General features: G+C 40.4%; 114 protein-coding genes, 1 tRNA gene and 2 riboswitches (2 of these 117 running past the window's edge). Of the genes, 37 read left to right on the forward strand and 78 right to left on the reverse strand.

Translation table 11 applies throughout. From position 1 onward, the window contains the following. Positions 1-724, reverse strand: partial view of an ABC transporter ATP-binding protein gene (locus NYE23_RS12875; RefSeq protein ID WP_341078343.1) — the start only. The gene continues 1,031 nt to the left of window position 1, outside the view; only the first 724 of its 1,755 coding nucleotides appear in the window; its start codon is at positions 722-724; its stop codon lies off the left edge, out of view. A 236-nt stretch (positions 725-960) separates the two neighbouring features. Here NYE23_RS12875 and NYE23_RS12880 point away from each other — a divergent pair, with 236 nt between their 5' ends. Then, entirely contained in the window at positions 961-1,821 is an 861-nt protein-coding gene (locus tag NYE23_RS12880) for a mechanosensitive ion channel family protein (protein WP_341078344.1), read from the forward strand. Between the two features lie 229 nt (positions 1,822-2,050). Here NYE23_RS12880 and NYE23_RS12885 read toward each other — a convergent pair whose 3' ends face one another. The 8 genes from NYE23_RS12885 to NYE23_RS12920 form a co-directional block, all read right to left on the reverse strand. After that, a complete protein-coding gene (locus tag NYE23_RS12885; protein WP_341078347.1) occupies positions 2,051-3,175 on the reverse strand; it encodes an N-acetyldiaminopimelate deacetylase in 1,125 nt (374 codons plus the stop codon). A gap of 110 nt (positions 3,176-3,285) precedes the next feature. Then, positions 3,286-3,996, reverse strand: a complete 711-nt coding sequence (dapD, locus tag NYE23_RS12890) for a 2,3,4,5-tetrahydropyridine-2,6-dicarboxylate N-acetyltransferase (protein WP_341078350.1) — start codon at positions 3,994-3,996, stop codon at positions 3,286-3,288. A gap of 102 nt (positions 3,997-4,098) precedes the next feature. Further along, positions 4,099-4,983, reverse strand: a complete 885-nt coding sequence (locus tag NYE23_RS12895; RefSeq protein WP_341078351.1) for a LysR family transcriptional regulator — start codon at positions 4,981-4,983, stop codon at positions 4,099-4,101. Between the two features lie 144 nt (positions 4,984-5,127). Then, on the reverse strand, positions 5,128-6,627 hold the full coding sequence (locus tag NYE23_RS12900) for an MDR family MFS transporter (RefSeq protein ID WP_341080719.1): 1,500 nt from the start codon (positions 6,625-6,627) through the stop codon (positions 5,128-5,130). A gap of 139 nt (positions 6,628-6,766) precedes the next feature. Further along, on the reverse strand, positions 6,767-7,213 hold the full coding sequence (gene cbpB / locus NYE23_RS12905; RefSeq protein WP_341078355.1) for a cyclic-di-AMP-binding protein CbpB: 447 nt from the start codon (positions 7,211-7,213) through the stop codon (positions 6,767-6,769). Between the two features lie 71 nt (positions 7,214-7,284). Then, the gene (locus NYE23_RS12910) at positions 7,285-7,428 is read right to left on the reverse strand and encodes a hypothetical protein (RefSeq protein ID WP_341080836.1); all 144 of its coding nucleotides are present in this window, start codon (positions 7,426-7,428) and stop codon (positions 7,285-7,287) included. A 51-nt stretch (positions 7,429-7,479) separates the two neighbouring features. After that, positions 7,480-7,629, reverse strand: coding sequence for a hypothetical protein (locus tag NYE23_RS12915; RefSeq protein ID WP_341078357.1), 150 nt, complete (start codon positions 7,627-7,629; stop codon positions 7,480-7,482). An 80-nt stretch (positions 7,630-7,709) separates the two neighbouring features. Then, entirely contained in the window at positions 7,710-7,946 is a 237-nt protein-coding gene (locus tag NYE23_RS12920; protein ID WP_035328567.1) for a YkuJ family protein, read from the reverse strand. Positions 7,947-8,129: 183 nt separating this feature from the next. Between NYE23_RS12920 and NYE23_RS12925 the strand changes: the two genes are divergently transcribed. Both NYE23_RS12925 and NYE23_RS12930 read left to right on the forward strand, forming a co-directional pair. Then, positions 8,130-9,080 carry an MBL fold metallo-hydrolase gene (locus tag NYE23_RS12925; protein ID WP_341078359.1) on the forward strand — a complete coding sequence of 317 codons (951 nt, stop codon included), beginning with the start codon at positions 8,130-8,132 and terminating at the stop codon, positions 9,078-9,080. A gap of 59 nt (positions 9,081-9,139) precedes the next feature. Further along, positions 9,140-9,376, forward strand: a complete 237-nt coding sequence (locus NYE23_RS12930) for a glutaredoxin family protein (protein WP_341078361.1) — start codon at positions 9,140-9,142, stop codon at positions 9,374-9,376. 38 nt (positions 9,377-9,414) lie between these two features. On the opposite strand, the gene NYE23_RS12935 is transcribed toward NYE23_RS12930, so the two are convergent. The 3 genes from NYE23_RS12935 to NYE23_RS12945 form a co-directional block, all read right to left on the reverse strand. Further along, entirely contained in the window at positions 9,415-10,116 is a 702-nt protein-coding gene (locus NYE23_RS12935) for a DUF3993 domain-containing protein (RefSeq protein WP_341078364.1), read from the reverse strand. Between the two features lie 258 nt (positions 10,117-10,374). Then, a complete protein-coding gene (locus NYE23_RS12940) occupies positions 10,375-10,614 on the reverse strand; it encodes a hypothetical protein (protein WP_048010654.1) in 240 nt (79 codons plus the stop codon). A 75-nt stretch (positions 10,615-10,689) separates the two neighbouring features. Then, positions 10,690-11,904 (reverse strand): EAL domain-containing protein, encoded by a 1,215-nt coding sequence (locus NYE23_RS12945; protein WP_341078366.1) that lies wholly within the window; start codon positions 11,902-11,904, stop codon positions 10,690-10,692. A gap of 197 nt (positions 11,905-12,101) precedes the next feature. Between NYE23_RS12945 and NYE23_RS12950 the strand changes: the two genes are divergently transcribed. After that, a complete protein-coding gene (locus NYE23_RS12950; RefSeq protein WP_341078368.1) occupies positions 12,102-12,884 on the forward strand; it encodes a C39 family peptidase in 783 nt (260 codons plus the stop codon). Between the two features lie 45 nt (positions 12,885-12,929). On the opposite strand, the gene fadH is transcribed toward NYE23_RS12950, so the two are convergent. Continuing rightward, positions 12,930-13,694 (reverse strand): 2,4-dienoyl-CoA reductase, encoded by a 765-nt coding sequence (gene fadH, locus NYE23_RS12955; RefSeq protein WP_341078370.1) that lies wholly within the window; start codon positions 13,692-13,694, stop codon positions 12,930-12,932. A 378-nt stretch (positions 13,695-14,072) separates the two neighbouring features. Here fadH and NYE23_RS12960 point away from each other — a divergent pair, with 378 nt between their 5' ends. The 5 genes from NYE23_RS12960 (at position 14,073) to NYE23_RS12980 (ending at position 18,152) form a co-directional block, all read left to right on the forward strand. Then, positions 14,073-14,948, forward strand: coding sequence for a metallophosphoesterase (locus tag NYE23_RS12960; protein ID WP_341078373.1), 876 nt, complete (start codon positions 14,073-14,075; stop codon positions 14,946-14,948). Between the two features lie 127 nt (positions 14,949-15,075). Further along, positions 15,076-15,573: a L,D-transpeptidase family protein gene (locus tag NYE23_RS12965; RefSeq protein ID WP_341080722.1), complete on the forward strand. Its 498-nt coding sequence runs from the start codon at positions 15,076-15,078 to the stop codon at positions 15,571-15,573. Positions 15,574-15,702: 129 nt separating this feature from the next. Continuing rightward, positions 15,703-16,311: a PadR family transcriptional regulator gene (locus NYE23_RS12970; RefSeq protein ID WP_341078376.1), complete on the forward strand. Its 609-nt coding sequence runs from the start codon at positions 15,703-15,705 to the stop codon at positions 16,309-16,311. A 2-nt stretch (positions 16,312-16,313) separates the two neighbouring features. Beyond that, entirely contained in the window at positions 16,314-17,588 is a 1,275-nt protein-coding gene (locus NYE23_RS12975; protein WP_341080725.1) for an MFS transporter, read from the forward strand. Between the two features lie 78 nt (positions 17,589-17,666). Continuing rightward, complete coding sequence (locus tag NYE23_RS12980; RefSeq protein WP_341078379.1) at positions 17,667-18,152, forward strand: YkyB family protein; 486 nt, start codon at positions 17,667-17,669, stop codon at positions 18,150-18,152. Positions 18,153-18,198: 46 nt separating this feature from the next. Here NYE23_RS12980 and NYE23_RS12985 read toward each other — a convergent pair whose 3' ends face one another. From NYE23_RS12985 to NYE23_RS13000, 4 genes are all read right to left on the reverse strand, one after another. Beyond that, a complete protein-coding gene (locus NYE23_RS12985; RefSeq protein ID WP_341078381.1) occupies positions 18,199-19,104 on the reverse strand; it encodes a chemotaxis protein in 906 nt (301 codons plus the stop codon). A 243-nt stretch (positions 19,105-19,347) separates the two neighbouring features. Beyond that, positions 19,348-20,667 (reverse strand): MFS transporter, encoded by a 1,320-nt coding sequence (locus tag NYE23_RS12990; RefSeq protein WP_341078383.1) that lies wholly within the window; start codon positions 20,665-20,667, stop codon positions 19,348-19,350. Between the two features lie 53 nt (positions 20,668-20,720). Beyond that, complete coding sequence (locus NYE23_RS12995) at positions 20,721-21,185, reverse strand: DinB family protein (protein ID WP_341078384.1); 465 nt, start codon at positions 21,183-21,185, stop codon at positions 20,721-20,723. Positions 21,186-21,293: 108 nt separating this feature from the next. Further along, entirely contained in the window at positions 21,294-21,824 is a 531-nt protein-coding gene (locus tag NYE23_RS13000; RefSeq protein ID WP_341078385.1) for an RDD family protein, read from the reverse strand. Between the two features lie 279 nt (positions 21,825-22,103). Between NYE23_RS13000 and NYE23_RS13005 the strand changes: the two genes are divergently transcribed. Both NYE23_RS13005 and NYE23_RS13010 read left to right on the forward strand, forming a co-directional pair. Continuing rightward, positions 22,104-22,307 carry a hypothetical protein gene (locus NYE23_RS13005; RefSeq protein ID WP_341078386.1) on the forward strand — a complete coding sequence of 68 codons (204 nt, stop codon included), beginning with the start codon at positions 22,104-22,106 and terminating at the stop codon, positions 22,305-22,307. Positions 22,308-22,416: 109 nt separating this feature from the next. Further along, on the forward strand, positions 22,417-23,571 hold the full coding sequence (locus tag NYE23_RS13010) for an aminotransferase A (RefSeq protein WP_341078389.1): 1,155 nt from the start codon (positions 22,417-22,419) through the stop codon (positions 23,569-23,571). 97 nt (positions 23,572-23,668) lie between these two features. Here NYE23_RS13010 and NYE23_RS13015 read toward each other — a convergent pair whose 3' ends face one another. From NYE23_RS13015 to NYE23_RS13065, 11 genes are all read right to left on the reverse strand, one after another. Continuing rightward, positions 23,669-23,848 carry a hypothetical protein gene (locus tag NYE23_RS13015; protein ID WP_341078391.1) on the reverse strand — a complete coding sequence of 60 codons (180 nt, stop codon included), beginning with the start codon at positions 23,846-23,848 and terminating at the stop codon, positions 23,669-23,671. Between the two features lie 53 nt (positions 23,849-23,901). Continuing rightward, positions 23,902-24,801 carry an NAD(P)-dependent oxidoreductase gene (locus NYE23_RS13020; protein ID WP_341078394.1) on the reverse strand — a complete coding sequence of 300 codons (900 nt, stop codon included), beginning with the start codon at positions 24,799-24,801 and terminating at the stop codon, positions 23,902-23,904. Positions 24,802-24,996: 195 nt separating this feature from the next. Further along, the gene (locus NYE23_RS13025) at positions 24,997-25,143 is read right to left on the reverse strand and encodes a hypothetical protein (protein WP_341078396.1); all 147 of its coding nucleotides are present in this window, start codon (positions 25,141-25,143) and stop codon (positions 24,997-24,999) included. Positions 25,144-25,957: 814 nt separating this feature from the next. Further along, positions 25,958-27,673, reverse strand: coding sequence for a phosphoenolpyruvate--protein phosphotransferase (ptsP, locus tag NYE23_RS13030; protein WP_341078398.1), 1,716 nt, complete (start codon positions 27,671-27,673; stop codon positions 25,958-25,960). After that, entirely contained in the window at positions 27,673-27,939 is a 267-nt protein-coding gene (locus tag NYE23_RS13035) for a phosphocarrier protein HPr (RefSeq protein ID WP_341078399.1), read from the reverse strand. The genes ptsP and NYE23_RS13035 overlap by 1 nt, the downstream gene beginning before the upstream one ends. A 443-nt stretch (positions 27,940-28,382) precedes the next feature. Next, positions 28,383-28,673: a hypothetical protein gene (locus tag NYE23_RS13040; protein WP_341078402.1), complete on the reverse strand. Its 291-nt coding sequence runs from the start codon at positions 28,671-28,673 to the stop codon at positions 28,383-28,385. 83 nt (positions 28,674-28,756) lie between these two features. Beyond that, positions 28,757-29,554, reverse strand: a complete 798-nt coding sequence (locus tag NYE23_RS13045; RefSeq protein ID WP_341078403.1) for an ABC transporter permease — start codon at positions 29,552-29,554, stop codon at positions 28,757-28,759. Next, positions 29,544-30,221, reverse strand: coding sequence for an ABC transporter ATP-binding protein (locus tag NYE23_RS13050; RefSeq protein ID WP_341078406.1), 678 nt, complete (start codon positions 30,219-30,221; stop codon positions 29,544-29,546). Before NYE23_RS13050 ends, NYE23_RS13045 begins: the two co-directional genes overlap by 11 nt. A 134-nt stretch (positions 30,222-30,355) precedes the next feature. Next, entirely contained in the window at positions 30,356-30,727 is a 372-nt protein-coding gene (locus tag NYE23_RS13055) for a cbb3-type cytochrome c oxidase subunit I (protein ID WP_341078408.1), read from the reverse strand. 264 nt (positions 30,728-30,991) lie between these two features. Further along, positions 30,992-31,735, reverse strand: coding sequence for an SDR family NAD(P)-dependent oxidoreductase (locus NYE23_RS13060; protein ID WP_341078409.1), 744 nt, complete (start codon positions 31,733-31,735; stop codon positions 30,992-30,994). A gap of 148 nt (positions 31,736-31,883) precedes the next feature. Further along, positions 31,884-32,078: a hypothetical protein gene (locus tag NYE23_RS13065; protein WP_341078410.1), complete on the reverse strand. Its 195-nt coding sequence runs from the start codon at positions 32,076-32,078 to the stop codon at positions 31,884-31,886. A 273-nt stretch (positions 32,079-32,351) separates the two neighbouring features. On the opposite strand from NYE23_RS13065, the gene NYE23_RS13070 reads away from it, so the two are divergent. Continuing rightward, a complete protein-coding gene (locus tag NYE23_RS13070; protein WP_009331029.1) occupies positions 32,352-32,540 on the forward strand; it encodes a YkvS family protein in 189 nt (62 codons plus the stop codon). 152 nt (positions 32,541-32,692) lie between these two features. Here NYE23_RS13070 and NYE23_RS13075 read toward each other — a convergent pair whose 3' ends face one another. Further along, on the reverse strand, positions 32,693-32,803 hold the full coding sequence (locus NYE23_RS13075) for a DUF6254 family protein (protein ID WP_019381647.1): 111 nt from the start codon (positions 32,801-32,803) through the stop codon (positions 32,693-32,695). 151 nt (positions 32,804-32,954) lie between these two features. Between NYE23_RS13075 and NYE23_RS13080 the strand changes: the two genes are divergently transcribed. Next, positions 32,955-33,566, forward strand: coding sequence for a CPBP family intramembrane glutamic endopeptidase (locus tag NYE23_RS13080; RefSeq protein ID WP_341078412.1), 612 nt, complete (start codon positions 32,955-32,957; stop codon positions 33,564-33,566). 190 nt (positions 33,567-33,756) lie between these two features. Beyond that, a complete protein-coding gene (locus NYE23_RS13085) occupies positions 33,757-34,443 on the forward strand; it encodes a hypothetical protein (protein WP_341078414.1) in 687 nt (228 codons plus the stop codon). A 50-nt stretch (positions 34,444-34,493) separates the two neighbouring features. On the opposite strand, the gene NYE23_RS13090 is transcribed toward NYE23_RS13085, so the two are convergent. Continuing rightward, on the reverse strand, positions 34,494-35,552 hold the full coding sequence (locus tag NYE23_RS13090) for a YkvI family membrane protein (protein WP_341078416.1): 1,059 nt from the start codon (positions 35,550-35,552) through the stop codon (positions 34,494-34,496). 196 nt (positions 35,553-35,748) lie between these two features. Here NYE23_RS13090 and NYE23_RS13095 point away from each other — a divergent pair, with 196 nt between their 5' ends. Beyond that, positions 35,749-37,902: an ATP-dependent Clp protease ATP-binding subunit gene (locus tag NYE23_RS13095; RefSeq protein WP_341078419.1), complete on the forward strand. Its 2,154-nt coding sequence runs from the start codon at positions 35,749-35,751 to the stop codon at positions 37,900-37,902. A gap of 45 nt (positions 37,903-37,947) precedes the next feature. Here the strand turns inward: NYE23_RS13095 and NYE23_RS13100 are convergent, their stop codons facing one another. The 3 genes from NYE23_RS13100 to NYE23_RS13110 all read right to left on the reverse strand — a co-directional run bounded on the left by NYE23_RS13100 (position 37,948) and on the right by NYE23_RS13110 (position 41,974). Continuing rightward, positions 37,948-39,642: a M3 family oligoendopeptidase gene (locus NYE23_RS13100; protein ID WP_341078420.1), complete on the reverse strand. Its 1,695-nt coding sequence runs from the start codon at positions 39,640-39,642 to the stop codon at positions 37,948-37,950. Between the two features lie 191 nt (positions 39,643-39,833). Then, positions 39,834-40,289, reverse strand: a complete 456-nt coding sequence (locus NYE23_RS13105) for a MarR family winged helix-turn-helix transcriptional regulator (protein WP_341078422.1) — start codon at positions 40,287-40,289, stop codon at positions 39,834-39,836. Positions 40,290-40,390: 101 nt separating this feature from the next. Further along, on the reverse strand, positions 40,391-41,974 hold the full coding sequence (locus tag NYE23_RS13110) for a bifunctional metallophosphatase/5'-nucleotidase (protein ID WP_341078424.1): 1,584 nt from the start codon (positions 41,972-41,974) through the stop codon (positions 40,391-40,393). Between the two features lie 130 nt (positions 41,975-42,104). Here NYE23_RS13110 and NYE23_RS13115 point away from each other — a divergent pair, with 130 nt between their 5' ends. Further along, entirely contained in the window at positions 42,105-43,604 is a 1,500-nt protein-coding gene (locus tag NYE23_RS13115) for an ATP-binding protein (RefSeq protein ID WP_341078425.1), read from the forward strand. Positions 43,605-43,639: 35 nt separating this feature from the next. Here the strand turns inward: NYE23_RS13115 and NYE23_RS13120 are convergent, their stop codons facing one another. After that, positions 43,640-44,632, reverse strand: a complete 993-nt coding sequence (locus tag NYE23_RS13120) for a phosphotransferase enzyme family protein (RefSeq protein WP_341078429.1) — start codon at positions 44,630-44,632, stop codon at positions 43,640-43,642. A gap of 146 nt (positions 44,633-44,778) precedes the next feature. Here NYE23_RS13120 and NYE23_RS13125 point away from each other — a divergent pair, with 146 nt between their 5' ends. After that, complete coding sequence (locus NYE23_RS13125; RefSeq protein WP_341078432.1) at positions 44,779-46,014, forward strand: MFS transporter; 1,236 nt, start codon at positions 44,779-44,781, stop codon at positions 46,012-46,014. Between the two features lie 212 nt (positions 46,015-46,226). Here the strand turns inward: NYE23_RS13125 and NYE23_RS13130 are convergent, their stop codons facing one another. Then, a complete protein-coding gene (locus NYE23_RS13130; protein ID WP_341078434.1) occupies positions 46,227-46,748 on the reverse strand; it encodes a hemerythrin domain-containing protein in 522 nt (173 codons plus the stop codon). 205 nt (positions 46,749-46,953) lie between these two features. On the opposite strand from NYE23_RS13130, the gene NYE23_RS13135 reads away from it, so the two are divergent. After that, on the forward strand, positions 46,954-47,274 hold the full coding sequence (locus NYE23_RS13135; protein WP_341078436.1) for a hypothetical protein: 321 nt from the start codon (positions 46,954-46,956) through the stop codon (positions 47,272-47,274). Positions 47,275-47,701: 427 nt separating this feature from the next. Here the strand turns inward: NYE23_RS13135 and NYE23_RS13140 are convergent, their stop codons facing one another. The 10 genes from NYE23_RS13140 to NYE23_RS13185 all read right to left on the reverse strand — a co-directional run bounded on the left by NYE23_RS13140 (position 47,702) and on the right by NYE23_RS13185 (position 56,449). Beyond that, positions 47,702-47,986: a ferredoxin family protein gene (locus tag NYE23_RS13140; RefSeq protein ID WP_019381639.1), complete on the reverse strand. Its 285-nt coding sequence runs from the start codon at positions 47,984-47,986 to the stop codon at positions 47,702-47,704. After that, positions 47,986-49,281 carry an FAD-dependent oxidoreductase gene (locus tag NYE23_RS13145; protein WP_341078439.1) on the reverse strand — a complete coding sequence of 432 codons (1,296 nt, stop codon included), beginning with the start codon at positions 49,279-49,281 and terminating at the stop codon, positions 47,986-47,988. The genes NYE23_RS13140 and NYE23_RS13145 overlap by 1 nt, the downstream gene beginning before the upstream one ends. After that, positions 49,274-50,299 carry an electron transfer flavoprotein subunit alpha/FixB family protein gene (locus NYE23_RS13150; RefSeq protein ID WP_341078442.1) on the reverse strand — a complete coding sequence of 342 codons (1,026 nt, stop codon included), beginning with the start codon at positions 50,297-50,299 and terminating at the stop codon, positions 49,274-49,276. Before NYE23_RS13150 ends, NYE23_RS13145 begins: the two co-directional genes overlap by 8 nt. 25 nt (positions 50,300-50,324) lie before the next feature. After that, positions 50,325-51,143, reverse strand: a complete 819-nt coding sequence (locus NYE23_RS13155) for an electron transfer flavoprotein subunit beta/FixA family protein (protein WP_341078444.1) — start codon at positions 51,141-51,143, stop codon at positions 50,325-50,327. A gap of 219 nt (positions 51,144-51,362) precedes the next feature. Continuing rightward, positions 51,363-51,596, reverse strand: a complete 234-nt coding sequence (locus tag NYE23_RS13160; RefSeq protein WP_341078446.1) for an aspartyl-phosphate phosphatase Spo0E family protein — start codon at positions 51,594-51,596, stop codon at positions 51,363-51,365. A gap of 301 nt (positions 51,597-51,897) precedes the next feature. Beyond that, positions 51,898-52,431, reverse strand: a complete 534-nt coding sequence (locus NYE23_RS13165) for a 1,2-dihydroxy-3-keto-5-methylthiopentene dioxygenase (protein ID WP_341078448.1) — start codon at positions 52,429-52,431, stop codon at positions 51,898-51,900. A 59-nt stretch (positions 52,432-52,490) separates the two neighbouring features. Continuing rightward, positions 52,491-53,126, reverse strand: a complete 636-nt coding sequence (locus NYE23_RS13170) for a methylthioribulose 1-phosphate dehydratase (RefSeq protein WP_341078450.1) — start codon at positions 53,124-53,126, stop codon at positions 52,491-52,493. Next, entirely contained in the window at positions 53,123-53,785 is a 663-nt protein-coding gene (locus NYE23_RS13175; protein ID WP_341078452.1) for a 2-hydroxy-3-keto-5-methylthiopentenyl-1-phosphate phosphatase, read from the reverse strand. The genes NYE23_RS13170 and NYE23_RS13175 overlap by 4 nt, the downstream gene beginning before the upstream one ends. Then, positions 53,778-55,010 (reverse strand): 2,3-diketo-5-methylthiopentyl-1-phosphate enolase, encoded by a 1,233-nt coding sequence (locus tag NYE23_RS13180; RefSeq protein WP_341078453.1) that lies wholly within the window; start codon positions 55,008-55,010, stop codon positions 53,778-53,780. The genes NYE23_RS13175 and NYE23_RS13180 overlap by 8 nt, the downstream gene beginning before the upstream one ends. Before the next feature lie 85 nt (positions 55,011-55,095). After that, positions 55,096-55,199, reverse strand: a riboswitch (SAM riboswitch). A gap of 71 nt (positions 55,200-55,270) precedes the next feature. Then, positions 55,271-56,449, reverse strand: coding sequence for a pyridoxal phosphate-dependent aminotransferase (locus NYE23_RS13185; RefSeq protein ID WP_341078454.1), 1,179 nt, complete (start codon positions 56,447-56,449; stop codon positions 55,271-55,273). Between the two features lie 143 nt (positions 56,450-56,592). On the opposite strand from NYE23_RS13185, the gene NYE23_RS13190 reads away from it, so the two are divergent. Next, on the forward strand, positions 56,593-57,381 hold the full coding sequence (locus NYE23_RS13190; protein WP_341078455.1) for a carbon-nitrogen family hydrolase: 789 nt from the start codon (positions 56,593-56,595) through the stop codon (positions 57,379-57,381). A 29-nt stretch (positions 57,382-57,410) separates the two neighbouring features. Here NYE23_RS13190 and NYE23_RS13195 read toward each other — a convergent pair whose 3' ends face one another. The 4 genes from NYE23_RS13195 to NYE23_RS13210 form a co-directional block, all read right to left on the reverse strand. Continuing rightward, entirely contained in the window at positions 57,411-57,992 is a 582-nt protein-coding gene (locus NYE23_RS13195) for a DUF2087 domain-containing protein (protein ID WP_341078456.1), read from the reverse strand. A 117-nt stretch (positions 57,993-58,109) separates the two neighbouring features. Next, positions 58,110-58,610, reverse strand: coding sequence for a methylated-DNA--[protein]-cysteine S-methyltransferase (locus NYE23_RS13200; RefSeq protein WP_341078457.1), 501 nt, complete (start codon positions 58,608-58,610; stop codon positions 58,110-58,112). Positions 58,611-58,622: 12 nt separating this feature from the next. Then, complete coding sequence (locus NYE23_RS13205; RefSeq protein ID WP_341080726.1) at positions 58,623-60,440, reverse strand: PAS domain S-box protein; 1,818 nt, start codon at positions 60,438-60,440, stop codon at positions 58,623-58,625. Between the two features lie 166 nt (positions 60,441-60,606). Further along, positions 60,607-62,409, reverse strand: a complete 1,803-nt coding sequence (locus NYE23_RS13210) for a methyl-accepting chemotaxis protein (protein WP_341078459.1) — start codon at positions 62,407-62,409, stop codon at positions 60,607-60,609. A 487-nt stretch (positions 62,410-62,896) separates the two neighbouring features. On the opposite strand from NYE23_RS13210, the gene NYE23_RS13215 reads away from it, so the two are divergent. Both NYE23_RS13215 and NYE23_RS13220 read left to right on the forward strand, forming a co-directional pair. After that, positions 62,897-63,937, forward strand: a complete 1,041-nt coding sequence (locus NYE23_RS13215; protein ID WP_341078461.1) for an acyltransferase family protein — start codon at positions 62,897-62,899, stop codon at positions 63,935-63,937. A gap of 252 nt (positions 63,938-64,189) precedes the next feature. Next, positions 64,190-64,263 (forward strand) — tRNA-Arg (locus NYE23_RS13220). Between the two features lie 67 nt (positions 64,264-64,330). Here the strand turns inward: NYE23_RS13220 and NYE23_RS13225 are convergent. The 3 genes from NYE23_RS13225 to NYE23_RS13235 all read right to left on the reverse strand — a co-directional run bounded on the left by NYE23_RS13225 (position 64,331) and on the right by NYE23_RS13235 (position 67,331). Beyond that, entirely contained in the window at positions 64,331-65,050 is a 720-nt protein-coding gene (locus NYE23_RS13225) for a LutC/YkgG family protein (RefSeq protein WP_341078464.1), read from the reverse strand. After that, on the reverse strand, positions 65,047-66,477 hold the full coding sequence (locus NYE23_RS13230; RefSeq protein ID WP_341078467.1) for a LutB/LldF family L-lactate oxidation iron-sulfur protein: 1,431 nt from the start codon (positions 66,475-66,477) through the stop codon (positions 65,047-65,049). Before NYE23_RS13230 ends, NYE23_RS13225 begins: the two co-directional genes overlap by 4 nt. 137 nt (positions 66,478-66,614) lie before the next feature. After that, entirely contained in the window at positions 66,615-67,331 is a 717-nt protein-coding gene (locus NYE23_RS13235) for a (Fe-S)-binding protein (protein ID WP_341078470.1), read from the reverse strand. Positions 67,332-67,535: 204 nt separating this feature from the next. Here NYE23_RS13235 and NYE23_RS13240 point away from each other — a divergent pair, with 204 nt between their 5' ends. Then, a complete protein-coding gene (locus NYE23_RS13240; RefSeq protein WP_341078472.1) occupies positions 67,536-69,281 on the forward strand; it encodes a B12-binding domain-containing radical SAM protein in 1,746 nt (581 codons plus the stop codon). Between the two features lie 186 nt (positions 69,282-69,467). Here the strand turns inward: NYE23_RS13240 and NYE23_RS13245 are convergent, their stop codons facing one another. Beyond that, a complete protein-coding gene (locus NYE23_RS13245; RefSeq protein ID WP_166672519.1) occupies positions 69,468-69,629 on the reverse strand; it encodes a hypothetical protein in 162 nt (53 codons plus the stop codon). Positions 69,630-69,796: 167 nt separating this feature from the next. Here NYE23_RS13245 and NYE23_RS13250 point away from each other — a divergent pair, with 167 nt between their 5' ends. Next, entirely contained in the window at positions 69,797-70,144 is a 348-nt protein-coding gene (locus NYE23_RS13250) for a DUF3905 domain-containing protein (RefSeq protein WP_341078475.1), read from the forward strand. A 115-nt stretch (positions 70,145-70,259) separates the two neighbouring features. On the opposite strand, the gene NYE23_RS13255 is transcribed toward NYE23_RS13250, so the two are convergent. After that, positions 70,260-71,624: a TrkH family potassium uptake protein gene (locus NYE23_RS13255; protein ID WP_341078477.1), complete on the reverse strand. Its 1,365-nt coding sequence runs from the start codon at positions 71,622-71,624 to the stop codon at positions 70,260-70,262. Positions 71,625-71,761: 137 nt separating this feature from the next. Between NYE23_RS13255 and NYE23_RS13260 the strand changes: the two genes are divergently transcribed. The 4 genes from NYE23_RS13260 (at position 71,762) to NYE23_RS13275 (ending at position 76,032) form a co-directional block, all read left to right on the forward strand. Further along, positions 71,762-72,880 (forward strand): CdaR family transcriptional regulator, encoded by a 1,119-nt coding sequence (locus NYE23_RS13260; RefSeq protein ID WP_341078479.1) that lies wholly within the window; start codon positions 71,762-71,764, stop codon positions 72,878-72,880. 105 nt (positions 72,881-72,985) lie between these two features. Then, positions 72,986-74,398: a glycolate oxidase subunit GlcD gene (glcD, locus tag NYE23_RS13265; RefSeq protein ID WP_341078480.1), complete on the forward strand. Its 1,413-nt coding sequence runs from the start codon at positions 72,986-72,988 to the stop codon at positions 74,396-74,398. After that, positions 74,395-75,720, forward strand: a complete 1,326-nt coding sequence (locus NYE23_RS13270; protein WP_341078483.1) for a (Fe-S)-binding protein — start codon at positions 74,395-74,397, stop codon at positions 75,718-75,720. Before glcD ends, NYE23_RS13270 begins: the two co-directional genes overlap by 4 nt. A 111-nt stretch (positions 75,721-75,831) precedes the next feature. After that, positions 75,832-76,032: an alpha/beta-type small acid-soluble spore protein gene (locus NYE23_RS13275; protein ID WP_341078484.1), complete on the forward strand. Its 201-nt coding sequence runs from the start codon at positions 75,832-75,834 to the stop codon at positions 76,030-76,032. Positions 76,033-76,081: 49 nt separating this feature from the next. On the opposite strand, the gene NYE23_RS13280 is transcribed toward NYE23_RS13275, so the two are convergent. The 7 genes from NYE23_RS13280 to NYE23_RS13310 all read right to left on the reverse strand — a co-directional run bounded on the left by NYE23_RS13280 (position 76,082) and on the right by NYE23_RS13310 (position 86,986). Then, positions 76,082-77,227 (reverse strand): anti-sigma factor domain-containing protein, encoded by a 1,146-nt coding sequence (locus tag NYE23_RS13280; protein ID WP_341078485.1) that lies wholly within the window; start codon positions 77,225-77,227, stop codon positions 76,082-76,084. Next, on the reverse strand, positions 77,224-77,970 hold the full coding sequence (gene sigI, locus NYE23_RS13285) for an RNA polymerase sigma factor SigI (protein ID WP_341078488.1): 747 nt from the start codon (positions 77,968-77,970) through the stop codon (positions 77,224-77,226). The genes NYE23_RS13280 and sigI overlap by 4 nt, the downstream gene beginning before the upstream one ends. A 114-nt stretch (positions 77,971-78,084) precedes the next feature. After that, positions 78,085-79,335: a DUF5667 domain-containing protein gene (locus NYE23_RS13290; RefSeq protein ID WP_341078489.1), complete on the reverse strand. Its 1,251-nt coding sequence runs from the start codon at positions 79,333-79,335 to the stop codon at positions 78,085-78,087. 199 nt (positions 79,336-79,534) lie between these two features. Beyond that, complete coding sequence (locus tag NYE23_RS13295) at positions 79,535-80,011, reverse strand: hypothetical protein (protein WP_341078491.1); 477 nt, start codon at positions 80,009-80,011, stop codon at positions 79,535-79,537. Between the two features lie 186 nt (positions 80,012-80,197). After that, positions 80,198-83,452, reverse strand: coding sequence for an efflux RND transporter permease subunit (locus NYE23_RS13300; RefSeq protein WP_341078492.1), 3,255 nt, complete (start codon positions 83,450-83,452; stop codon positions 80,198-80,200). 182 nt (positions 83,453-83,634) lie between these two features. After that, positions 83,635-85,014 (reverse strand): Na+/H+ antiporter NhaC, encoded by a 1,380-nt coding sequence (gene nhaC / locus NYE23_RS13305; protein WP_341078493.1) that lies wholly within the window; start codon positions 85,012-85,014, stop codon positions 83,635-83,637. Positions 85,015-85,408: 394 nt separating this feature from the next. Next, positions 85,409-86,986, reverse strand: a complete 1,578-nt coding sequence (locus tag NYE23_RS13310; RefSeq protein WP_095243995.1) for a peptide chain release factor 3 — start codon at positions 86,984-86,986, stop codon at positions 85,409-85,411. Between the two features lie 189 nt (positions 86,987-87,175). Between NYE23_RS13310 and NYE23_RS13315 the strand changes: the two genes are divergently transcribed. Beyond that, positions 87,176-88,051, forward strand: coding sequence for a metal-dependent hydrolase (locus NYE23_RS13315; protein WP_341078495.1), 876 nt, complete (start codon positions 87,176-87,178; stop codon positions 88,049-88,051). Positions 88,052-88,232: 181 nt separating this feature from the next. Next, on the forward strand, positions 88,233-89,450 hold the full coding sequence (locus NYE23_RS13320; RefSeq protein WP_341078497.1) for a NupC/NupG family nucleoside CNT transporter: 1,218 nt from the start codon (positions 88,233-88,235) through the stop codon (positions 89,448-89,450). A 47-nt stretch (positions 89,451-89,497) separates the two neighbouring features. Here NYE23_RS13320 and treC read toward each other — a convergent pair whose 3' ends face one another. The 5 genes from treC to NYE23_RS13345 all read right to left on the reverse strand — a co-directional run bounded on the left by treC (position 89,498) and on the right by NYE23_RS13345 (position 95,695). Next, positions 89,498-91,183 carry an alpha,alpha-phosphotrehalase gene (treC, locus tag NYE23_RS13325; protein WP_341078498.1) on the reverse strand — a complete coding sequence of 562 codons (1,686 nt, stop codon included), beginning with the start codon at positions 91,181-91,183 and terminating at the stop codon, positions 89,498-89,500. Between the two features lie 51 nt (positions 91,184-91,234). After that, complete coding sequence (locus NYE23_RS13330; protein WP_341078500.1) at positions 91,235-92,905, reverse strand: glycoside hydrolase family 13 protein; 1,671 nt, start codon at positions 92,903-92,905, stop codon at positions 91,235-91,237. A 90-nt stretch (positions 92,906-92,995) separates the two neighbouring features. Further along, positions 92,996-94,399 (reverse strand): PTS system trehalose-specific EIIBC component, encoded by a 1,404-nt coding sequence (treP, locus tag NYE23_RS13335; RefSeq protein ID WP_341078502.1) that lies wholly within the window; start codon positions 94,397-94,399, stop codon positions 92,996-92,998. 285 nt (positions 94,400-94,684) lie between these two features. Then, the gene (gene tatA / locus NYE23_RS13340; protein WP_341078504.1) at positions 94,685-94,858 is read right to left on the reverse strand and encodes a twin-arginine translocase TatA/TatE family subunit; all 174 of its coding nucleotides are present in this window, start codon (positions 94,856-94,858) and stop codon (positions 94,685-94,687) included. 123 nt (positions 94,859-94,981) lie between these two features. Then, the gene (locus NYE23_RS13345; RefSeq protein WP_341078506.1) at positions 94,982-95,695 is read right to left on the reverse strand and encodes an NAD-dependent deacylase; all 714 of its coding nucleotides are present in this window, start codon (positions 95,693-95,695) and stop codon (positions 94,982-94,984) included. A 147-nt stretch (positions 95,696-95,842) separates the two neighbouring features. On the opposite strand from NYE23_RS13345, the gene NYE23_RS13350 reads away from it, so the two are divergent. The 7 genes from NYE23_RS13350 (at position 95,843) to NYE23_RS13380 (ending at position 101,023) form a co-directional block, all read left to right on the forward strand. Next, positions 95,843-96,256 carry a YkvA family protein gene (locus tag NYE23_RS13350; protein ID WP_341078509.1) on the forward strand — a complete coding sequence of 138 codons (414 nt, stop codon included), beginning with the start codon at positions 95,843-95,845 and terminating at the stop codon, positions 96,254-96,256. A 73-nt stretch (positions 96,257-96,329) separates the two neighbouring features. Beyond that, a riboswitch (TPP riboswitch) is annotated at positions 96,330-96,438 on the forward strand. Positions 96,439-96,546: 108 nt separating this feature from the next. Then, positions 96,547-97,551, forward strand: a complete 1,005-nt coding sequence (locus NYE23_RS13355) for an ABC transporter substrate-binding protein (RefSeq protein ID WP_341078511.1) — start codon at positions 96,547-96,549, stop codon at positions 97,549-97,551. Between the two features lie 14 nt (positions 97,552-97,565). Further along, the gene (locus NYE23_RS13360) at positions 97,566-97,859 is read left to right on the forward strand and encodes a thiamine-binding protein (protein WP_341078513.1); all 294 of its coding nucleotides are present in this window, start codon (positions 97,566-97,568) and stop codon (positions 97,857-97,859) included. Continuing rightward, positions 97,856-98,623 (forward strand): ABC transporter permease, encoded by a 768-nt coding sequence (locus tag NYE23_RS13365; protein ID WP_341078516.1) that lies wholly within the window; start codon positions 97,856-97,858, stop codon positions 98,621-98,623. The genes NYE23_RS13360 and NYE23_RS13365 overlap by 4 nt, the downstream gene beginning before the upstream one ends. Further along, positions 98,620-99,354, forward strand: a complete 735-nt coding sequence (locus tag NYE23_RS13370) for an ABC transporter ATP-binding protein (protein ID WP_341078519.1) — start codon at positions 98,620-98,622, stop codon at positions 99,352-99,354. Before NYE23_RS13365 ends, NYE23_RS13370 begins: the two co-directional genes overlap by 4 nt. 12 nt (positions 99,355-99,366) lie before the next feature. Beyond that, on the forward strand, positions 99,367-100,134 hold the full coding sequence (locus NYE23_RS13375; protein WP_341078521.1) for a TatD family hydrolase: 768 nt from the start codon (positions 99,367-99,369) through the stop codon (positions 100,132-100,134). Positions 100,135-100,282: 148 nt separating this feature from the next. Beyond that, the gene (locus NYE23_RS13380; RefSeq protein WP_341078524.1) at positions 100,283-101,023 is read left to right on the forward strand and encodes a hypothetical protein; all 741 of its coding nucleotides are present in this window, start codon (positions 100,283-100,285) and stop codon (positions 101,021-101,023) included. A gap of 35 nt (positions 101,024-101,058) precedes the next feature. On the opposite strand, the gene NYE23_RS13385 is transcribed toward NYE23_RS13380, so the two are convergent. From NYE23_RS13385 to NYE23_RS13410, 6 genes are all read right to left on the reverse strand, one after another. Then, positions 101,059-101,928, reverse strand: a complete 870-nt coding sequence (locus tag NYE23_RS13385; protein WP_341078527.1) for a carbohydrate ABC transporter permease — start codon at positions 101,926-101,928, stop codon at positions 101,059-101,061. Further along, positions 101,925-102,902, reverse strand: coding sequence for a carbohydrate ABC transporter permease (locus NYE23_RS13390; protein ID WP_341078529.1), 978 nt, complete (start codon positions 102,900-102,902; stop codon positions 101,925-101,927). The genes NYE23_RS13385 and NYE23_RS13390 overlap by 4 nt, the downstream gene beginning before the upstream one ends. Before the next feature lie 61 nt (positions 102,903-102,963). Beyond that, the gene (locus NYE23_RS13395) at positions 102,964-104,256 is read right to left on the reverse strand and encodes an ABC transporter substrate-binding protein (protein ID WP_341078532.1); all 1,293 of its coding nucleotides are present in this window, start codon (positions 104,254-104,256) and stop codon (positions 102,964-102,966) included. A 213-nt stretch (positions 104,257-104,469) separates the two neighbouring features. Further along, positions 104,470-105,078, reverse strand: a complete 609-nt coding sequence (locus tag NYE23_RS13400; protein WP_341078535.1) for a hypothetical protein — start codon at positions 105,076-105,078, stop codon at positions 104,470-104,472. Continuing rightward, entirely contained in the window at positions 105,053-105,589 is a 537-nt protein-coding gene (locus tag NYE23_RS13405; protein WP_341078538.1) for an RNA polymerase sigma factor, read from the reverse strand. Before NYE23_RS13405 ends, NYE23_RS13400 begins: the two co-directional genes overlap by 26 nt. A 253-nt stretch (positions 105,590-105,842) precedes the next feature. After that, positions 105,843-106,097, reverse strand: a complete 255-nt coding sequence (locus NYE23_RS13410; RefSeq protein WP_341078541.1) for a hypothetical protein — start codon at positions 106,095-106,097, stop codon at positions 105,843-105,845. A gap of 180 nt (positions 106,098-106,277) precedes the next feature. On the opposite strand from NYE23_RS13410, the gene NYE23_RS13415 reads away from it, so the two are divergent. Continuing rightward, complete coding sequence (locus tag NYE23_RS13415) at positions 106,278-110,576, forward strand: S8 family serine peptidase (protein ID WP_341080728.1); 4,299 nt, start codon at positions 106,278-106,280, stop codon at positions 110,574-110,576. 49 nt (positions 110,577-110,625) lie between these two features. On the opposite strand, the gene abc-f is transcribed toward NYE23_RS13415, so the two are convergent. The 6 genes from abc-f to NYE23_RS13445 form a co-directional block, all read right to left on the reverse strand. Next, complete coding sequence (gene abc-f, locus NYE23_RS13420; RefSeq protein ID WP_341078543.1) at positions 110,626-112,398, reverse strand: ribosomal protection-like ABC-F family protein; 1,773 nt, start codon at positions 112,396-112,398, stop codon at positions 110,626-110,628. 340 nt (positions 112,399-112,738) lie between these two features. After that, on the reverse strand, positions 112,739-112,939 hold the full coding sequence (locus NYE23_RS13425) for a hypothetical protein (protein ID WP_341078545.1): 201 nt from the start codon (positions 112,937-112,939) through the stop codon (positions 112,739-112,741). Between the two features lie 210 nt (positions 112,940-113,149). Continuing rightward, on the reverse strand, positions 113,150-113,275 hold the full coding sequence (locus NYE23_RS13430; RefSeq protein WP_341078549.1) for a YjcZ family sporulation protein: 126 nt from the start codon (positions 113,273-113,275) through the stop codon (positions 113,150-113,152). A gap of 45 nt (positions 113,276-113,320) precedes the next feature. Further along, a complete protein-coding gene (locus tag NYE23_RS13435) occupies positions 113,321-113,425 on the reverse strand; it encodes a YjcZ family sporulation protein (protein WP_076256869.1) in 105 nt (34 codons plus the stop codon). 199 nt (positions 113,426-113,624) lie between these two features. Beyond that, positions 113,625-115,157: a flotillin family protein gene (locus NYE23_RS13440; RefSeq protein WP_341078551.1), complete on the reverse strand. Its 1,533-nt coding sequence runs from the start codon at positions 115,155-115,157 to the stop codon at positions 113,625-113,627. 15 nt (positions 115,158-115,172) lie between these two features. Next, positions 115,173-115,343: the end of a hypothetical protein gene (locus tag NYE23_RS13445; protein WP_341078553.1), read on the reverse strand. It continues 351 nt past the right edge of the window; only the last 171 of its 522 coding nucleotides appear in the window; its start codon lies off the right edge, out of view; it ends in the stop codon at positions 115,173-115,175.

Below are 115,343 nucleotides of genomic sequence, written 5' to 3' on the forward strand. Positions count from 1 at the left end.
ATTTGGCCCAAATATCCGATGTAAAAAGATATTTATCCTTATACTCATTGTTAGAGTCATTGAATTTATTAATCTCAAAATCTTCCCGTGATAATGACTTCACAGTATTAATTCCGCTTATATTCTCCTGAACTTTTGTATTGAGGCGCCCGAATGATTTCCGGATGCCCCGGAAAGCCGGATGCACAGCTTTGTCGAATTTAAAGGTGACTACTGCAAGAAAAGGCAGGGTAATAAGTGTGACAATAGCAAGTGGAATAGAATAATAAAACATGACCGACATACTGATGAGGATCAATAAACAAAAACGAATGAGTTCAGAAAATCCGAATGAAAGAAAGAACCGGAATCCCTCAACATCTGCAGTAAGCCGGGACATTAAATCCCCTGTTTTTGCATTATCATAATACCTGAAAGGCAGAAACTGCAGTTTTTCATATAACACATTTCTAAGCTTATAGACCGATGTGATTCCAAATAAATCACCAGTGTACTGATGAATATAAGTCGCTGCACCCTTCACGGCCATTATGGCAATAAAGCCTAAAGCCAAATAAGGTATCCACCTATAATTCCCTCCAATGACAACTTCATCAATTGTCACCTGCAGGATTATTGGATACACAACTGTTATCGCTGTCACAATAAACAGAAAAAATATGGACCATATAAAGTAATGTTTAAATGGCCAATAATATTGCTTTAACTTCTTAAATGTTTCCATCTGCATTCCCCCTTTTAATTTGCGGAAAAATTAGAAAAGTTAGAACGTAATATTAAATATATCGAGTTTCGAAGTATTTTTCCACCCCTTTTTGTTTGGTTTTTCACTTTTTTTAAAATCAATCTTATTCAGTTGTTCTCTCAAGTATTGCATTTGCTGGAAAGGCTAACCGTTTGCATATAAAACACTGTTGCGATAAAATGATGACTTTAATAATATTGAAAGGACAAGGGTAGATGGAATATCTAAATTTATCGCAACTAAATTGGGAAGCCCTGCTGATTGATGCTGGACTTATTCTATTAAAACTTGCAGCTATCTATTTTGCATTTTTAATCGTTAAATCAGCGGGGAATAAAATCATCCAAAAAAGCTTTGAGGGAATTGCAAAAAAGGAAAGAATATCTCCCGGAAGATCAAAAACACTGCTAAGTCTTGCTGAAAACATATTCTCATATGTTCTTGTTTTTATTTTCGCTGTTACGATTCTGCAAATTTTTGGGATAAAGGCAACTGCCATTCTTGCCGGCGCCGGGGTAATCGGTTTAGCAGTCGGCTTTGGAGCACAGGGACTTGTCAGCGATGTAGTAACAGGATTTTTCATCTTGCTGGAAAGGCAAATTGATGTAGGCGATTATGTAACAACTGGAAGCTACTCAGGAATTGTGGAGCAAATTGGACTAAAAACCACTCAAATCCGAGGGTTTGACGGAACTTTGCATTATCTGCCCAACCGGGAGATTACCAGTCTGAGCAACCATTCCCGCGGCAACATGCGCGCACTGGTTGATATAGGAATCTCATATGATGACAAAATTGATGAAGCTATCACAGTCCTTCAGGAAGCATGCGACAGGATCGCTCAGGAAAACCAGGCGATTGTTGAAGGACCTAATGTCATTGGCATACAAACATTAGGCTCATCTGATGTTGTATTAAGAATTATTGCCAAGACAGAAAACATGGAACAGTGGTCTGTTGAACGGCAGCTTAGAAAAGCACTGAAGGAAGCTTTGGAAGCCAGTGGGATTGAAATTCCATTCCCCCATCAGGTGCTTATTCAAAAACAGGCTGGAACAGATAGTTCTGCCGGATAAAGTGAAACTTCAATCAGTGGGGATTTTCTTTATCCCCCACTGATTGTTAGTTGAACCAATCGGGCCTTTACGGGCAGTTACCCCCCACTTATCCCCTCTTTGCACCTCTGAGTCTTGAAGCAGGGGTCTTACTGCCCGTTAAACTGCGATAAACCGAAAGCAAAAAAGCTGATTTCACAGATCCAAAAAGGATGATATGAAATCAGCTTTTTTTATAGTTAAATGTGCTTCAGCCTTTATACTTTAAATATGCTGCAATCAATTCAATTGCAGTTTCGATTGCATTTTCATTTGGATTCAGTCTGGCATGATGAAGTCCATATTCTGAATCGACTCCAAGCCAGAACATGAAGCCCGGAATTTCTTCAAGCATGTAGCCGAAGTCCTCACCTGTCATAGCTTCACGGCATTCAACCATATTAATGTCTGTATTGGTGCAGGCAAAGTCCATGAATTCCCTTGTTAAGGTTTCCTCATTGTAAACCTGATGATACATGCTTCCGTAGTCGATTGAAGCTTTACATTCATACCCAACTTCAATTCCTTTGACAAGTGCCTGAATTCTGCTTTTTACTTTCTTCATTGATTCTGGGGATAGTGTGCGAATGGTACCTTCAAGCCTTGCTTTTTCAGCTATGATGTTTTGAACGGTTCCGCCTGTTATTTTTCCGATTGTAACTACTGCGCTGTCCAAGGGATCAACATTCCTTGAAATGATGGACTGAAGCTGGCTGACCAGGGTACATGCTGCCACGACCATATCATTGGTATTATGCGGATATGCGGCATGTCCCCCTTTTCCTTTTAAATCAATGAAAAGTTCCGACGTATTTGCAAAGAGCAAGCCTTCTTTCAATGCGATGGTTCCGACAGGATATTCCGGAGCAATATGCAGGGCCAATATCATATCCGGCTTCCAATCCTTCATTATTGCAGATTTAAGCATCGGTTCTGCTCCGCCAGGCCCTTCTTCAGCTGGCTGAAATATAAACAGTAAATCATCGTTAATGCGTTCTTCTATGAATTTTGTTATTAGGCCAAGTGCAATAGACATATGAAAATCATGTCCGCAGGCATGCATTTGTTCACTATGCTCGGATTTGAACGGCAGGCCTGTCTCCTCTACAATGGGAAGGCCGTCTATATCAGCACGATACCCAATCATCCTGGAGGGATTCCTGCCGGAGATTTTCACAAAAATACCCGTTTTCCAAGTTTTAATTTCCATATTGTCCTGAGGTAGAGTATACAGGTAATCTAATAGAAATTGCTGTGTTTTAAATTCACGGAACCCTAACTCCGGTATTTTATGCAGCTCCCGCCGTAATGCAACGAATGGATTGATTGTGACCAAAACTATCTTCCCCCTTGTTAACAATGCCCCTTTATATTTTTTTCACAGAATAGCAATAATGAATTATCCCTTTAGAAAAAGCGCGGATCGAGATCCACGCTTTTTAACTATTATAATTGGCGAAGTTCCTGCTTAATTTCTGTCTTAGACTTAGTCTTTTCATCAATCTCTTTAATTACACGAGCTGGTGTGCCTGCCACCACAGTATATGGAGGCACATCATCAATGACAATCGCACCTGCCGCAACTACGGCTCCCTTGCCGACAGTTACACCTTCGAGAACCACTGCATTTGCTCCGATTACTACATCATCTTCTACAACAACAGGTTTTGCTGAAGGAGGCTCAATAACTCCAGCCAATACAGTTCCTGCTCCGATATGGCAATTCTTGCCGACTGTAGCTCTTCCGCCAAGTACAACATTCATATCAATCATTGTGCCTTCTCCGATTACGGCTCCGATATTTATGGAAGCACCCATCATGATTACAGCGTTATCACCGATTTCTACCTGGTCACGGATGATGGCACCCGGCTCAATGCGCGCTTTAATATTTTTCATATCAAGCAATGGAATCGCTGAGTTTCTGCGGTCATTCTCAATTACATAATCTTCAATTTTTGACTGATTTGCTTCAATCGCCTGGCTAATTTCAGACCATTCACCAAACACAACCCCGGTGCTGCCATTTACAAAGGTCTTTGCTGAGGCTCCGAAGTCGATTCCTTCTAAATCACCTTTAATATAAACCTTTACAGGTGTGGATTTTGTGCTGTTCTGGATAAAAGAAATAATCTCATTGGCATCCATCATTTTCATAATAAAAATCCTCCTCTATGTATAACATTGCAACTAGGATTACTTTAACAAACAAAAGCGATGAAAACAAGAAAAATAAATGGCAGAAAAGAAAACACGATATTATTGTCTTTCTTCTTCAATATGCTCCTTTATTAACTCAACAAATGCCTGCACCTGCTTGAGCTGAAAGGCAGATTCGTAGCCTAGAAGCCACGTATCACGCTTAATCGGCAAATTATTCTCATCAAGCAGCGGGATTTTAAAAATATTTTTCTCTGCACCATTCAGCGTAATGGCCGGGAGAATGGCGTACCCTATTCCATTGAAAGTCATTTGCTTGCATGTTTCAATTTGGTCAACTACTATTGTCCTTTTTGGCGAAGTTTTGAACTGCCGCAGCCACCAGTCCTGAATTTCCTGGTAATAGTTTGAATCACTCTTAAACTGAATAAATGGCCGGTCTGTTTCAAGTATCTGCTCCGGCCTTGTAATCTCTGTATCAACCAGATAAAGACTGTCCTTAAATAAAGGAATTTTAATCCCCTTCCAATCCGGAGTCCCTCTGATAATTCCAATATGAACCTGATCCTCATAAAGAGATTTTAATATTTCACTGCTCCAGCCGGTAATCAGAGAAATTTTTGCCTGGGGGTAGCGGCTGACAAACTTTTTAAGAACCTGAGGCAGCCAATTCTGTCCTACAATTGAAGCAACTGCAATTTTTAACGTTCCATGAACCTGAGAATTAAGGGCAGTAATTGACTCCCTAACTTTTTCTTCTCTTGCCAGAACTTCATTTACAAATTGAATAACAATTTCTCCAGCCGGCGTCAGAGACAATCCCTTTTGGGAGCGGAGGAACAGCTTGTTTCCCCATTCTTTTTCAATATTCACAAGGCGCTGTGAAAGAGCCGGCTGCGATACAAATAAACGCTCAGCCGCTTTCCTCATATTCATTTCCTGTGCCAGCACCGATAAAAGATGAAATTCTGTAAGTGAAGACATAAACATCTTCCCTTCATAACTTTTTCTTATAGTATATCTTAATTACTTTTGAATTTCTTTATCATCCATAATGGTTTTGGAGATAAAGTTCCAGAAGTGAAATATAAAAATCTCTGCACGATAAATGCAGAGATTTCCTGGCGCCTAATCGGCGACTTCCTTTTCATGCTTTGGCAGAGCAATGACCAATAAGAAGCTTATCACTGCAAATAACAGCACGGCATAATACACCGAATGAAGCGAAACGGTAAGGCCATTTTGCAGAATTTCCTTCATTACCACATCCATGCTGTTTCTTGCATCTTCATTTAATAGTACATTTGCTGACTCCAGCGATAAGCTGGCGTCTATGCCTTCACCATTCTTCTGTATATATGATTTGATCTGGCTGTTCAGAATTCCGCCCAGCAAGGCTGCTCCTATGGTGTTGCCCAGATTTCTCATAAACATATTAGCAGCAGTCGCAATTCCCCTTTGATTCCATTCCACTGTACTCTGAATGGATACAATAAAAGCTGTAGTGGTCAAGCCCATGCCTGCCCCGACCAAAAAGCTCCCCGTTGCTGCCCACACGGGTCCCGCTTCAGGAGTGAGTGTAACAAACATAATACTCCCCGCAATTAAAAACACTCCGCCTATGACAGATGTACTTCTAAAACCAATTTTTAAAAGCAGCTTGCCTGCCGCTGCAGAAGCTATCGGCCATCCAATGGACATCGTAGTAAGTGTAAAGCCGGCTACTATCGGTGATCTTTCCATGACACCCTGTACAAATGCCGGAAGGAAACTGGAAATCCCTATAAGCATGACACCGGTTGTTAAGGAAGCCAAATTGGCAATTAATATCGGCTTCTCCTTCCATATATTAAAAGGCATCATTGGTTCTGCAGCATTTTGTTCCTGCAGGATAAATAAAATAAAAGCAATTACACTGACCGCTAAAAGGCTGATTGCTTCAATGGAATTCCATGCCCAATTGGTTCCTCCCTCCACAAGCACAAACATGAGGGATGAAATGGAAACAGTTAATAGTACAGCTCCTGCATAATCGATCTGATGCTTTTTCCTTTCCACATTTTCATGGAGGAAAAGCCACAAGCCTGCAATAGCCATGATGCCAAGAGGAATGTTAACCCAAAAAACATATCGCCAGCTGACAAATTCAACCAGAAGCCCGCCTATTGCCGGGCCCATGATAGCTGAAATTCCCCAAACGCTTGATAAATACCCCTGCACCTGTGCCCTTTCCTCTTTTGTATAAATATCTCCGACGATAGTTGTTGCTATTGGCATTACGGCTCCGGCACCAAAACCCTGTATTAACCTGAAAATGATCAGTGCTGTCATCGATTCAGCAAAACCGCATAAAATGGAACCAATTAAAAAGATGATAATCCCGAACGTCAAAACGGGCTTCCGCCCAAATAAGTCCGAAAGCTTGCCGTAAATTAAAACAGTCACAGCATTCATTAGCAGGTAAGCTGAAAACACCCAGCTATATAAAGCAAATCCGCCCAAATCTCCAACTATTGCAGGCATTGCAGTAGATACAATGGTTGCCTCAATAGCTCCCATAAACATGGCAAGCATTACTGAAGCCAGCACAAAAGGCTTTTTCGTAACCTTCCTCTTTCCTTCAGGCATTTTATTATGTAAAGTCTGACTCAAGCATTTCCCCTCCAAGATTTAAAACATGATTAACGCCTGCAAATGAAGCCTAATTAAAGCATATCAATTCTCATCATTGGAAATAAAGCAAGCTCCCACTGCGGGGAGCTGATTTTTATCGTTTATTTAATCGTCTTATATGTTTATTTAGCTGATCCAATACTGTTCTGCGAGTCAGTATTCCCTCAAAGTAGCCTTCCTTGTTTTCCACACATATGAATGGATGGTCAACTAATAGAGCGATCGTTTCCTGTATAGAAGATTCAGCATCAAGCCGGGGGATATTTCTGTTCATAGCCTCTTCAACCCTTTTTTTCTCCAGCTGCTCAAATTCAATCCGCTCTAGACCGAGAATGGAATCCATGATAATAGGTGTGCTGATTAAGCCCTGCAGTTTATATTGCGGGTCCAGTACAGGTATTGCTGTATAACCGCTTTTAGTTAGTACTAAGAGGGCATGCTCAAGGTTATTGCCAACCTGAACATGTGCTACCCGTTCAGAAGGAATCATGAAATCACTAATGTTAAATTCTAAAAATTCCTCGCTATGAAGACTGATCATCACCGAAAACTCCTCAAAAATTAGTTATGCTTCTTAACCATTTTATCACAGTCTCCGGTATTTTGCGCCTATTATCCTTTACTGGTTTGAATGTCTTTAACTTCATAGCCGCAGTCAGGACAGTGAAAAATAACATTTTGATTGGATTGTGCAGTTAATACGGCATCAATTTCTTTTTCTGCGCTGCAGGCTGGACATGTTACAGTTGGCATCATTCTGCTTCACCTCAACTTAAAGCATCATATACTTCTTATTGTTCTCAATGCCTATTTTTTCGAGTCTCTATTGTCGTTTAAAATTTCTTTCATTTCTTCAAGAGTTTTCCTGATCCGGATTACTTCTTTTTTTGTATTAATTAAATCTGCAAGCAAAAGCAGAACAGTAAAAAACAGCATAATCATGAGCAGGTAATACATTTCACACCTCTTGCAATTGGTTTATTATTAAAGCACATATAAGAAAAGAGGCCAAAAAGGCCCCTTATGTATGTGGTGGATTATTGAATCAAATCGAAAATTTCGATTGTGATCATATCAATGTTGTCGAATTGATATCTTTTTGGCTTTTCTTTATCGTTATATACTTCCAGCTCAAATGTTTCATTTTTCGGATGAAAAGTTACCTGGCATTTTCTTTCACCATTCACCTCAAAAAATCTTTGCATCGGCTCTCCGCCTGTCGCTTGTTCCTGTAAGCTCTTTAATCGTGTTAATATACCTTGAAGCTGTGACATGCTCTCTCTCCTTTCCAAAACAAAACCCATAATTCACATTTAGGTTTCTCTTTTGGCATGTTTCTATCCTTAAGAAATAAATTCAGAATATTCAAGCTCAGCGCTTTACATACCAATATTAACAGAATAAAATATTGACAGGTGTTTGTACAAGCAAAAGCTTTATAAAGGACGTGATTTTTTTTGGCAAAACCTGAAAAATTGGCGGAAAACCTCTATTTAATTGATGATTTTGACCTTTCAATGGAAAAACGTACCGGTACATATGTCTTAACAGAACAGAAGCTGACTTTGATTGAAACCTCGGCCAGCCCCTCGATACCCTACATTTTGGGAGGTCTAAGCGAGCTTCACTTTACACCAGAGGAAGTTGATTATATCATCGTGACACATATTCATCTTGATCATGCCGGCGGCACAGGCTTATTATTAACCCACTGTCCAAACGCAAAGGTAATTGTCCACCCGAAAGGTGCCAGGCACTTAGCAGACCCTTCACGCTTAATCTCCGGTGCAAAAGCCGTTTATGGTGATCAATTCGATGGACTGTTTAATCCAATATTACCTGTTCCGGAGGATAGGATTATCACAAAAGAGCATGGAGAAGAGCTTGAAATAGGCCCAAATTGCACACTGAAATTTTATCATTCGCCCGGACATGCCAATCACCACTTCAGTATCTTTCACCCTGCATTAAATGGAATGTTTTCAGGAGATACAGCTGGTGTATTTTATCCGCAGTTAAAAGAGCTTGGGATTGAAATGTATCTGCCCTCAACTTCACCAAATCAATTCAATCCAGGGAAAATGCTCGAATCCATTGACATGTACGAAAAAATGGACCTTGAATTTATTCTCTTTGGCCATTACGGCATGAGTTCAAACCCAAAAGAAGTCTACAGGCAAATAAAAGATTGGCTTAAGATATTCATGAATGCCGGTGAAGCTGCGGTATCAGGAGGCGGGTCTATAAATCAGCAGACACAGGCAGCTCAAGCCATCCTCAAAGAAAAAGTTAAAACTTATCTGAATGGTAAAGGCGTCCCATCTGACCACCCTGTATACGAGATTCTTTCTGTAGATATCGCTGTTTGCTCAATGGGGTTGATTGATTACCTGCATAAAGCAAACTGATTGCCTGCTTGAACATCCTGCTTTATGATAGAGTAACAAAAGGCCGGGAGGATGCTAACATGAAAGAGATTGTTTTATATACACAGCCGGATTGTCCGCCCTGTGAAATTACAAAAATGTTTTTGAATGAGAATGGATATGCCTATACAATTAAAGACATAAAAAAAGATGCCGCTGCACAGAAAGAGCTGACAAAGCAGTTTAGCTCCTTTTCCACGCCAACTGTGGTTATCGGGAACACCGTCATTAGGGGATTTGACCTGGAAAAACTTAGATCAGCTCTGGGAATGGAATAAAAAAAGAGCTTAAAAGCCCGTTAAGCTTTTAAGCTCTTTTAATTGGCTGCCAGCTGACCGTTCAGCTCCTGCTGTTCAAACAAACCAATTATACCTTGATTATCTGTTAAGAGCATGCTTCCTGAACGAAACATGGCATCAAATGGATTTAACAGGAATCCGAATTGATAGGAAGGCTTATTTAGCCAATTTGTTTCAGGAGTTTTAAAAGAAGTTTGTTTTGCTGCTTCTTGCTCACCCTCAGCTTTGTTTATTATTTTCCCGGGAATATTTTCACCCAGAAATTTGGCGACTTTCATTTTTCCGCCTTGTTCTTCCAGCAAGATTCCCTCATAATGGCTGTCATAACCTACAGGTCCTTCATGGTTTTCCGGAAAATATTCATACACATAAACTTTACCGTTTTCTTCAACAACTTTTGTTTGATCCGAATATGTGAAAAACGGAATGTAGTATGCGCCTGCATCTCCTCCAAGGGTAAAGTATTTGCCATTTTCTGAAACAAGATTTTCTTTTAGAAACTGATTTTTAGCTTCTTCAAAAAAATATGGCTCAAGCAATTCTTCCACTTCGTTCATGCTTCGCTCTTCCCCGCTAAGCTCAACCTGTGCTTGAAAGGCATTCTGCAGGAATTCGTATACCTCTTCTTTATTAGTATTTCTCTCGGCATGAGTATGAGAAGGAATCCCTGCGATCATGACTGCAATTGTGATAATAATTCCTATTATGTGCTTGTACATTCCACTCTCCCTTTCTTTATCCATCACTTTGTTTGTACCCTCAATTTTACCAGCAAATAAATCTCCTGATACCTGCATTCGTTCCCGAAATTCTCTTACGTTTTGACAGGAAAATTCTTTTCTTGTTAAGAATCTACCCGTATTGACAAAGAATTAACGCAGCAGACGGAAAAGCACATAATTATTTTGGATGAAAATATTGTAAAATGATCAAGTCCATTTTTAGCACCCAAAAAAAGACCCTCCAGTGGAGGGCCTTTACCAAGTCCATGTAAGTGCAAAATAAGTAATCATGACAAGAAGGATTCCAAAGCAAATGGCATATGTCAAGAAAATAGGATTCCTGATATATGCATGCTTTTGAACATTATCCGGCAGTTCTGCATCGATATCGCCCTTTACTGCCTTTCTTTCTTTTCCAATAAACAAAGTGTAAACTAAGGAATATACAAGTATCCCAAGTCCGATCAGTAGTATGATCAATGTGTACATGCTCATGGTTAATCTCTCCTTGAGGAAAGTTCTACACTTACATTTCCTCAAATCAAGAGTGTTTATACTTAAAATTTAATCTTATAGTAATCCATCATGTTCGTATAAAAATTCGTATGATAAATCCACAAATAAGTAATCACTGGCATTAAGAGGGAAGGAAAAAGTCCTTATGGTTTCACCTGTCTCAATATCGGTATATAAATCAGAGAGGATCCCCTTTTTATTTATTCGCATTTTCATTATATTTTCAAGGAAATACGGACGCCAGCTCCAATTTTTATGAAGATATTCATTTTGGGTTAGCCATCCTCCTTCCCTTTTGAAGTAATTAGCAGATTTCTGAAATCCGTCTTCATCGCAGATATACAGGCGAAAAGCTGCCCCGTCCAAAAGAAGGGCGATCTGCTCCAAGGTTTCTTCATATACAGTATTTTTTTTGTTTTTATTTACAAAATCAATCAGCTTGTCATTGAACTCAACTGTAACTTGATGCAAGGACTCCAGTTTTTTCTTTTCATGCACCATAAACCTGTGGCATTCTTTTCGTAATTTTTCCTTTAAAATATCTCTGTCCGGAAAATTTTCTGCAGGTTTTTGCAAATAATACCCCTGATAGTAACGGCCCCCGTTTTTCCATGCATACTGAAGCTGGTAGACCATTTCAATATTTTCAAACAGCAGGCTTGCTCCAATTTTCCTTGCAAGCATGGATAAAGAATAGAGGATATCATTAAAATTATAAGCAGATGCATTCGATTTCATGGACTCCAGATCTACCTTTAAAATATCAGGAGCCAATTGTCCGATCCGATCAAGATGGCTGCTCTCATTTCCAAGTTTATCTATTGCTAACTTGATTCCATATGTCCTGTAATAATTTAAAAGATGATCCAGGTGGTCAATATCGCCTTTGTAGTTCCCTTCGGTAATTTCCAATACAATCCGGTCAAGGCTTATGCCTTTTTTTTCATATTCCTGGAGGGTATTTAAAAAGTGTTCCCCATCATTATACATGAGCAAGTCAGCATCTCTATTTATAAAAATCAGAACATCTTTATCAAGATGCTGTGCCTTGCCTAAAGCCTTTTTTAATATTTCAAAATCAACCTCAATCCGGAATTCTTCAGGAATATTCTGATCCTGGAAGAATGGCCCCAGACTGATAACCCCATCAGAGCCTTTATATCGGCCTAATACCTCATAACCAATGACACGATGCTCATCTGCACTGAATATTGGCTGGAAATAGGGAAATACATTATCCAAATCTGTAAGGATATCCAATGCATCCATGTCCTAGCCTCCCTATATAAATAAAGTGAAACTGCGATTAATGAGTTATTATACCATATTCGCTTAAAACTTTTACTATTCAAAATACAGCTTCCTCTTCTTGATGAAAAATGATTGTTTGGCAAAAGTTTTGCATCATATTGCTGTGTTTTACTCCACAAGCTAATATCAGGACATCAAAAGAAAGAGGGTATTTCATGAGGAACTTCCTATTTATATCCCTTCTTATTCCTTTGCTTGGCTGCGGCCATTCAGAACCGGCCAGTCCTGTACAGGAGACTGGCATGGATTCAAGAGAGCTGAATGCCCAAATACCAGTCAACGCAAAGAAGGACCAGCAGAAAGTTACAGCCCGAAATACAGAAGCCACTACGGCTGTTAAAAAACGATCTGTCATCATTGATGTTCCACTAATCAGACAAAATCCCGAATTGAAGTATGGATGTGAAGTAACCAGCTTGACAATGGTTCTGCAGCATGCAGGTGTCCAAGTCGGGAAAATGGATTTGCACAAGGCAGTAAAAAAAGATAATGATCCGCTGATTCGCTCAAAAGGTGATATTTTAAAATGGGGTAATCCTGCAGAAGGATTTGTGGGAGATATGACAGGGAGAAATGCCGGATACGCAGTTTTTGATAAACCAATTGAAGAATTGGTGAATAAATACCTGCCAGGAAGAGCCGTTAATTTAACAGGCCGGGATTTTGATGCAGTTCTCATGCATGTTTCCAAAGGATATCCTGCTGTCGTCTGGACGACAGGAGATTATAGGCTTCCTGACCGCTGGGAATCCTGGACTCACTCCGGCAGAACCATTAAGACTCCATTAGATCTTCATGCAGTCGTATTGGTCGGGTATGATGATCAGTTTGTTTTTCTAAACGACCCCCTCTCAGGAAAAAAACAGGTGAAGGTTTCAAAAGAACGATTTATCTCATCATGGAAGGCATTGCAGTCGAGAGCTGTAAGCTACCAATAGGTTATGCCAGCCGGCTGAAAACAATTCAGCCGGCTTTTTCATGCATTAAAACGGAAACTGGTTCAGCCACTGGCCGCCATCCATTGTGATGCACTCCCCATTAATATAACCTGCATGCTCTGAGAAAAGGAAGAAGGCCAATTCTGCAATTTCCTCCGGCTTTCCGAGCCTGCCAAGAGGTACACTTTGAAGTGTCCTTTTTGCAGCTTCCTCCGATTCCCACAGCCTGTCAGCCCCCCCTGTCCTTTCAATTGGACCAGGAGCTATGGCATTTACCCTGATACCATATTTTCTTCCCCATTCGACAGCCAATGTTCTTGTCATGGATAATACCCCTGCTTTTGCGGCAGCCGAGTGTATGACTCCCGCTCCGGCGTCCCATGCATATGTAGCCACCATATTGATTATGCTTCCTTTAATCCCCTTTTCAATCCAGTATTTACCTACTTCGCTTGAACAATAAAAGGTTCCATTCAGGACAATATTAATTACAGAATTCCATCCATTAGCACTCAGCTGCTCTGCAGGGCATATAAAATTTCCTGCAGCATTATTAACGAGGAAATCAACTTGCCCAAACGTACTCAGCGTTTCATTTAGCATATGTTTAACATGTTCAATCTCACGGACATCCATTTGAATGGTCAAAACTTGTCCCTTGTATGTTTCAATTTCTGCTTTGGCTGTATCAAGACGTTCCGGGTTTCTTCCTGTTATCACCACATTGGCACCGGCTTCGGCAAACCGCTTTGCCATAAACTTCCCCATGCCGCTGGAACCGCCAGTAACAATGACTGTTTTATTCTTCATCCTAATTCCCCTCTCAAAAAATGAATGGTCATTCATTTACATTTTACCACTAAATATAGAATTTTCGAACTATTATTTATAAATAAATTAATTTGGCTCATTTCGTATATAATGTTGGTTTTCATCTATCAATGTTGTCCGTTGATTTCAGCTCCAGGCTGCTCGCCCCAATCAACTCAGTAAATAAGATACAAAAAAGCAGCAAACCTTGCAAAAACAGCCATATATTTAAAGGAAAATGGATAAAAAACAAGCATAGTTAAATCTTCTTTTTAATAGGATAGTTTGATAGTATTAAAGTTACTGTAATGAGAAGGCCATACCTCTCTTCTCATGCTGACTCAGAAAAAATCTTTAAAAGATAGGTTGGTATGTCCAATGCCGGAAAAAGTGTCCAGAAGATCTTTTTTAAAAAGAACTCTCGGCTTTTTTGCTGCTGTGTTTGGTATTAGTGCAGGCGGCTATTATTATGCACGGGATATTGAGCCTCGGCTCCTGGAAATCACAAACTACAAAATTTATGACAGCGCAATTCCTCAGGCGTTCAATAATAAAAAAATCATCCAATTCAGCGACACCCATTTAGGATTCCATTATGACCTGAAACAACTGGAAGAATTGATTGAAAAGATAAACAATCTTAAGCCTGATATTGTTTTCTTTACAGGTGACCTGATGGACGAACCCAATAAATATCAAAAAGCAGACCAAATAGCACCGCTCTTGAAAAGAATTCAGGCGCCTCTCGGCAGGTTTGCTATTTATGGGAATCATGATCACGGGGGCTATGGTTCAGATATCTATAAGTCCATTATGGAAGAATCCGGCTTTATTCTTTTGCTGAATGAAAATCGCAAAGTCGTATTTTCCGGAAGCAGCATCGGGATTATCGGCATTGACGATGCCATGCTCGGAAGACCGGACATAAAGCTTGCCAGCGAAAATATGGACGATGGATCATATAACATTTTATTGTCCCACGCACCGGATTTAGCAGATGCAGCCTCAGCCTTCAGCATAAATCTGCAGTTGAGCGGCCATAGTCATGGCGGCCAAATAAAACTCCCGTTCTTTGGAGCCTTAGTTAAACCTCCACAAGCTGAAAGATACTATGAAGGCTTCTATGAAATTGGCAGTCAAGATCCTTTGACTCTTTATGTAAACAGAGGGCTTGGGACAACCCGTCTGCCCTTCCGCTTTTTATCCAGACCTGAACTGACGGTGTTTACCCTGCAATCAGACAGCAGCAAGTAAAGGGAAAGCAAATCATTGCAGCTTTCCCTTTACTTGCTGCATTTAGGACATAATTTAAGCAATAAGTTACAAGATGATTTTCTCAGGCATATATTTAAATAAACCTTTTCAGAAAGAGGTGGCTGCTATTTACCATATAGTAAAGCCCGGCGAGACAATGTCAGTCATTGCTCAAAATTACCGCCGCCCATTAAGCGAGCTTTTGGCAGCAAACCCTGCCATTGTAAATCCGGGAATGATTTATCCCGGCCAGCGAATAGTAATACCAGGACTGCCTGAACCTAATTCCATACCATATACAATCATAGTTTCAAGAGGCAAAAAAAGCTTAACTCTTTTATCTAACAGTGCCTTACAAAAAGTCTATCCCATTGCAGTGGGAAAAATGCTGACACAGACCCCAATTGGTGAATTTGTAATTGTGAACAGAGAACCTGATCCCGGCGGTCCATATGGGGCTATGTGGCTCTCCCTGTCAAAGTACGGCTACGGAATTCACGGAACCAATAACCCTTCCTCAATTGGCAAATCTGTTTCCAAAGGCTGTATACGAATGTATAACCAGGATGTCCTGCAATTGGCACGCATAGTACCAAATGGCACAAGGGTAATAATACAGCCATAGAGATTATCGTCCCTTTCACAAAACTTTCGCTGAAAAATTGCGAAAGTTTTTTATTTTTTGTTGATTTATTTTTTAATACGACATATCATATTGATATATCAAAGTGATATATCGAAGGGAGTTGGATTCTTGTCTATAGAACATACCATCCTTGCTGTACTAAGCTTTTGGCCCAGCACGGGATATAATATCAAATCTGAATTTGAACACAAAGCTGCTGGTCTTTATTGGGGAATGAGCTATGGGAGCATATACCCGAAATTAAAAAAGCTGGAGGAAGAAGGATTTATCTATGCAATCGAACAGGAAGATGAAGGAAGAAAGAAAAAAATGTATGAGCTCACTTCTAAAGGCTGGAAAGAGTTTGAGAATTGGCTGAAGGCTCCTCCTTCTTTCCCCGTTATTAAAGACGAACTGCTAATGAAAATATCAACCTGGCACGAAGATATGGATATTGAAGTATTAATCAGCCATTTATTAAAGAGAAAAGAAGAAGCTTCAGATATTCTTAAATTCGTAAAGGAGTGGCCGAGAAATGGATATTCCTATGTCAGCAAGCATGGCACCCTCTCGATTAGATATGCAGAAATGAAGCTGGAAACAGAAATTAAATGGATTGAGGAATCAATTGAAACGCTGCAAAAAGATAATTTGCCAGATGGCCAGGATCCTCATGGCAATACTGAAAAGCTGCTGAACAGGCGAAGGATGGCCATCGGAAGGGATGATAAGAATTGACAGTGAAACCGGGTATTTTTAGACCCCTCAAGCTAAAATCCTTTCGTGCACTTTTTGGCGCCCAGTTATTTTCCGACTTGGGGAACTGGCTTGATTTAATTGCATTGCAGGTTATTGTTGCTTATCACTGGGGTCTGGATGAAACGGCAATTGCCTCTGTCATTATATTTCTCGGTCTCCCCTGGGTCATCATTGGCCCATTTGCAAGTGTGTTTGTGGACAGAATGCCCAAGAAGGCAGTGATGATCGTTTGCCTCCTTTTAAGAATAGTCTTTGTAGCAGGCTTATTTTACGCTCCTAACCTATACATTCTGCTATTATTTGTGTTTTTAAAAGGAACCGTATCAGCACTCTATGATCCGGCAAGGCAGAGTGCCATCCGGATGATTGTACCTGAAAGCATGCTGTCTGAAGCAGTAACTTTAAGCCAGCTTTCAGTCAACACGATGAAAATTGCCGGGCCGGCATTAGGAGGAGGAATTATTGCTGTATTTGGACCCAAAAGCCCTTTTCTTTTTGAAGCAGCAGGATTCCTTATAGCTGTTATTTTCCTGCTGTTTCTTCCCAGCTTAAAGTCCTTTGAAGAGTCAGATAAAATAATGGCTGGCGACCGCCCAGTCAAAGGGGATTTTTGGAAAGATTTTTCTGATGGCATCAAACATATTTTTCATACTCCCCTTTTAAAGATCTCGATTATTCTTTCTTCTGCAGCGTTTTTCATTATATTCCTTTATGATGGGTTATTTGTTTTTATTGCAAAGCAGATAGGATTTAATGAGGGAAATTTTGGACTGCTGATTAGTGCAGTGGGAGCAGGAAGTGTTGCGGGTTCACTTTTGCTGGGCCAATGGACAGGGTGGAACCGGAAACCCATCCATTTAATGAGTTCTTCAGCCATAATAAGCGGCATTTTTATAGCAGCTGTTGGGCTTGGAGGCTTAGGTTTTCTAAATTTACCACAATTGGCCTGGATAATCGGTGCATGTCTCTTAGGCCTCTTAGGGGCGGGAGAATCTGTTCCCTACGGCTATGTTCTTCAATCTGAAACACCGAAGCAAATGATGGGCAGAGTCTCTGCTGCCGCCATGTCCCTGCAAACTTTTTCCATGCTTATAGCACCTGCAGCTGGAGCTCTTCTTGCAAAACAGCTGGGTGCCTCTTTTGTTATGATTGGCGCAGGTATGGCAACGACATTATTAGGCTTCACCATGCTCATAGTTATATGGAAAAAGTCAGGATCCTTCCAGCCCATAAGCGGAAAGCAGCTGGATGGATAAGCTTTTCAAATATAAGCCCTATCCTAAGTTGGTTTTATTGACTAAAAGGGGTATAATATGTTTATACCCCTTTAAAATATGAAAGGAGATTGGAAATTGAATTCTGATAAGAAACAATATCCCCATCTGCAGCCAACGGTTGAAAACCTCTCTCAAGCCATCTTCACCGTTAACCGCCATGCAAAGACAGCACCAAGTCCTAAATTTTTGTATAAATTAAAGCACGATGCACTGCACAAGCTGATCAAAGAAGGTAAAGCCCAAAAAGCAGGCCTGCACTATTCCGGCAATCCAAAAAACAGCCAGCAGCAATCAGATGTTCTTGTAAAGTGCGGGAACTATTCTTTCCATCTCCCGCCTTCTAAAGAGGATTTTTCTAAGCTTCCCCATTTGGGCAAGCTGGATTCCTTCGTCCGAAATCCTAAGTCCTCTTTATCACTTAATGCAGCGAAAAAATTGCTAATGTCATATACAGGACTAAAAGAGCTTAATAGCCCGCAGAATGAAAAAAAACAGCACTATCAGAAGCCTGTATTTAAGAAATTAGGAGAAAGTTACTTTTAATCACCAAAAAGCTGGAATGAAAAACTCCAGCTTTTTTTGTTATGCACTATAACGCATGCTGATCAATTAATAGCACCAATTCTGCAATTTCAGGCTTGCTCACCTGTGCATCAGCCCCAACCATCTGTCCTTTATGGCGAAGATCTTCGGTAATCAATGAGGAAAATATGATAACCGGGATTTCTGCAAGCAACGGATGATCTTTCACCTTTTTTGTGAGGTGATGCCCGTCCATTTGCGGCATTTCGATATCAGTGATCATGAGCTGCACTTCATCAGTGACATTCCGTCCGGACTCTCCTAAAGAATGCAGATATTCATAAGCCTCATATCCGTTCTCAAAAAATACAATTCGGGAAAAGCCCGCTTCATTCAATGTATCGTTCAAAAGCTTTCTTAATAATGGAGAATCTTCTGCAATAATCAGCTTCTTATCAGATCTTTCACGCTTTCCAAGTTTTTGCACCTTCTGAATGCTGATCCCTGAATCAGGATTAATTTCAGTGACCATTTTTTCAAAATCAAGGAGCAGTACCATTTCTTCACCAAGCTTAATAATACCGATAATCTGGCTTTCCTGTCTCTGATACATTTCAGATGGCTTTTCAATTTGGTTCCAGGAAATACGGTGGATTTTCGAAACATTATGAACATGAAAAACAATTTTCTGCTGATTAAACTCTGTCACAATAAACTTATCCTGCTGGGGGGTTTCTGAGGGAGCCATATTCAATGAAGAAGCTACATCAACTACAGGAAGCACCTCACCCCTCAGTTCAATGAGTCCTTCAATATTTCTATGAGAATGAGGGACAGGAGTGACCTGTACAGGGTTTATAATTTCCTTCACTTTAATCACATTAATCCCGAATTTATTCCTGCCTATCGAGAATTCAACAATTTCGAGTTCATTCGTTCCGCTTTCAAGTAAAATGCCTTTTTTCTGATTCACTTTTTTTCGCCCTTCCTTTTTCATCTAACAATATCTTGCTTCAAGTTATGACTCTTCTAGCAGAACACATTCCATCTGATTCTTTTTCTCTATTAATATACCACGAATGGGTAAAATTTCTTACGAAAATTTAATATTTTATGCAAAAAGACCCATCTCTGCAAAAACAGTCAGTATTGCTAAAAACAATAAAAAGCAAGCCTATAGCGGCTTGCTTCTCAGAATGCTATACAAGATGTAAGGTTATTCAGGAATACTGTCATCTTTAATTTTTGAATGAACGAGCAATCCAATTATAGTCAAAATCATTAATGAGCCTAATGCCAGTCTGCTCGCCATGTTTCCGTAGCTTGCAAAGATCAGGGTAATGCTTCCGTAAATGAGCGGACCAATAATGGAAGATACTTTTCCTGAAAATGCAAACAAACCAAAAAACTGTCCTCTTTTATTTTCAGGAGTTAATTCCACAATATACGTCCTTGTGGTTACCCACATGGAACCCAGGGCAACGCCAAACATGCTGCCTGCAATCCAGAACATGGCTTCATTGACAGCGCCAACCGCAATAGCCAATGCAACAAGAAGAAGGCTACCAACATACTTAACCGCTTTATTAGCCCCTTTTGCCTTGGTTATATAGCCAAATACAAAAGACCCAATTATACTGGACACCGTGGAAACCAGATATAACAAAATGAATTTGCCAGTGGTAAAACCGACAATCGTTTTTGCATACACGGCCATCATCGCAATCGTGGTGGCAATTGCATCATTTAAGAAAAAATAAGCAATCATGAAAGTGAAAATTGATTTATAATGTTTCATTTCTTTGAAAGTCTGCCAAACTTCCTTATAGCCGGATAAAAATGTTTGTTTTTCTTTTGGCTGATAAGGCTTATCTTTTACAAAGAAAAACAGCGGCAATGAAAACACCAGAAATAAAATAGCCGTTGGTATGAAAGATTCGTGAAAACCGTCATCACCCACAAATAAATAAACAGTCAGGCCAACAAGGGTTCCAATATAGCCGACTGCTACTCCAAAGCCCGAAATCAGCGGAATATCCTGCTTTGTTCCCAAGTCTGAAATCATTGCATCGTAAAACACCAGACTGGAATGGAAAAAAAACTTTGCAATTATAAAACAAATAATAACAAGTGCAAGGTAAACAGGCAGCCCAAATATTTTCCCGCTAATCTGGCTGGATGCAAAAACACCCATCAATATCGTTGCCATGACAGTAATAAGCGTGAAGATCACTATATATTTCTTTTTTCTTCCTGTCCTGTCTATCATAACTCCGAACAAGGGTGAAAACAGGACAAGAAAAAAGCTTGCCAATGCATTAGAATAAGATATAAACGTACTTGCAATCTGATTTAAAACTTCATTCTCCCCTATTACTTCCTGCAGGTAAAATGGAAAGAATATCGTATTAATATTGGATGAAAAGATGGTATTCGCAAAATCATATAGTGCCCATGATACGATCGGCAGGGTCATATACAGGCGCAGGGAATTGAATTTTCCCGGCTTCTTGAGCTCCGTTTTTTCTATTTCCATGCCATCAGCTCCTTCATGTAAAAAAACAGTGAGACTGTCACCGCATATTAAAATTAAACCCTGATGCCGGCAGCCTGGATAATTTGCTTTTTATGGTGAATGTCATGTTCTATAAAATCAGCAAAATAATCACGCACAGTTAAGGCAGTACTACCTATTGTAAATGCTGTATCCAGTTTTTCTTCAGTCATTCCTTCAAGTATATGAAGGAATTTTTTTCTGACTGATAATAGTTCTTCAATAATTTCTAGTTGTGCATGCTTTTGAGCATATTCTGCTGCAGCATCATTCACATACTGAAAGTCAGGATAGCTCTCAAGCTCTGCACCCTCTTTAAAAAATGGGAAACGCTTCTCAAGGGAATACCTATCCCAAAATAACAGATGGGCAACTACTGCGGCAACTGGCCATTTTCCGGCTTTAACAGGCTTTAGCCAAGTTTCCTGGTCAAGCTCTTTTATAGACTCAAGCCACACTGAAAAAGATTCATAGTGAGTAATAACATCTTTCTTTTGCATTTTCATCCTCCCTTTCTAAAAATATATTCTGCATGCAATCAATAAATCCTTTTTAGTGCTGATCCTCAAAAAGCTGTATAGCAGCTAGGCTATACAGCTTTTTTTGAGTTATTTTTTTACTACAACTGTGCCTGCGATTAAATCGTGCAGTGCCTGTTTTTTCTCTGTAAAGGCAGCAATGATATAGCCGATAAGGAAAATTCCAGACAAGATGGCCATGGCCAAATATCTCCCAAGCGCTCTCCAGAAGGAAATGCGATTACCATTTAAGTCAGTCACTTTTAATCCCAGCAGCTTTTTCCCTACAGTCCCCTGCCATGAGGATGCATGCAGGCCTGCAAAATAGGCAACAGCAATGACAAGATTGACAATAAAAGTTACTCCAAGTGCACCAAAATATGACCCCATGAATGCAAGCGCTTCTGCATCGGTCATTTCTGCTTCCATATAAGATGGGTCGCTTATCATCGTGTTAAAAGCGTCAGAAGTGCCAAAGAAGATCATAAAAATAACGATGCTTAGAATGGTAAGCGGGATTCCAACAATAATAGAATCAATTAAATAGGCCGCAAATCTGAGCCAGAATCCGCCATATTCCTTTGCGTTTTCATAAGGCTGCTTCTCTAAAGATGTCTCCACTTAAAAACCTCCTAAAAAAAAAATTAAGCAGGAAACTTACAAACTAAAAGTATAGTTTCCACTATCTACTAATGTTAATCTCTAAATGAATTATATTCAACAATTTGTAAAATCTTACACAGATTTATTTTTTTAAATGTTTTTTTAAAACGTTTTCATCTTGACTATTCTGTGAACACTCTTCTAACACTGTAGACACCCTTTTACTCAAGGCATAAAATAAGTCTGTAAAGCAGAAAGTAAGGTTTTACATAAATAAAAAAAGAGGTGCAATCAGGCATGAAAGGTACAGCAATCCTTTACCATGATGAAAATAAAGTTACGATTCTGGAAAATGTGGAACATTCTGTGTTTGAGGAAATGAAAGACCAATGCGGCGATAGACATTGCCATTGCCATATAGAAAATAAAGTAATCGACTTTGGTGCTGTATCCCCGGTTTTATGGCATGAAGATGAAGTTGATTGGGATTACGGATACTAATTTTATTTTTGCAGGCTCTGAATAGAACTCAGGGCCTGTTTTATTTTTTACTGTTTGCCGCTGTTCCAAAGTGTTAGAATAAACAGTATGATGATGCGAGGTGAATACGTTGGAACATTTAATCAACCAAAGAGTGAAGGACATAGAAATTTCCGGAATCAGAAGGTTTTTCAATATGGTTGCCGGCACCAAAGATATGATTTCTCTTACAATTGGACAGCCTGACTTCCCTACACCGCTGCATGTTAAAGAAGCAGCCAAACAGGCAATCGACGAAAACTTTACTTCCTACACACACAATGCGGGCGATATTCGATTGCGTGAAGCTGCAGCTTCCTTTGTAAAAACAAAATATAACCTTACATATAACCCTGAATCTGAAGTCATTGTGACATCAGGAGCGAGTGAAGCAATTGATATTGCCTTCAGAACAATTCTGGACGAAGGATCGGAAGTAATCCTGCCTGGTCCTGTTTATCCCGGATATGAGCCAATCATAAAGCTTTGCGGTGCAGTTCCGGTACATACTGATATTTCGAAAAACAAGTTCAGATTTACTGCTGATATAATCACGGAACATATGAGTGACAAAACAAGGTGCATTGTTCTTCCATACCCATCGAATCCGACAGGTGTCAGCCTGACTTTAGAGGAACTTGAGCAAATTGCAGCTCTTGTTAAAGATAAAGATATTTTTATCCTTGCTGATGAAATCTACAGCGAACTGATCTATGATCAAACCCATCACTCAATCGCCTCCCTTTTACGGGAGCAAACAGTCGTAATTAACGGCTTATCAAAATCCCATTCAATGACAGGCTGGCGCATTGGGCTTTTATTCGCTCCGGAAAATCTGGCAAAGCATATCTTGAAGGTTCATCAGTATAATGTGACTTGTGCAGCTTCTGTCTCCCAAATGGCTGCCCTTGAAGGGCTGACAGCCGGAATCGACGACGCCCTGCCAATGAGACAGGAATATGCCAAGCGCCGTGACTATGTTTATGAGCGATTAGTACAAATGAATCTGGATGTAGTCAAACCTGATGGCGCTTTTTATTTTTTCATAAAAATACCGGATGTTTCCATGACCTCCTTTGAATTTGCCCTTTCACTTGTTGAAGATGCAGGAGTTGCAGTAGTTCCGGGCAGTGCATTTTCCTCATATGGAGAAGGCTATTTCCGAATATCTTTTGCATATTCCATGGACACATTAAAGGAAGGGCTAAACCGGATGGAAAAGTATCTGAAAGGCATTAAAGTGTAAACATCAAAGCGCCACTCCCATTTTAAAGGACTGGCGCTTTTTTTCTATATTTCAATAAAAAAAGCAAAAAGGCAAGCACCAGCCTGCCTTTTTACTATTATTGCCCCTGATATTCCCCGTTGTTTTTTGGCGCTTTTTCCTTTTTGGCTTTATCCTTCTGAATTTTATTTGTTTCAGCACTTCCAAATTCATGAGAGAATTCAGAATCAATGGCAGCAGAATCGAAGCCTTTTTTGTTCTTCTGCTGAGGATCATTTTTCTTGTTTCTTTTAGCCACCTGTCTAACCCCCTTTTCACTTTCTTTATTAGTTTGAAGTGAAAAAAGAGGGTTTATTCATTAAAAGGGGCGTATTCCTTTTCCCAATATTTATATAATGCCTGTGTGCCGCTGTTTTCTTCTCCTTTTTCAGCAAGCTCTGCATACATTTTCTTTGCGAGCGAGAGTCCCGGAGTCATCATCCCCATTGCTTCTGCCTCATCTAAGGCAATGTTCATGTCTTTAATGAAATGCTTAATATAAAAGCCGGGGTCAAAGTTTCCCTCAATCATTCTAGGTGCCAGATTGGATAAGGACCAGCTGCCTGCTGCTCCAGATGATATGCTTTGAAGCACTGTTTTCGGATCCAAACCTGCTTTCTCTGCATAAACAACCGCTTCACACACCCCGATCATATTGGATGCTATCGCAATTTGATTGCACATTTTCGTATGCTGTCCGGCACCCGCATTCCCTTGATAAACGATATTCGTTCCGAGGAGATTGAGAATCGGTTCTACAGTCAGAAATGCGTCCCGGTCTCCTCCTGCCATTATTGAAAGCTTTGCATCCCTTGCGCCGATATCTCCACCTGAAACAGGGGCATCTATTGCATACATGCCTATTTTGCGTGCTTCTTCATTTATCCTCTTGGCTAATGTAGGTGTCGAGGTGGTCATGTCAATTACATATGTATTTTCTCTGCCATTTGTGATAATGCCATTTTCCCCGAGATACACTTCCTCTACATCTGCGGGATAACCAACAATGGTAATAATAACATTTGCTTTCTTTGCAACTGCTGAAGGAGTCTCAGCCCACTCTGCCCCATTCTCTATTAGTTCAGAGGCTTTTTCTTTAGTTCTGGTATACACGACTAATGGATAGCCTGCTTTCAAAAGGTGTCCCGCCATGCTCTTGCCCATAACCCCTGTTCCCACAAACCCGATAACTGTATTTTCAGGTGAAATCATGGTACACTCTCCCTTGAAATATCTGAATTTTTTATATTAATTCTACCACTACTTTTGTTTGAATAAAAATATTAAGAATCCCCAAAAACGACAAAAGACCAGGCAAATACCTGGTCCATCCCCAATTTTATGCGCGTAATTTATAATACCCAAATCAGATTAAAATAAAACACCCTTAATTTCATTTAAATTTCTCTAAAGCTGAGATGAAAAATTGTTTAAGAACGCGCTTGCTATCACTTCATCTTCATTTAAGATTTCCACGGAAACCGCATCTTCATTCACAATCATTTTTTCTATTTCGAAAACATGCAGGTCCTGTGTAAGAGGAATGGGATTCATAAAAATATAGTTCCCCTTTTCATTATTGACTTCAATATATTCCCCATCAATAATAGTGTCCTCCCCATAAACAAACTCATCCGTCCCCAGGGCAGCAGCCAGTTTTTCATTATGTATGGAAACTTTTACTTTGTATAATTTTTCTTCTGAAAGAATTTTATCATTAATTTTAAACCGGAACTGCAGCTCATTGTTTTTAGTCAGCAGGGCTTCAGCATGATTTTGACGATTGAATCCTGTGTACCCTGCATGCAGCCTGTTAGAAGCAATGCCAATATGGCGGTGAGCATTAGGCTAATGATTTTTTTATTCATGTAGAATTTCCTCCTTTTTCATTACCTTTTCCTTTACCGCCTGACAATAAACCCCAATTGCAAAACTTAATCCTAATCCTTGGCAATAACAGAAATTGCAAGAAATAAAAGAAGCCCTTCCCAGGCTTCTTCAGTGCAATACGCGGCTTAAAAATGCGCTTTGTTTCTCATATAAGTCGTTCTGCTGTTTTTCTTTAATACATCTATACCGATCCTGAAAGAGAAAGCTGATTATTATAGCAACCATTTTCCATCTCTCCTTTTTTTGTTGTAGCTTAATTATAGGAGAGTTTCTTATTTCGGATAACGACCATAAGCTGTGATTTCAGTCATCCTTAAGACTGAGAACCCGTAAAAGCAAAAAAATAAACCGGCCTTTTTAGGCCGGTTTAAAAAGGGGGGAAAATGAGAATGATCAGCTTAATTAAGTCTGACCTAAGTGCTTACTTCTTATTTACCCGGGTGATTATATTTAAAACTTCCAAAATATTACAGTTTGATTACAGTTTAGCTATTTCTTTTACAGCTTGGACTACTTCTTCAGCTGTATTCATATGAAGCGCTTTTTCAGCCAGGGCTTCCATGTCCTTTTTGTTCAGGCGGCTGATTTGAGAACGGGCTTTCAGGATTGAAGTAGCGCTCATGGAGAACTCGTCAAGTCCTAATCCCAGCAGCAATGGAATTGCCGTTTCGTCCCCAGCCATTTCACCGCACATACCTGCCCACTTTCCTTCTTTATGCGCTGCATCAATTACCATTTTAACTAAACGCAGGATTGCAGGATTATACGGCTGGTAAAGGTAAGAAACACGCTCATTCATGCGGTCTGCAGCCATAGTGTACTGAATTAGATCATTTGTGCCTACACTGAAGAAATCGACTTCTTTAGCGAATTGCTCAGCCATAACAGCAGTTGAAGGAATTTCAACCATAATTCCAATTTCAATGTTGTCTGCAACCACTAAACCTTCGCTCATAAGTTTTTGTTTTTCTTCTTCAAGAATTGCTTTGCCCTGACGGAATTCATCAAGCGTGGCAATCATAGGGAACATGATTTTCAGGTTTCCATAGGTGCTAGCTCTTAATAAAGCTCTTAATTGCGTCCTGAACATATCCTGTTCTTCCAGACATAGACGAATCGCCCGGAAGCCAAGGAATGGGTTCATTTCCTTTGGAAGATTCAGATATGGAAGTTCTTTATCCCCGCCGATATCCAGGGTGCGGACTACAACCGGTTTTCCGCTCATCCCTTCAAGTACAGCTTTGTAGGATTCAAACTGTTCCTCTTCAGTTGGAAGCTGATCTCTTCCCATATATAAAAATTCTGTACGGTAAAGGCCAACGCCTTCTCCGCCATTTTCAACTACACCCTTCAAATCTTTCGGAGTTCCGATATTGGCAGCCAATTCAACATGATGGCCATCAGCAGTAACTGATTTCTCATTGACAAGCTTAGCCCACTCAGCTTTTTGCTCTTCGAATTTACGGTGCTCTTCCTCGTATTCGGCGATAGCCTCCGGAGTCGGATTAATATGTACCAGACCTTTTAACCCATCCACGATAACCAGGTCGCCATTTTTAATTTGCTTCGTAGATTCCTTTGTTCCCACTACTGCAGGAATTTCCATGGAACGGGCCATAATGGCAGAGTGAGATGTTCTGCCCCCGATGTCAGTTGTAAATCCTTTTACAAACTGGCGGTTCAGCTGAGCAGTATCAGATGGTGTCAAATCTTCCGCGATAATGATGACTTCTTCTGCAATCATGCTGGGATTCGCAATTTGCACTCCAAGCAAATGAGAAAGTACGCGTTTTGTTACGTCACGGATATCTGCTGCACGCTCTTTCATGTATTCATTGTCCATTTGTTCGAACATTGTTATGAACATATCCGCTGTCTCTTTTAAAGCAGATTCAGCGTTTACTTTGTCTGTTTTAATTTTATCTTCAATCGGCGAAATTAATTCCGGATCACTTAATACTAAAAGATGAGCATCAAAAATAGCAGCTTTATCCGCACCAAGATCTCTATGGGCATTATCGCGGATGACTTCCAATTCACCTTTAGATTCAGCTAGTGCTGCCTGAAAACGTTCTACTTCCTGTTCAGCATTTTCTACTGTCAATTTGTTAAAAGAGAGATCCGGCTCAACCAAACGGTAAGCCTTAGCAATAGCAATACCGCTTGACGCCGCAATACCATTTAAAAAGCTCATTATTCAGCCAATCCTTCTTTTTTCAATGTTTCTTCAAGGCTGTTAAGAGCATCCTGTTCATCGCTGCCTTCAGCAATAATTGTAATATCAGCATCTTGTCCAACACCTAAAGACATAACGCCCATAATTGATTTTAGGTTTACTTTCTTTTCCTTGTATTCAAGGTGAATTTCTGAATCAAATTTGCTGGCAGCTTGTACAAGCATTGTAGCTGGACGAGCGTGAATTCCTGTTTCTGCAGTTACTTTAAATTGTTTTTGTACCATATGGGATCAATCTCCTTCGTATTATTGAATATGAATTAAGATGTGCAAGGCGTTGCCTCACGAACTTAATGACGGGAACTGGAATTTTCAGCAATGCCAGCAGCAGGATGAAACCGTTATAGTCCGTCATATATGCTGTTTTATTTTTTCCAATGCCCTATTATTCATGTATATAGTTGTTCAAAAAGGCTGAGAAAAATTAGTGCATTCACTTCATAGCGAAGCTCCTCTGCTTTTCAAACACTTCCATAGAATCAGGTAAGATTACCGGGCTGTAATTAAGTCATCGGACAACTTACATCTCAGACAAAAGAATAGCATTTCACATTCATTTAGACAATGAAAAACCCTTAATTTTTAACGTTTGTTCATATTTTTTTAATTAAAACGCTTTCATTTGCCAAGGATTTCTACTTATTATTTTCATTATATTTTTTTGAAATTTATGGCATCTCATGATACTTATCTTGTTTTCTAACCAGCTTTGAGGTTTCTTTGTACTGAAGTACATTATAGCCTATTCTCATTTTTGAAATAGTGCCCTTTAGAGCGGTTTCATGATCGCCTTCCCGGTCGGTATACAGTGTAACAAGATCTGCGACTGACCGGGCCAGCATTTCTATAACATGTTTCAAGTCATCCTGTTGATAAGAAGTGTTGTCTTCCATTAAGTGCTCGAGAATATCCTGAGATAAGCTTTTCACTCTGTATGCTTTTTCTTTTTCAAGTTTCATCTGTTTATCCCGCCTTTTTGATTAATTTCTCAATTATATGCAGGCCAGAAGAGTGAAATGCTGTGGGCTTAGCTAATAAAACACTAGTTTTTTCCTTCAGGAAAAAATTGGGCATCCTGATTGAAAAAGTTCTTATGGGATAAAAGGATAAATAAAATTACAGATAAACCTACACTTCCCAAAATCCCCAGCAGGATGACAATCTGATATTCAATTGCAAGCAATGGACTGACTCCTGATAGAATCTGCCCGGTCATCATCCCAGGCAAAAATATGATGCCCATTCCCAGCATATTGTTTATAGTCGGCAGAACAGCGGAATCAAAAGCATGATTAACATAAGGCTTAACTGCAGCTTTGGGATCCGCACCAAGCATTAGAGCACCCTCGATCATATCTCTTTGGGTGGTAAAGGAATTCAGAAGCTCCTTTACACTCAACGTAATGCCTGTCATGGAGTTGCCAATTATCATACCTGCAATTGGAATAAAGTAGCGGGGATCATACCAGGGCTCAAAATGAATAACAATAAAATTAAAAAATAAAAGACAAAATGTTGTACCTGTTATCATGGAAATCGCAATGGATTTTTTGAGGCTGACTGAAAGTCTGGTTCCAGCCTGTTTATAGATTGTGTAAATCGCGAAACCTTCCATAATAAAGATTACACCTAACGTTAATAACGGATTGGAAAATTCAAATAGATAGGTTAATACATAGCCTGCTATTACAAGCTGAAGTGTCATTCTGAGGGCAGCAATTGCCAGCGCTTTTTGACGTGTGATGCCTCTCACTTTGAAGATTAAGATTAGAAGCAGCACAAATAGATAAGCTGATATTAGTCTCCAGAGTTCAATATCAATAATTGAGCTATTTTCCATCAAACTCCCCCTTAGGTGTATTCTCCACCTCCTCCACAGCAGACCGGGATAAATATATCCTTTCTTCTGCAAATTGTTCATTGACTTTATTGGAGTGGGTTATCATGAGTAATGAAGCATGTTTCTTTTTGATTTCACGGATGAAGTGATCCAAAACCATCATCTCAGTGTCTTCGTCAAGTGCAGAAGTCGGCTCATCGAGCAGATAAACATCTGCTTCAAGAAGCAGAATTCTTGCTAATGCCAGGCGCTGTTTCTCCCCGCCCGAAAGAGTTCCTGCATCTTCATGAAGTTCCTTAGTCATCTGCATATTATGCAGAGCCTGATTAAGTCTTTCATCATCACCCGCTTCCATTCCGTTAAGCTTATAACCCATAATCAGGTTATCCTTTATTGTGCCCGGAAAAATTAATGGAATCTGCGATAGCATAATTACTTTTCTCCTGTGCTGGACAGAATCAATTTCTTTTAGCGGAGTGCCTTTATAAAAAATTTCACCCGAATCGGGGGTAATCATTTTGTTCAGGGTTTTCATAAGAGTTGATTTTCCAGCACCGCTCTCTCCGGTGATGCAGGTTACTTTATCTATTTTTATGTCAAGATGATTCACATTTATAATGTTATCAACTCTTAATTCTCTTATGGTGAATAGCAAATCTGTTGTCATATGCAGCTCCTTTTCCAGTTTCCGTATACCCTCTAGCTTATCCCCTTAATCACAAAAGCTTGCCATGGTTTTAAAAATATTCCATTTAAAAATAAAAACGCACAGATTAAAAATCCGTGCGTTAAATATATTGGCTATTGTACCTTTAAGTTTTTCAGTATGTTCCAAACGAAAATTAAAATGCCGGCAGCCGTAATAGTGGCTCCAGCAGCAGTACCAGGAAGAAAAGCATTATTCTCTGTAACCAGGACTAGTGACAGTGACAGCATCATGATTGGCAGGCCGATATTATGAAGCCAAAAATGCCATTTCCCGGCTTTCCCTTCTGCAAGAGCAGGAAACAAGTAATATAGAATTCCTGCCAAAGTCAAGGACGTCCACCCGAGTAAATTAATATGGACATGAACAGGACCTAATAGGTAAGAATGAGTACTCGACATATAATACCCCAGCAGAATCCCCACAGCAAAATATACGGAAGAAATCTTAATCATAGTAATGCCCATTGAACCCCTCCCATAAACCGTTCTAAAGCATTAATAAAATATGAGCCTATAGAACCATTTAGAACAAGGGACTTGTTCTTGTTTCTAACTTATTTATCATCCTTTCACAGTAAATTTACAAAGGGTTTAATTCTATTTAACAAGGCTGTTTTACACTGTCTTTAAGACAGGAGGAGAGAATGGTGATAAACATCCTGCTATGCCTTATTTTCGTAAGTGCTGTTTTTGTGCTTAATATTATTTTGTTAAGAAAATAGAGAATTATTATTCTTCATAAATCATTTTCCTTGTCATGCCTCCATCCACCGTAATATTTTCACCTGTTATAAAGTCATTTTCAGGATGGGCTAAAAATAAGCAGGTCCTTGCAATGTCGCCGGGTTTTCCAACTCTGTTGGAGAAATGCTGTTTATGGTCAATCTCTCTAAGACTTTCATAATCGCCTGTTTCAATCCAGCCGGGGCTTATGCAATTAACCCTGATCCCCTTTTCAGCGAGTGTACTTGCCATCGCGTGAGTAATTGCCGCAATTCCTCCTTTTGAAGCTGAGTAAGCTTCAGTTCCGCTTTCTGACATTACTGCTCTCGTAGAAGAAAGATTGATAATACAAGAACCTTGTTTCATCAATTTCGCAGCCTCCCTGCTGCACAGGAACACACTCCGAAGATTCGTATTAATCACTTCCTCCCACATTTCCACACTCAAATCAAAAAATGAATGAAACTTTGAAATGCCTGCATTATTAATCAGAATATCTATAGCTCCAAATGACTCAAATGACTTTATGATCAGTTCCTTAATTTCAGTTTCATTCTTAACATCTGTTCTAATGAACAGGCTGTTCAGGCCTGTTCGGTTCAAATGTTCTTCTAATTGTTTTCCCTTCATTTCATTAATATCGGCGATAACAACATTGGCCTCTTTACTAGCGAATGACTCGGCAATACTCTTGCCTATCCCGCTGGCTCCTCCTGTAACAATGACTGTCTTCCCTTTAAAATCGTTCATATTTGCTCATCCCTTCGAAATTGTCATATTGCTTATATACCCATTTTTCTTTGCCTTCTATTCAATTAAATTGCATAGACATAGAAAAGACACCTGAAATAATCAAGTGTCTTTTCTATGTGCTATTTATTTCAGCTTCATTCCTTTATTAGCTTCGGGGGGAATCTAAGTATTGATAAATAACATGTCCGCCTCTCTGTGCGATTCCGCGAAAATGCTTAAAGTCCTCTCTTTTTACGATGACACTGCGAAAAGGAAGAAAGTCTTCTTTTGACACATGATATTCAGTAATGATTCCATTTTTTAATTGTTCGAGCACTTCCAGAATTTGTTCATGCTTCATTATCCAGAACTCCTTTTACTTCATTCTTTCTTAATCATAAATAAAGTGCTGCCAATTTTGAAGCATCAAATATTATATTTGCATATCAACCTTTTTTCTGAATATTAAATATTTTTAATGTACAACAGTACTTTTTCTGGTATAATATTACCAACCTAACGGATGTAATAAATTTCCTTAGAAGCAGTGAATTGCAAAATTCTTTACGCATTTCAAAATATAGTGCAAACTGTTACTACCAGCGAAAGAAATGGACAAAAGGAGAGATGCTTTTTGAAGAAAGCAGAGGTTGGCAATATTATTGAGTTTCGTGATGGACTACAGGGAATTGTAGAAAAAGTAAATGAGAATTCCGTTATTGTAGATTTAACGTACATGGACAACTACCGTGATCTCGAATTAGATCAGAGAACAGTTGTCAATCATAAAAATTATAAGGTTGTCAGAGAATCAGCAGTATAAAAGAAGAAATAATGAAAGCGCATTCTTTCATCACTTTTAAAAAGCAGCTCTCTTTGCTGCTTTTTATTTGTTCTTTTTGTCTGATCCAAACCTCCACGGCTCCACGCTATTAATCTCCACAGTTATGGCCCCCTGTTTAGGAGGCCGTAATATTATTCTTTCTCTCCTGACAGCTCTTTTAATGATTTCACTTTTCCATGAGGATGCTGATCCTGCTTTCTAACTGTCCAGGCACGTTCTTTTTCTCTCTTTGATTTCGTCATTATACATACCTCCCTTCATATGGGCTTATGATTAGCATTTCTGCATTATTTTATCTGAGCGTTTCCAAAGAAATCTTTTCCTTACTTTTTATGTTTATTTTTTGTTAGAATAGTGTTTGGTTATTTTTTTGCTTGAAAGGAGTTAAATAATTTGAAAAATATTGCTGCAGATGTTCGTTTTATTGGCGGGCTGCTACTCGCTCATCTGCTTATGTATTTTACATTTCAGGATAAATCAATTTTTTGGTACATCTTTTCTGCCTCTTTACTGCTTCTAATCAGTTACTCCATCATAATGGAGGAAGTGGAAGACAAGGCTTCTTTTGGAACATACATTTCCTATGGAACTCTTTCAGGTCTTCTTTTGTATGGACTATTTTGGACGGGATACAGTTTATTTGATTTTCTCAATCTCCCCATATTGAATCAGGTTGAACAATTATACGGCCGATTTTCACCTTCGTTTATCTGGCACTATATTGTGCTGATTTTAATCATAGTTCCAGGAGAAGAGGTGTTTTGGAGAGGCTTCGTACAAAATAGATTAATGAAACATACGTCTGTAAAGGTAAGCATCGTTATTTCCTCTCTCCTCTATACTTCTGTCCATTTTTATTCAGGATACTGGATGCTCGCTTTTGCAGCATTAATCGCAGGTCTCTTCTGGGGATGGCTATATGCCTGGAAAAGAAGTATTCCCTTAGTAATTGTATCCCATCTGATTTTTGACTTGTTATTATTCGTTCTGCTCCCATTTAATTAAATGTACTTCCACTGACTGCAGTGTGATCTGACAATTCTTCGTGGATTGTCTTTTTTTAACTTTTGTTAATTCTTTGTCGATGTTTTACATAAATGGTAATGTACAAGTAAATAGGAATTTATATGTAACTCTTTTATTCCAAATACGTCTAATAATGCAAAGGCGCTGACAGACAACGGGAGGATGGAACATGATGAAAATTATGGCGAAATTTATGTTAATGCTGGGAGTTTTAGCCGCTACTCTGGCAGGATGCGGCACAGCTCAGGATGATCCTGCCAATGGAGCAGAACCTGGGCAAAATGAAGAAGAAACAGCTTCATCCGGACAGGATGGACAAGAACAAAGTGAAGAAGAAGAAGCTTCAGAAGATGGCACTGATGAAGAAGGAAATAGTGTTATCAGAATCCTTGAACAGAATATGACTTATTCAGTTAAGGGTGAAATGAAGGAAGACACTGCCTTCCTGAAACATAGTGATAATCAAAATTATTCGATGTACGTCCTGCCTGCATATGAACTAACTGCCGAGGAACCAAATAAGGATGTACTGTACCTCTCGGAAAATGATCAGGTTTTCATGCGGATTGAACTTCTTCCGGATGATGCAGATTGGGACATGATTAAAGAGAACACCAAAGCACAGCTTGGAGCTGTCAGCGAAAATGTGCAGACATCAAAAGCTCCTTCAGATGATTTTTACAAAGATGCTTCTGTAATGAGGGCAGAAGGTAACGGTGAGAAGGTTTCAGCCTACCTTGTGAAAAACGATGATCTTTCACTGAAGCTTACTCTATTCAATAAGGAAGACGCTGACCATGAAGATGCTTTCCTTCAGATGGCAAAAACCATTATGAAAGAGAAGCCGCAAGAATAATATGAATTTGAAAGAGATCCATATAAAACGGATCTCTTTTTTTGGTTTTATCAGGCTTTTTTCCCCTTGCTTCCATCATCAAATGGCTTCATCCACAGAAGAATAATAAAGGTCAAACTTACATATCCAAAAACCGGATATAAATAGGACAGCAATGTTCCATAATTGATTAAACTGATAAAGTAACAAACGACAAAGATAAAGCCCACAATAAAAATACTCGGAACGGAATAGTGTTTTTTCACCTGTCTCTCAATGCCAAACACATTCCCAATAACAGATGTGAAAATCTCACCATAGATGACAAACACAAAAATCCAATAGAGCGATGATGCCAATGTCTTTACAATGGCGGCCATCGGGATATCATATGCTTCCAGATTCGGCAGCATCATAAGTGTTAAATGGCTGGAAAGCAGGATGAGTGTAAGCGCGGCTCCACCAAGATATCCGCCCCATTTAATTGTACGGTCATCATCTATTTCAGAAGCCACGGGCACCAGGACTGCCTGCGCCAATGTTAAATTCAGGGCAGTATAAGAAAACGGAGCCACAACCGCCTTCCAGCCATCTTCAGCATATGGGATAAACAGAACCTGTTCTGCAAAATTAGGAAGCTTCATGCTTATAAACAATAAAATAAAGCTAAATGCAATCATCATCGGAACAACAAATGTATTAACAGCAAATAATCCGCGAATGCCAACTATCATTGTAATAATCGTTAACCCTATCGTAACGAGCAATCCCGCAGTCTTGCTGATGCCAATCTGTTCCTCAAACACTGCTCCTGCACCGGACAGCATAACTGCGCATACGCCAAGCAGCATAAACAGCATCAATATATTAATGGCAGAACCAAAAAATCTTCCAAATAAAAATTCATTTAATTCCTGGTAGGATGCTGCCTTTATACGTGCAGAGATTCTCATTAATTTGGAGCCGAGAAAAATAAAGATGTAACCGCTCATCAGTATCCCAATTAAACCGATAAAACCAAATCGGGAAAAAAACTCTACAATCTCCCTGCCAGTGGCAAAGCCCGCTCCCACCACGGTTCCCACATAAACGGCAGCGATCTGGAAAGCTGCCCCCCAATTCGTCTTCACTTAATCTCCTCCTTCCTTTCCAATATATGTAGGGTGGTACAAACAAAGACGAGCTTTTTTGCATTAAAGATAACTGAATATTGGATATGAATTCCAAAACAAACCACTTGAAAGTCAAAGAAGGTCAAATTATAATGTTGATGTAAGGTCAAATATAGTCAAAGTCAGACCAAGTTTATTAATGGAGGTATGCAGAATGCTTTGTCAAAAATGTCAATTAAAAGAAGCAAACGTACAATTAAGATTGAAAGTGAATGGAAATGAACGAAACCTTAACCTTTGCCATAGCTGTTATCAAACTGAAAAGCAAAAAAGCCTTACTTCCTTCGGGCCTGCTTTGAGCGGCTTTTCAGGTTTTGGCCAAATGCCTTTAGAGGATTTCTTTAAAAAGATGGCATCCTCTCAAGGAAATGAAAACTACCAGCCTTTAAAAGAAGCGGCGGGACACAATCAGGGAAACGGCGGATTTATCGATCAATACGGACGAAATCTTACACAGCTTGCAAAAGCTGGTTTAATTGACCCGGTCATCGGACGGGACGAAGAAATAAATCGTGTGACTGAAATATTAAATAGAAGAAGCAAAAATAATCCGGTCTTAATAGGTGAACCGGGAGTAGGCAAAACAGCTATTGCCGAAGGGCTGGCGATTAATATTGCCGAGGGGCGAGCCTCAAAGAAACTTCTAAATAAAGAAGTCTATTTGCTTGATGTGGCATCCCTGGTTGCAAATACCGGCATTCGCGGTCAATTCGAGGAACGCATGAAACAGCTGATTTCAGAGCTTCAGAATAGGAAGAATATTATTCTCTTTATAGATGAAATCCATTTGCTTGTCGGAGCAGGATCAGCTGAAGGGTCGATGGATGCCGGCAATATACTAAAGCCTGCCCTTGCACGGGGAGAGCTGCAAGTAGTCGGAGCAACCACATTGAAAGAATACCGCCAAATTGAAAAGGATCCGGCTCTCGAGCGCAGATTCCAGCCCGTACAAGTAAATGAGCCGACTGCTGATGAGGCAGTTGACATCTTAATGGGGCTGAAACAAAAATATGAAGACTATCATGATGTTTCTTTTACAGAAGATGCCATAAGAGCGTGTGTACAGCTGTCAAGCCGCTATATTCAGGACAGGTTCCTTCCTGACAAAGCCATTGATCTAATGGATGAAGCAGGTTCGAAAATGAATCTTCAGTCAGGATTTATACCTGCAGAAGATATTGAGAAACAGCTGAAAGAAATCAGCAGGCAGAAAGACCTTGTCTTAAAAGAAGAAAAATATGAAGAGGCTGCAAAACTCCGTGGAGAGGAATTAAAACTCCAGCAGGCATTGAACGGAGAAAACAAGGCTGAAAGGCCAGTTATCGAAACAAGTCTTATTCAGGAGATTATTGAGAAGAAAACAGGGATTCCTGTCGGAAAATTAGCAGAAAATGAACAGGAAAAAATGCAAAACCTTGAGGGAAATCTTGCACAAAAAGTAATTGGACAGCGGGAAGCCATACAAAAAGTTGCAAAAGCCATCCGCAGAAGCCGTGCAGGACTAAAATCCAAGCACCGCCCAATTGGATCTTTCTTATTTGTCGGGCCAACAGGTGTCGGGAAGACTGAATTAACCAAAACACTTGCAGAGGAGCTGTTCGGCTCAAGAGACAGCATGATCAGGCTTGATATGAGTGAATATATGGAAAAGCACAGCGTGTCTAAAATTATCGGTTCTCCTCCAGGATATGTGGGTCATGAAGAAGCAGGACAGCTGACTGAAAAGGTGCGCAGAAATCCGTACAGCATTATCCTGCTTGATGAAATAGAAAAAGCACATCCAGATGTACAGCACATGTTCCTTCAAATATTGGAAGATGGACGACTGACAGATAGCCAGGGCCGCACTGTCAGCTTTAAAGAAACAGTCATTATCATGACAAGCAACGCAGGAGTTGGGCAAAAAGAAGTCCATGTTGGATTTGGTGCAGCTGATGCTGTCAAAGATTCAAATATTCTGGACTCTCTCGGCAGCTTCTTTAAACCGGAATTCCTGAACCGATTTGATAGCATTATTGAATTTAAAGCTTTGGACAAAGAGCATTTACTAAAAATTGTTGACTTAATGCTCAATGAATTGCAGGAAACATTAAATGATCAGGAGCTTGAATTGACTGTTACCCAGGAAGTTAAGGAGAAATTAGCAGAAGACGGGTACCACCCTGCTTTTGGCGCAAGGCCATTAAGAAGAATCATCCAGGATGAACTGGAAGACAAAATTGCAGATTTCATCATCGATCATGGAGAAAGTAGCCATTTACAGGCTGAGCTGGAAAACGACTTAATAGTCATTAAACCAATGCGCTAATAAGATGGAAAAGAGCCGGAGTTAGTAGCCGGCTCTTTTTCTATTTTATAATCCTTTATCATTCACTGAATTCAGCCAATTCTCAATTTCCCCGATAACTGACTCGACACATCCCTCTTCAAAAGGAGAAATCAATCCAGCTTCTTTAACAAGTCCAGTGAAAGGCTTGCTGCCTCCAAGCTGGCATAGTTTTAAATAATTATTCCAAGCCTCATCCTGATTCTCCCTGGATCTTTTCCAAAACTGGAATGCACAGATTTGAGCCAATGTATAATCAATATAATAGAATGGTGAATTGTAAATATGACCCTGCCGCTGCCAGAATCCTCCGTTCTCTAAATACTCGTTGCCATCATAATCTTTATGCGGCAAGTATTTCTTCTCAATCTCTCTCCATGCCTGTTTTCTTTCCTGCGGTGCAGCTTCAGGGTTTTCATACACCCAATGCTGGAATTCATCAACTGATACGCCATAAGGCAGGAAAAGGAGTCCCCCGCTCAAGTGTGAAAACTTGTATTTCTCCGTATCCTCTTTAAAGAAGCCTTCCATCCAGGGCCATGTAAAAAATTCCATGCTCATGGAATGAATTTCAGCTGCTTCATAGGTTGGCCAGTTATATTCAGGTATTTCAAAATGACTGCTTGAATAGACCTGGAATGCATGGCCTGCTTCATGGGTAAGAACATCAATATCTCCTGAAGTCCCATTGAAATTAGAGAAAATGAATGGGGATTTATAGTTTTCAATGTAAGTGCAATAGCCGCCCCCTGCTTTTCCCTTTTTGGCTACCAGGTCCATAAGATTATTTTTTCTCATGTATGAGAAAAATTCACTCGTTTCACCGGATAACTCATCATACATTTTTTGGCCGTTTTCAATAATCCAGTCAGGATCTCCTTTTGGTACGGCATTACCCGTTTTAAATTCAAATCCTTCATCGTAAAATTTGAGCTTATCAACGCCAATGCGCTCTCTTTGCCTTTCTTTAAGCCTTGTGGCGATTGGAACGATGAAATCCTTCACCTGCTTACGGAAGTTTGCAACCATTTCCGCGTTATAATCTGTCCGGTACATGCGGAAATACGCCAATTCAACAAAATTCTTGTAACCAAGCTTATGGGCTATCTCTGTTCTAACCCTGACAAGCTCATCATATATACGGTCCAGTTCATTTTCATTTTCAGCAAGAAAACCAAAGCGGGCCTCACTTGCTTTTTTACGCATTTCACGATCTGTAGATTGTGTAAATGGCTCCAATTGAGCAAGGGTGCGTTCTTCACCTTCAAAATCAATCTTGGCTGAAGCAATTAATTTTGTATATTCTGAAGAAAGCTTATTTTCTTTTTGCAAAAGCGGAACAATCTCTGGCGAGAACACCTTCAATTGGGCTTCTGCAAGTGCAAACAGCTGATTCCCCCAGCGCTCTTCAAGCTCTGCCCTGAATCTGGAATTAACCAAAGCCTGATAATACTTTGTAACAAACCCTTCCACTTCAGGCTGAATCTCATCCATATAATCCTGCTCTGCTTTGTAAAATTCATCATTCGTATCTACTGAATGCCTGATATAGCATAGGTTGAACATGGTACCGACATCATTGCGAATATCATTAATTTCTTTCATAGCCTGATTTTGCTGTTCTGCAGAAGCTGCATCTTCGAACTTTTCAAGCGCTGCTTCAAATTGACCCTTTATTTTCTCAAGATTCGGACGAACATATGTATAGTCTTCAAATCTCACATTACTGCCCCCTCGTGTATATGTATATCGATTTATAAACAAACCACTAAACTAATTCGACAATATTTGGATAATTCCTCCTCTAAACATATCTTATCGGAACACAAAATAAAAACAGCCGGTCAAGGCTGTTTCAATTAATGGCTCTTTTTGCAAAGATTGCTGTATTTTCATCTATGAATTCAGTCTGATTAATTCCCCTCAATTTTGTCATGGGAGATTGATAGTCCAAGCTTCTTTAATAGCTCAATGGCTGTACCTTTTTCATCTGAAGTCAGCTCGTTCATAAGTGAATGTATGTGTTTTTCATGGTCAGGAAAAATATTTTCAATAAATGTTTTTCCCTCATCTGTTATTTGCGCAAAGGTAACTCTTCTGTCAGTCGGGCATGCGACCCTTTTTAACAGGCCTTTCTGCTCAAGCTTGTCCACTACATATGTGATGCTTCCGCTGGCCAATAGTATTTTCCCGCCGATCTGCTGCAGAGGCTGGTCACCTTTATGGTACAGCAGCTCCAAAACTGCAAATTCAGTTGGATTTACTCCGTAAGTTTGTATTCGTTTATTTACATTTTCATTTATAGCCCGGTATGCCCTGGACAGGACAATAAACAATTTCAACGATTGGTCAATTTGTTCAGACCCCATTTTATCCAATCCCTTTACCTTTTAATGTGTAGCGTTTACATCAATCAATTCTCAATCATTATAGAAAACAGGAAGAAAGCTGTCAATTTAACAGATCAGGATTACTTGCCTGCTGCAACCTCCCAATTGCAGTTCAGAGTCGGGATTATCTTTCCCTTTTCAGAAAAATAGTCAGCAATCAATTCAGTCATATCGGTTAATATTTCTTTCTCCACCGGTTTGTCCTTGAACATATTATATCCTCCGCCGCCTGCAGCGCGGTAATTGTTCATTACTGCTTGATACTCGCCATCCTCCCTGATAGGATGTCCCTTATAAAGGAGCTTTGTAATCCGGCTGCCCTTTTGGCGGGAAACATCTATTTTATATTCAATCCCTTCCCACATATCGTAATTATAATGCTGTGGCTTTGGATATGAAAATTCAGGATTCACTATAATTTCCCCGTCCCTGTTCAATTCAAAATAAGATGCTGACCGCTCTAAAGCATCCCTAATGTCCTTTCCGGAAATTCTTAGGACACATAGCGAATTCGGATATATATAATTAGAAACAATTTCTCTCATTGTTACTTTAGATTTGAAGCCCGGTGCTCCCTCATGAAACAGTGCAGTACAGGAAATATCAGCACCAGCTGCTTCCATCTGCACTTTATTAATAAATTCAATCAGCGGATGCTCCTTGAGGCGCGCTCCGAAAATATCATCAATCACCATGTCTCCTTCAATCTCACCTATTACCGTATCAAGCCAATTCTGGGTTTTGGATTCATAATACCCGGCAAGCTGAAGGACCTCATGATCAGGCATGATTCCATTAGGATAAATTAAGGCAGAGTGTTTTTGATCAATCAGCCAATCATTGTGTTTCTTTCTAAATTTTACTGTAACCTTTGCAAGCGCCTGGCCGTTAAATCCTGGCTGTACAATAGATACACCATTCACTTGTTCCCCTTCAATAAAACGGTGCTGATGCCCGGTAATCAGAACATCAATACCTGGAACATCTGTACAGATTCTGAAGGCTTCATTTTCTCCTGTTTGTTCTTCCGTCAGTTCACCTGTCCTGATATCCTTTTCAAAGCCCCCATGATAAGAGACGATAATCAAGTCAGGCTTTTCTTCCTCCTGGATATAGGAAACCCATCTTTTCAAACTAACCACCGCAGATTCGAATGAAAGCTGATCAATATGCTGCCTTTTCTCCCAATTTGGAATATACTGGGTTGTGACACCTATTACTGCAGTTTTCAAACCATTTGCGAAGGTTTTTATCTTATAAGGAAGCCCAAAATAAGTTTCCTTTGTTGAATTGAATAGGATATTTGCTGAAAGCCAAGGGAAATTGGATTCACTGACCGCTCTTGCAAGGGTGTTCTTTCCATAGTTGAATTCGTGATTTCCGATTACAGCTGCATCATATTCAAGTTGATTTAAAATTTGGATCATGGGATTTTTTTGGTTTTTCAGGTATCTTGAATAATAATAAGTCAGAGGAGTTCCCTGGATCAAATCGCCATTATCGATAAGAATGGAGATCTCAGATTGTTCCTTTTCTCTCTTTATTAACGCTGCAAGCTTGCCCAGACCATGCTCAGCGTTTTCATTTGTTCCATAAAAATATGGATAAACATGTCCATGGACATCACTTGTAGCTAAAATGGTGAGTAAAGCTTCCGATTTCATCAAACCCCTCCTTACATATAAAATAACATTCCTTTGAAAGAAATAAACCTCTTTTAGCACAAAATGGTATAATAATGATAATGTCAGTTAGCTAAGGACAAATTAACCTAATTAATCTGGAGTTTACCTCATGAATAATCGAAACAGAAATTTCCTGCTTTATTTATTCGCAGTAATTATTCCCACTTTAGCCGGCAGCATTTTTTTATTTATGGATTCTGTTAAACAAAACGATATGGAAAGACTGGCAGAAGCAAAATGGATTGGCTCCATACACCAAAGAAGCTGGGATCAGTTTATTTCCGAGACCGTGACCACACTTGAGATGCTTTCACTGACTGCGGGAAGTGCTGACACGCCTTCTGAAAAGCTTGAGCCTCTGCTCCAAAAAGCCAATCAACTGGATCCGCGTTATGGAGGGATTTACCTTCTTGATCCCAGCGGAATGGTTCTAACAGGATCAAATCAATTCCTGGCGAACTCAGATTTATCTGATAATAAATATCTTAAAGAGGTTTTGCTCACAAAAGATATTGTTATTTCCAATACTCCTGAAACATTGACAAATGGTCAAACAGTCGTTGGGATAGGAAAGCCGGTATTGAATGACGATGGAGATGTAATCTCTATTATTGTGGCACATATGAGAGTGGATTACGTACAAAATATTATGAGGCTTCTCACTCCTGATGCCCGGCTTTCCGTTCTTAATTCTAAAAGGAATACGATTATGGATATCAATATGAATGGAGACTCCTCCTTTTCCAGTCAAAATAGCATTACAATCCCGATTGACAGGCTGCCCTGGAGTGTAAAAGTGGAATTTCCGCCACGAGACATGCTGAACATTATTAAGGATGCTTTCCGGGCAATCCTGGTATTAACGATAATAATCCATATTCTATTTCTCTTCATAATATATTTAAGGCTAAAAAAACAGACTGAAAAGGAAAAAAAGGAAAATGAACTGCAAAAGCTGGAACTGGTAGGTACTCTTGCTGCCAGCACAGCCCATGAAATCAGGAACCCTTTAACAGGAATAAAAGGGCTTATACAGCTATTGAGTGAAAAATATACAAATACAAATGACCAGTATTACTTTTCAGTCATAAATGATGAGATAAGCAGAATTAATGAGATTGTCAGTGAATTTTTAATTCTGGGGAAACCTGCTGCTCAAAAAACGGAAGCACTGGATTTGAGAAGTATTATAAAGGAATTAGAACCTTTAATACTCTCTGAAGCTAATTTACACAATGTCACTTTTGAATCTGTTTTTTCAGATGAACCCGTCATGGTCGATTGTACGAAAGATCAGATGAAACAGGTTATTCTGAATTTAACGAAAAACGCTTTTGAATCAATGGAGAGCGGCGGAAAGCTAGCCATAAAGCTAAATAAAATGCAATCCAAGTGTCAGCTTAAAATCGCTGATACAGGCTCCGGTATTCCAGAAGACGAAATAGAAAAAATATTTCATCCCTTTTACACTTCAAAGGAAATGGGTACAGGTCTTGGGCTTGTGGTCTGCAGGCGCATTGTGCATTCTTTTGGCGGTGAAATATTTATTACAAGCGAAGAAACGAAGGGTACTCATGTAGATATTTTTCTGCCAGTCAAAAACCCATAAAAAGGGAAGGTGCATTATCCCAGGCACCTTCCCTTTTAGCTTAAAAATATTGGAGCGTTTCTCTCAATTCGATCCTTTATCGACTTCATCATTACTAATAGCTGAGGATCCCTGTCTTCAGGTGCGATTTTTTTATGGATAACGGAATACAGTGTGATATCCCTAAGCCTCAGGAATAAGGGCAGCTGTTTTTCCAGGTCACCGGGAATTTCATTCTCCTGCTGATATCCATCCAAAAAGGAGTCCAGGAATACCCTGCCAAAAATATTTACTTCTGCCGGATTCGCCTCTTTGAACTTATATAAAAGTGAATAATACAGGGGAATGGCGATATCAGACGCAAACCAATGATAACAGCAGTCATCAAAATCAAATACTTGTATATCTTTTTCGTCATAAAAAAAATTTCCGGAATGAATATCTGTATGAATAAGGCCATAATTGTTTATATGCTTAGGCAATGTATGAAGCATATCCAGTAAAACCTTAGTATTCATAACGATTAATTGATCTTCTTCGGGTATATATTTTTCAACTGTCAGCAGCTCTTCTTCATCCCATTGCATGCGCGGGACAATGTCAGCAGAAGGAACATATGACTTTGTGGCTGCATGCATTTTCCCCACTGCTCTTCCCCACGCATGAAATAACTCTTTATTGAATTCCGGTCCACGAACACTGATCGGTTTTCCCTCTGCTTTTGAAAACAGGCCTGCATAAAAGACAGAGCCATCACCAGCTTCCAAGGCTTCAACCATATTCCCATTTTGTGATGGAACAATCTTTGGAACCTTCACACCTTCAGATCCTAAATAACTCATCCAGTCAACTTCTGATAAAAGCTCCTCCAGCTTGCGATGTGTCGAATGGGTAATTCTCAAAATAAGCTCTTCCCCAGCTTTTGAAGCTTCATAGACATAGTTTTCAAAATCACCCAGCTTTTTATAATTCACGATATCCAAAGAAAAGATACTTAAGAAATGATGGAGGACTTCGTCCGTCATTAAAGAATCAACCGCTTTTTCCATTAGCTTCCCTGCTCTCACCCTTATTCTGAATAATGTAAATTATATAATATTTTATAGTTTTTCAAAATAGCTATTTTGATAGACTCGTGAATAAGGTACACTATATTTAGTTTCACGAAATGTTTAGAAAAAAGGAGACTTTCATTATGAGTGCTACCGCTGCTACAATCAAACCAAACTCTGAGCCGCAGCAGAAAACAGCCTATCGGATATTATTCATCATTGGCATTTGCCACCTATTGAATGATTCCATCCAATCAGTTATACCAGCTATGTTTCCGATTTTGGAAAAGTCTATGGGGCTTACCTACTCACAGCTGGGAATGATTGCTTTTTCGTTAAATATAGTATCATCCATCATGCAGCCTGTCATTGGGATGGCCACTGATAAAAAACCCTTTCCTTTTGCCTTGCCAATCGGCCTCACCTCAACTTTATTTGGTGTATTAGGACTGGCTTTTGCTCCAGATTATAAATGGATCATTCTTTCAGTTCTATTCATTGGTTTGGGTTCGGCTGTGTTCCATCCTGAAGGTTCAAGGGTAGCATATATGGCAGCAGGCCAGCGCAGAGGTCTTGCTCAATCGATTTATCAAGTTGGCGGAAACACCGGACAGGCACTTGCTCCCATCATTACAGCCCTCATACTTGTTCCCCTGGGCCAAATAGGGGCTGCCTGGTTTACCGCAGTTGCGGCAATTGCAGTTGGACTGCTCATTTATATTGCATTCTGGTATACAGGACGTCTTCAGCAGGATCTGATCGCCACTAAACCGCGGAAAGATTCAGGTGCCCGTCAAAACAAAAGAATTTCTAAAAAGGTGTGGGGAGCCCTCCTCCTGGTCCTTTTTTTGATTTTTGCCCGTTCATGGTATATCTCCGGGATGACAAATTTCTATGCTTTTTATGCAATACAGAAATATTCTTTCTCTATAAGTCAGGCACAGCTCTTCTTATTTGCATTTTTAGTATCAGGTGCGCTGGGTACGTTTTTTGGCGGACCGCTCGCAGATCGGTTTGGAAAGAAGCAGATCATTTTTCTTTCAATGATCCTCACTGTTCCCCTTTCCCTCCTAATTCCTTTCGTGCCTTCCGCTATTGCATTTATCATGCTGGTGGCTGGTGGATTTATACTTATGTCAAGCTTTTCTGTGACTGTTGTATACGCACAGGAACTCGTTCCCGGAAAAATCGGCACAATGGCTGGACTGACAGTAGGGCTGGCATTTGGTATGGGGGCAATAGGCTCCGTTGCTTTGGGCTATATAGCCGACACTCTTGGACTGGCCAATATGATAATATTAACGGGGTTTCTTCCTGTTTTGGGATTGCTGACTTTATTGCTTCCCCCGGATGAAAGGGTTTCTGAATGGAATAACTAAGAAAAGCGTAAGCGCCTTGCCCACCTAAGGAACGCAGACTAAGAACGCCACGTCCTGTGGCAACGTCTGCATGACTCACATCCTGTGGGCCTCAAGCACAAGACGAGCCTCCCGGAAAGGCGTTCTTTGCCTTTTGGGAGGCTCGTCTTGTGACCTCGAGGGGGTAGGCGCTGAAGCTAGACATTAAAGAGAGGAGGTGCTCCCTCCTCTCTTTAAATTTGCTGAATTTTAATATATAGCTCTTCTTTCTCGTCTTCAGTAAGAAGATTTTCTGCCATAGGGAAAAGGACGTTTTCTTCTTTAGAAAAGTGCTTGGTCAGAGTGTAGTATGCCTTTTTAATTAGCCCTGAGTGTTCGGCCATTTCTTTTTCAGTCAAATGCTCTTTTCCTTCCGCTGCTCTTAAGAAGGCTTTAATACAGCTTTTAGCTTCATCATGCTCATACTCCATAACAGCGATAGGGCCTGTTCCTTTACCAAGGTATTGTTCCATCATGCGGAAAAGGACACCTTCCTCCCTTTCTGAATGCGGATCAAGCTTAATGCAGAAATTCTGTACATGTTCAGTTAACTTTTTAAAAAGAGCTCTGTCTGGAGATTCTTCCATTTTAATAGTGATATGAAGAAGTTCTTCAAGCATTGCCAAAAGAGGAGGATGCTCCTCTTTCAGCTGTTTCAGCCCTTTGCTAAGATTGATTGAACCATTTCCTATCATGGAGCTCATACAGCCTTCCATCCGTAAACCCCTCCTATCTATTATAGGTTTATTATAAGAAATGGCAGGAAAGTTTGTTGTGATGCCCATCACTTTGTGCATTTCCAAAAAATTTTCTAAAAATTTAAATAATTTTGTGCAATCTTCTCATTTTTTGCCATATAATAAAGGTAAGTTATCTTTATATCGGCGCAGCTAAACCCGTAAATTGTTAGGAGGGATTAAAATGTATCTGCCAACTTACTATGATTTTTATCAAAAATGCCTTATTCAGGCCAATTCAGCTGACTCATTCCTTTCCACGGGGCAAACCCATTGGCTTATCGCTCTGGAAGGACAGCTTAAAGAACAGGAAAAAGAGTTTTATTGCTGGAAAGTAACCATTTATCCATCAAATTCACAAGGAAGTTTTTCATGGAATGAAGCATTATATTCTTCATCACTTCATGATTGCATCCATAAAGCATTTGAACATGCTAGAGAAATTGAAGCCAATATCAAAGATTCACAGTTCAGTTTTTTAAATAGACAAGAAAAAATCAGCTAGCCTCAAAAAATCATTTCTCCTTCGCTCCATCTTTTTTTACCCACGCATGTGAAATAACATACATATAGGTAAATTCTACTTCTAACCAAGATCCAATAGTAATTCAATTTTTAATACAATAAAAAAAGAGCCTAGACAAACTAAGCTCTCCAGATTATAGGGGGTCAACTATAATAGTTCGACCACATTCAGTTTAACAAATTCTGCCTGAAAAATTAAGTTACTAAAGCACTATTACTCAAAAGCATTAACGCGTCAGTTTAGAAAATACTTTTAGTATTCATAGTTTATATATATCTTGTTAACAGTTTTTTAATATTTTAATTTTATAATGTCAATGTACCGAAAGATAAAGCCTTTTTCATTCCCCCCTTTTCAAAACCGGCCAATTCGATGGCCGGTTTTTGTATTATCCCTAAGGGCTGATTTATGCAAGCCTGAATACTATTCCATGACCGCCTTTAGGATATTCCCATTTAATATTCTGATACGGGCATCCTATTCTGCAGCTGCCGCACTCATGACACCCTTCGTAACCGACCTGCATTCTTAATCCTTCCCATTTATAGACCTCAGCCGGGCAGAAAATGGTGCATATTTTATCGGGGCACTTTGTCATACAGATATCATGATCCAATACGGTAAGATGTGATTTCGTATCTGCCTTAAAACGAACTAAATATTGCTTTTCTTCGATCGTTTTCGTTGACATTATTTCACCGCCTTCCATGCCCTGTACATGTCTTGAAGAACACGAATAGTCCCGCGTTCACTGGTGAAGCTCTTCATAATTTCTTTTTGCTTTTCTTTCTTAGGTGTCCCATCAACTGTAAAGAATTTGTTCGCTGCCCTGTTCAGCATCGGAACATATTCTTTAAAATACTGCGGGTAGTGTTCAAATGTGTGAGCTGCATCTTTATATTTTTCCAGGTCCTTAATAATAAAGCTTTGATACAGTTTTTCCCTGTATTGATTCAGGCTGGTTTCGCTAAAATCACCCCGTTCTTGGGCGGCAATGATGGTTTCTGCAGCCATCGTTCCGGAAGCCATGGCCATATTGGAGCCTTCTCGGTGAATGGCATTAACAAGCTGTGCCGCATCACCTGCTAGAAGGACACCATTTCCGGCCACTTTCGGCACAGAATGGTAGCCACCTTCAGGAATCAAGTGAGCCAGATATTCGGCGGACTCTCCCCCTTCAATTAATGGTCTTACCATAGGATGTGTTTTTAAATAATCCAGCAGGTCATAAGGCTTAAGCTTTGCCTTGATCATGCTTGACAGCGTTGTTCCCACACCAATATTGATACTATCTTTATTGGTGTAAATAAAAGCGGTGCCGAGATTGCCTTTCGTGGAGTCCCCGAAAATTTCAATCGTACAGCCCTGGTTGTCTTCCAGGTTAAAGCGGTCATTAATCTTGTCTTTAGAAAGATTAATGACCTCCATTACTGTCAGCGCCACTTCATCAGGGCGGAATTCTTTATGGTAGCCAAGCTGCTTTGCCAGCAGTGAATTCACACCATCTGCCAAAACCACTACATCTGCATATATATCACCATCCGGACGGTCAGTTCTTACACCAACCACTTTTCCATTTTCAGTCAGACACTCAAGTACGACCGTCTCATTTATTAGTAGAACGCCCTGTTCAACCCCTTTCTTTGCAAACCATTGATCAAATGGCGCCCGGAGCACTGTAAAATTATTATATGGTTCCTTCCCCCACTCAAGACCTTTATAGCCAAAACTCACTGCCGATTCTTTATCCATCATCCAAAATCGCTGTTCTATGACAGGCCGTTCGAGTGGGGCTTCTTTCCAAAACTCCGGAATGATTTCCTCCATTTGCTTACGGTATAATACTCCCCCCATTACATTTTTGCTGCCCGGATATTCTCCTCTTTCAATTTGAAGGACCTTTAGGCCGTTTTTAGCACAGGTGTAAGCACAGGAAGTTCCTGCAGGGCCTGCACCGACCACAATGACATCAAACTTTTCAGACATAGCTCATTTCACCCCCTCTTTCTCTTGCTTCCTTGAACTCTTTAATCAGCTTCGGAACAATTTCAAGTGCATCACCTACGATACCGTAAGTTGCTACATCGAATATAGGGGCTTGTGGATCCTTGTTAATCGCAATAATAAACTCTGAATTCTTCATGCCTACAACATGTTGAATTGCCCCTGAAATCCCAATAGCAAAATAGATCTTTGGTGTGATGGTTTCTCCGGTCTGCCCCACCTGCTGTTCATGCGGAAGCCATCCTGCCTCCACTACATCCCTTGTACCCCCTACAGTCGCTCCAATGGTGTCAGCAAGCTCATGGATCAGCTGAAAGTTTTGAAGATCCCCCATCCCTTTTCCGCCTGCAACTACAACATGGGCTTCAGCTAAATTCACTTTTTTTGTGACATCTTTCACAATTTTAATCACCTTTGTGCGCATGTCATCTTCTCTCAGCGCAATTGGCTCCTCTATAACCTCACCATGTCTATCAGGATCGGGCTCCATTGCTTTCATAACCTTAGGACGGACAGTAGCCATCTGCGGCCGATGCTTTTTGCAGAGGATGGTTGCCATTATATTCCCTCCAAATGCAGGGCGGCTTGCTTCAAGCAGCCTCTTTTCCACTTCGACATCCAGCATGGTTGTATCCGCCGTCAACCCAGTACTGAGATCTGTGGCAACTGCACTGGCTAAATCTTTACCATTGGAGGTGGCTCCATATAAAAATATTTCAGGTTTATATTTTTCGGCAAGATTGATAACTGCCTTCATATAAGACTCTGTCCGGTAATCCTTCATTACTTCGTGGTCGATTACATAAACCTGATCGGCACCATATGCGATGACCTCCCGGCTTAAAGACTTAATTTCATACCCAAGCAGCACACCGGAAAGAGGCACCTCAAGCTTATCTGCCAGCTTTCTGCCTGCACCGAGCAATTCCAGGGAAACTCCCTCAATTTTCCCATCATTTTGTTCTATGAATACCCATACTCCACGGTACTCATCCATCATGTGAATCCCCCCTTATTTATTACTGTTATTTGCCTGCAAAAAGCTCTTTTTTATCACTAAGAAGCTCCAACAGCTGCTGAATCTGTTCATCTGCATTCCCTTCCAGCCTTTTCCCTCCTTCCGGCTTTGGAGGGGTAAACATTTTACCCACTATCGTAGGAGATCCCTTCAATCCGAGCTGTGTTCGGTCCACACCTTCAAGATCATTAACAGACCAGATAACCGGCTCATATCTGGCAGCTTTTATCATATTAGGCATAGGGGAATATTCTATGCTGTTAATCTCTTTTTCAACGGTCAGCAGGCAAGGGATTTGAGCTTGAATTAATTCATATCCGTCCGTAATTTTCCTTTTGATCAGAATCGTTTTTTCACTTTCATTAACTTCGGCTACCTCGATCACATTGGTGACTGGCGGAATATCCAGCCGCCTTGCGATACCAGGTCCAACCTGGCCGGTATCTCCATCAATGGCATGCTTTCCGCATAGAATTAAATCCACAGGCATATCTTTTGAAATGCGTTCTAATGCTTTTGACAGGGCATAGCTTGTTGCCAATGTGTCGGCACCGGCAAATGCACGGTCAGAGATTAAAAATCCGCGGTCCGCCCCAATTTCGATACTTTTCTTAATAACTGCCACAGCCTGTGGAGGTCCCATGGATAAGACTGATATGGTGCCTTTTCCAATGGCCTTTGTAATTCTCACAGCTTCCTGCACTGCATGGGCGTCATAAGGGTTCAAAATGGCAGGAGCACTGCGCCGGTCAAGGGTATTGGTTTTGGGATTGATTTTAATGATTTTAGTATCAGGCACTTGCTTGACACACACAACTATGTGCATTTTTTTCTTTCCCTCCTCTTAACTTAAAGCTTGTATGAGTATTGAGTGATAAAAAAGCTTTGTATTACGATATATGATTCTCTATACAGGCATAGTACTTCTTTAATGAATTAATATGTTTATTACTAGAATTGCGGCAGACACAAAAAAAAGAACCCTTCACGGATCCTTTTTACTCCCTTGTTATCTATGCTCAAAAAATATACTCAGTTATTTAAATTATACAACTGCTTTCTTCCATGATAGAATCATTTGCCTGAATGAAACTCTCATACTTTTCTTTTGTTCCTTCTCCCGTTTAATGAAGCATTGATATTCAAAAATCAATTGATCGAGTTCCTGGCTGCAGCGAACCGTTTCCTGGCTTGCCATTCCTTTTTTCCTGGCCGTTTCTATCATTTTTTCCCTTTTTAGCTGAATTTCAGTCAGCAGCTGTATTCTTTTCTTGCCCAACTTTCTTCCTCCTAATCCTATCTCTTTTATCCGATATAAATGTATCTACTTGAAGCATTATTACAAGAATTTCTATAAATGTAAATAGATTCGCAATATTAGACAATCTTTTTCCCAATTAATTTTAATCGACACTAATTTCACATCAGCCTCATGGGTTTTCGACACCTTCTGCTAAATAAAAACAAGTGAAACCAACAGTAGTTAATAAAAAATTTACAAGATCAGATAATGTAAAAATAAACCATTTAATATTGTGAGAAAATAAAAAAACCCATTGCCGTGGCAATGGGTTAACGAATCATTGATGGACTTCCTCTTCTTCATAAATTGGCACCCATCCTTCAGCAGAAACAAAAATCCGGATGGCAACTACCTTTCTATCATCCTGCAGAGTAAAATAATGGCGGGTATTTTCGGGAACGGATATTAAATCGCCAGGATTAAGGAATACCTCAAAGAATTCCCCATCTTTTCCTTGTATAATAAAAACTCCATGACCGCTGACAATAAATCTCACCTCATCGTCTGTATGATGGTGTTCCTGCTGGAAATTCTGAAGAAGCTGTTCCAAATTCGGTGTATTCTCTGAAAGGGAGATCACATCCTGTGCCTTGTATCCTCTTCTCTCTGAAATATCCTTAATTTCTGCAGCAAATGTATCCAGTATTTCTTGTTTTTCATCATCGGAAAGCAAATATCTCTCCTTGAGGCTTTCAGGCAATTTATCTATTGGCCATTGCTCATAGATAACCTCCTGTTCTTTCAGAAAAGAAGCAGCCTCTTCCTGGTTCCTGATTTCTTTTTTTGAGTTTTTCAATACGATGTATGCCAAACTAATCAACCCTCTCTATTAAAATATTTTCGGCATTGTTTAAAAACTGAGCTTGCCAATTACACTACTTTGAATAGCTGATTGGGCCTATGTTCCAGAAGCCTTAGCTGATAGCGGAAAAGAAATTCTGAAGCCTCAAGTATCTTCTTAGCCTCAAAGGAGGTTTTGCCCCAAACTGTAATTCCGTGATTTCTTATTAAAATTGCACCTGAATCTTCATGTATATGGGAAGAAAAACATTTTGCCAGAGCAGGAATATGCGCATAATTAGGAATAATCGGAATCCTAAGAACAGCGTCTTCCTCCCATTTATCAAATGCTTTAATGAGCTCTTGTCCTTTAAATGTTACTGCCTCCTGATCACCATAAATTTCTGAGATGACATTATTATCAATTGTATGTACATGAAGACTGCATTCAGCTTTTGTTCTTCTGTATATTTCTGTATGCAGAAGTGTTTCAGCGGATGGCTTAAGATGGGTGGCCCCCACTGGCCGGCCAAATTCATCCACAAGGAGAAAGTCTTCATCAGTGCGTTTCCGTTTATCCTTCCCGCTTGCTGTTACAAGAAATTGAAGCGGACTTGCGCTCACTTTAATCGCAAGATTTCCACTCGTTCCCATGAACCAGTCCCTAACTGCGAGCTCGTCTTTAATATCTGCAAGTTCATTCCATTTTTCATCAAGTGTGCTCATACCCTCACCTCATTTAACTTTTTTAAGGCCTTAATGCAATCATAGAATGTTTCAAAGGAGTTATGCTTAAGGTTCAACTCTTTGCTTTTTTTCAAGAGCAAGTCTCTTGCAATGACAAAGTCCGCCAGTTTTGCAGCCTCAAGGTCGGTTATTGAATCACCGATTACCACTTTCACTGTGTCCTCATCCTCTAATTTCCTCATAATGGAAGGCTTGCAGCAGCCGCAATTATTATCGCATTTTTGATCACAGCTATGGGGCCATAAGATTTTTATGGTATCGCCGCTAAAATCGGAACTATTGCAGAACACTGCTTCAAAGGGTCCATACTTGTCCAGAACGGGAGCCACAAAAAAATCTATGCCCCCGCTTACTATATAAAGCGGTATATCTTCTTCTGCCAGATAATCGACAAATGTCTGAAATCCCTCTCTTACTTTTGCATTTTCTAATACGAAATCTGTGAGTTCAGCTTTCAGATTGCTTGGGAGAAGGGAAAACATCTTTCCCACTCCCTCTTTAATAGAAATTTCCTGCTGCAGAACTTGATTTTTAATCCCTTCCCATTGGGAGGGAGCAAAATGCTTCATAATATTGATGATGTTATCTTTTTCGGTAATAGTTCCATCAAAGTCGCAAAAAACCGTTATTTTAGCCATTCTTTACAGCCACCTCTTTGTACCCCCACAAATCAATCGCTCTTTTTAATTCAGGAAGGTCTGTTCGAGCATCGGCCAAAGAAGCTCCCTTTAAAGTCAAATCAATCGCCTGGCGGAATGCCAAACCGCCTCCTCTTGCCCCATCCGGATGCCCGTGTACGCCGCCTCCGGCATTGACTACACTGTTTATTCCGAAGTCTTCAAAAAGCAAAGGCACTAAACCCGGATGGATGCCGGCTGAGGGAACCGGAAAAGCTCTTTTGCAGAAATCATCCGCTGTCAGGCTATCCGCAATTGATAGAGCCTGTGTTTTTTCAAGGGCAACTGTCCCATAAGGTGATGGGAATAGAGACAAGTCAGCTCCTGCATACCTGAGCAGTTTGCCTAAAAGCAAAGGATAGGAGATTCCATAAATACTTGAAGCTGAGAGGGCTCCGCTAACTGCAGGATGTGCCATGATAGGCAGTTCAATCTCATTATCTTCCCTTAAAGACTGTAATACATCGAGCCCATAAGAGAATACATTGAAGAGAAGCAGATCAGCCCCAAGACTGGATGCCTTTCTTGCCTTATCTTTTAATTCAAACGATCTGCCTGTTAAATTGACAGCATATAAGGTCCGATGGCCTGTTTCCTCATAAACCTGACTTAACACCTTTTTTCCTTCTTTTATCCGCGCTTCTAACGGTGTTAGGCTGTTTTCAAATAAAATCTCATCGTCTTTCACAAGATCTATGCCGCCCATGGCCTGTTCCCGCAGCTGTGAAGTCAAAAAATCCATATCTTTGCCGAGCACTCCTTTGAAGATGCTCATCAGTAGAGGTCTGTCATATACATTTAATTTTCCCCTCAGCCCTTCAATCCCAAATCGAGGTCCGGGGAAAAAACTTTTTAGTTCATTGGAAAATTGTAAATCCAGCAGTTTAATCTTTCCGTCCAGTGACAGTTTACCAAAGACTGTTGTTAATATTGCCGGTAAATCCGGACTAAAATTTACAGCAGGATAGGCGATCTTAATAATCGCAGCTGTTTCCCTGCTTTCTGCATCTCTTGTAAAGGTTTCAACAGAAACGACCCTGCCTTTATGCTTCTCCAGCTGCTGCTTTTCAAGCTCCGGCAGATGGGTCCATGATCCCACTGTTAAACCTAAAGCGATTTCCTCCGCTTTTTTCTCCGGATTATGTTTTTCATCATGTACAAGGTACGCTGCAATAATTTCACTCATGAATCTTCTTCCTTTCAATATCAAAGAATGAAAAAAATAAAAAACCTCTTCAAATAAGAAGAGGTTAGCATAGCAATCTAACATCTTCTTATCTTTCAGCTATAAGCTGCAAGATTTAGCACCGTGCTTAAGTTTAAGTCGGTTGCCGGGCTTCATAGGGCTAGTCCCTCCGCCTGCTCTTGATAAGAAAACGAAATCAATTATTCAGTTAATTTAGAAATTTAATTAGAATTATGACAGTGCTTAATACTTTTGTCAATTTAATTTTTGAAAAAATTTAAATTTTGTATTCGCCCTACCGCTTCTTTAAGTCTTTCTTCGGATGTCAGCAAACCGGCTCTCACAAATCCTTCTCCAAACTGGCCGAACCCATTGCCTGGTGCAACTGCAATATGCGCTTTTTCCAGCAGATACTCAGCAAACTCTTCAGATGTAAATGATTCCGGGACCTTAAGCCATGCAAAAAAAGAGCCCTTAGGAGCTTGTACATCCCACCCAATTTCCCTGAGGCCGGAAATGAAAGTATTTCGTCTGGATTCGTAGATCGAATTCAACTCTTTTACACAATCCTGGGAGCCTGACAGAGCAGCTGCTGCAGCTTCCTGAACAGCTCCAAACAAGCTGACGTAAAGATGATCCTGCATCAGGTTCAGTGCTGCAATAACGCTTGCATTTCCAACTGCAAACCCTACTCTCCAGCCAGCCATATTAAAGGTCTTAGATAGTGTATAAATTTCAATTCCAACCTCTTTTGCACCTTCTGCCTGAAGAAAACTTACAGGTCTTTTTCCGTCAAATCCAATTCCGCCATATGCAAAGTCATGAACGATGCATATGGCGTGGCTTCGGCTTATTTCAACTGTTTTCTGAAAAAAATCTATGTTTGCCACTGCTCCAGTAGGGTTATTTGGATAATTAAGAAACATCAATTTGGCTGAATTAAGCTCCTCAGCTGACAATTCAGTGTATACAGGCAAGAAGTTATTTTCCTCTCTCAGAGGCATTGTCACCATTTTTGCTTTAGCCAGCGCAACTCCTGACCAATAATCAGGATATCCCGGGTCCGGAACCAATACGCTGTCCCCGGGATTTAAAAGGCATTGAGGGATTTCAACAAGTCCTGCTTTGCCTCCAAAAAGGATGGCTATTTCAGTATCGGGATCCAAATCTACATCATATTCCCTTTTATAAAAGTCAGCTGCTGCCTTTTTTAAATACGGGTAACCCTGAAAAGGAGAATACTTATGGTTTTGAGGGTTTTCAGCTGCACTTTGAAGACGCTTGACAATATGCTCCGGGGTAGGCAGATCAGGATTTCCCTGTCCCAGATTGATGACATCATGACCCTGTTCAAGCTTATTACCCACCTTAGCTGTCAAAGAGGCAAAAAACTGTTTAGGCAGACTTTTTAAAAGTGCTGATTGCGGATAATTAATCAAATTGTTCACCTGCTTAAAAAAATGATTGAAAATATAGTCACAAATGATATAACGTAAATGATAAGCTGTAAAGTAAAATTTAGAAAATTTCTATCTATCGGACTAATCATATCATAAGGAAAAGATGATTGTGGGGGAGTTAAATGAAATTAAAGATTGCCTGTTTACAAATGGATATTGCCTTTGGAAAACCTGAGAAGAATTTTATAGCGGCTGAAGCCATGATTAATAAAGCTCTTAAGTCTAATCCGGACGTTTTGGTTCTTCCGGAGCTTTGGACGACAGGCTATGATTTGACCAGATTAGATGAAATAGCAGATCAGGATGCTGCCTTTGCACTGGCTTTTTTGAAAGAGGCAGCACAAAAAAACAAGGTTCACCTGATTGGCGGTTCTGTTGCAAAGAAAACTTCCGAGGGCATTTACAATACTCTGCTGATTGTAGACCACAATGGTGACCTTTTGCATGAATACAGCAAGCTGCACTTATTCAAGCTTATGAATGAACATCTCTATTTGAAAGGAGGGTCAGCCAGGGGAGGGTTTTCGCTGGACAAAAGGAAATTTGCAGGAATGATTTGTTATGATATCCGTTTTCCTGAGTGGGTGCGTATCCATACAGCGGAAGGTGCAGAAGCTGTATTTGTAGTAGCCCAATGGCCATTGGCCCGGCTTTCACATTGGCGTTCGCTTTTGATTGCACGTGCCATTGAAAACCAGTGCTATGTCATTGCATGCAACCGTTCCGGCTCTGATCCTGCTAATGTCTTTGCAGGTCATTCAATGATTATAGATCCTTGGGGTGATGTGCTCGCTGAAGGCTCTGAAACTGAAGAAATCCTGCATGCTGAAATTGACCTGGATAAAGTGAAGGAAGTCCGCAGCTTAATTCCGATTTTTGATGACCGCAAACCGGATTTTTACCGCGGATGACTTTGCAGAGGGCCCTGTCAGGGCCCTGCTTACCCTTCTATTTTTGACCACATTTCAGGTGGATTTAATTCGTAAATGCCATTTTCGCGGTACATATAATGGTTAATTATAAATTCTCTCCGTATAGTAGCATAGTCTTCATGATACTGTTTGATATATTCGTTAAGCTCTTTTTCTTCATATTTTTTGCCCATTTTCAAGCCTTTAATTAAATGCTCAAAAACCATGAGTTTCTTCTTTCTCTGAGCTGGAATATTCTTCAGCTTTCCATCTCTGGTAAAAAAATTTTCAATAACCTTCTGGTTTTCTGAATTTTGTTCCTCCATTTTTTCAACCTCCTCTTTGTCTGCCAATTTTGCAAGAACACCTGACTGGTGTTTCAGTACGGATTCATTCAGATAAAAATAAACAGTATTTTTATCTCTTCTTTGATAAACGAGGTTTATTTCCCGCAGTTTATTTAGGTGATGGGTAATGGTAGGCGGGGTTAAGCCAAGCTTTCCTGCTATCGCCTGGCCATGCAGCGGCCCTTTGGCAAGGAGAAAAACAATCCGGATTCTGGTAGGGTCTCCCATTGTCTTATAAAAAGCTACTAAACGATTTAATTGCATAAATACGTGCCTCATTTCGATTAATATCTAATTAGATATTAATCGAATATGATTCATTTCGTCAACAGAATATGAAAAATCCAAAAAAAAAATCACCTTAAAAGGGTGATTTGATAACTATTTAGCATAATTGGCCCCTTCAAGGGATAATAATATTTCTTTAATTTCTGTCCTGCTGCCTGCATACCCCGTTAAAGATTTATTCTTGCCGATAACACGATGGCAAGGAATAATGATTGGAAGGCGATTGGCCTTATTTGCTTGTCCAATGGCCCGCACAGCTTTATCTTTCCCTATATTAACAGCAATGTCCTGATAGCTTCTTGTCTCGCCAAAAGGAATGAGGCAAAGCTCTTTCCATACTGCTTTTTGAAATTCAGTTCCATGAGGCTCTATTGGAATATCAAACTCCTTCCTATGTCCGTCAAAGTATTCCTCAAGCTGGAGAGTACACTTTTTGATCAAAGAGTCAGAGGGATCAAATTGCAGGGATAAGACCTCTTCCCCTTCCATAAAGTCAGCTTCCCCCATGTATAAAGCAGAAAGGATTCCATTTTCTGCTACAATGTAAATGTCTCCAGCCGGTGTCACTTTTTTAGAATAAACTCTTCTTGCCATTTCATTCCCGCCTTATAATATGGGCAAATAGATGTGGAAAACAGTTCCTTCACCCAATTTGCTTTCCACTTCAATTGTTCCGTTGTGTTCTTCTATAATTTTATATGTAACCATTAATCCAAGTCCAGTGCCTCTTTCCTTTGTAGTATAGAAGGGCTCACCAAGCTTTTTTATTTTATGCGCAGGAATCCCTGTTCCTTCATCTCTTATGGATATGTGAACTTTATGAGCAGAATCTTTCTGAATGGATACTGTAATATATCCGCCTTTAGGCATGACTTCAATTGCATTTTTTATTATATTGATAAAGACCTTTTTCATTTGATTGGATTCACAGAAAACCTTGGGTAAATTCTGTTCATAATAAGTATTGAATTGAACATTGTGGAGCACGGCCTGGGCACTAAGGAGATCTACTGTTTCTTTCATTATTTGTGAAATGTCTTTTTCTACAAATTTGACAGCTTGAGGCTTAGCGAGAATTAGAAATTCATTAATAATTGAATCAATCCTGCTGAGCTCAGTGGTGATCACATTGAAATACATCGTATGATCTTCTTTAACACTGCCCTCCAGAAGCTGAATAAAGCCTTTAAGAGCCGTCATTGGATTTCTGATCTCGTGTGCAATCCCTGCTGCCAATTCTCCAATGACATTCAAGGTGTCTGATTTCCGAAGCTGTTCTTCCATTTCCAGCTTTTCAGTAATATCTTTAAATGTCGTCATACTGATATTAGAAAAAATATTCAGCTTGTTGGAAAACTCGAAAAATTTTTTCCTGCCTGTTTTTAAAGTAATGGAAAGGTTCCCGTCTGATTGCCCCTCTGAGTGTATGTTTCTTATCTGCTCTTTTAATTCTTCATCAGTTATATTGCAGTCATTCAAAATACTATGCAGTGATACTCCGATAAGATCCTCTTTTGTCATCTGCAGCATTCTCTGACCTGATTGATTAATATCGACTATTTGAAACTGATCGTTCCATAGAAGAATACCTTCAAGAGCCCCTTCAAAAATCATGCGAAATTTTTGTTCGCTTTCCCTTAAGCTTTTTTCCATGGCATGACGCTCACTGACATTTCTGAAGATTGTCATATGGTAGCCTTCAACAGAGTTCAATTTCACTGTAAACTCCAAAGATTTGAACTGGCCATTCGGCATAAGAAAAACAAGCTCATCCCTTATTGACCCCTTAATGAACATCTCTTTAACAATGTTTCTGTATCTTTCCGACTTTTCATAAACAAAATCTTTTACCTTTTTTTTGATTAGCTCATCATGTGTACATTCAAAAATTCGGCAAGCGGCCTCATTAGCATCGATAATTTCGCCATTCTCGCCCCAAAAAATAATTCCATCCAGAGCTTCTACAAATAAGTCAGCATACAGCTCTTCATTCTTTTTTACTTTCCGTTCAAGCAGCCGCTTATTTGTGACATCTCTTAATATACACATATAAAAACCGCTTTCATTAAGGGTGCTGGTAGTAAAATCAAACTCTATAATACTTCTGCCGTTATATACTGAAAGGATGCCCCTGACACTTTTATTCTTTTTCAATAGTTCCTTTTGCTTTTCAAGCTTGAAATGCTTATTTTCCGGCACGATCTCAAACAGGCTCCTGCCTATCAGCTGCTGTTTATCCATCTTTATGCTTTCAGCAAATGATGGATTGACATCAATTATTTTCTCCTCGCTGTCAAAAATTAAAATTCCATCTTTTGAGTGAGAGAATAAATTATATCCAGGCGAATTGCCATTAGCCAATAAATTATTTTCCTTTTCCAAAGTCTCAATCCTGGCATAGAGTCTCCTGATTTCCTGATTCATAATGACCACTCTATTTCCTCCTATTGGGATTTGCAATTAATTAAATATTTCTACAAAATCAGACTAAAACCTTTAAATCTCAGGGAAAACTGTCTTAAATAATTTTTATATTAAGTGCTTTGGATAGAAAGGAAGAAGCATACCCTATAACGAGTATGCCTGGATTTTACAGTTTAAATTTTGCAATCATCACATTTAATTGTTCTGCCAATTCCGACAGAGACTGTGCATTATCTGAGATTTCCTCCATTGAATGGTTAGTCTGAGCCATTGATGCACTCGTTTGTTCGATGCCTGCAGCAGATTCCTCAGAAACTGCTGCAATATTGCCAATGGACTGATTCATATGTGAAGAATTAATTGATACTTGCTCGAGGCTGCGTGAAATGTCGCTGACATTGGTGGACATTAAGTTAACTGCCTCATAAATTTTTTGGAATGTTTGTCCTGTCAGTTGAATTTGCTCCGTTCCCTTTTCAACCTGAACATAGCCTGTTTGAAGTGACACGGCTACACTGTTTGACTCAGCTTGAATACCTCCAACAATCTTGGTGATATCTGATACCGAATAGGATACCTGTTCAGCCAGCTTCCTAACCTCATCTGCCACGACCGCAAAACCTCTTCCGTGCTCACCTGCTCTGGCAGCTTCGATTGCTGCGTTTAATGCGAGCAGGTTGGTCTGGTCAGCAATTTCCTTTATGACCTTAACTAACCTTGAGATTTGTTTGGTCTGATCATCCAGTCCATTAACCTTGTCAACAGACGACTTCATAATCTGATTAATTAATCCCATTTGTTCCTGGGATTCTTTCATAAGCTTGTTTCCATCCTCAGTAAGCGATAACACCTCTGTAGAAGCACTCTTGATTTCATTCCCGCTGTATGCTGCTTCTTTCACTTTTCCCAGGTACTCGTCCATCAATAAAGACAAACGTGTTGCAGAGCCAGCCTGATCCTCAGCTCCTCCTGAAAGCTCCTGCATGGTTGAAGCAACCTGCTGACTGGCTGCTTTCACTTCATTTGCAGCAATATTCAGTTCTGCGCTTCTTTCTGTAACATATCCAGAAACTGCATTAATTTCCTGAATCATAGTCTGCAGTTTTTCTTTCATGGAATTCATGGCTCTGCTGAGCTGTGCAATTTCATCATTACCCTCATATTCTACTGAATCCGCATTGAGGTTTCCTTTTGCTATTTCATTTGAGAACTGTACGATCGATGTTAATTTTTTTGAAATAATACGTCCTATAAAAACAATACTTGCGATTCCAAGGATAGCGGATACGATGATTGAAATGCCAAGTGCTATCAAAGTCAGAATAAGACTGGCTTTTGCAGAAGATACAGCCTTTTGCTGGTCCTCTTTCATCATGCTGCTAAGCGTATTCAATTTTTCAACCGTTTCAAAAATTATATTGTCTGCCTGCAATTTCCCGAGCCTATATTCTCTTTCATGCTGAAGTTTTACTTTTGGTTCAATGACGTCATGAAATAAACTGGTGATTTTTTGATCATTTTCATCAATTTGCTTAAAAAGATTTTTGGATTTTGTATTGCTCAGATCCGGAGAAATTTCCCTCTTTAATTTATTAAATTCCTCTGTCAGCTGGTCAAATGTCTTTAAATGTTTAGGATTGGAGTCAATGATAAAGTTTCCAATCGTGCTCCCTTTATGATGAAATGTGGCCGCTGATTCAGTAATTTTAATGGCTTTTTCTCCAGAATACTTAACAGTCTCCAATTTTGAATTGGCAATTGTAAGCAGAAAAAAAGTAAGGACTGTTGAAACTGTGAATAGACCAATGGTCACAAAAAGCGCAACCCCATATTTCTGACCAAGCTTCAGATTCTTCCACCAGCCAGTGCCGGCCATTTTATTAAAAAACTTTCCTATATCAAGCTCTTTTGACTTGGATGAGGCTTTTCGTGCCTTCTTTCCTGATTTGAATTTCCATACCCCTTTCAAATTACTTCCCCCTTTGTGAATTAACCAGATGAGAACAATTGAACTAGTTTATTTCTAATTCTTTTTTACTATTCTTTCAATTCATTATAATAGAACAAAAAAGACATTTGAAGATTATTTTTCCAATTTATCTTATTCTGGCACGTCTTCTGGCTTTTCCCTTTATGATTTCTTTAGTATAGATTTTTAAAGCTTGGCATTCTAAACGAACTGCTACTATTTATCTGAAACAAAAATGACAATCGTTTCAAAATTTTTGAAACAGACTTGAAAAAACTTTCGCATCCTTATAATATATGAGTTGTTTGCCGTTTTTTATATATAACAGAGTTTTAATTTGTATGGTACAGTCATTTCAATACTTTTTTAATTTACTTTTTCTGTAAATATAACCTCCTATTTACACGAGAAATGAAGTTTGCTTCATGTTAAAGTGGGTAAAGACAGAGAGAGTATTTTTTTGGGGGTCTTTAATAGAGGAGGACATATGAAACAACGTGACTTTTACTTCGACAATGCTAAGTTTATCTTGATCTTCTTTGTCGTTTTCGGGCATTTGCTCCGCTCTTTTATTGAAGATAACGAGACAATTTATACAGTATATAAAGTGATTTATACGTTCCATATGCCGGCATTTATACTGGTATCCGGTTTTTTTGCAAAAGGCTTTTATAAAAAAGGCTATATAAAGAAAATTGCCAAAAAGCTAATACTGCCATATATCATTTTCCAGGTTATTTATTCCGTATTTTATTACTTTTTATATAATAAAGGCACCTTTGAGCTGGATCCTTTTAACCCGCATTGGTCATTATGGTTCCTGATCAGCATGTTCTGCTGGAATATCATGCTTTTATTCTTCGCAAAGTATAAAGCGGTTTACTCCCTGGCAGCTGCTTTTATCATAGGGCTTGCTGTCGGATATGCTGATTGGATTTCAAACTATCTAAGTTTATCAAGGACGTTTGTGTTCTTCCCTTTATTTTTATTGGGATACTTTTTAAAGAAAGAGCATTTATATGCTCTTTTCCAGCCGAAGTTCAGAATTAGTGCATTTGCTATTTTTTCTGTAGTCTTTATCGGCTTTTATCTTTACCCTGAAGTGGATTACAAATGGCTGCTTGGATCGAAGCCATATACTGAAATGGGGGCAGCTTCCATTGGGGCAGTCTTTACGAGATTGGGCTTTTATATCCTAAGCTTAATTATGGTATTTAGCTTCTTTGCTTTTGTGCCGCGCAAACAATATTTCTTTACTAATTTAGGAAAGAATACACTTTATGTATATCTGCTCCACGGGTTCTTTGTTCGGGTATTCAGAGAAAGTGAGGTACAGGGCTTTTTCACTAAACCGGAAAATTTCCTGCTGCTTGCCGGTATATCGCTGCTGCTGACCTTGCTTCTCTCAAGCAAACTGATTACTTCATTTGCACAGCCAATCATTGAACTGAAAACATCACAGCTTAAAAAGCTGAAAGATAGATCAAAGGCATATGCAAGATTTTATCGTAAAAAACTTACTAGTTAGATCAGAAGCCGGTCATGTATTAATGGCCGGTTTTTACTGTTAGGCATAACCATTGACCATTTTTGATTATGCGGTTATAATAAGTAACTGTGTTCTATTATTTGTCTCAGCAGCTCAGCTAAGCGTAAACTTCACTGAAATACATCCCTGTAGCTTTGTTTCGACGCATTTGCTTCTTGTATAGGCTTGCAGAGGAAGAAACAGGATATGCCAATCATATTTGTATTGCAAACAATTTAATTATGCCATCATGTCTCAGTAGCTCAGCTGGATAGAGCGACAGCCTCCTAAGCTGTAGGTCGTGAGTTCGAATCTCGCCTGGGACGCTACAAAAAAAACGCCAACAAAATTTTGGCGTTTTTTCTTGTTCTTATGATGCCAGGTGCCCACGCATTATATATCATCTATAACAATATACGCAGCCTTAACAGGCCCGTGCACTCCCACAACGAGGTTCATCTCAATATCTGCTGAATTGCTTGGTCCGGTTATGAAATTAATGCATGAAGGAGCCAGCTCCCCTGAGCGAACTCTTTCCCTGATGATCCTTGCAGCCTGTGTCATACGCGGGACAAGAGTGCTTTTCGGAATAAGAATGATGGAAGCTGCAGGCAGAAAACTGATTGACCTTCCATGGTCTCTGCTGCTGAACAGGACTGCTGTTCCAGATTCAGCCAGAGTAATTTCACTGACTGTGATGCCAATATTAGCTCGTTCTGCGTAATCAATATTACTTTTTCCGGCAGAATAATCCCATTCATAAACTTCCACATTCTCTTTTGGCCAAATCTCCTCAAATAGCTGCGTGAGACCAAACTGTCTATAACGGTCATCCTTCCAGGTCACAACTGGACCGCCTCCATACTGGGCTGCAATCTCTTTAAGGGTATCCGGCAAATCGGCGGCTTTTGTTACAAGAAGGTCAGTGTGTATTTTCGTGCACTGTGTTTTTAAAGCTTCAAGAAGTTCATTTGCATCTGCTTCTTTAAAGATGGAATCCTGAGGATTATAACTCCACTTTGGCCTTTCAACTCCAGAAATTCTCTTTTCCCTGCCTAGTCTGCCTGCAATTTTATTTAAAAAAGCGTCCCGATTCTGAATAGTTCCGTTCACTGCTGTCCGCCTCCTTTTGGCCGGTTTTTGAACCAATCACGAAATCTTTCTTTATTAGGAGCTGGAAAATCCCTGATTTCTGTCCAGGCCTTTAAAGGCCCGGGTCCATTGGTAATTTTGTCGCCTGCTGTAAAAGGATTCATGGCTGCCGGTGCCAGCTTAGACCCCAGTTTATAAAGGGACGGTGAAGCTGCCCCCAGTCCAAAAGCCTTCATGGCCATCTTTTCTGATATTGGAGCCCTTCCTTCTTTTTCGACAATTACCTGCCGGTGTTTGTGAAGCAGGTCGTGCAGAGGGATTTTGACTGGACAAGCTTCTGTACAGGCTCCGCAAAGGGTGGATGCATATGGCAATTCCTTATAATCATCATAGCCGCCTAAAAGGGGTGACAGAACCGCTCCGATCGGGCCTGAATAAATCGATCCGTAGGAATGCCCTCCAACATGCCTGTATACGGGACAAACATTCACACATGCAGCGCAGCGGATACATTGAAGAATGGATTGAAACTCCCCTCCTAAAATCGATGAGCGGCCATTGTCCACAATGACGAGGTGGAATTCCTCGGGGCCATCAACATCAAGTTCTTCTTTTGGACCAGTCAAAACAGTTATATAACTCGTTAGCTTTTGTCCAACCGCGCTCCTAGTCAGCATGCTGACTAGCACTTCCATTTCCTCGTAAGTAGGGACCAGCCTTTCCATGCCCATTACCGTAATTTGTGTCTTGGGCAAAGCAGTGACAAGATCTGCATTGCCTTCATTAGTCACTAATGTGATTGAACCGGTTTCAGCCACAGCGAAGTTGCAGCCCGTAATGCCAACATCGGCGGTTAAGTATTCGTGTCGAAGCATTTCTCTCGCATGCCATGCAAGCTCTTCCGGCTTTTCTGTGTTCTGATAGCTTAGTTTTTCTGTAAATACATCCCGAATCTGCTCTTTATTCTTATGAAGGGCAGGCGCCACAATATGTGATGGCGGGTCATGGTCGTCCACCTGAAGAATGTATTCCCCCAAATCTGTTTCAATGACCTGGCACCCCGCCTCTTCCAAGGAGGCATTTAAATGGATCTCTTCGGTTACCATCGATTTTGATTTAACCACTTTTCTTGCATTCTTCTTTTCAATTACTTCCCGTATATAAGCAGAGGCTTCTTCAGCAGTTTCAGCAAAGTAAACGTGCCCTCCCCTTTTAGCTACATTTTCGCTGAGCTGGTATAAGTAAAAATCAAGATTTTCAAGTACATGCTGGCGAATTTCTTCTGATAGTGAACGCCATTCTTCCCAATTTCCAAGTTCTGCGGCAGCATCAAGCCTTCTAGTTTGCAGCCTTTCCTGTGCACCTGACACTGCCCCTCTCATAAAGGAATTGCTTATTCCGGAATCCACACGATCCTTAAAGTCGTTTGTTCCTATTTTCATAGCCATTCTTCTATTCCCCCTTAAGAAAAACGCAAGCGCCTCACCTCCTCCTGACACATGATGAGGCAGGCTGCTTACGTTTGACAATGGTAAACGGTTAAAATTGTCTTGCTGCTTTGCAGGAAAGCATGTCCATTTATTGCTCAGCGGCAATTTAACACTTCAGCAATATGCATAACTCTTATTGGTTTTCCTTGCCTTCCGATCCTGCCTCCAATATTCATCAGACAACCTGCGTCAGCTCCAATAAGAATTTCTGCTTCAGTCTCCTCTATATGCCCAACCTTTTCATCTACCATTTGTTCCGATATTTGAGCCATTTTCACGGAGAAAGTACCGCCAAAACCGCAGCATTGCTCTTTGCCTGGAAGCTCTTCAAATTCAAGGCCCTTCACATTCTTCAATAATCTCATGGGAGCTTCTTTTACTCCAAGGAGCCTGGTCATATGGCAGGATGTATGATAGGTGGCCTTCCCATTTAACTTTGCCCCGACATCGTCCACCTTTAGAACTTCAACAATAAATTGAGTAAGTTCGTATGTTTTTTCTGCAAGCTTTTTTGCCTTGGGTTCCCACACTGAGTCTCCTTTAAAAACATGCGGATACTCATGAAACATATAGGCACAGGATCCGGAGGGGGAAACAACATATTCTGCATGTTCAAATGCCGTGATCATCCTTTTCATGGCTTCCTTCGATTCCTTTACATAGCCGCTGTTGTAGGCAGGCTGGCCGCAGCAGACCTGTGATTCCGGGAAATCTATTTCACACCCCAGCCGCTCGAGCAGTTCAACAGCCGCTTTGCCTGCATTCCCCTGAAACATATCTACCAGACATGTCGCAAAAAGACTTACCTTCATTTATTCCCTCTCCCAGCTAAATATTTTATATTCTACTATCTTACTATAGTTATAATGCAAATTGTTGTATTTTTATAAATATTATAATAATTAGTATAGTTCATCTTCCCAACCGTATGTCAATGTTTTACTTCCTTTTTTTCAGTCAAAAATATGATACAATTATATGATGTTTAAGTTGCTAAAAAGGGAGTTCAGAAATAAATGAAAGTTATCGCCAGTACGCTTAATGCCAAATATATTCATACAAATATAGCGATCCGGTATCTAAAGGCATACGCTCAGCCTCATTTTGATGTGGAATTAGCCGAATATACAATTAAAGATCCGGTAATGAATATCGTTACAGATCTGGTCCGCAAAAAGCCTGATGTGATCGGATTCAGCTGTTATATATGGAATATCGAGGAAACCATTAAGGTCATTAAGATGATTAAAAAGATTGACCCCTCCATTCATATTGTAGTCGGAGGACCTGAAGTGACATATGATGTTTCAGATTGGATGAACAATGTACAGGAATTTGATTACATTGTGATCGGAGAAGGTGAGGAAACCTTCAAACAGCTGCTGTCAGAACTGAACAGCACCATGAATATTGAAAATGTGCATGGTCTTGCTTTCAGGGAAAACGGCCAGGTTCGCATAAATCCACAGCGGAATAAGCTGGACTTGCGCGATCTGCCTTCACCGTTCCGCTTTGAAGAAGATATTCCCCACCTTTCTAAACGTGTCACTTATATAGAAACCAGCCGGGGATGCCCATTCAGCTGCCAGTTTTGCCTTTCCTCTATTGAAGTAGGTGTGCGATACTTTGACAGGGAAAAAATTAAGGAAGATATCCGATATTTAATGAAAAATGGTGCAAAAACCCTTAAATTTGTGGACCGCACATTCAATATTAGCCGCAGCTATGCCTTGGAAATGTTCCAATTTTTGATCGATGAACATCTGCCGGGAACTGTCTTTCAATTTGAGATCACTGCAGATATCATGAGGCCGGAGGTAATTGAATTTCTGAATAAGGAAGCACCACGAGGATTATTCCGATTTGAAATTGGCGTACAGTCGACAAACGACTATACAAATGAATTGGTCATGAGGAAGCAGAATTTTGACAAGCTTTGCCGAACAGTCACAATGGTTAAGGATGGAGGAAAAATCGATCAGCACCTCGACTTAATTGCCGGCCTGCCTGAGGAAGATTATGATTCATTCAAAAGAACATTTAATGATGTATTTGCAATGCGCCCGGAAGAGCTCCAGCTCGGCTTCTTAAAAATGCTGAGAGGCACCGGGCTTCGCTTAAGAGCAGAAGATCATCAATATATTTATATGGACCATTCACCATATGAAATATTGGGAAATAATGTTTTGTCCTTCGATGACATCATTCGCATTAAACAGGTCGAAGATGTATTAGAAAAATATTGGAATGACCATAGAATGGATGCAACTGTTGAATATTTGGTTACAAAAGTATTTCCGACTCCCTTCGATTTCTTCCAGGAATTCGGCAGCTATTGGGAGCAAAAAGGCTGGTCCCGAATTGGGCATCAGCTTGAGGATCTTTTCAAGCGCCTTTTTGAATTTCTGCAAACAAAAGAAATTGCTGATTTGGATATAGCCGAAGGACTCATGAAGTTTGACTATATTTCAAAACAAAAATATAAGCCCAGAAAACCATGGTGGCAGCCAAGCTTTGAAAAATCCGAAAGATCAAAGCTTTACCAGTCTCTGCTTGAAAACCCAAACCAGCTGGGAGACAGCTTCTTAAGTCTTCAGCTGAATGAAAAAGAAATATACAAACATACCTTAAGTGAAAGATTATCATTTGATATCGAAAGGTACATTAACGAGGGATTAATTGAAAAGCAAGACTCTGTTCTTCTTGCCTATTTCGATTCAAGTTCTGAAACAGTCTCTATCTTTTCGGGTCCTTTACATTAATGAAAAAACCGGCAGAAAAACTGCCGGTTTTTTAGCATTTATCCCGATCTTTCTTTTTATCTTTATCACGGTTCATAAAAGGGAGCTCGTAAAATTTTCCGGCATTTATATCACCAAACTCCATGCCGAATTCTACGTTGGCAGAGCTATTCTGCCGGCTTTTTTTTCGTGGTTTATTTTGATCCACTAGGCTCTTCCCTCTCTCCCATGTTTGGAGTTGCGGTTAGCCATTTTCATGGGATTCTCTCCCTGGCTGAATTCTGCTGAAAACTCCGATTCCTGAAGGTTCTTCTTAGGCGTCTTGCTGTATTTTTCAACGGCATTATACTCAGCTTTTCGTTTGGCCATCCCAATCTCCTCCTGAGAAAATTTCTTCGTGTTAAATTAATTTTCAGCTTTAACACAGGTTTATTTTTAGTAAAATACACGGTTTCATTCCTCACTGTGTCTTCCTTATTTTGCATTCATAAATTTTTTTTCAGTGTAAAAAATAGAGTAAAAAGGAATGAGCCGCTATGACAAATGAAAAGAAATTAAATAAAAGCATTGGCATTGACGAGACACTTCCGCATCAAATTGAAGCTCCGAGCTTTAAAGACACAGGCATGAAGCTTCAGCCTCCTTTCAAGAATTCTTTTGGCGTAACCATTGGGGACAGTCATTATTCCTCAAACAGTTCTCCGCTGGAAAACTGGAGTGTTGAAACAGATCCTGCAGTTATGGCTGGAGACGAATGGATTCATCCTACAAATGATATAGGCTGGAATACAACGGAAAACAAAGAACTCCTTGAAAGTAAAAAACCGCCTCAAGGCTACCCATTCATGCATCCGACTAAGGATGTCAGCCGCGGAACAGATTGAAAAGAAAAGGGGAATCGCCTTCCGTTGATGAAACGCATCGTACTTATCTACCTGCAGGAAATTGTCAATTCCCATAAAAAAAAGCAGTCCGGAAAAAATGTTCCGGGCTGCTTTTTTAGCCAATAATAACGCGCTCTTTAGGATAATGGTAATTCGGCTGTTTTTCTTTTCCGCCTATAATAAATAAGAAAGAGGTTAATCCAATTCTTCCAATAAACATTAAGGCCATTATGATGCATTTTCCAATCATTGATAATTCAGGTGTGATTCCCAACGAAAGGCCCGTAGTACCAAAAGCTGAACAGACCTCGAAAATAATTTCAATAAGCTCCATCTGCTTTTCAGTAATGCTTAAAATAACTACAGAGAGAAAACACATTCCAATAGCAAGCAATGTGATGGCAAGGGACTTCAGTATATCATCTTCATGAATTTCTCTTTTAAATATTTTTATATCCCGGTTTCCTTTGGCAAAGTGATAGATAAAAAGTATATTCACAGCAAAGGTAGTCGTCCTGATGCCCCCGCCGACAGAACTCGGTGACGCCCCGATAAACATTAAAATACTCATTATGACGAGTGTAGGCATTGTAAACTCGTTAACATCCATGGTTGAAAGACCGCCGCTCCGAGTGGTAGCGGATTGGAAGAATGCATAAAAGAAACTTTCATGCCAGTTCATGCCTTTAAAATATTGATTAAATTCCATGATGAGCAAAATAACCGTTCCAAACACAAGAAGAGCTGCATACGTAACAGTGGTCAATTTTGAAAATAAGGAGAATCGAAAAGAAAGCTCCTGATCCCATTTATTCCGAAATAAAAATTGCTTTAATTCAATAAGAACAGGAAAACCAATAGCCCCTAACGTAATTAGAATAATATTGATCAGCTGCACGAAATAATCGCCGGCATAAGGTTTAAGAGAGGCTCCTGTTATATCCATGCCTCCGTTGGTTGTTGCACTGACAGATGCGAACAGAGCATGCAGGAATGCATCATCCCATGCCGGATAATATTTAAGAAAATGAAAACCCAATATGAGGGCACCCAGCGTTTCAATCACCAATATAATTTTAATGATTTCTTTCACTAAATTGACTAATCCTGACAAGGCATATTGATTATGATCGACCATTATGAGGCGGCGCCCTCTTAATCCAATCCTGCGGCCCAGCAGGAGCCAAAAAAATGTGCCCAGCGCCATGATCCCTATTCCGCCAAACTGCAGGATGAACATGATGACAAAATAACCAAAAACACTGTATGTTTGTGATATATCAACCACAGAGAGACCAGTCACACTGACTGCACTGACAGCAGTGAAAACCGTATCAATAAATGCAACCTCCACTCCCGGTTTATGTACAGCCGGTATTCTTAATAAAAGTACCGATACAGATACTGCCAATAAATAATATCCTGATATTACTTGGGCAGGTGTTAGTTTATCCAGCCAGCTTCTTACGTCTTTCCACATATCATACCTGTCCCCTTCAAAATTTTTCTAACCCTTATCATAATGAATATACCCGGTTTTTAAAAGGGATATTAGAAAATTCGCAGGAAGTTTTTTATTTATATATAATAAAATCAAAAACCAAAGGGAGATTTGATATGCTGCTGCCTGATCTGGCTGAAAAAATCATAGCTGAAGTTCGTCAGTTTCTTCAGGAAGATATCATAGTTGCCAATACCAGCGGAGTGATCATTGCAAGCACAGACGCCCGCAGAATAGGCAATTTTCATGAAGGAGCATTGCTTACTATAAAACATAAAGAAAAGCTGATTATTTCCAGGAATGATCAATCACGCCTTCAAGGTGTAAAAGCGGGCATTAACCTGCCGATCTTTTTTAAAGGGGAAACAGTTGGCGTAATTGGCATCACCGGAAATCCCGATGAAATTTCCCCATTCGCAGAAATCATCCGCAAACTGACAGAGTTGTTTATCAGTGAAAGTTACTTTGCAGAACAGCTTGACTGGCAGGCCCGTGCAATGGAAGGTTTTATGTTTGACTGGCTCCAGACTAAAGAGTGGGATCCCGCTTTCAAAGAACGTGCTCACCTGCTGAAAATAAATCTCTCAGTGGATAGACAGGCATCTATCGCTGAATTCAGGCAAACAAGCCAATTGCTGCATCGTGATCTTTGGAATAGAATTTTATCCTGGAAAGAAGCAGGTCCTAATGATATTCTGATTCGCTGGGGCAATGATCGAATTGTCCTTTTAGCCGGGGTTTCTTCAGCAGAAAAAGATCGCAGCATAAGAGAAAAGATCACACGCTTCCATCGTTTTCTGGAAAACCTGCTCGCTGCCAAAGTAAGTATCGGCACCGGAAAACCATTGCCCCCCTTTAGTTTGTCCGAATCATTTATGCAGGCAGAACGAGCTTTAAAAATCGCAAAAGACCGGGGCACCATCATATTTGATCAGGATTTAACCATTGAAATGATATTTGATGACCTTTCTCCGGAAACGAAGAAGGACTTTATAGAAAGAACCATCGGCACATTTATGTATGAAGAGGATCTTATGGTTACCCTTAAGGAGCTATTCAGGCAAAATCACTCTTTGAAAAATACTGCTGAGGCCCTGCATATACATATTAACACCCTTCATTACAGGCTCAAGAAAATATCAGAGCTTTCAGGACTGTACCCGTCAAATTTGAATGATTTAATGAAATTATTCATAGCTGTAAAACTATTAGATGAAGGTACAAAAAATAATTAAAAAACATCATAATATTTGTATAATTATCTATAGCAGGGGGTTCCCTGCTTTTTTTATACTTAAAGAATAGATATTGCCAGCCTGCTATAAAAGGAGAGGATCTATTTGATTGACGTTCAAATAAAAGAAAAGTTAGTTGCCATTGTTGGCGCAGAAAATTATGATGACTCAAAAGCTGGGCGCCTCGTCTATTCTTATGATGCAACTCCCAATTTCCAATCGATGCCCGATGCGGTGATCAGTCCGCGAAACGCTCAGGAAATTTCCAAAATCCTCAAAGTTTGCAGCAGCAGAGGAATTCCAATCGTACCCAGAGGATCAGGCACCAATTTATGTGCAGGAACCTGTCCCACAGAAGGGGGTATTGTTCTCCTGTTTAAGCATATGAATAAAATTATTGAACTCGATGAAGAAAATCTGACAGTTACAGTACAGCCGGGTGTTATCACACTTGATATGATTAATCAGGTTGAAGCAAGAGGGCTATTTTATCCCCCTGATCCAAGTTCAATGAAAATAAGCACAATCGGCGGAAACATCAATGAAAATTCAGGCGGACTGCGCGGATTGAAGTATGGCGTTACAAGGGACTATGTAATGGGGCTGGAAGCTGTACTTGCGAACGGAGACATTATCAGGACGGGCGGCAAGCTTGCAAAGGACGTGGCAGGATATGATTTTACCAGGCTGCTGGTTGGATCTGAAGGAACTTTAGGGATTATTACGGAAGCCACATTAAAGTTAATTCCGCTTCCTGATGCAAAAAAGACAATGCTTGCTCTCTTTCAGGATCTCGAACAAGCTGCGAAATCCGTCTCAAAGATCATCGCTGACAAAATCATTCCGGCCACGCTTGAATTTTTAGATCAGCCAACACTAAAAGCAGTAGAGGATTTCGCACAAATCGGTTTGCCGACTGATGTTAAAGCTGTACTTCTTATCGAACAGGATGGGCCGGTTGACGTTGTGGAAAAGGATATGCAAAAAATGGCTGAAATCTGTCAAAAGCAAGGAGCTGTATCAGTACAGCTTGCAAAATCTGAACAAGAAGCCGAAGCCTTAAGGACAGCAAGACGTGCCGCCTTATCGGCTCTTGCACGCCTAAAGCCGACAACCATTCTTGAAGATGCTACAGTGCCAAGATCTGAAATTGCCAATATGGTAAAAGCCATAAATGAAATTTCCCAAAAATACGGGCTCTCCATCTGTACTTTTGGCCATGCCGGTGATGGAAACCTTCATCCGACATGCCCTGCAGATGCCCGGGATAAAAATGAAATGGAACGGGTTGAAAAAGCGTTTGAAGAGATTTTTATCAAGGCGATAGAACTTGGGGGAACTATAACAGGAGAACATGGAGTAGGAGTCATGAAAGCTCCTTATCTTGAACTGAAACTGGGCCAGGCAGGGATTGATGCCATGAAGGCTGTAAAGAATGGCTTAGACCCCAATAATATTCTTAATCCCGGCAAAATTTTTGCCAAGGACAACAGAAAACGTGTGGTGGTTACACAATGACAACATTAAAAGAACAGACAATCATTCAGGAAGAATTTGAAAAGCGAATGGATGAAGATGAGCTCCTGAATTGCATGCGCTGTGGCTTTTGCCTCCCTTCATGCCCTACTTATATCGAGTCAGGCTTTAAAGAAGCGCACTCCCCAAGGGGAAGGATTGCATTAATGAAAGCTGTTGCTGACGGATTGATTGAACCGGATGAAGATGTTGAGAGATCTCTTGATCTTTGCCTGGGCTGCCGGGCATGCGAACCTGTATGTCCTTCAGGGGTAAAATATGGACACTTGCTGGAAGAAGCGAGGGATATTATTAACCAGAATAAGAAACACTCACTTCCGGTCAGAGCGGTTCGAAATCTGGTCTTTAATGGGCTTTTCCCCCATCAGAACAGAATGAGGACAGCTGCAGGGCTATTGGGCTTTTATCAGCGTTCAGGCCTGCAATCGGCCGCCAGAAAAACAGGGATGCTGAATTGGCTTCCAAAAAACCTCATTGCAATGGAAAAGGTACTTCCTCAAGTACCAAAATTAAAAGAAATGAAAAATAGGCCATCATATCTTTCAGCAGATAAGCCAGTAAAGAAAGCAGCTTTTTTTACCGGGTGCTTAATGGACACGATGTTTCTTGAAACCAATAATGCAACAATAAAGCTTCTCCAGCTTGCCGGATGTGAAATTCATATTCCTCAAAATCAAGCTTGCTGCGGTGCTCTTCACGGTCATAGCGGAGAAAAGCAGACAGCTAAAGATCTGGCAAAGCGAAACATAGAAGCTTTTGAGAAACTGGACGCAGACTATATCATCACAAATGCAGGAGGGTGCGGGGCATTTCTTATTGACTATGGCCACCTTCTTAAAGATGACCGGGAATGGCATGAAAGAGCTGTAAAGTTTTCGGAAAAACTCAAAGATATCAGCCAAATTCTATATGAACTTGAATTTCATAAAAAAGTTCACCTTGAGCTTCCGGGGCAGGTTGTAACCTATCAGGATTCCTGCCATTTGCGCAATGTCATGAAAACCTCAATAGCACCTCGTACCCTTCTGAATTCAATCAGGGGCATTGAATTCAGGGAAATGAAAGATGCAGACAGATGCTGCGGTTCTGCCGGTATTTATAATATTGTTGAATCTGAAATGTCTATGCAAATACTTGATCATAAAATGATTCAGGCCAAGTCAGCAAATGCTGCAGTGATCGTGACCTCTAATCCAGGCTGTCTTCTGCAGATGAAGCTGGGGATCGAACGGGAAGGTTTGCAGCATACGATTAAAGCAGTTCACATCGCAGACATCCTACTAGAGGCTGCCTTTGAAAAATAAACATGCTGCTTATGCCGAAATATTACCACTTATGAAAACTCATTTTTAATTTATACTACAAATACAGAGGGATGGTAACTCTGTAAGACCAATAAAAAGGAGTTGAATACAATGGCAAGAAGCAGCAATAAGCTTTTAGTTCCTGGTATTGAACAATACATGGACCAGGTTAAATATGAAATTGCCCAGGAATTTGGTGTTCAATTAGGCTCTGATACAGTATCCCGGGCGAACGGATCTGTAGGCGGAGAGATTACTAAGCGGCTTGTCCAGCAAGCGCAAGCCCAAATGTCCGGCAAGAATAACCAATAACAACTTCATATAAATGGAAAAAGTCCGGAGCATGCTCCGGACTTTGCTTTTATCGTTTTCCTCTATCATCATGCTTCCCTTGATTGTTTCCGCTGCCTTTATTGGGATTGTCACTATTCTTCTGGTTTTTCTCATGACCTTTCCAGCCTCTGTTTTTCTCATTATCGTTTTCTTTGGAAGTTCTCTCGGGGTTATTTGTGTTTTCATTACCCTTGTTATTTTTTTTTTCGCTTGGATGATTCGGATGTTTTTGGACTTTTACCTTATTTCCCTGATCTTTCTTTTCTTTATGATCGTGTTTTTTTTCATGATTATTTCCATTGTTTTTCCCGCTGTTATTCTGCTGGTTCTCAGATTTCTTTAATTGTCCCGGAACAGCAGGTTTTTCTTTATTAACTCCTTTATACCCCTGCTTTTTTAATTGGCTTTGGGTATTTTCTGCAGGCTTTTGCGGTGATTGTGTTTCTTTATTTGACTGTTTATCCGGATTTACAGGTTCAGAATTTTCCTTCCTGTCATCGTCAGCCTTTAATTTACTTTCTTTATATACCCCTGCTGACAGCCCTTTTTCAATAGCAGCTTCTCTTTCCTCTTCAGTTGCTTCCAGTAAAGTTACCTCAAGCTGCTCTTTTTGTGCCGCTTGTTTTAAATCTGCTAACTCTTTCTGAATGCGCTCATCCGTTTCTTTATTCTGTTCTGTATAAACGGCTGCAATGACTACCTCGTTATTTTCCTTAAAATAGCCCTGCTTCTTTATCTGAAAGAGAATTTTGTCAGCCACTTCATGAATGCTGTTCTTTTTCCAATTCTTGATGTTCTGGATAATAAGTTTTCCCTCTTCATTATAAGGAATGAGTTCTACTACCTGATATTCCTGATTGACCCCTAATTCAATACTAGGATTGACGTCTATTGACATATAAGCGTACACTTGGTCGTTTTGCAAAAACGGCAAAAAAGACACGATTGCGAGCATCATCGCAAATGCCGCTGCCACTAATCCTTTTCCTCTGGACAATCTAAAAATAGATAGGGGACGAGACAAGTTTCCGTTTTTCAGTTCTATTGGGAAGAATGCAATTTCCTGGCCTATCGCGTATGCCCGATCTTGTTTTCGGGCACGGAGAAATTCTCCTTCCGGGGTTAATAGTGTTAAAAAACGTTCGTTTATTTCCATGATTATACCTGTTTTCACGTTTCCAACACCCCTTTGATATAATCCTTTAAAAAGACATAATCGCCAGTTAATATCAGTGATATGGCAATTATATATTTTCTATTTCTCTCTATTGTTTTTCTGCTTAAAGATACATAACCCTCCAGCTGCTTTATCGGCAGCTTTTTTTTATCAAAGAGAATACTTTTGAGTTCTTCATTTTCAACCAGAATCTTAGCTACAGTCATCGCATTTTTTCGTGCATCCGCATGTTTTGGGGACTGTTCGATCAGATCGCTGAAGGTAAGGCCGAATTCCTGAAGGATTTGCGTAAACTGGATAATTTCTTCTTTTCTCAGCTCTTCATCCGTTTTTTTCCTGAATTCTTCAATGGACAATTCGTCTTCTATTGCCGAACCGGTCGTATCATCATCTTCCGGATTAGAGACTCCATTAAAACTGAGATTTTGAAATTTAGATTGCTTGCGGATATAATCAATTACCCGCCTTTTAATAAGCACTTCCGAAAAACTGATCAATGAACTTCCCTTATCAGGACTGTACTTTTGAATAGCTTCATTAAAGGCTATGAGGCCAATGCTAAATTCATCATCAGATTCATGAATATATCTCTTGCAGACTGATGATACTGTTTTAGCAATGAACGGCTTATATGACTCTATTAGCTCATTATTTAATGCTGTATCTCCCTGCTGTATTAACTCTACCGTTTCTTCGAGCGATTTCTTCCGCTTCTTCGCCATAAACAATAAGCTTAGCAATAGCCCCACCTCTTTTCAAAACACATTATACCATACGGTGTCCAGATTTTTTTTTTGGTGGTTTTATTGGCTAAGGAAAAGAAAGCCTTGCAGCGCTTTCCTTTCCAGATAAAATTAGTTGCCTTTATTCTCTTTCCCTTGGCCTTTTGCCTGTTCAGCTCTCTCTTTTCCCTTACTGGCATGGCTTTTTGCCTCAGTCTGCTTTTCTTGAACTTTCTTTGCCTGCTGTTCTTTTGCTGCTTTTCCAGCTGCTTCGCGTGCTTCTTTTGCTACTTTTCTAGCTTCTTCACGTGCAGCCTTTGCTTCCGCTCTCTTATTGGCTTCTAAAGCTTTCGCTTCTTCATGTGCATTATTCTTTTCAGCCTTGGCTGCATCTTTTGATTCTTTAGACACCTTCACGGGAACTGCAGGTGTCACAGCTTCTTCTTCAGAAGCTGATTCATCAATTTCTTTTGCTGAATCGTCTGCTGATTCCATTTCTGAAGAAGCTTCTTCAGATTTAAGTGGTTCAGGCTCTTCTTCAGCTTGCCCATCCTGGTCATTTACCGTATATTCTTTTTCCATGCCGATCAATTGGTCAGACCATTTTTCAGAGAACTTAGCAATATTCTTTTGCATTGCTAAAATAGCAGGATGATTTTCATCGAACCTTTCTGAAAACTTAGCCAGATTTGCCTTTAGGGCAATGATATTTTGTGCAAGGATTTCTTTTACTTCTTCTTCCGTTTCCTTGTTCACTGTGTCATTATCAGAATTAAGCTCATCATCGACATCATCCTCAGCCTGAACATCCACTTCAGATGCCTCATCCTCAGCTGATTCGTCTTCGCTAATTAGATTACTGCTGTTCTCATCATCTGATTTAGACTGTTCAGAATCTTCATCAGCTTCTTCAACAATGTTTTCAGCACTTTCCATCTGTTCTAATGCTTTTTCTATTGCTGCTAATGCTTCTTCTTCCTTTCCTTCAGCAAAAAGTGCTTCTGCTTCAGCCATACGCTCTGCAGCATAACCGGCAAGCAATTTTGCCTCTTTAACATCATCAAAAGTTAGAGCAAGCTTCACTTTTTCCAAAGCCAGCTTCGCAAAGTAGAAAAAGCTTCCAGGCAATAAAGATGGTGTTTCTGGTTCAATCTCATCAAGCTTTTCTTTAGCATCGTCAATGGATTCTGCTTCATCTTTGTTTGTTTCAGCTATTGCTTCGGCTGATTGGTCATTTTTTAATTCAACTCTTTCAAAATTTGCTTCTTCGCTTTTTTCACTTGCAAAGGCTGCTGTTCCTGAGAATGTGAATGCTCCTGCAATTACTAATGCAAGTGTGCTCTTTGCCATTTTATTCACTTCTTTGCTGGATAAGAATTTCAATGATTTCACCTCATGATTTAATCACAAGCGGCCGCTTTGTTCATTACAACTGTACGGAATCATGAAAGAGATTTTTGGGGGTTATGAAAAATTATTTAAATAAAAAAGATAAAAAGCTTTAGCAATCACTAAATTGGTTTAGTGTGCCAAAGCTTTTTTCATTAATAATTAAAATGGTTAACGTTTCTATATTGCCGCCTTAACTTTGTACCTGGTGCTTTCTCCATCTTAAAATGATCCATCTGATCAAAAGACCGGTTACTACACCAGGAATAACAAAGATCATAGGAAGAAAGACCGGCCCAAAAAATATTCCAAACAATTTCAGTTTTGTTGAGTACATTAGTCCTACTGTGACAAAATAGGCACTGAATACAAAAGGAAGGAAAGATAATTCTTCATTTTCCGGCATAGCACTGCGGTATGCATCCCACATTGCAAACATGTAAAGACAAGGATAAAACATGAGCCACTGATAATTAAGGACATGAACAGCTTTATCAATTTCGCCCATAAAACTGTACATGATGGCCGAATTAAAATGGCTGTATACATTAATGATAAATTCAAGGACGACAAACAATGTCCCCTTCCACAGCTGCCCCACCAATAATTGGCTAAAACCCGGCAATGCAATACTCCAAAAAACCGCTTCTAGTTTACTGAGTTTTTTCATTTCATTACCACCAGCTACAAGTCGATACTTTTATTGTGCTCTGAAAATTGGTTAATTATCAATTAAATTTCCAGATATTTTCCTGATACCCCTTTAAGGATTTAGATTTGAGTTCAAAAATAAGACCCCTTCATTAGAAGGAGCCTTCATCAGATCTAGGATTTATCATCCCGTTTTTGTTTTTCCTTATCCATCGCCATCCCTTTTTACAATTTTTAATAATTCCTCCAGCATGGCTGCCATATCATCTCTGCTGTAAGATTTAGGATCAGAGGAGTGAAGCTGATTTTTGTCTTCTTCATTATCGTGATTCCAGTTTTTGTCCACTCTTTCTTCAAGCAGGTACGCTGGCACTAAGTGGCCATCCGGTGTTGCATACATTTTATTTAATCGCCTTGTATCCTTGTCAAAAAAGCTATATACAACTGGTATGACAAATAGTGTCAGGAACGTACTGCTGATAAGCCCGCCAATAAGAGTAATTCCCATAGGCTGGTTAATTTCTGTTCCTTCTCCAATGCCAAGTGCTAAAGGCACTAATCCAAGTATAGTAGTTAAGGCCGTCATGAATATTGGCCTTGCACGGTCCTTAACTGAAGTGATTATGGCATCGTAGCTCTTAAGACCCTGCTCTTTCTTTTGGTTGATATAATCGACAATGACTATTGCATTATTAACTACAATTCCTGCAAGCACAATAATCCCGATTATAGCTGTTAAACTAATAGGTGTTTGGGTTGCGGTAAGAGCAATTGCCACGCCTATCACCATGAGCGGCACAGTAAACATGATAACCAGCGGATATTTAAGCGACTCAAATTGAGCTGCCATGACAAGATAAATAAACACGATTGCCAGTACAAATGCCAGAATCAGGTCATCAATGGATGATTCCAGTAATTCTCTGTCACCGCTAAAAACGATTTCTGTTTCATCCGGCAATTTCAGATCAGCAATTTCTTTATCCACTTCTTTTGACATGGCACCCATGTTTGTAGAAGACTTGTACTTTAATGTAAATTGGACAGCATCCTGCTGATTAATGCGCTGAATATTTACCGGTCCTTCTCCTCGCTCAATATTGGCTACATCAATCAGAGCTGCATAATTGCCATCAGGCTTTTTAATAAGCAATTTCTTCAAATTTTCTATATCCTGTGTGACTTCCCGATCGTACTCAACAAAAACGCCATATATATTGGATTCATCATCTATCATTTGTGTAGCACGATTGCCCCGGGTAACATCATTTACTGCCATGGCTACCTGAGCGGGCGCCAGGCCCTCCTCAAGAGCCTTTTCACGGTCCACAGTAATCTGAATTTCTTCAACGGTATCCATGAGATCAGTCGACAATTCGGTTACATCCTCAAGCTCTTTCAATGCATTATAGACATTGTCAACATTTTCCGTTAAGCGGTTGGGATCTGTGTCCCTTACACTGAAGGTCAGTGTATTCGGCGATGTACCTGCTGTAGATTGTGTATTAAATGAGAGTTCTGCAGTTTCATTAACCTTTGAGGCAGCACTTTCCAAATCCTTTTTTACCTCATCGACAAATTCAAATGTTGACCTTTCCCGCTGATCCAGCTCTTTCATTTTGATATACAATTCAGCGATGTTGGCATTTTTCGAGCCCCGGAAGGACCCTTCCTGTGTAGTTCCAATGAGACTGACAAATGTATCTACATTTTCTTCATCCTTTAATTCTTCCTCTAAAGCTGATACAACCTTTTCTGTTTCTGAAAGTGCAGTGCCGTTCTCAAGCTCCATACGCACCGTAAAAAAGCCCTCATCTGCATTTGGCAGAAATTGTGTGCCTACTGTGGTCAATCCAAAGCTGCCCGCTGCCAATAACAGCATGGTAATAGCTATTACCGCTGCACGATTCCGCAAAGACCACTTTATTGATTTTTCAAGTGATCGCATTAAGCCTGTTTCCTGCCTTTTTTTCTCCGTGTTTGTTCTTGGAGACTTCAGCAGCCTGCTCGCAAGCATCGGCACAACTGTAAGGGCAACAACCAGAGATGCAAATAAGCTAAAGGAAATGGTCAGGGCAAACTCCTTAAACAATTCACCGATTATTCCAGTTATAAATACTACTGGGAGGAATACTGCAACTGTCGTCAGTGTGGAAGCTGTAATTGCACTTCCTACTTCTTTTGCCCCAACACTTGCCGCCGTTTTAGGATCTTTCCCCATCGATAAGTGACGGTAAATATTCTCAATAACCACGATGGAATTATCCACCAGCATGCCTATTCCAAGCGCCAATCCGCCGAGAGTCATAATATTTAAGGTGAAATCGGAAAAATACATTAAAACAAACGTGAAAATAACTGAATAAGGAATTGAGATCCCAATAATGAGCGGACTTTTAACATTTTTCAAAAAGAAAAACAGCACAATCATAGCAAAAATACCGCCAAGAATCAGTGAATTGGAGATATTTCCTATTGCAAGACTTATGTAATCCCCCTGATCGAAAAGAATTTCTGAATCAATATTTTCAAACTGTTCCTTTTCAAGCAGATTATCCAATTGCTTTATAAATTGGTCTGATACCTCTGCCGTATTAGCATCCGACTGCTGCAGGACACTCAGTAAGACAGATGGAGCCTGGTTTGTGCGCGTGATGGTGCGATCATCCTGGCTGGCCAGCTGAACCTCTGAGATATCATCAAGGCTTACTTTATTGCCTGTTGCTGGATCAACTGTTACCGTAAGTTTTTTCAGTGTATCCAGAGAATCAATGGAACTGATGATTCTGGTTGTCAGCTCTTTTCCCTCAGTCAAAACGGGATCACCCGGCATTGATATATTATTGGATTCAATTACATCCACAACATCCGCCTGGCTAAGTTTGAAATCTCTCAGCATTTCCTGGTCAAGTTCCACTCTTACTTCCTTAATGGCTGTTCCGGAGAGATTTACGCTTGCTACTCCTTCAACTTTAGAAAGCTCCAGGTTCAGTTCTTCTGCAAGCCTTCTCAATGCTTCAGGCTCTTCATCTGCACTAAGAGATAATTGAATAATCGGAAATTGAGCAGGATCAAACTTCATAAATCGCGGTTTATCAGCTTCATCAGGAAGCTGTGTCTGGTCCAGTCTTTGAATGACCTCACTTTGTATTTCATCAATATCTGTAGTCCATGAAAATTGCATTAAAATGAAATTTGCGCTCTCCTGCGAGGTAGAGGTCAAGGTCTTAATCCCCGGCAATGTTGCCAGATTTTCCTCAAGCGGCTTTGTTACTTTTTCCACCACTTCATCGGGACTTGCTCCAGGATACGAAGTGACTACTACTCCAACAGGAGGATTAAGATCTGGAATGAGTTTTAATGGAATATTTAAGAGGGAGACTACTCCTAAAATAAGCACTAAGAACATCGTAACCAATGTAAAAATTGGCCTTTTGATTGAAAAATCGCTTATTCGCACACATTCTGCTCCTTTCAATGACTGGATGAGATAAACTTGTGATCGATGCATGTAGATTTAACACATTTTAACTATATAAAAGCAGCTATTACGATGCAAGCAATCAGTGTGCTGTATATATCTTTGTAAATTATAGTATCTCCTTACCCACAGAAAAAAGCAGCCTAAGCAGCTGCTTTTCTCTATAGTTTTTCGATTTTAAAACCCGTAAATCCATAGATTAAGGTGATTACAGGACTGAACAGACAGAATAATGCAAATGGCATATAAGCTGTTGTTTCTACACCTAGCACACCAGTTAGAAAAACTCCACAGACACTCCACGGAACTAATGGGTTTACTACCGTGCCTGCATCTTCAAGAATTCTGGAAAGATTCTTTGGATGCAGCCCGGCTTTTTCAAAGGGCTCTCTGAAAGCATTTCCTGTTAAGAGAATTGACAGGTACTGTTCGCCAAGCAGGAAATTAATCCCGATTGCTGTTCCTGCTGCTGCCGCCATTAGAGCTGACATCCGATTCAAAAGCCCTTTGACCCCTTCCAGAAGTGCCGGAAGGATGCCAAGCTTAAAGAATAAACCGCCCATAGAAAGCGCGAGCAATACCAAAGAAATCGAAAACATCATGCTTTCCATGCCGCCTCTTGATAAAAGGGCGTCAACTTCCTCTGAACCGCTATTTGAAGCATATCCTGAAAACAGCAATGTCATAACTTTTTCCAAACCGAAGCTGCCTTGGACGATAACGGCTAAGATTAATGCAGATACGATGCCTGCAGACAGCGTAATAATAGCTGATACTCTTTTAATGGCCATTATAGTCAAAATCGCAAAAGGAATCAGGGAGTACCAATGGACCAATCCCTCATCCAGCAAAGTTTTTTTCAGCTGGGCAATCTTTGAGAAATCAGATGCTGCCTCCGATGGTGACAGGAAAGCAAAGATTGCCAGTGAAATGATAAACGAAGGAATTGTTGTCCAGGCCATCGTCTTGATATGCTCAAATAAATCCACCTTAACTGTCGATGATGCCAGGTTTGTTGTATCGGATAGGGGGGACATTTTATCTCCAAAAAATGCGCCGGAAATAACTGCACCTGCCGTAATTGCATCCGAGAGGCCCAAAGCAGAACTGACTCCCATAAAGGCCACTCCCAATGTAGCAGCTGTTGTAAGTGAGCTTCCTATGCTCATGCCGATCACAGATGTTACCACAAATACTATGGCATAAAAGAACTTTCCATTAACAGCTTCCAAAGCCATATAAATAAATGTAGGAATCGTGCCGCTCGCCATCCAGCTGCTTATCAGCATACCGATTAGAAAGAAGATGAAAATAGCCCCTAATCCGGACTGGGCACCTTCAATAAGTCCCTTTTCCAGGTGTGTTATAGATACTTTTCTTATTAAACCGTAAGCTATTAATCCCATTATCGCGAAAACAACCGGAATATGGGGAACTGCCCCGGCAAAAATAATTGAATAGCTGATTCCGCCTAAAATTATCAAAGTGACAATGAGTGCCTCCAGGGGCTTTAAATTCAATGCTGCCTGATCATGATGCATAATGTATTCCTCCTAAATTTGCCTGTAATTCAATACAAACAAAAAGAGCCCTCTCGCCTATAGGGACGAAGGAGCTCCGCGGTACCACCCTAATTGATAAGCAAATGCTGCTTACCCACTTAAAAAGTATTGTCCATATTGGATGCAGTTGTATTTCGACCATTGCTGCCTGGATTTTCATCAGCCATCCAGTTTCTATTTGCTGCCGGCAATTACTCTACTTATGCTGCGGACAAGATCTTTAATTGAGATTACACTTTCTGCTTTTTAACTTAAACGCTTTTTAGCATTAAAGCGTATGTGTTACTACTATATTATCTATTGATAGATATGTCAATAGTAATGAGAAAGGAATATATGGAAGGCTAAAACGGCCCATAAAGGGCCGCCAGCTTTATTCCGAGTCCATCGGATTATATAGTTTTACATCAGGATTTTTTTCCTGGAACCATCTGAGTGCAAAGTCATTTTCAAATAGAAATACATTTTTGCCGTAACGGTCTTTAACCAGGAGGCTTCTTCCACTGGAAAGGTTTTCGTTGACCTCATCGCCTTCTACCCAGCGTGCGATCTTGGAGCCTTGTCTTTCCATATATACTTCTGTGTTATATTCATTTTTCATGCGGTGTTCAAAAACTTCAAACTGAAGCTGTCCCACTGCACCCAGGAGGTATTCTTCCATTTTGACTGTCTTAAACAGCTGGATGGCACCTTCCTGAACCAGCTGCTGAATGCCCTTATGAAAATGTTTTTGCTTCATGACATTTTTAGCTGTTACTTTAACAAAAAGCTCAGGTGTAAATTGAGGAAGTCGTTCATATTGGAAGTTATTTTTTCCGGCTGTTAATGTATCGCCTATTTGGTAAGTTCCCGGATCATAAATTCCGATGATATCTCCGCTGACTGCAGAATCAACTGTACTTCTGTCATCAGCCATGAATTGAGTGGACTGCGCAAGCTTAATGGACTTGCCGATTCTTGGTATGTTCACAGCCATGCCCCGCTCAAATTGGCCTGAACAAATTCTTAAGAATGCAATCCGGTCGCGATGTGCAGGGTTCATATTGGCCTGAATTTTAAATATAAAGCCAGAAAATTCTTCTGAAAGCGGATCAATTTCCCCTGCAGTCGAATTTCTTGGCTGCGGAGGGGGTGCAAATTGCAGATAAGACTCAAGGAAAGTCTGTACACCAAAGTTGGTCAGTGCGCTTCCAAAAAACACAGGAGTCAGTTCTCCATTTGCAATTCTCTCTCTTGAAAACTCATTGCCCGCTTCATTTAACAGCATAATCTCTTCAAGCGTCTGATCATATAGTCCAGAATCCTTAATGGAATGGTTCCCCTCTATTTCACCTTCCTGATTTAAGGAAATAAAGCGGTCCTCTTCCTCTACCCTGAATTGCTCAATACGATTATTAAACCGATCATAGATCCCAAGGAATTCTTTCCCCATCCCAATTGGCCAGTTCATTGGGTAAGATTCAATTCCCATAACTTCTTCTAATTCAGCAAGGAGCTCAAGGGGTGCTTTTCCCTGACGGTCAAGCTTATTCATAAAAGTAAATATCGGAATTCCTCTCATGCGGCAGACCTTGAATAATTTAAGTGTCTGCTCCTCGATACCTTTAGCTGAGTCGATGATCATAACGGCACTGTCAACGGCTGTCAGCGTGCGATACGTATCTTCACTGAAATCCTGGTGACCAGGCGTATCAAGAATATTAACACGCGCTCCCTCATATTCAAACTGCATTACACTGGAGGTTACAGAAATTCCACGCTGCTTCTCAATCTCCATCCAGTCACTTGTCGCATATTTGCCTGTCTTCTTCCCTTTAACTGTACCTGCATCACGAATGGCACCACCGAACAATAGGAGCTTTTCGGTCAGCGTCGTTTTACCGGCATCCGGGTGGGAAATGATCGCAAACGTGCGGCGGGATAAAACTTCTTCTTTAAAATTTTTGGACATAGTCGTTCCTCACTTACTTATATGAAAATTTGTTGATCAAGTAATCAATGTGTCACTTAATTATAGCAATACCTTCAATTTTATCGCTCTCAAGTCAAGTTTGCAACGCATTTAAGATTGCATATTTCTTTTTATTACTCTTTTTGAGGCTTATAATAGGGAAACTAAATGTAAAAAAGGAGGTTAAAAATGGACACAATTACTCATACTTTATTCGGCTTGAGCCTATATGGTGCAGTTGATAAACAGAGAATGGACAAGAACTCCAGGAGAGCGTATTTGCTTACCGCTGCAGGGGCTAGTCAAATTCCCGATATCGATGTCATCTCCCGATTCTGGGATACAGAAGGACTTTATCAGATGTGGCACAGGGGGATTACCCATTCCATTTTCCTGACTCCGGTGTGGGCCCTGCTGTTTTTGCTGCTGTCCTTCCTGCTTTTTAGAGTCAAGGATAAGAAGCTTTTTCTGCTGGGATTGCTGGCAGTTTTCATACATAATACCAGCGACTTATTCAATGCATGGGGCACAGGTTATTTGGAGCCCTTTTCAAATATGAGAGTTACTTTTGGTACCATACCAATTGTTGATTTAGTGTTTTGGATCATAATGGGAGCAGCCTTTTTCTTTACAAAAAAGAATAAATCAAAATCCCCCTATTATTTTAAAATGGCATGGGCATTTATGCTTCTTCATGTAGTAATCCAAAGCACACAGGGATACCTCATTTATAAGCAGTATGATGACCAATATGAACAAGTTGCCCTATCGGCAGAGTTTATACCATGGACTTATTCCGTTATTACAAAGGAAGATAACGAAGTCACCATATTCAATGATACTCTTTTCACCAAAAAGAAAACCCAATATGTGCTTCAATCAGAAGAAACTGCAGATTTAGACAAATTGTTTTCGCAAGCTCCTGAAGCTAGAACCCTTTATGAATGGTCTCCATTTGTCGTTCTTGTTGATGATGATGAAAGGCTTGGACTCTACGATCCCCGTTTTTACAGAAACGGCCAGTCATTTTTATTCGAATATATTGAAAAAAACACAGAAAGATGAGCGCTGTACTCATCTTTTTCCGTTTATCCCCATTATTTTCTTCATGCATAGTATTTTCATGAATTTATTCCTTTTGCACATAATACAACTATTGAGCTTTACAAGCAGTTTCACAAGGGAATAGGATTACTGCTGCTGATTTTTGCCAGGAAAAACTACTACATATTAAAGAGGTGTAAACATGAATTTTATTTGGGGGATATTCGGTATTATTGTCGTTTTAGGGATAGCCTTCCTTCTTTCAAGCAATAGAAGGGCGATAAGTGTAAGAACAGTAGCGGGAGGGCTTGCCATTCAGCTGATTTTCGCCTTTCTCGTTCTAAAATGGGAAGGCGGCAGAGAAGGATTGGAATGGCTCACAATGAAGGTGAACGATATAATCAATTACGCCAATCAGGGAATAAATTTTTTATTTGGCGGCCTTTTTACAGATGAATCGGGCATTGCCTTCGTTTTCGCATTTCAGGTTTTGCCTGTTGTAATCTTTTTTTCATCACTGATTTCCGTCCTCTATTACTTAAGGATTATGCAGTTTTTCATTAAAATCCTCGGCGGGGGACTGGCTAAGCTTCTCGGGACCAGAAAAGCGGAATCCATGTCTGCAGCAGCCAATATATTCGTGGGCCAGACTGAGGCTCCGCTTGTGATCCGCCCATTTATCGCCAATATGACCAAATCCGAGTTATTTGCGGTCATGACCGGAGGCCTTGCTTCGGTGGCAGGATCTGTATTAATTGGGTATTCCTTATTGGGAGTGCCTCTCGAATATCTTCTGGCAGCAAGCTTTATGGCTGCACCTGCTGGGTTGGTCCTGGCCAAAGTAATGCTTCCTGAAACAGAAGATAAAGAAGAGCCTAAGGAATTTGATATGGAAGTGGATAGCGATTCTGCAAATGTTATTGATGCAGCCGCAAAAGGAGCAAGTGTCGGACTTGAGCTCGCTTTAAATATCGGCGCGATGCTGCTGGCCTTTATTGCTTTGGTTGCTTTAATTAACGGGCTTCTTGGATGGGTTGGAGGGTTATTTGGGTTAGAAGGCTTAACGCTCGAAATCATTCTTGGATATGTGTTCTCTCCGCTTGCGTTTGCTATAGGAGTTCCATGGTCAGAAGCCGTACAGGCAGGAAATTATATTGGCCAGAAGCTAATTTTGAATGAGTTTGTTGCTTACTCCGCCTTTGCGCCCGATATCCCAACTTTATCTGATAAAACGGTGGCAATTGTAAGCTTCGCCCTTTGCGGATTTGCCAATATATCTTCATTGGGCATTCTGCTGGGAGGACTTGGCGGATTGGCCCCGAACCGCAGGCAGGACATTGCACGGCTTGGCTTGAAGGCTGTTGCTGCTGGAGCCCTGGCATCTATGTTAAGTGCCGCCATAGCCGGAATGCTGTTTTAATGAACTTTGACATATGGAAAATCCTCCCTTAGACAGGGAGGATTTTTTTATTTCTTTAAATAATAGATAACGGATTCATATGGCCTTAACTGGATGGTCCCCGCAGCTGAAGGTGACTGCTTGTAATTGGTCAGTAAGATTTCTTCTTTATATTCATCTGCGTGAATGTGTTCAGGAAGAGTAAATGATGTTTCTTTTCCATAAAAATTATTTACGACCAAAAGCTTTTCATTATCACCATTTCGAACATAAGCAAATACATCATGATGGTCTTCAGAAATAAGTTCATAGTCACCATATGTGATAATATCGTATTGCTTTCGAAGCTGGATCAGCTTTTTATAATGATAAAAAATAGAATTCTCGTCTTTCAATGCGTTTTCGGCGTTGATTTCCCTGTAATTGGATGCAACATGAATCCATGGCGTTCCATCGGAGAATCCGGCATTTTCAGCACTATTCCACTGCACCGGCGTCCGGGAATTATCGCGCGATTTGCTTTTGAGAATGTTGATGATTTCTTCTTCTGCCATTCCCTTTTCCTTAAGGATAGAATAAACATTCAGTGATTCTACATCTCTGTAGTCTTCAATGCTCTCAAAGCCGGGGTTCGTCATGCCAAACTCTTCACCCTGATAAATATATGGAGTCCCCTGCATCATATGAATGACTGTCGCCAGCATTTTAGCAGATTCACGATGATAGTGTTTGTCATCTCCATATCTTGATACAACCCGGGGCTGGTCATGGTTGCACCAGAATAAAGCATTCCAGCCTCCCCCATTGTGCATTTCAGTTTGCCATTTCGATAAAATCTGCTTTAATGCACTAAAATCAAATTCAGCCAGTGCCCATTTCTCCCCATTTGGGTAGTCCACTTTTAAATGATGAAAGTTGAAAGTCATGCTTAATTCTTCCCGCTTGGGGTTGGAAAATTTGATACAATGATCAATTGTAGTGGATGACATTTCCCCAACTGTCATACTATCGTATTTTGAGAATACTTTATCATTCATTTCATGCATAAATTCGTGTACACGAGGGCCGTCGGTATAGAATTTTCTGCCGTCGCCCGGAGGTACAGAGCCGTCATCATCCGGAAAATCCTGATCTTTGGAAATCAGATTGATTACATCCAGTCTAAAGCCATCTACACCTTTTTTAAACCAGAATTCCATCATGTCATACACTTTGCGGCGAAGGTCTTCATTTTCCCAATTTAGATCTGCCTGTGTAACATCAAAAAGATGAAGATAATATTGGCCGGTTTCTTCATCATATTGCCATGCATTTCCGCCGAATTTGGATTCCCAGTTTGTCGGTTCGCTTCCATCTTCCTTAGGATCTTTCCAGATATAAAAATCGCGGTATGGATTGTCTTTTGATTTTTTTGCTTCCTGGAACCATTGATGTTCAGTGGAAGTATGGTTAACAACAATATCCATAATGATTTTTATATCCCGATTATGGGCTTCTTCAAGGAGCTTATCAAAATCTGCCATTGTTCCATATTCTTCATGGATGCTGAAATAATCGCTAATGTCATATCCGTTATCACGCTGTGGAGATTTATAAATGGGTGTCAGCCAGACGACGTCCACACCTAATTCTTTTAAGTAATCAAGCTTGGCAATAATTCCAGGAATGTCTCCCACTCCATTTCCTGTCGTGTCGTTAAAGCTTTTCGGATAAATTTGATATACTACTGCTTTTTTCCACCACGGTTGTTTCATTTAGAATCACCCTGTTTTAGTTTTTTTGAGATTATGCCTTTCTTTTAGCTGTTAAAAGAGAAGCACCTGAGTTTCATATGGACGAAGTTTAATTGTTCTGCTGATTTGTATATCACTATAATTCCCAATCAGCGGTTCGAATTTTTTCTCCTGGATGTCTGCAGGGAGTTCTGCTTCAGTGTTTCCGCCATAGAAGTTGCACATGACAAGAAGAATCTGATTGTCCAGTGTTCTTGTATAGGCGTAGACTTCGGGATGGTGATCAAGTATAAGGTTATACTTTCCATAAATAATAATTTCATTTTTCTTCCTGAGTTCAATAAGCTTTTTATAATAATGAAAAACAGAGTCAGGGTTTTTCATGGCCTTTTCGACATTAATGTCTTTATAGTTAGGATTTACTTTTATCCATGGGGTCCCTTTCGTAAATCCTCCGTGTCTGGAGGAATCCCATTGCATTGGTGTCCTTGCATTGTCACGCCCTTTTGCAAAGATGGCCTCCAGTGCCTTTTCCTCTGTCCAGCCATCGTTAAGAGCTTCTTTATAAAAGTTAAGTGTTTCTATATCTCTGTATTCATCAATGCTTGAGTAACGGACATTTGTCATTCCAATTTCTTCGCCCTGATAAATATATGGAGTTCCCTTCATCATATGCAGCAATGTTGCCAGCATCTTTGCTGACTTATCGCAATACTCTCCATCATTCCCGAATCTTGAAACAGAGCGCGGCTGATCATGATTATTGAAGTAAAGACTGTTCCAGCCAACCTCATCCAGTTCATTTTGCCATTTTGTCAGATTTGTTTTTAAGTCAAATAGATCGAGGGGTTTAAGATCCCATTTGCCATTTGGCCCGTTATCCAGGCTAACATGTTCAAACTGGAAGACCATATTCAGCTCATTGCGTGATTCTCCTGTATACTGCCTGGCCCACTCAGGATTAACACCAGGCATTTCACCGACAGTCATAACATCATACTTCGAAATTGCCTTTTCATTCATCTCCTGCAGGTATTCATGAATTTTTGGGCCGTTTCGATAATACTTGCTTCCAGAAGCATATTTCTTCCCGGGCTTTGGTTCACCATCAGGAAGTCCCTCCACTTTGGATATAAAGTTGACCACATCCATTCTGAATCCATCAATCCCTTTTTCAAGCCACCAGGTCATCATGTCGTATATTTCTGTTCTCAGTTTCGGATTCTCCCAGTTTAGATCAGGCTGTTTTTTTGAAAACAGATGCAAATAATATTCTCCTGTACTTTCGTCAAGCTCCCAGGCAGATCCGCCGAAATTGCTGCCCCAGTTATTCGGCTCTTTTCCATTCTTTCCTTCACGCCATATATAGTAATCCCTGTATGGATTATCTTTCGATTTCCTTGCTTCTGAAAACCAGATATGCTCGTCTGAACTATGGTTCACCACCAGGTCCATAATGAGTTTGATGCCTCTTTTATGCAGCTCCCCAAGAAGCTGTTCCCAATCCTTCATTGTTCCAAACTCACGCATAATATCCTGATAATCACTGATATCATAGCCATTATCATCATTTGGTGATTTATAAACTGGAGAAAGCCAGACCACATCTATTCCAAGCTCTTTCAAGTAATCAAGCCTTGAGATAATTCCCTGTAAATCTCCTATTCCATCTCCATTGCTGTCCATGAAGCTCCGAGGGTAGATCTGGTAAACCACACTTTCTTTCCACCATTGCTTCTTCATCATCCGACCTCCGGTATAATTAAATTTTGAGCAAGCCTAAAAATGGCGATACCATGGAATCATAGAATCCCATGGCATCAATCATTTTATTTAAGCTTTTTTAAATTTCGAGAAAGCTAAAGTTAATAAAAAAGGCACAACTAGTGCGATTCCCATTCCGATAAAGAAAGCACCCCAGTTTTCCGCAAAGATGGAGAAAAATGCCGGCAAGCCTCCTACACCTATCGACGGTGCCTTAACTCCATTAATAGTGATGAATATGCCTGCAACAGCTGATCCAATAATTGCTGCAAAGAACGGGTATTTAAAGCGAAGATTAACACCAAACATCGCCGGCTCCGTTACGCCCAGCCAAGCTGAAATTGAAGAAGTGAGCGCAAGCCCTTTCAGCTTTTCGTTCCCTTTGCTTAACAGCATCATGGCAAAAGCGGCTGAACCCTGTGCAATATTGGACAATGCCACCATCGGCCATAAAAACGTGCCGCCAATGCTGCCGATTAGCTGCAGATCAACTGCCAGGAATGTATGATGCATGCCAGTGATAACTAAAGGTGCATATAATCCTCCGTATATCAAGCCTCCAAGGGCTGGAACAGCATCAAAGATTCCGACAACCCCATTTGTAATCCAGCTGCCGATCGTGAATGTAATGGGTCCAATGGCAATAAAAGAAAGAAATCCAGTAACTAGTAAAGCGATTGGCGCGACAGTCAGAAGCTGAAAAGCATCAGGAATTCTTTTTCGAAGAAATACTTCTATCTTAGCCAAAACATATGAAGCAAATAATACAGGCAATACCTGGCCCTGGTAACCTACCTTTTCAATTTCAAGACCAAATAAATTCCACTTCGGAACTTCCTCTGCTGCACCATAGCCCCATGCATTTAAAAGATCCGGGTGCACCAGCATCAAACCAAGCACCATACCAAGAAGCGGACTGCCGCCAAACCGGTTTACAGCACTCCATCCAATCAGGCCTGGAAGGAATACGAAAGCAGTATTGGCAATCAGATTAATGATGCTCGCCAGATCAGCCCAGTTTGTATAAACTTCAACAAACGACTTATCATCGAAGAAAATATCCGGTGCTGTCATAATGTTGTTGATTCCCATCAGCAAACCAGCTGTTACGATAGCCGGGAGGATTGGAATAAAAATATCCGCCAGTGTTTTAATTCCGCGCTGTAGGGGATTTAAGTTTTCGGCAGCTGCACTTTTGGTCTCTTCTTTTGACGATTCGCCAATTCCGGTTGCATCTGTCATTTCTTTATATACTTTATCAACGAGGCCTTGTCCGATCACAACCTGGAATTGTCCATTGGTGGAAAATGAACCTTTTACAATATCAATATCTTCGAGCTTTTCTTTGTTGACTTTTCCTTCATCTTTTAACGCAAAACGCAGCCGTGTAACACAATGAGTGGCCGCAGCGATATTATCACTGCCCCCGACAGCTTCTACGATTTGCTCTGCTGACTCTTTATTTGTAGCCATTCTTCCCTCTCCTCCTGTTACCGTTTTCATATTAAAGAAAGAAACAGTTATAAGGTCCTTATTTATCGTTCTCGATTTTTATAAATCTATCCATTATACAAGAACCAACTTGTATATACATGAACTGTTTACGCTTTCATTCTATCTTGTATATACATGTTAGTCAACCATTTTTTCTTTCCCCTCTCTTCTATACCCATTCCATCGCTTCGGAAGCCAGAAAACAAAAAAACCGGCTTCGAGACTAATTTGTCTTCAAAGCCGGTCCTAAACCAATCGAATAGGTTATTTCCTTTTATCATCGTCATCATCTTTTGTGAGTTCACGGGTAGATTTCTTAAATTCTTTTAAGGTCTCCCCGAACGCTTTCCCTATTTCAGGAAGTTTCTTAGGGCCAAAAATAATCAGAGCCAGAACCAGGATGAGAATTAAACCTGGAATACCGATGTTTGATAACATGCTGAACACTCCTTATATATCATATCGCTTGAGGCAGTAGTAATCATGTTCATTGTCCATTATAGTGGATTGATTAAAAAAATCATAGCATGAGAGCTATTTTCATGAATTCGCGTTTTTCGACTATTTAAAGGCTCTATCAAGTTCATCCAGCACTTCACCAATTTTGCGTTCATGGATCACTTCATCAGCATAAATGTCGAAATCCGTAGGTTCCATATTAATAATCACTAGTTTTGCTCCGTTTTGTTTGGCTATCAGCGGAAACTGATTTGCAGGTGTTACAGTCAAGGATGATCCCAGAACAATAAAAAGTTCTGCCTTTTCTGTTTCATCTGCTGCGAAATCCAAAGCCTCCTCAGGAAGCATTTCCCCAAACAGAACTACTGAAGGACGGAGCACACCCCCGCAATTACATTGGAATTGTCCATGTAAATACCCCTCGCTCGGGAACTCTTTTTTACATTTCTGGCAATGGAGTGTCTGCAAATTCCCATGGAGCTCTGATATTTTTTTACTTCCCGCCAGTCCATGAAATCCATCCACATTCTGGGTGATAATGCTCTTAATAATATCTCTCTTTTCCCAATCTGCAAGTATATAGTGCCCTTGATGGGGAGTGCACTCCTTAAGCCCGATTACCCTGTGCCGATAAAATTCTATAAACTCGTTCACATTTTCATTTAACGCGTCTGTACTGGCTATTTTTCCGGGATCTTTCCCATTCCATAATCCATTATTGGCAGACCTGAAATCAGGCAGTCTGCTTTCCGTCGACATTCCTGCTCCAGTTAATATTACTGTATAATTAGATTCCTTCAGCCATTTCTCAAGCATAGATATCAGCTCCCCATTAGGTTTTGTCACAGGTTAAATTTGATTTCCATTTATTTCTCCTACTCAAATGTTTATGTCATGTCAGGTATGCGGTAAATACTAGATTATAACTGTTTATGCGAATTATCAAATATAGGAGTGATAGCTATGCCTGAAATAGAAACGAAAGATTATAAGGACGGCTATAAAAAATTTTCTTCCAGGGCCAAACGTTATGCTGAGGACCCTGAAAAAACAAAAGGACTGCTAAAAAAGGCTACACTTAAAGCAGATAAAAACAAATCTTCATTAAGTGATATATGGGAAAAGTTTCAGCTTCTAATCGATTTAGTTAAGGCATGGTCTAAAGGCGATTACCGGCATATTTCAAAAAAGTCGATTATCTTTATTATTGCTACCATACTATACTTTGTTTCCCCTATAGATCTTGTTCCTGACTTTTTAATAGGAATGGGAATCTTAGATGATGCAGCAGTCCTTGGTTTTGCCGTCAGCCAAATTACAGGTGAACTTGAAAAATTCAAAATCTGGAAAGAGAGCAGGACCATTGAGATGAAATAAATATTTTCTGTCCATTTTGATATTATTTGCTATAATAATGATGGAAAGTATTTATGCCTTCAAAATTAAATAGCAAGAAATGTAGGGGAACCGGTATGCCGGTTGAGACTTCATCATTAAGATGCTGACCCTTTGAACCTGATCTGGCTCATACCAGCGTAGGGAACATATTCTTAAACATACTAAATGTTTTTATATGCGCCCTGGTTTATACCGGGGCGTTTTTATTTTTTAAGGGCAGACTATCATTAACTTTCCTTATTACATAAAGGTTTTTAGGAGGATTACTTATGAAAAAGTGGATTGCAGCTATCTGTTCACTGCTGCTTCTTTCAGGCTGTGCCGGTAATGGAACGGATAATCAGACTGGAAGCAAAGATGCAGACAGCAAACAAGATTTGAAAAAAGTTACTGTTGTATTGGATTGGACACCCAATACCAACCATACCGGCTTGTATGCCGCAAAGGACAAAGGATATTTTAAAGAAGAAGGACTCGATGTCGAAATTATAATGCCAGGTGAAGCAGGTTCAGATCAATTGACTGCATCAGGCAAGGCTGATTTCGGTGTCAGCTATCAGGAAAGCATCACGGAAGCACGTGTACAGGGCGTTCCCCTTGTTTCTATAGCAGCTGTAATACAGCATAATACTTCCGGTTTTGCATCACCTGCTGAAAAAAATATTAAATCGCCGAAAGACTTTGAAGGAAAAACTTATGGCGGCTGGGGAGCTCCTGTAGAAAAATCGGTAATAGACTCCCTAATGAAAAAGGAAAACGCCGATGTTGATAAGGTCTCAATCGTTAACATGGGGAATGCTGACTTTTTTACAGCTGTTAAAAGAGATATAGACTTCGCATGGATTTATTACGGATGGACAGGTGTAGAAGCAGAACTTCGGGGGGAAAAGATTAATATGGTCTATCTTACTGACTACTCAGAAAAACTGGATTACTACACGCCCGTTCTCGCGACCAGCGAAAAAATGATTGCAGATGATCCGGATACTGTCAAAGCATTTGTAAAAGCAGCAGCCAAAGGGTATGAATTTGCAATCGAGCAGCCTGGCGAAGCAGCAGATATTTTGTTAAAGAATGCTCCGGACCTGGACAGCGAATTGGTCAAAAAGAGCCAGGAATGGCTATCACCCCGCTATCAGGATGATGCTTCAAAATGGGGTGAACAAAAGCTTGAGGTCTGGGAAAACTATGCAGACTGGATGCATGAAAATGGTCTTTTAGATAAAGAATTAGATGCCGGCAAAGCATTTACAAATGACTTCCTGCCGGAATAAGGAGAGTTTATTAAATGGCAAACGCACTTGTAAGCATTCAAATCATACCAAAAACAAAAGATGGGGAAAATGTTATACCATACGTTGATGAAGCAATCAGCATTATTCAGCAATCCGGTGTTAAGTACGAAGTGCATCCCCTGGAAACAACGATGGAAGGCGATTTAGAACATTTATTGAAAATCATTGCTGATATGAACAGAAAAATGATTGAAAAAGGAAGCAGCAATGTTATCTCACAGGTTAAAATTCTGTATCAGCCGGACGGAATTGAAATGAGTGATTTAACGGAGAAATACCGTCCATGAATAATGTATTTAGAAAAGGGTGGAGGCCGGCTGCGGTTCTCCTCCTTTTATTCATTCTTTGGGAGGTGGCGGTAAATCTGGCAAAAGTCCCTGCTTGGCTCCTGCCTCCCCCGACAGATATCATTCAGGAGGCGGCTTTGGGCTGGGAGGGCTTCCGCCCGCATCTTCAATCGACAGTCCTGCTTTCACTATGGGGGTTTGCCATTGGCACTGCCACCGGATTGCTTACAGCTGTTATATTGCACTTATTACCTTTTATAAGGGAGTCTGTTTACCCGCTTCTCATCCTTTCACAGAATGTGCCAATAATTGTTCTGGCGCCTTTACTGGTTGTATGGTTTGGATTTGGCATACTTCCAAAACTTATTGTCATTACACTGGTATGCTTCTTCCCCATTACTGTTGCAGCATTGGATGGATTTCGGCAAACTCCAGGAGAACTCAGGCATTATATGCTGATGGCTGGAGCCGGCAGAGGACAGCTGTTTTGGAAGCTGGAGCTTCCCCATTCCCTTCCATCTTTATTTTCCGGGCTAAAGATCTCTGCAACCTATAGTGTGATGGGTGCTGTAATATCTGAATGGCTCGGAGCTAAAGCTGGAATAGGGGTTTATATGACTCTAGCCTCTTCATCATTTCGGACAGACCGTGTTTTTGTAGCCATACTTGCGATTATGCTGTTAAGTTTGCTGCTTTTTGGAGGTATATTACTGTCAGAACGTTTGCTTATTAAATGGAAGTCCAGGGAGAGTGGCAGGAAATGATACAACTATCGGTTAATTCTCTAACGAAAAGTTTTGATTCAAATCAGGTTTTAAGCAATTTGAGTTTTCAAGTAAATGAAGGAGAGTTTGTTTCAATTCTAGGTCCATCAGGCAGCGGAAAGAGCACCATCTTTAACCTGATTGGCGGGATGCTCCTGCCTGATGAAGGGTCCATAACACTTCGGAATGAAGAGATCAACGGCAAACGCGGTTCAATTAGCTATATGCCCCAGACTCCTTCCCTGATGCCATGGAGAACCATCCTTCAGAATGTTCTGCTTGGCCAGGAAATTATGGGAAAAGCCGATCCGGAAACAGCCAGAAAAATGCTTCAAAAAGCGGGACTCGGTGACTATGAAAATGCATTTCCGCATGAATTATCAGGAGGCATGAAGCAAAGGGCCGCCTTTATCCGGGCACTATTAAGCCCACAGCCAATCATACTGCTGGATGAACCCTTTTCAGCTTTGGATGAGCTTACCCGTCTTGATATGCAAAAATGGCTTCTCGATATTTGGAATGAACATATGCCGACGATTCTGTTTGTCACTCACAATATCGAAGAAGCCATTTACCTCTCCGATCGAATATTGATACTCGGCAGCAAGCCTGCTAAAGTGGTTCAAGAATATAAAGTGCCTTTTGTGAGGCCGCGGATGGAGGAAATTTTCCTGGATGAAAATTTCCTTGAATGCAAAAGAAGCATCCATCATGCGCTGAAAAATCATTAGGAGGCAACAGCAATGGATAAGTATATTGATGCCCATATTCATCTTGATAAGTACAGCAATAGTGATATAGAAAAAATGTTTCATGAGCTGACGTTTAAGCTTTCACTTGTTACAGTTTCAAGTGATTTAGCCTCCTGCAAAAGGAATCTTGCTCTTGCAGAAATTTATCCCTTTGTAAAACCTGCCTTTGGTTTCCACCCTGAACAGGTTCTGCCCAGTGATCATGATATATCAGAGCTTTTCAGCTGGATAAGGATTCACACAGAACAGATGGCTGCTGTTGGCGAGGTTGGCCTTCCATACTATTTGAGGTCTGAGGGGAGCAGGCTGTCTGGCGGATATATTGAACTTCTCGAAGAATTTATTAAGCTTGCTAACAGGTTGGATAAGCCCATTGTCCTCCATTCAATTTATGATGATGCACCGATTGTGTGCAATTTATTGGAAAAGCATTCGATTAAAAAGGCTCATTTCCACTGGTTTAAAGGTGACACTGCAGCAGCAAGCAGGCTTATTTCCAATGGCTATTACATCTCCTTCACTCCAGATATCGTGTACGAAAAAGAAATACAGGACCTTGTACGGGATTACCCGCTGGATAAATTGATGGCAGAAACAGACGGTCCATGGGAATTCGATGGCCCTTTTAAAAACAAACCTACCCACCCAGCCATGATGGCCCATTCCATCAGTGCCCTTGCTGAACTAAAAGAAATATCTTTCAGCAGCGCCAAAAAGATGCTTTATGCTAATACAAAGAGCTTCTATAATATTGATTAATCGGCCTTAAAAATTCTTTTACCATTAGGCTGTTTTTTTTATTCAGATTAGATAAAATATACTAGATAAATATAATCACATCGCACCATTCCTAATTATGGAAATATAGGTTAATCTTATATTGGACAATACTTTTAGGAGGTATGTGATGAAAAAGTATATTTTCTTATTATTGACTATTTTACTAGTTTTCTCAGGCAATGTTTCTGCACAGCCCAAAAGCAGTTCAACTGATTTGACTGAGAAAGATTTCATTAAAGCCGTAATGAAGTCTGAAAAGTTTAAGAAATTTAAATCCTCTATTTTAAAAGATGCCCCCGCCCAGCCAAAAGCTCTTATTGATGAAAAAGGAAAACAATATGGCTGGACAGTGCAATATGAAATTGAATACAATGAAAAAAACATTTCCTTAGATGAAAAAGCTCTTGTAAATTTCTCGTCTCTTCTATCTTTCTCCTTTGAGTCCGGGAAGGAATTAAAAGTGCGGCTGGTTGATTACAGCAGGCTTATTGAGGATCAGGCTTTTTATGTAAAAGACTTGAAGTCTGAAAAGGAGACCAAAATAGATATATCAAAAGACAGCACCTTTACTGATTATTTAAAAGAAATAGAAATGAAAAAAACACAGCTGATTAAAGAAGCTGCCCAAAGCAATACAGTCTCTTCCGATAAAGCCGCAGCATCCGGTCAGCTATGCTACTACTGTACAAAGTATGAATGGCGCGGCGGCTATCCCTGCTCATCCGCTAACACTGAGTCTGAAGTTTCAGTATCATTCCAGCTTGAAGAAAACGGGCTGAACCCGGATTCTGTGGTCATTGAATGCTATGTTCCCCGCCATAAGGTGTGTGTTGACGGAGAATGGAGAACCTATTGCCCTATACAATGAAAAGAACGGCTAAGCGAATCGCTTAGCCGGTTTTGTTATCCTTTCGTGCCTGATGCGATATTCGAACCTTCTATAAAGTGCTTCTGGAAGAAGAAAAATAACAGCACTACAGGCAATAATACCATGACTGACATGGCCATCAGGTAGTGCCATTGTGTCTGTACAGTTCCCTTGAAGGTTTGAAGACCGATCTGCAGCGTGTAAAGACTTTCATCATTTAAATATAATAACGGTCCAAGAAGATCATTCCATGCGCCATTAAATGAGAAAATGGCTACAGTAATAAGCGCTGGCTTCGTCAATGGCAGCATGATATGCCACCATATCTGAATATGATTTGCACCGTCCAGAACAGCTGCTTCAATAAGTTCATTCGGAATAGTCATCATAAACTGTCGAAGCAGGAAGATGAAAAAGGCACTCCCCAAAAAGGCCGGAACAATCAGCGGCAGATACGTATTTACCCAGCCAAGCTTGGAGAATAAAATGTACTGAGGCACCATGGTGACAAATCCGGGAATCAGCATGGTTGATAACACAACTATAAACAAAGCATTTCTTCCTTTAAAACGGATCTTCGCAAAGGCATAAGCAACCAGCGAATTGACAATAACGCTTCCCGCCATTCCGCAAAAGGCAATGAAGAACGTATTCATAGCCCAGCGGGTAAACGGTGCTGTTTTCCACGCTTCAACATAATTGGAAAAATGGAATTCTTTCGGCATAAAGGTCGGCGGATATTGAGCTATCTCAGCAGGAGATTTCAGAGAAGTCGAAATCATCCACCACAGCGGAGATATTACCAGTACACTTCCTGCTAATAAAACGATGAAAACCAACGCCTGCTTTACTTTATCTTTGAATTTTTTCGTCTCATAAAACTTCGGTGCTGCAGCCGTTCTCATTTATCATCTCCTCCCTCATAATGAACCCATTTTTTACCGATTTTCATATTGATGACTGTCAGAATCATGACGACAATAAACAGCAGCCAGGCCATTGCAGAGGCATAGCCCATGTCAAACACCTCAAACGCATTATTCCACATATGAAGATTATAGAACAGAAGTGAATTTCCAGGTCCGCCGCTTCCATTCTCCGTCATGACATAAGCCTCCTGGAAAATTTGAAATGAACCGATCGTACTTGTCAGCACATCAAAGAAAATGATCGGCGAAATCATCGGCAATGTAATATAAAAAAATTTCTGCATTACACCGGCCCCATCCAGATCCGCTGCTTCATAAAGGGAATTTGATACCCCCTGCAGACTTGCCAGATATAGAAGCATCCCTCCGCCGACACTCCACATTTTCATCAAAAGCAAAGCAGGCTTCGTCCATTCAGGGTCAAACAGCCATGCTGGCCCCTCAATTCCAAACCATGCCAGGAACGTATTAACCAGACCTGTTGACGGACTCAGCAGCTGCATCCATAAAAAGTAAACTGCAACACCTGAGAGGATAGCAGGCAGATAATAAAGTGTGCGGAAAAATTTCATGCCTTTTACTTTCTGATTTAGAAGAACCGACAGAAAAATCGCCCCTGCTGTGGTCAGCGGGACAGAGAATAAAACATAATATAAAGTGTTCCATAGTGACGTTTTAAATAGATTATCAATCGTAAACATGCGTTTAAAATTATCAAGACCGATAAAATTCATTTTTGAAGTAATATTATAGTCTGTAAAACTGGCAAATAAGGAAAATAATAACGGGCCAAGTGTCAGTCCCAGAAATCCGATTATCCACGGGCTTATAAAGAGATAGCCAAAGATATTTTCTCTTGTTTGGCGTGACAGCTGTCTGTGTGATGCCTTCCCTTTTTTTCCTGCAAGACCTGCTCCCCGCCGCTCAATCGTTGTCTCATAAGATTTCAACCCATACACCTTCTTTTTATAGTATTTATAAAGAGAGAAGGATTGCCCTTCTCTCTTTGTTCTAATTTTTCTTTAGTTTTTCAACATCTTTTTCTGCTTTTTCCAGCGCTTTTTCAGGCTTGGTTTTACCGAGCAGAACATTGTCTATATGCGGATTAATGCGATTCTGGTAATCGGGATACTCTGTCGGGACAGGGAATAACTGCGTTTGATCCAGGTTTCTCACAGTAGCTTCATATACATATTGATCATCGCCTTTAAGTTCTTTTACCACGGCTTCTGCAGCTTCTTTATTTGCGACATTATCATAATTTTTCATAGCCCAGTATTTTTGAGCCTCGGGACCTGTAAGATACTCAATAAACTTCATAGCTTCCTCAGGGTGTTTGGCTCCTTTCGGAATTTCAGCTACGAACCCTCCTCCATCACTCCAGTTCCCAGAACCTTCTTCATATGCAGGAATCGGGGCAACCCCAAAATTCATATCATTGCCATAATCGCGAATTTGTGTGTAAAATGTACCGACATCAACCCACATTGCCACTTTGCCGGCAATGAACGGATTTGACTGTTCACTTCCAAATTCAGCTTCAAAAGACTGAACTGTTTTCTCGCCGAGACGCTCCTTCCAGCCCAGCAGCCATTGAAGCGCTTCCTGCTTTTCAGGTGTATTGATATAAAGCTCGCCGTCTTGAATGAATCCTTTTCCGCCATCAGCGCTTGTCATCCAGCTTGCTGCACCGATACTGCCCCAAAGCGGGTAAAAGCCGACCCGCTCATAGCTATCTCCATTTTTAACATCCAGCTTCTGAGCATACTCCTCCAGTTCAGCCCATGTAGCAGGCGGCTTTTCCGGATCAAGGCCTGCTTCTTTGAAAGCATCTTTATTGTAAAATAGCAATCTGGTATCTGTATTAAATGGAACTGCATAAGGCTTGTCCTCGTACATTACCGTTTCCCATAAATGCGGATAAAACTGGTCTTTAAACGAATCATCCATAAACTTGCTCAAATCTTCAGATTGTCCATTTTCTGCCCGCTGGCCGACCGAGTTAATATCGTTAATGATAACATCTGCAGGATTACCGGCAGCAACAGATGCCAGGTTCTTTGTCCAAATATCTCCCCAAGGCAAATATGTATGCTTAACAAAAACCTCATCCTGTGATTTGTTAAAATCATCTATAATTTTTTCAATGATTGGCCTTCTTGTTTCTGATCCCCAAAAACTCCAAAAATCAACAATGACCTTTCCATCCTTCGTCTTTTCTGCCTGAGCACTTTCCCCGGAACAGCCTGCTAATATGCCAATAAGCAGGAATGCGGAAATAATAAAAAGAAGTCCCTTTTTCATGATGCTCCCCCTAATATTTATATTTTTAAGCTTCATGCATCTGCCTATTCCCTGCGCACAGGAATAAAAATGGCCAGCAAAAAAAAATTTTTTATTAACTAAGTAAGTACTACCCTGTTTATCGGGAACAAAACATTTGTTTGAAAAAACTCTCGATATTTGTCAAATTTCAGCCCTTTATGCCTAAAAAAAAGACTCCTCACAGGAGTCAAATTAAGGAGTGTTTTGAATGCTTTGTGCGATTGCCTCTAAATATTCAATAAATTGGGCACCTTCTCCGGCAGGAACAGAATAAACTTCTTCATTGTCCATTAGCTTGAAATAAACTTTGCCTTCCTCATTCCAGACTTTCATCTTTACAGGGTCTTTTCCCTTTAAATTAAATTGGATATCATAGGCTGATTTGGCATCAATGACTGCCTTTGCAGGAATTGCCGAATTTATCGCATTTCTTGCCGTTTTTTCCCATTTTGGATCTTTTACAGTCGCGGTTTCAGCCGTATACTTTCCATCAGCAGAGAAGGATTTCTCAGTTTCTGAAAAAGCAATAATGGTTTGGCTTATAAAGCTATTTCCCAGCATCTCTGAACTGCTGCTGCCTCTGGTCATAGAATCCTCAGAAAAAATAATGAAAGCGAACATGACACAAGCAGCCATTACAGCGGCAGCAGATAAAAATTTAGGGAAGATAGCTTTCTTTCTTTTAGGTTTTTCCTCTATGCCCTTTAATATTTTTTGCAGACTCTCCTGCTTTTGCTTTTGAGACCGAGGAATATGTCCTAATTCTCGAAAGGAATTATCGGATCCGAATGAGTTCTTCATGGATTTCCCCCCTTTTCTGCAATTCTTTTTTTAGCGCTGCGAGTGCCCTGGAAGTGGTGATTTTCACTTTGTTTTCCGACCAATTCAAGATTTCGGCCGTTTCCTTGATGGAAAACTCCTTTATTTTTCTCAAAATCAGCACTTCTTGGTAGCTTAATTTCAAATGGCGGATTGCCTCATATAAGAGTGTAACTTTTTCACCCTTAATCATTATCTCTGTGGGAGTATCTTCATCTGATTGGAGCTGGAATTTTTCTATTGAGAAAAATTTGAACCTGCTTTTTTTGCGCAAATAATCAATGGCTACATTTCTTGATATCCGGACAAGCCACGTAAAGATCTGGGACTCACCATTAAATTGATTCATATATTTATAGGCCTTGATAAAGGTGTCTTGTGTCAGATCTTCCGCCACTTCCTTATCATTTACGAGAAGAAATATGTATCCATAAATTCGATCGCTGTACTCGCTGTATATATCTTCAAACGCTTCTGCCGATATTCTCTCCATTGTGGCGCCCCCTCGCATATTATTAGACGAATAAGAATGAGAAAAGAAACACTTTTCCATGCTTTTGTAAAACAATTGGTAAGCCATAACCTTAACCCTGTTCATTTATACTATATTTCAAAATTATCTGATACCTTAGTATCAAATTTAAGAAAATTCTGAGAAAGTGCCTTTTTAACTGTAACTTTTTTCAATCTCATTCTATCAGTAAAAAGATGTATAAAGTTTCACCCCAGACTCCCCATCTTTGATTTCATTTTTGCAATTTTGAGTAATGGAGTCCTTTAAATTCTCCACCCTTTTTATTTATTTTATCATTCTGTGAAAATACTGCCTCCCTCCTTTTCCTTATTTTTTCCAATATTCGTATGAATATATGGAAAAATGATCCTTTTAATCTATAAATAACCATAAAAAGTTCATTCTTTAAGCCTGTAACCATTATTGACCTATGAAGCCTTATAGCTATTTTAATAAAACCACTGCAAAAAACTTTATTTTTCGACAATCTCCAGCCTTTAATTTAGCTAAAGTACAGGATAACGGAAGGGTTTTCCATTTTTGGAAAGTACCCATAGGAGGTGGTTGAGTTCTTCATTGCTAAGTAGCACTTTAAAATGAATTAACAAAACAAGGAGGGAATTTTTTGAAAAGAAAAAGGAAAACAATTAATCGCATTCTCTATGTGATGCTGACAGCTTTTCTGATTTTGCCGCTGATGTTTCCAAGCATGGGATCGGCAGAAAACAAGAGCTCTCCGCATACTTCTGTTAAGAAAGCTGCTCCTCAGACTGCAAAAAGCAAAATCAACAGCTCACTGCTGAAACAATTTGATAAAGAAGATAAAGTAACATTCCTGATTAAATTCAAAGAACAGGCCGATACTTCAGCAGCAGCCAAGAAGGCTGAAAAAGCGGCTGCATCACAAAAACTGACAGCTTCTAAATCAAAATACATGAAACGCTCTGCAGTCCTATCCTCACTAAGATCTACAGCTATTGAAACTCAAGGCCATGTCGCCGACTTCCTTCAAAAACAGGAAAAAGACGGCAAGGCAAAAGATGTTCAATCCTTCTACATCGTCAATGCAATTGCAGTAACAGCTACAAAAGATGTTATGGAGCAAATCGCAGTATTCCCTGAAGTAGAAAAGATTCTTCCAAATGAAACAAGACAGCTTCATAAGCCTGTTAAAGAGGCCGAAAAATCTCTTCAAACACAAGCAGAAACCAGCTCGATCGAATGGAACATTGACCGTGTCGGAGCACCTGCCGTATGGGAAATGGGAATTGACGGATCCGGCACAGTCGTTGCATCCATTGATACAGGTGTTCAGTGGAACCACCCGGCATTAAAAGAAAAGTACCGGGGCTATAACCCTGCACAGCCAGATTCTCCAGCACATGAATTCAGCTGGTTTGATGCCACTGCAGGCCAGACAGTTCCTTACGATGATCAGGGTCACGGAACCCACGTAACTGGAACTATGGTTGGTGCCGAACCGAATGGAGGCAATCAGATCGGTGTTGCACCTGGTGCGAAATGGATCGCAGTAAAAGCCTTTACTGCAAACGGCGGAACTGACGTAGACCTTCTTGAAGCCGGTGAATGGATCCTGGCTCCAAAGGATGCAGAAGGAAACCCGCATCCTGAGAAAGCGCCTGATGTTGTCAATAATTCATGGGGCGGCGGACCTGGACTGGATGAATGGTATCGTCCAATGGTGCAGGCATGGCGTGCAGCTGAAATTTTCCCGGAATTCTCTGCAGGAAACACTACTTTGTTTAATCCAGGCGGACCTGGTTCAGTTGCAACACCAGCAAACTACCCGGAATCATTTGCTACTGGTGCGACTGATATTAACAATGGCTTAGCAAGCTTTTCACTGCAAGGGCCATCTCCATATCAGGAAGTTAAACCTGATGTATCTGCACCAGGAGTTAACATACGTTCCTCAGTTCCCGGAAGCGGATATGAAGGCGGCTGGAACGGAACCTCCATGGCTGGGCCGCATGTTTCTGCGGTTGCCGCACTGCTCCGCCAGGTTGACTCAAGTCTGACTGTTGAAGAGATGGAGGAAATTCTGCTGACCACCTCTACTCCTTTGACAAATGGTACTTACCCTGAGACACCAAATAATGGTTTTGGATACGGACTCGTAAATGCCTTCGATGCGGTTTCTTCCGTACTGACCGGTCTTGGAAAAATTAAAGGCCAGGTTGCAAAAGAAGGAGATGACTCCGAAGCTCCTGAAGCCAATCATGAAGCACCTCAGGAAACATATGCGGGAATGGATCTCGCACTTGAATTGACTGCATCAGATAATGTAAGTGTCACAAGAGTGGATCTTGAATACTTAAAAGCTGACGGCAGCTGGGCCGCTATTGAGGCCGAAAGAACAGCCGGCAACTATAAAGATGGTACTTACCAGGCAGTTATTCCTGGAGAAGACATAGCAGAACCTTCTGTAACTTATAAATGGAAGGTTAATGATTTTGGTGGAAATTTAACTGAAACGGACTCCTTTGAAGTGGCAGTAAGACCAGGAATCAGCATTGGCTATTCTCAGGACTTTGAATCACAGCCGGCCGGCTGGACTTCGTATGGAACGGAAAACAGCTGGGAATGGGGTGTCCCAACTACAGGTCCTGGAAGTGCTGCTTCAGGAGAAAAGGTTTATGCTACAAATCTCGACGGCACGTATGCCAATAGAGCAAATATGAATCTTCAGATGCCTCCTATTGACCTGCCGGAAGGAAATGCCTACCTTCAATTTAAGCAATGGCACGAACTTGAAAACCGTTATGATTATGGTCACGTTTTTGTATCGACAGATATGGAAAACTGGCAACAGGCTCTTCGCGTAAACGGCAATACAACAGACTGGGTTAATGCAGAAGTAGACTTAAGTGCGTACGCAGGACAGAGAATTTATATAGCATTCAATGTAACTACAGATGGCTCTGTTCAGAAGCAAGGCTGGTATATTGATGATGTCAGGTTATCTGATACTCCAGTTGAACCTGCAGGCAAAGCACAGCTTGGCATCAGTAAGGATAAACCTTCTGCAGAACTAAAGAAGGAAAAGGTAAATCCTGATAAAATTGTTCCTAAAAAAGATGCACCAGCAAAAGATGATGGGAAACAGCAGCAGCCTGCACCTGTTCTTCTTCCGCTTACTGCCGAAGTAAGTGTGCTGGAATCAGGCAGGTCCGTATTTACTAATCCGCAAAACGGATCTTATGAAATGACACATGCCTCAGGTGATTTCACTGTAAAAGCGGAAGCTTACGGATATCGTTCTCAAACACAAAATGTAAACATTCCGCAGGATGGAGAAGCGACTGCAAATTTCGTCCTTGAGGAAATACCAAAAGGCACTGTCACAGGAGTTGTGACAAATGAAGCAACTGGAGAGCCTGTTGCAAATACTACGCTTCTTTTAATTGAAGATGCGGCAGTAAAGCCAGTAACAACAAATGAAAACGGTGAGTATACACTCACAGCCTACGAAGGCACATACACTTTAAAAACAATGGCACCTTCCTACTACAGCAAAGATCAGAGCATCACGATCGAAGGCGGCTCAACTCTTGAGCAAAATATAGAGCTAAAGCCATTTATCGGATATCCGGGTGAAATCGGATATGATGATGGTACAGCTGAAAATGCCCGAGCATTCTATGATGCCGGCAATGGCTGGGCAGTTAAGATGTCCCTTGCATCCGGCCATGACACCGCAATGGTCACCGGCGGATTATTCCGCTTCTGGGATACCAGCTGGCCGACTCCGGGAGGTACAGACTTCAAAGTGGAAGTATACGATGCAAGCGGACCGGATGGAGCTCCTGGCAAAAAACTTGCAGGCCCATTTGAAGCAACAGCATTAAGAAACGGTGAATGGACACATGTAGATCTTAGTGACGAAGGAATCGTTACAAGTGGCGATTTCTATCTGGTCTATATCCAATCAGCACCAAATCCTAATGCTCCTGGTCTTGGCACTGATGAGGATGGAGAGAATGCAGGACGCAGCTGGCAGCTTGTAGGCGGAGCATGGTCACCGTCGCCTGAAGATGAAGGAAACTATATGATCCGCGCGACAGTAAACTATGAAGTTACAGCACCTGTCATTACTTCTCCAGCGGATGAAACATTTACGAACCAGGGTGAAGTTACAATTGCAGGTACTTCCGCTCCTACCACTACTGTAAAAGTATTTAATAATGGCGAAGAAGTCGCATCGGCTGATAGTACAGACGAAGGCACTTTCTCCGCAGAAGTTTCACTTACTGAAGGGGAAAACACACTTACTGCCAAAGCATCAACAGAGTCAGGGTCCACTGATTCCTCTGAACCTGTAAAAGTAATATATGATAAAACAAAACCGGAGCTGTCCATTACAAGCCCTGCAGATAAATCCAAAACAAACAAAGAAACAGTCACTGTTAAAGGAACCGTTTCTGACGATAACCTTGATTGGGTAAAAGTAAACGGCCAGACAGCAAAGGTTACAGACGGTGAATACTCTCTTCGCATCCTGCTGGATGAAGGGGAAAACACCATTAAGGTAACAGCACAGGATAAAGCGAAAAACAGCGAAGAAAAAACAATCACAGTCGATGCTAAATATACCGCTCCAGCCATTGAAAATCTTCTTCCTGCAGAAGACAAGGAGCTTAAGAAAGGCGAATCGGTAAAAATCGAATTTGATAGTGAACCAGGGTTAAAAGCGACGTTTGCCATCAGAATGCCTTTAACAAATGCTGGCGGCCAGCTGTATAACGCTACTGAGCTTCCAATGATGGAAACTTCCCCGGGCCATTATGTCGGCTACTATACTGCCACTTCAAATGTAAAAGCACCTGGTGCCGAAATTGAAGTGAAAGTGATGGATGACTACGGCAATGAAACCCGCAAAACAGCAGAAGGCAAACTGTGGATTAATGCAAAAAAGAAGGATAATAACAGCACCAAAAAGAAGTAAAATCAGATGAAAAGGCAGGCCCATTATTATCGGGGCCTGCCTTTTGCAATTATTGATTTAATAATGTTCTTTTTTCATTTAATAAGCCATTAAACTCCTTATCCAATTGGGCATATTTGCTGTCACCCTGACCAAGCAGACTGAGTTCTCCAAGTATCGCGTTGATGCGGTTATCAATTACCATGATCTGCTCTTTTGTAGAATCATGATCTTTTTCCTGCTTGGAGTCTCTGGATATTATACGATATTCCTTCAGATTCATTTCAAATCTGGTAATTTTATTTTCTTCAAATACAAGCAATCTTGTACTTAACTTCTCTAAAAAGTATAAGTCATGCGAAATAATGATGAGTGTACCAGAAAATTCCTTGAGCGTTTTTTCAAATTGCTCCCTGCTTGGCAAATCCAAGTGATTAGTCGGTTCATCTAATATTAGGACGTCATATTCCTTTAAAAGCATGTCTGTGAGCTTAACCCTGATTCGCTCTCCCATGCTCAGCTGTCCAATCGGCTGCTTTAACTTCGCATCCTTCATACCCAGATTTGCTAATAGGGTCCTTGCCTTGTAAATCTGCTCCCGTTCGCTGAGATCAAGTGCTTCAAGGGCGTTTTTGGTTAAAGGTAAATCATTAATATCCTGGTTTAAATAGGCAATCTTTAAAGTGCTGCTAATCCAAAGTTCCCCACCAGAAGGTGATACCTCTTCCAGCAGCATACGGATTAAAGTAGTCTTGCCAGCCCCATTGCTTCCAAGAATTCCTATTTTTTCACCATGCTTTATATAAAACTGGCTATCCTTAAACAGAGTCCGGTCTCCATAGCTTTTTGAGAGGTTTTTTGCTTCGATGATCCTCTTCCCCCGTTTACCTGACGAATCAAAATGAAAAAGAACTTTCGCCTCTTCTGCCGGCTTATCAATTTTATTTTTATCCAGTTCCTGCTGAAGTCTTTTCATTTTTGACTTAACCTGCTGATCCATCTTTTTGGCTTTCACTCTGTGATATTCTTTAAAGCCCATCTGTCTACTCTCAGAAGGACTCCCGCCTTTAGTTGATTCCCTGTGAGCTTTTTCCGACCATTTTTTTAAATTGGCCATCTGATTTTCGATCCGATGAATCTCTCTCTGCTGAACATTAAATTGATGAAGCTGATCATCATAATTTTTCTGTTTTTGTTCCCGGTAGGCTGTGTAATTCCCGTCATACATGGTTAAAATGCCTTCCTGCAGCTCAAAAATCCTGCGGACAACCTGATCAAGGAAATGACGGTCATGGGAAATGATCATGACAGGACCGCTAAATTGGCCAATTTCCCCAATAAGCCACTCGATTCCCTGTAAATCCAAATGATTGGTGGGTTCATCCAAAATCAGCATATCCGGTTTTGATGACCAAACCTTAGCTAAAGAGAGCTTCAATCTTTCTCCCCCGCTTAAAGAATCAAGCCTTTCCGATTTCCATTCATGGAGTTTTGAAAGTCCTAATCTGCTTGCCTGATGAAGAATTTCTTCTTCCGGGCTCTGGTCAGGAGCATGAATATCACTCACAGAATAATCTGCTGACTGGTGAAGATAGCCGATTCTATATGGCTCCTTCATCCGCTCGAAAGTGCCTTTATCCGCCTGAATACTGCCAAATAAAATATTGGCCAATGTAGTTTTACCCGTGCCATTTAAGCCAACAAGACCAATGCGATCCTGCTGATAAATATCAAATTCCAAATTAGAAAAAACCGTTTTATCTCCAAATGACTTTTGAAGATCCCTGGCCATGATAACCGGTATGCTGTTATTATTGTGATTACTGATTTTATTTGCACACATAAAAAAACCTCCCCATACCCGGAGAGGACTGTGCACCCATCATAGGAAATGGTGCAAATACATAAAAAACGCGCGCCTAAATAAAATATAAACCCGCTTACAGACAAATAAGCAGACATCACTTCCGATAAGGAATGACTAAAAAAGGGCACACTAATCCTATGTTCTCCGGGTTAAACTTTTTAAATATAAAAAGATACCAGAAAAAATAAGATTATAACTTCATGCCCCTAAATCATCCTTTCAACCTGTTTGATTGTAGTATATAAGCTTCTGGCTTTTATTGTCAATAGACTCATATTCAGCAATTGAGTAAATACATGCATCTGCCAGGAAATCATTAATCAATTCGGATATGCTTATTAGTAAGCTCCTTGAGCATATTTAATATCGTAGCTCTTTCCTCCAGATTAAAACCGCTTACCCATTCCGAAACAAGCTTGTACTCGTTTTGATGCATTTCCCGCTGGAGTCCGCCCTCCAATATGGAGTATATTTCCCTCATAGTGTATTCCCTATCCTGTGTTTTAAGTTCATCCATTTTGCAAACCTCCCTATTTCTTTTATGCTGCTACTTTTCCCCATTTGGCATCTTTGGAAACACATGATGGAAGTTTAGTGCGCAGAAGGAATCCTTTTGTGCACGGTGAGGATTCTCTTTGTGAGCAGAGAAATACTCTTCTGTCAGGCACACTTTAATTTATGTATGCATACAAAGAAAAGCAGGTCTCCCTGCTTTTCTTTTAATCTATTACCACTTGAAGCAAGAAGCACCTACGATGATCAACAGGATGAACAGAACGACAATTAGAGCAAAACCTCCGCCATATCCGCATCCGCCTGCAGGGTAGCCGCAGCCATATCCGTAGCCATACATTATAAAATCCCCTCCCTTGCCAATTAAATCTGTCTGCCTATTTTATTAGTAGAATCCACCGTAACCCCAAGAAGCACCGATAATAATTAGTAAAATAAACAATACAACTAAAAGGGCGAAACCGCCGCCGTATCCGCAACCGTCTGACATAGTCAATTACCTCCTTTGTTTGATTCAATATATCCTATTCAATTCACCCAGATTGTGCGATAGACGAATACACAGTTTTCTGCGCAAAAAAGAAGCCTTCCGCGTGAAGGCTTCTTTTTTTGTTGATATAACTGCGTTTTCAGGTGATCTCCTCAGATAAAAATAGGCTATTTCATTATTTCTTATGAGCGAGAGTGGCCTAAATACCTTTAGCGGGCTGGACGGGTTCTTTTTCTTTAATTTCCTCAGTCAGCTGTTCCAGACTTTGGCGGACGTTTCCTTTGCCTGAAAAGTTTTGGAGCAGCTCCTTCACGTCAATGCCTGATGAAGCTTTCAGGCTTTCCTGCATCGTGGACATCAGGTTGGTTGCATAGCCAGTTACTTTATTGGCACCGCCATTAGTGCTGTCACTCCCTGTATCAACCACTGTAATCTTATCAATATTCGATAACGGGCTTGCAAGCTGTTTCGCATATTCCGGAAGCATGTTAATGACCATATCCATTATTGCCGCCTGGCCATACTGTTCAAATGCCTCGGCGATTTTTCTCTTTGCCTCTGCTTCCGCAAGACCTTTGAGGCGAATGATTTCGGCTTCAGATTCACCTTGGGCGCGCTGTGAATCAGCCTTGGCCATCCCATCTGCCCTAACCCTTTCAGCTTCTGCACGTGCCTGTGATTCAATCCGGTATTGGTTTGCATCCGCTTCGGCAATTTGCTTTTTCTTTTCTGCCTCTGCTGCCTGCTCAACAGCATACCTGTCTGCGTCTGCTTTTTTCTTCACTTCGGAATCATATTGGCGTTCTCTTCTTAAGATTTCTTTTTCTTCAAGCTCAATTTGCTTTTGGCGCTCTATAATTCTGATTTGCATTTCATGCTCCGTAACTTCCTGCTTTGCTCTGGCTGTCTCAAGGTCATACGCCTGGTCAGCACGCGCTTTGGCAATATCCTGTTCCCTTCTGTAGTCAGCCATTTTCATTTGATTTTCTTTCTCAGCTTCAGCTATTTCAGTTGCCCTTTCAAGTTCTGCCTTTTGGGCATCCTTAGCTGCTTCTGCCCGTTTAATCCGGGTTTCCTTTTCAGCTTCAGCTGTGGCAATATCCGCATCCCTCTTAACCTGGGCAATTCTTGGCCTTCCCAGTGAATCAAGGTATCCATTTTTGTCGCGTACATCTTTGATTGTAAAAGAAACGATGATCAAGCCCATTTTTGCCAGATCCTGTGAAGCTACCCTTTGAACCTCCTGGGAAAATTTATCCCTGTTTTTATATATTTCTTCGACCGTCATAGATCCCAGAATCGACCGCAAATGTCCTTCAAGAACTTCTTTCGCTTCATTTTCCCGATCTTCCTTCGATTTTCCAAGGAACTGTTCTGCGGCCGTAGCAATTTCCCCAATACTCCCGCCAATTTTTATAATTGCAGTTCCGTCTGCCATGACAGGAACTCCCTGTTCGGTATATACTTCCGGAGTGGTAACCTCCAGTTTGCTTGACAGGAGGCTCAATGGCTCTGCCTGCTGAAAGACTGGAAGTACAAATGTTCCTCCGCCTCTGATTATTTTTATCTTATTTCCTGATTCGTCCACATGGACATTCTTACTTCCCAAATAACTGCCTGTTACAATTAACGCTTCATCCGGCCCTGCAGTCCGATATTTTGTAATGAACACACCCAGCAGAGCAATCAGCAAAAATGCTGCGATTCCAATTACAACCCAAACCATTAACATATTGTGTCCCCCTGTCTATAATTCTTTATAATCAATCACTTTAATAACTCCATTTGCGACTTCAACAATCAGCACTTTGCTGCCTTCTGCTATGACAATATTTTCATAGCTTGAAGCAGGCTTGGAAATTCTCCCGCTAATATTTTCAATTAAGACCTCACCGAAACCACTCTCCGGTATAGGAAT

The organism is Cytobacillus sp. FSL H8-0458, from assembly GCF_038002165.1.
Lineage (GTDB): Bacteria > Bacillota > Bacilli > Bacillales > Cytobacillaceae > Cytobacillus.

Excerpts from the sequence above, each read along its gene's own strand:
- NYE23_RS12880 (WP_341078344.1), top strand. The coding sequence starts at position 961 with ATGGAATATCTAAATTTATCGCAACTAAATTGGGAAGCCCTGCTGATT.
- dapD (WP_341078350.1), bottom strand. The coding sequence starts at position 3,996 with ATGAAAATGATGGATGCCAATGAGATTATTTCTTTTATCCAGAACAGC.
- NYE23_RS12895 (WP_341078351.1), bottom strand. The coding sequence starts at position 4,983 with ATGTCTTCACTTACAGAATTTCATCTTTTATCGGTGCTGGCACAGGAA.
- NYE23_RS12900 (WP_341080719.1), bottom strand. The coding sequence starts at position 6,627 with ATGCCTGAAGGAAAGAGGAAGGTTACGAAAAAGCCTTTTGTGCTGGCT.
- cbpB (WP_341078355.1), bottom strand. The coding sequence starts at position 7,213 with ATGATCAGTCTTCATAGCGAGGAATTTTTAGAATTTAACATTAGTGAT.
- NYE23_RS12910 (WP_341080836.1), bottom strand. The coding sequence starts at position 7,428 with ATGATGCCAACTGTAACATGTCCAGCCTGCAGCGCAGAAAAAGAAATT.
- NYE23_RS12915 (WP_341078357.1), bottom strand. The coding sequence starts at position 7,629 with ATGTATTACCTGCTCATGATTATGCTGTTTTTTACTGTTCTGCTTTTG.
- NYE23_RS12920 (WP_035328567.1), bottom strand. The coding sequence starts at position 7,946 with ATGTCACAGCTTCAAGGTATATTAACACGATTAAAGAGCTTACAGGAA.
- NYE23_RS12930 (WP_341078361.1), top strand. The coding sequence starts at position 9,140 with ATGAAAGAGATTGTTTTATATACACAGCCGGATTGTCCGCCCTGTGAA.
- NYE23_RS12935 (WP_341078364.1), bottom strand. The coding sequence starts at position 10,116 with ATGTACAAGCACATAATAGGAATTATTATCACAATTGCAGTCATGATC.
- NYE23_RS12940 (WP_048010654.1), bottom strand. The coding sequence starts at position 10,614 with ATGAGCATGTACACATTGATCATACTACTGATCGGACTTGGGATACTT.
- NYE23_RS12945 (WP_341078366.1), bottom strand. The coding sequence starts at position 11,904 with ATGGATGCATTGGATATCCTTACAGATTTGGATAATGTATTTCCCTAT.
- NYE23_RS12950 (WP_341078368.1), top strand. The coding sequence starts at position 12,102 with ATGAGGAACTTCCTATTTATATCCCTTCTTATTCCTTTGCTTGGCTGC.
- fadH (WP_341078370.1), bottom strand. The coding sequence starts at position 13,694 with ATGAAGAATAAAACAGTCATTGTTACTGGCGGTTCCAGCGGCATGGGG.
- NYE23_RS12960 (WP_341078373.1), top strand. The coding sequence starts at position 14,073 with ATGCCGGAAAAAGTGTCCAGAAGATCTTTTTTAAAAAGAACTCTCGGC.
- NYE23_RS12980 (WP_341078379.1), top strand. The coding sequence starts at position 17,667 with ATGAAAGGAGATTGGAAATTGAATTCTGATAAGAAACAATATCCCCAT.
- NYE23_RS12990 (WP_341078383.1), bottom strand. The coding sequence starts at position 20,667 with ATGGAAATAGAAAAAACGGAGCTCAAGAAGCCGGGAAAATTCAATTCC.
- NYE23_RS12995 (WP_341078384.1), bottom strand. The coding sequence starts at position 21,185 with ATGCAAAAGAAAGATGTTATTACTCACTATGAATCTTTTTCAGTGTGG.
- NYE23_RS13005 (WP_341078386.1), top strand. The coding sequence starts at position 22,104 with ATGAAAGGTACAGCAATCCTTTACCATGATGAAAATAAAGTTACGATT.
- NYE23_RS13020 (WP_341078394.1), bottom strand. The coding sequence starts at position 24,801 with ATGATTTCACCTGAAAATACAGTTATCGGGTTTGTGGGAACAGGGGTT.
- NYE23_RS13025 (WP_341078396.1), bottom strand. The coding sequence starts at position 25,143 with ATGAATCCCATTCCTCTTACACAGGACCTGCATGTTTTCGAAATAGAA.
- ptsP (WP_341078398.1), bottom strand. The coding sequence starts at position 27,673 with ATGAGCTTTTTAAATGGTATTGCGGCGTCAAGCGGTATTGCTATTGCT.
- NYE23_RS13035 (WP_341078399.1), bottom strand. The coding sequence starts at position 27,939 with ATGGTACAAAAACAATTTAAAGTAACTGCAGAAACAGGAATTCACGCT.
- NYE23_RS13040 (WP_341078402.1), bottom strand. The coding sequence starts at position 28,673 with ATGAAACTTGAAAAAGAAAAAGCATACAGAGTGAAAAGCTTATCTCAG.
- NYE23_RS13045 (WP_341078403.1), bottom strand. The coding sequence starts at position 29,554 with ATGGAAAATAGCTCAATTATTGATATTGAACTCTGGAGACTAATATCA.
- NYE23_RS13050 (WP_341078406.1), bottom strand. The coding sequence starts at position 30,221 with ATGACAACAGATTTGCTATTCACCATAAGAGAATTAAGAGTTGATAAC.
- NYE23_RS13055 (WP_341078408.1), bottom strand. The coding sequence starts at position 30,727 with ATGGGCATTACTATGATTAAGATTTCTTCCGTATATTTTGCTGTGGGG.
- NYE23_RS13060 (WP_341078409.1), bottom strand. The coding sequence starts at position 31,735 with ATGAACGATTTTAAAGGGAAGACAGTCATTGTTACAGGAGGAGCCAGC.
- NYE23_RS13065 (WP_341078410.1), bottom strand. The coding sequence starts at position 32,078 with ATGAAGCATGAACAAATTCTGGAAGTGCTCGAACAATTAAAAAATGGA.
- NYE23_RS13075 (WP_019381647.1), bottom strand. The coding sequence starts at position 32,803 with ATGACGAAATCAAAGAGAGAAAAAGAACGTGCCTGGACAGTTAGAAAG.
- NYE23_RS13085 (WP_341078414.1), top strand. The coding sequence starts at position 33,757 with ATGATGAAAATTATGGCGAAATTTATGTTAATGCTGGGAGTTTTAGCC.
- NYE23_RS13095 (WP_341078419.1), top strand. The coding sequence starts at position 35,749 with ATGCTTTGTCAAAAATGTCAATTAAAAGAAGCAAACGTACAATTAAGA.
- NYE23_RS13105 (WP_341078422.1), bottom strand. The coding sequence starts at position 40,289 with ATGGGGTCTGAACAAATTGACCAATCGTTGAAATTGTTTATTGTCCTG.
- NYE23_RS13110 (WP_341078424.1), bottom strand. The coding sequence starts at position 41,974 with ATGAAATCGGAAGCTTTACTCACCATTTTAGCTACAAGTGATGTCCAT.
- NYE23_RS13115 (WP_341078425.1), top strand. The coding sequence starts at position 42,105 with ATGAATAATCGAAACAGAAATTTCCTGCTTTATTTATTCGCAGTAATT.
- NYE23_RS13120 (WP_341078429.1), bottom strand. The coding sequence starts at position 44,632 with ATGGAAAAAGCGGTTGATTCTTTAATGACGGACGAAGTCCTCCATCAT.
- NYE23_RS13125 (WP_341078432.1), top strand. The coding sequence starts at position 44,779 with ATGAGTGCTACCGCTGCTACAATCAAACCAAACTCTGAGCCGCAGCAG.
- NYE23_RS13130 (WP_341078434.1), bottom strand. The coding sequence starts at position 46,748 with ATGGAAGGCTGTATGAGCTCCATGATAGGAAATGGTTCAATCAATCTT.
- NYE23_RS13135 (WP_341078436.1), top strand. The coding sequence starts at position 46,954 with ATGTATCTGCCAACTTACTATGATTTTTATCAAAAATGCCTTATTCAG.
- NYE23_RS13140 (WP_019381639.1), bottom strand. The coding sequence starts at position 47,986 with ATGTCAACGAAAACGATCGAAGAAAAGCAATATTTAGTTCGTTTTAAG.
- NYE23_RS13145 (WP_341078439.1), bottom strand. The coding sequence starts at position 49,281 with ATGTCTGAAAAGTTTGATGTCATTGTGGTCGGTGCAGGCCCTGCAGGA.
- NYE23_RS13150 (WP_341078442.1), bottom strand. The coding sequence starts at position 50,299 with ATGATGGATGAGTACCGTGGAGTATGGGTATTCATAGAACAAAATGAT.
- NYE23_RS13155 (WP_341078444.1), bottom strand. The coding sequence starts at position 51,143 with ATGCACATAGTTGTGTGTGTCAAGCAAGTGCCTGATACTAAAATCATT.
- NYE23_RS13170 (WP_341078450.1), bottom strand. The coding sequence starts at position 53,126 with ATGAGCACACTTGATGAAAAATGGAATGAACTTGCAGATATTAAAGAC.
- NYE23_RS13175 (WP_341078452.1), bottom strand. The coding sequence starts at position 53,785 with ATGGCTAAAATAACGGTTTTTTGCGACTTTGATGGAACTATTACCGAA.
- NYE23_RS13180 (WP_341078453.1), bottom strand. The coding sequence starts at position 55,010 with ATGAGTGAAATTATTGCAGCGTACCTTGTACATGATGAAAAACATAAT.
- NYE23_RS13190 (WP_341078455.1), top strand. The coding sequence starts at position 56,593 with ATGAAATTAAAGATTGCCTGTTTACAAATGGATATTGCCTTTGGAAAA.
- NYE23_RS13195 (WP_341078456.1), bottom strand. The coding sequence starts at position 57,992 with ATGCAATTAAATCGTTTAGTAGCTTTTTATAAGACAATGGGAGACCCT.
- NYE23_RS13200 (WP_341078457.1), bottom strand. The coding sequence starts at position 58,610 with ATGGCAAGAAGAGTTTATTCTAAAAAAGTGACACCGGCTGGAGACATT.
- NYE23_RS13205 (WP_341080726.1), bottom strand. The coding sequence starts at position 60,440 with ATGAATCAGGAAATCAGGAGACTCTATGCCAGGATTGAGACTTTGGAA.
- NYE23_RS13215 (WP_341078461.1), top strand. The coding sequence starts at position 62,897 with ATGAAACAACGTGACTTTTACTTCGACAATGCTAAGTTTATCTTGATC.
- NYE23_RS13230 (WP_341078467.1), bottom strand. The coding sequence starts at position 66,477 with ATGGCTATGAAAATAGGAACAAACGACTTTAAGGATCGTGTGGATTCC.
- NYE23_RS13235 (WP_341078470.1), bottom strand. The coding sequence starts at position 67,331 with ATGAAGGTAAGTCTTTTTGCGACATGTCTGGTAGATATGTTTCAGGGG.
- NYE23_RS13240 (WP_341078472.1), top strand. The coding sequence starts at position 67,536 with ATGAAAGTTATCGCCAGTACGCTTAATGCCAAATATATTCATACAAAT.
- NYE23_RS13245 (WP_166672519.1), bottom strand. The coding sequence starts at position 69,629 with ATGGCCAAACGAAAAGCTGAGTATAATGCCGTTGAAAAATACAGCAAG.
- NYE23_RS13250 (WP_341078475.1), top strand. The coding sequence starts at position 69,797 with ATGACAAATGAAAAGAAATTAAATAAAAGCATTGGCATTGACGAGACA.
- NYE23_RS13255 (WP_341078477.1), bottom strand. The coding sequence starts at position 71,624 with ATGTGGAAAGACGTAAGAAGCTGGCTGGATAAACTAACACCTGCCCAA.
- NYE23_RS13260 (WP_341078479.1), top strand. The coding sequence starts at position 71,762 with ATGCTGCTGCCTGATCTGGCTGAAAAAATCATAGCTGAAGTTCGTCAG.
- NYE23_RS13270 (WP_341078483.1), top strand. The coding sequence starts at position 74,395 with ATGACAACATTAAAAGAACAGACAATCATTCAGGAAGAATTTGAAAAG.
- NYE23_RS13275 (WP_341078484.1), top strand. The coding sequence starts at position 75,832 with ATGGCAAGAAGCAGCAATAAGCTTTTAGTTCCTGGTATTGAACAATAC.
- NYE23_RS13295 (WP_341078491.1), bottom strand. The coding sequence starts at position 80,011 with ATGAAAAAACTCAGTAAACTAGAAGCGGTTTTTTGGAGTATTGCATTG.
- nhaC (WP_341078493.1), bottom strand. The coding sequence starts at position 85,014 with ATGCATCATGATCAGGCAGCATTGAATTTAAAGCCCCTGGAGGCACTC.
- NYE23_RS13310 (WP_095243995.1), bottom strand. The coding sequence starts at position 86,986 with ATGTCCAAAAATTTTAAAGAAGAAGTTTTATCCCGCCGCACGTTTGCG.
- NYE23_RS13315 (WP_341078495.1), top strand. The coding sequence starts at position 87,176 with ATGGACACAATTACTCATACTTTATTCGGCTTGAGCCTATATGGTGCA.
- NYE23_RS13320 (WP_341078497.1), top strand. The coding sequence starts at position 88,233 with ATGAATTTTATTTGGGGGATATTCGGTATTATTGTCGTTTTAGGGATA.
- treC (WP_341078498.1), bottom strand. The coding sequence starts at position 91,183 with ATGAAACAACCGTGGTGGAAAAAAGCAGTAGTATATCAAATTTATCCG.
- NYE23_RS13330 (WP_341078500.1), bottom strand. The coding sequence starts at position 92,905 with ATGAAGAAGCAATGGTGGAAAGAAAGTGTGGTTTACCAGATCTACCCT.
- treP (WP_341078502.1), bottom strand. The coding sequence starts at position 94,399 with ATGGCTACAAATAAAGAGTCAGCAGAGCAAATCGTAGAAGCTGTCGGG.
- tatA (WP_341078504.1), bottom strand. The coding sequence starts at position 94,858 with ATGTTATCAAACATCGGTATTCCAGGTTTAATTCTCATCCTGGTTCTG.
- NYE23_RS13345 (WP_341078506.1), bottom strand. The coding sequence starts at position 95,695 with ATGCTTGAGAAATGGCTGAAGGAATCTAATTATACAGTAATATTAACT.
- NYE23_RS13350 (WP_341078509.1), top strand. The coding sequence starts at position 95,843 with ATGCCTGAAATAGAAACGAAAGATTATAAGGACGGCTATAAAAAATTT.
- NYE23_RS13355 (WP_341078511.1), top strand. The coding sequence starts at position 96,547 with ATGAAAAAGTGGATTGCAGCTATCTGTTCACTGCTGCTTCTTTCAGGC.
- NYE23_RS13360 (WP_341078513.1), top strand. The coding sequence starts at position 97,566 with ATGGCAAACGCACTTGTAAGCATTCAAATCATACCAAAAACAAAAGAT.
- NYE23_RS13365 (WP_341078516.1), top strand. The coding sequence starts at position 97,856 with ATGAATAATGTATTTAGAAAAGGGTGGAGGCCGGCTGCGGTTCTCCTC.
- NYE23_RS13370 (WP_341078519.1), top strand. The coding sequence starts at position 98,620 with ATGATACAACTATCGGTTAATTCTCTAACGAAAAGTTTTGATTCAAAT.
- NYE23_RS13375 (WP_341078521.1), top strand. The coding sequence starts at position 99,367 with ATGGATAAGTATATTGATGCCCATATTCATCTTGATAAGTACAGCAAT.
- NYE23_RS13380 (WP_341078524.1), top strand. The coding sequence starts at position 100,283 with ATGAAAAAGTATATTTTCTTATTATTGACTATTTTACTAGTTTTCTCA.
- NYE23_RS13385 (WP_341078527.1), bottom strand. The coding sequence starts at position 101,928 with ATGAGAACGGCTGCAGCACCGAAGTTTTATGAGACGAAAAAATTCAAA.
- NYE23_RS13395 (WP_341078532.1), bottom strand. The coding sequence starts at position 104,256 with ATGAAAAAGGGACTTCTTTTTATTATTTCCGCATTCCTGCTTATTGGC.
- NYE23_RS13400 (WP_341078535.1), bottom strand. The coding sequence starts at position 105,078 with ATGAAGAACTCATTCGGATCCGATAATTCCTTTCGAGAATTAGGACAT.
- NYE23_RS13405 (WP_341078538.1), bottom strand. The coding sequence starts at position 105,589 with ATGGAGAGAATATCGGCAGAAGCGTTTGAAGATATATACAGCGAGTAC.
- NYE23_RS13415 (WP_341080728.1), top strand. The coding sequence starts at position 106,278 with ATGCTGACAGCTTTTCTGATTTTGCCGCTGATGTTTCCAAGCATGGGA.
- abc-f (WP_341078543.1), bottom strand. The coding sequence starts at position 112,398 with ATGTGTGCAAATAAAATCAGTAATCACAATAATAACAGCATACCGGTT.
- NYE23_RS13425 (WP_341078545.1), bottom strand. The coding sequence starts at position 112,939 with ATGGATGAACTTAAAACACAGGATAGGGAATACACTATGAGGGAAATA.
- NYE23_RS13430 (WP_341078549.1), bottom strand. The coding sequence starts at position 113,275 with ATGTATGGCTACGGATATGGCTGCGGCTACCCTGCAGGCGGATGCGGA.
- NYE23_RS13435 (WP_076256869.1), bottom strand. The coding sequence starts at position 113,425 with ATGTCAGACGGTTGCGGATACGGCGGCGGTTTCGCCCTTTTAGTTGTA.
- NYE23_RS13440 (WP_341078551.1), bottom strand. The coding sequence starts at position 115,157 with ATGTTAATGGTTTGGGTTGTAATTGGAATCGCAGCATTTTTGCTGATT.